Source organism: Pseudomonas lalkuanensis, from assembly GCF_008807375.1.
In the GTDB taxonomy this organism is placed as follows: domain Bacteria; phylum Pseudomonadota; class Gammaproteobacteria; order Pseudomonadales; family Pseudomonadaceae; genus Metapseudomonas; species Metapseudomonas lalkuanensis.
This window is the reverse complement of sequence record NZ_CP043311.1, coordinates 1,162,208-1,273,934: the sequence shown is the minus strand read 5'-3', so window position 1 is coordinate 1,273,934 and position 111,727 is coordinate 1,162,208. Positions and strand designations below refer to the sequence as shown.

The following is a 111,727-nucleotide window of genomic DNA, read 5'->3' as shown; positions in this document are numbered from 1 at the left end:
AATTCAATTCATCGGCGTAGCATCCCGCTCATTCCAACCTTGAGGAGGTTCAGATGAGCTACCGCCAGATTCTCGAACAACGCCCCGGCCAGCCCGCATCCGACGGTGCCGGCGTCAATCTGACCCGCGTCTTCGCCGAGCAGGGCGTGCCGCGCTTCGACCCCTTCCTGATGCTCGACGAGTTCGGCTCGGCCAACCCCGACGACTACGTCGCCGGCTTTCCGCCGCACCCGCATCGCGGCTTCGAAACCATCACCTACATGATCGAAGGGCGCATGCGCCACGAGGATCACCTGGGCAACAGCGGCCTGCTGCAGAACGGCGGCGTGCAATGGATGACCGCGGCGCGCGGGATCATCCACAGCGAAATGCCGGAGCAGGAAGAAGGCGTGATGCGCGGGTTCCAGATCTGGCTGAACCTGCCGGGCAAGGACAAGATGGGCGACCCTGGCTACCGCGACTTCGACCCGGCGGAAATTCCTCGGGTGCGCACTGCCGGAGGCGTCGAGGCGCTGGTGATCGCCGGCCGCTTCGACGATGGCCAGGTCGCCCGCGATGGCGCCGTGCAGCGCCCGCACAGCGAGCCGCACATTTTCGACCTCGACCTGCCGGCTGGTGGCCGGGTAGCGCCGCAACTGGCCGATGGCCTGCGGGTGATGCTCTACGTCTACGAAGGCAGCGTGCACCTGAACGGCCACGCCATCGGCAAGGGACGGCTGGTACGCCTGTCAGAACAGGGCGCCGTGGAGCTGGCCAGCGATGACGGCGCCAAGGTCCTGCTGCTGGCTGGTCGCCCGCTGGGTGAACCCATCGTCCAGTACGGCCCCTTCGTGATGAATACCCGCGAAGAGATCGAGCAGGCGCTGCGGGACTACCGGGATGGACGCTTCGGCGCGTGACACCCCGGCCGGACTGAAGACTGGTCGTTACGCGGGGTGGGCCACGCCGGGCTGCGCTGGTGGACGTAAAGAGCGAGGTCCATCCTATGGCTAAAGGGCAGGAACGATGTGGGGATGGGCCGGCGCCATCTCCAGGCCGAGGAAGCGCTGCAACTCGGCGCGCTTGGCCATGGCGTCCTGGTAACCCAGCTCGATCAGTTCGTTGCAGTATCCCGGCTCGAACAGCAGATAGCTGAGCACCCCCGCCCCGCTCGCCCGGGTCGCCCCCGGACCGCGCAGGAAGGTGCGGATGGCGCGGGGCATCTCGCGGCGGTGGCGGGCGGCGATCTCATCCAGCGGCCGGCTCGGCGAAATCACCAGCACCTCCACCTGCTCCGAACTCAGATGGCGTGGCCGCGATTCGGGCGGGATGGCCCGGCTCATCCGATTGATCCGCTCCAGCAGTTCGATGTCGCTTTCCAGGTTGTCGATGAAGGTGCTGTTCAGCAGGTGCCCGCTGATCTGCGCCAGGGTCGGCGGACGACCGCCCTGGGGCAGCGCCATTTCCTGGCTGGGGTTCATGCCCAGCGGGTTGCCACTCACGCCCACCACCAGCACCCGGTTGGCGCCCAGGTGCAATGCCGGACTGATGGGTGCCGTCTGGCGTACCGCTCCGTCGCCGAAATATTCACGCCCCATGCGTACCGCGGGGAACAGCAGGGGAATCGCCGCGCTGGCCATCAGGTGCTCGACACTCAGGCGGGTCGGCACGCCGACTCGGCGGTGGCGGTACCAGGGGTCGATGGTGGCGCGGCCCTGGTAGAAGGTCACCGCCTGGCCGGTCTCGTAGCCGAAGGCGGTCACCGCCACGGCGCGCAGCTGGCGGGTGCGGACGGCGGCGGAGATACCGGTGAAGTCCAGCTCGCGGGTCAGCAGCTCACGCAGGGGAGCGTTGTCCAGCAACGCCACCGGGATATCCCGGCCCAGTCCCAGCAGGCTGTGGCCGAAGAATCGCGAACTCTGGCGGATCACGCCGGGCCAGTCGCTGCGGTAAACCTCTCCGCAATGAAAGCCTTGCCAGACGCTGTTGAGACGACGGACTGCCTGGCTGAAATGCAGTGCGCCGCAGGCCAGGCCAACGGCATTCACCGCGCCGGCGGAGGTGCCGACGATCACCGGAAAAGGGTTGCAGGCGGCGTCCGGCAGCAGATCCGCGATGGCGCCCAGCACCCCGACCTGATAGGCCGCCCGCGAACCGCCACCAGAAAGGATCAGCCCTGTCACGGGCTTCTGGGGGGCGGCGCTGGCATCCATGGACTGCTCTCCGGACGGGATTTCCCGATTATAGGTTTCAGTAGAGCTTCGGCGCGCCTTCGGGCCGGGTCTTGAAGCGACGGTGGGCCCAGAGGTACTGCTCGGGGCATTCGCGCACCGCCTCTTCCACCCATCGGTTGACGCGCAGGCAGTCGGATTCCTCGGTGTCACCGGGGAAGTCGGACAGTGGCGGATGGATCACCAGCCGGTAGCCGGAACCGTCCTCCAGGCGACGCTGGGTGAAGGGCAGGACGATGGCGCGGCCCAGGCGGGCGAACTTGGTGGTCGCCGTGACGGTGGCGGCCTCGATGCCGAACAGCGGTACGAAGATGCTCTGCTTGCGGCCGTAGTCCTGGTCCGGCGCGTACCAGATGGCGCGACCGGCGCGCAGCACCTTGAGCATGGCGCGCACATCCTCACGCTCGATGGCGGTGGCATCCAGGTTGTGCCGCTCGCGGCCGCGACGCTGGATGAAATCGAATACTGCGTTCTTGTGCTCGCGGTACATGCCGTCGATGGTGTGCACCTGTCCGAGCAACGCGGCGCCAATTTCCAGCGTGGTGAAATGAAGGGCCATGAGGATCACCCCCTGGCCTTCGGCCTGGGCTCGCTGCAGGTGCTCCAGGCCTTCTATATGGGAGAGTTGTGCCAGGCGCGCCTTGGGCCACCACCAGCTCATGGCCATTTCGAAGAAGGCGATACCGGTGGAGGCGAAATTCTCCCGCAGCAGGCGCTCGCGCTCGCGGCTGGAGAGTTCCGGAAAGCAAAGTTCCAGATTGCGCCGGGCGATCTTGCGCCGCGAACCGGCCACCCGCAGCATCAGCGCCCCCAGCGCACGCCCCAGGCCCAGTTGCACCCGATACGGCAGCAGGGTGATCAGCCAGAGCAGCCCCAGCCCCAGCCACAGCGCCCAATAGCGCGGGTGAAGGAACTGTGGGCGAAATTGAGGTCTATCCATCTCTGAATCCGCTTGAGCGAGAAAATCGCGCATTCTACTCCAAATGCGCCTCCCCCTTCCGGCTTGCTAGCGCCGGGCGATCTCGCTATAAGTCCTCGCCATTCACGACTGCAGGCAGACCATGAGCCAAGCCGACCTTCTCGACCAAGAACCCGTGTTCCAGCTCAAGGGCAGCATGCTCGCCATCACCGTGATGGAACTGGCCCACAACGACCTCGAACGCCTCGATCGGCAACTGGACGAAAAAGTCGCCCAGGCCCCCAACTTCTTCCAGAACACCCCGCTGGTGATGGCGCTGGACAAGCTGCCTGAAGGCGAGCCGCCGCTGGACCTCCCAGCCTTGCTGGAAATCTGCCGCCGCCACGGCCTGCGCACCCTGGCCATCCGCGCGCAACGCGAAGAGCACATTGCCGCCGCCGATGCCCTGGACATTCCGGTGCTCCCGCCATCCGGCGCCCGCGAACGCCCCATCGACCCGGTAGAACCCGAGGCGAAGAAGAAGCTCGAAAAACCCGCCGAGCCCCCCAAGCCCGAAGTGCAACCGACCAAGGTCATCACCACCCCCGTGCGCGGTGGCCAGCAGGTTTATGCGCCCGGCGGCGACCTGGTGGTCCTCGCCGCGGTCAGCCCCGGTGCGGAACTTCTCGCCGACGGCAATATCCATGTGTACGGCCCGATGCGCGGCCGCGCGCTGGCCGGTATCAAGGGCGATACCAAGGCGCGGATTTTCTGTCGCCAACTGGCCGCCGAACTGGTCTCCGTAGCCGGTCAGTACAAGGTTGCCGACGACTTGCGCCGCGATCCGCTGTGGGGTCAGCAAGTGCAGGTCAGCCTGTCGGGAGACGTGTTGAACATCACCCGCCTTTAACGGATACTGCCGCGAAATTTCAGGGAACTGAAAGGGAAGAAGGACGGTTCGGGCGAACCGATAACTTCCCGGTTTTACTTATTCATTTGGGGTGAATCACCTTGGCCAAGATCCTCGTTGTCACGTCCGGCAAGGGTGGAGTGGGTAAAACCACCACCAGCGCCGCAATCGGTACCGGTCTCGCACTGCGCGGTCACAAGACTGTCATCGTCGACTTCGACGTCGGCCTGCGTAACCTAGACCTGATCATGGGTTGTGAACGCCGCGTGGTGTACGACTTCGTCAACGTCATCAATGGCGAAGCGACCCTCACCCAGGCCCTGATCAAGGACAAGCGCCTTGAGAACCTCTACGTGCTGGCCGCCAGCCAGACCCGTGACAAGGACGCGCTGACCCTCGAAGGCGTGGGCAAGGTCATCGAGGAGCTGTCCCAGAACTTCGAATACGTGGTCTGCGACTCTCCGGCCGGTATCGAGAAAGGCGCCCACCTGGCCATGTACTACGCCGATGAGGCGATTGTCGTGACCAACCCGGAAGTCTCCTCCGTTCGCGACTCCGACCGCATGCTCGGCCTGCTGGCCAGCAAGTCCCGTCGCGCCGAGAAGGGTGAAGACCCGATCAAGGAGCGCCTGCTCCTGACCCGTTACAACCCCGAGCGCGTCACCAAGGGCGAAATGCTCGGCGTCGAAGACGTCGAGGAAATCCTCGCCATCAACCTGCTGGGCGTGATTCCGGAGTCCCAGGCGGTCCTCAAGGCCTCCAACCAGGGTATCCCGGTCATCCTCGACGACCAGAGCGACGCCGGCCAGGCGTACAGCGATGCCGTTGACCGCCTGCTTGGCAAGGAACTGCCCCATCGCTTCCTCGATGTGCAGAAGAAGGGACTCTTACAACGCCTGTTTGGAGGCCGTGAATGAACATTTTCGACTTCTTTCGCGAGCGGAAGAAGCAGAGTAGCGCTTCGATCGCTAAAGAACGCCTTCAGATCATCGTTGCCCACGAACGTGGCCAGCGCAGCCAGCCGGACTACCTGCCGGCCCTGCAGAAAGATCTGGTGGACGTGATCCGCAAATATGTCGACATCGACGAAGAGCAGGTTCAGGTCCTGCTGGAGAATCAGGGCAGTTGCTCCATTCTCGAGCTGAACATCACCCTGCCCGATCGTTGATCGAGCAATAGACCCGGGTCCGACTGGACCCACGACGGCGGCTTCGGCCGCCGTCTTCATTTCCGGAACTCCCATGCCGCTTTCCCAGATCGAATTCATCCACCGGGACGATGCCCTGCTGGTGGTCAACAAGCCCACGCTGCTGCTTTCGGTGCCCGGCCGCGCCGACGACAACAAGGATTGCCTGATCACCCGCCTGCAGGAAAACGGCTACCCCGAGGCACGCATCGTGCATCGCCTGGACTGGGAGACCTCCGGCCTGATCGTGCTGGCCCGCGACGCCGACAGCCACCGCGAGATGTCCCGCCAGTTCCACGATCGCGAGACCGAGAAAGCCTACACGGCACTCTGCTGGGGCGAGCCGGAGATGGACAGCGGCCGCATCGAACTGCCGCTGCGCTACGACCCGCCGACCAAGCCGCGGCATGTGGTGGACTTCGAGCACGGCCGCCATGCGCTGACCTTCTGGCGCGTGATCGAACGCTGCGGCCACTACAGCCGGGTCGAGCTGACCCCCATCACCGGACGCTCGCACCAACTGCGCGTACACATGCTGTCCATCGGACACCCGCTGCTCGGCGACCGCCTCTACGCCAATCCTGAAGCACTGGCCGCCCATGATCGTCTCTGCCTGCACGCCAGCCTGCTCAGCCTGACCCATCCCCAGACGGGTGAACGCCTGAGATTCGAGTGCCCGGCGCCGTTCTGACCTAGGCTCAAGAAAAAGACCTCGATTCGAGGGAGAGATGAGCCTCACCGAGTTCTACAACGCCACCGAGGGTCAGCCCGCCCGCTTCACCCTGCTCACCGCCCTGGAAAGCTGGAACGGGCCGCCCGGCCACGCCCTCGATCTTGGCTGTGGCGCCGGTCGCGACACCCTCGAACTGCTCAGGCGCGGCTGGAAGGTGCTGGCGGTGGATGCAGAACCCGAGGCACTGGCCCGCCTCGATGCCCAGCTGGACGACGAAAAGCGCCAGAGACTTCAAAGCCGCTGCTGTCGCTTCGAGAGCATGCCGTTGCCGACGGCCAACCTGGTCAACTCCAGCTTCGCCCTGCCCCTCTGCCCGCCCGTGGCCTTTCCCGCCCTGTGGCAGGCTATCTGCGGCGCCCTGCCGGTTGGCGGACTGTTCGCCGGTCACCTGTTCGGCGAACGGGACGACTGGGCCGACAACGGCATCACCATCCTGCGCCGCCGCCAATTGGAAGAACTGCTGTCGGGCTGGGACGTACTGATGCTGGAGGAGAAGGAAGAAGACGGCATCACCGCCAAGGGCCGCAACAAGCACTGGCACCTGTTCTCGGTGGTTGCGCGGCGCCATTAGGTCTTGCGGAATTGTGGGAGCGAATTCATTCGCGATTGAAATCGCTCCCACGACAGGAGCTACGCCCCTCACTATCGGCCTGTTAGGAAAATTCACCGCTGGTCGCCCTCCTATTCCTCGGGGGCTATGGGATAAACTCCCGGCACTGCTGTCCGGAGTCCCCCAATGCGCGAAGAGTTGAACCAGGGCCTGATCGATTTCCTCAAGGCCTCGCCCACCCCCTTCCACGCCACCCGCAGCCTGGCCAAACGCCTGGAGGCCGCCGGTTATGTGCGCCTCGACGAACGCGAAGCCTGGCGTATCGAAAATGGTGGCCGTTATTACGTCACCCGCAACGACTCCTCCATCATCGCCATCAAGCTGGGCAAACGCCCGGTGCTGGAAGGCGGCCTGCGCCTGGTTGGCGCCCACACCGACAGCCCCTGCCTGCGGGTCAAGCCGAACCCCGAGCTGCATAAGCAGGGCTTCTGGCAACTGGGCGTCGAAGTTTATGGCGGCGCCCTGCTGGCTCCCTGGTTCGACCGCGACCTCTCGCTCGCCGGCCGTGTCACCTACCGCGCCGCCGGCATGGTGGAAAGCCAGCTGGTGGACTTCCAGGCCCCCATCGCCGTGATCCCCAACCTGGCCATCCACCTCAACCGTGAAGCCAACCAGGGCTGGGCCATCAACGCCCAGACCGAGCTGCCGCCGATACTGGCGCAACTGGCAGCCGGCGAAGCCCGCGAATTCCGCGATCTGCTGGCCGAGCAGCTGACCCTGGAGCATGGCGTGGTCGCCGATGCGGTGCTGGATTACGAGCTGTCCTTCTACGACACCCAGAACGCTGCGGTCATCGGCCTGGACGGTGACTTCATCGCCGGTGCGCGCCTGGACAACCTGCTGTCCTGCTACGCCGGCCTGCAGGCCCTGCTGGCTGCCGAGGCCGACGAGAGCTGCGTGCTGGTCTGCACCGACCACGAAGAAGTGGGCTCCTGCTCCGCCTGCGGCGCCGACGGTCCTATGCTGGAGCAGGTGCTGCGCCGCGTACTGCCGGAGGGCGACGCCTTCGCCCGGGTGATCCAGCGCTCCCTGCTGGTTTCCGCCGACAACGCCCACGGCGTGCACCCGAACTACGCCGACAAGCACGACGGCAACCACGGCCCGAAGCTCAACGCCGGCCCGGTGATCAAGGTCAACAGCAACCAGCGTTACGCCACCAACAGCGAAACCGCTGGTTTCTTCCGCCACCTGTGCCTGGAGAACGAAGTGCCGGTACAGAGCTTCGTGACCCGCAGCGACATGGGTTGCGGCTCCACCATCGGTCCGATCACCGCCAGCCAGCTTGGCGTGCGTACCGTGGATATCGGCCTGCCCACCTTCGCCATGCACTCCATCCGCGAGCTGGCGGGCAGCCATGACCTGGCCCATCTGGTGAAGGTACTGGCCGCCTTCTACTCCAGCCACGACCTGCCCTGATCAGGAAGGAACCCCGCATGCTCAGCCATATTCGCAACAGCCTGGAGGAAGCCAGGCGTGCCCTGGACAACTTCATTGCCAACGAGCAGACGCTGAAGAACATCGAGCGTGCGGCCGGGCTGCTGGTCGAGAGCTTCGAGAACAAGGGCAAGGCGTTTTCCTGCGGTAACGGCGGCTCCATGTGCGATGCGATGCACTTCGCCGAGGAGCTGACCGGCCGCTACCGCAAGAACCGCCCCGGCATCGCCGCCGTGTCCATCAGCGATGCCAGTCACATCAGCTGCGTCGCCAACGACTTCGGCTACGACTACATCTTCTCCCGCTACGTGGAATCCCACGGCCGCGCAGGCGACGTGCTGATCGCCATCAGCACCAGCGGCAAGAGCCCCAACGTCATCAAGGCCGCCGAAGCCGCCCGTGCGCTGGGCGTGAAGGTGGTGGCCCTGACCGGCAAGCCCGGCTCCGCCCTCGAAGCCCTGGCCGACGTGTGCATCTGCGCACCCGGCGGCGACTTCGCCGACCGCGTGCAGGAACTGCACATCAAGGTGCTGCATATCCTGATCGAACTGGTCGAGCGCAAGCTCAGCCCCGGGAACTACGCCTGATCCGCGGCGGCGCAGCCGCCCCGTAGGCGGGTCCGAGTGCAGCGAAGCCCAATGTGGCCGGTCACACACGCTGCTGCGTTGGGTTTCGTTGCGCTATCCAACCTACAGATGCCGCCGATTCCTGTGCGGGCGAATTCATTCGCCAAAGGCAGCGCAGCCGCCCAATCACTCCGGCACTTCGACGCTCACCTGAATCGCATCGTGCCGCCAGAACTCCAGGTCGCAGTCGATCAGCCGCCCATGCTGGTCGCGGTTGATGCGGGTGATCTTCAGCGCCGGGCTGCCGGCTGACACTTTCAGCGGCGCCGCCGCCTCCGGGTGCAGGGCGGTGGGCACCATGTCGAAGCGAACCCGGCCGTAGCGGATGCCGTACTGGCTGTCATACAGCTCGGTAAGCGACCGGGTCAGGTCGAAATCGATGATGCCGGGGAAGTAGGCCGGATTCAGGTAGTGCTCCACATAGAGCACCAGGCGCCCGTCGATGCGGCGGGCGCGGCGGATCTGATAGACGCTCGACAGCGCCGGCAGCTCCAGCAATTCGCAGATTTCCACGCTGGCCGGAATCAGCCGCGCACCCAGCACTTCGGTGGCGGGTACGCGCCCCTGCCCGGCCACCATGGCGTGGAAGTGGCTGCGCACCAGCGGGTTGTAGAGCAGTCGCGACGGCGAAACGAACCACCCGCGGCGCTCCTCGCGGTAGATCAGCCCCTGGGCTTCCAGTTGCCCAAGCGCCTCGCGCAGGGTGATGCGGGTGGTATCGAACAATTCACTCAACTTGCGCTCGGCGGGCAGCTTGCTGCCCTGGGGCAACAGGCCGTGCTCGATCTGTTCCTGCAATGCATTGCAGATGGCGGTCAGGGTACGGGGCGCCTCATCGCGCATCGAAAAACTCCAATCTGGAATAGACCAGCACCATCGAGGTGCATCGTGGCCGGGCTTGCCGGCCATCCTAGGCAGCCTAGATGACTGAGGGATGACAGCAAGGCACGCCTGCATGCGCCATGCCATCGCCAATCGCGACATCCCCAGGAATCAGCCATCTGGCCATGGTCTACGCTTTTCAGGCGTTTTCCGCCGCCGGATGCTGCTGCGCCCTGCAATCAAACCGTCATCCAAGGCTTTTAGATTTGGCCTGGGTCTTGCTGATCTAGACCAACCTCCAAACCTGCTAAGGAGCTTCACATGAAACGCCTGTTGCTGGCTTCACTGATGGGAACGGCCATCGCCCTGGGAACCCAGGCGATGGCGAGCGACGCAGATCTGAAGAGTCTCGAACAAGCCGCGCGCAAGGAAGGCGCGGTGAACAGCGTGGGCATGCCCGACAGCTGGGCCAACTGGAAGGACACCTGGGTTGACCTGAACAAGCAGTACGGCCTGAAGCACGTCGACACCGACATGAGTTCGGCCCAGGAAATCGCCAAGTTCGCCGCCGAGAAGGACAACGCCACCGCCGACATCGGCGACGTCGGCGCGGCCTTCGGCCCCATCGCTGTCCAGCAGGGCGTGACCCAGCCCTACAAGCCCAGCACCTGGGCGCAGATCCCCGAGTGGGCCAAGGATGCCGACGGCCACTGGATGCTGGCCTATACCGGCTCCATCGCCTTCATCGTCAACAAGCAGTTGGTCAAGGAAGCGCCCAAGTCCTGGGCCGACCTGAAGCAGGGCAAGTACAAGGTCGCGATCGGAGACGTCAGCGCCGCGGCCCAGGCCGTCAACGGCGTGCTGGCCGCCGCCATCGCCAACGGCGGTGACGAGAAGAATATCCAGCCGGGCCTGGACTTCTTCGCCGAGATCGCCAAGCAGGGCCGCCTGTCGCTGTCCAACCCGACTATCCAGACCCTGGAAAAAGGTGAGGTGGAAGTGGGCATCGTCTGGGACTTCAACGGCCTGTCCTACCGCGACCAGATCGATCCCAGCCGCTTCGAAGTGCTGATCCCCTCGGACGGTTCGGTGATCTCCGGCTACACCACCATCATCAACAAGTACGCGAAGAACCCGAACGCCGCGAAACTGGCCCGCGAGTACATCCTCAGCGACGCTGGCCAGATCAACCTGGCCAAGGGCAACGCCCGCCCGATCCGCGCCGAGCACCTGACCCTGCCGGCCGAGGTCAAGGCCAAGCTGCTGCCCAACGAGCAGTACGCCAAGGTCCGGCCGATCAAGGACGCCAAGGCCTGGGAAGAAACCTCGAAAGCATTGCCGCAGCTGTGGCAGGAACACGTGATCATCGAGATGGAGTAAGGGGCTGGCCCAATCGCTTCCGGGCGCTTGGGCTGCTTTGAGGCGAACCATGAAGAACAAAGTCATCCTCGTCCTGCTGGATGGCCTGAACTACGAGGTGGCCCGGCATGCGCTGGGCCACCTTCAGGCCTGGTGCGGTGCCGGCAAGGCGGTGCTCTACAAGCTCCAGTGCGAGCTGCCGGCACTGTCCCGCCCTCTCTACGAATGCATCCTTACCGGTGTTCCACCGATCCAGAGCGGCATCGTCCACAACGATGTGTCGCGCCTGTCGAAGGAACGCAGCATCTTCCACTACGCCAGCGCCGCCGGTCTGACCACTGCCGCCGCCGCGTACCACTGGGTCAGCGAGCTGTACAACACCTCGCCCTTCGACGCCGCCCGCGACCGCCACACCGAAGCGCCGCAACTGCCGATCCAGCACGGCCACTTCTATTACGCCGACCACTATCCGGACTCGCACCTGTTCGCCGACGCGGAAAGCCTGCGCCAGCGCCAGAACCCGGATTTCCTCCTGGTGCACCCGATGAATGTCGACGACGCCGGCCACAAGCACGGCCTGGATTCGCCGCAGTACCGCAACAGCGCGCGAGTCGCCGACATCCTCCTGGCCGAGTACCTGCAACGCTGGCTGGACGCCGGCTACCAGGTGCTGGTGACCGCCGACCACGGCATGAACAACGACCGCTCCCACAACGGCCTGCTTCCCGAGGAACGCGAGGTACCGCTGTTCGTGCTGGGCGATGCCTTCAGCCTGGATACTGCGGCACAGCCGAAACAGACCGAGTTGTGTGGCACCGTCTGCGAGCTGCTGGGCGCCCCCCACGACAAGTCCGTCTGCCGGGAGCTGCTCAAGTGAATTCCTCCATCCGGGGCAAATGGCTGGCGCTGCTCTGCCTGCTGCCCTTCGCCCTGTTCTTCATCCTGTTCCAGATCGCGCCGCTGGCCTGGGTCGCGATCCACAGCCTGAACACACCCGACGGCTGGGGCCTGGGCAACTTCGCCAAGGTGTTCAGCTCGAAGTTCTATCTGCAGGCCATCAAGCACAGCCTGCAGATCGCCTTCTGGTCGAGCCTGTTCGGCATCGTCATCGCAGTGATCGGCAGCTACTCGCTGCGCAAGGTGGACTCGAAGCTGCGCGACTTCGTCATGGCCTTCTCCAACATGACCAGCAACTTCGCCGGCGTACCACTGGCCTTCGCCTTCATCATCCTGCTCGGCTTCAATGGCGCGCTGACCATCCTGCTCAAGCAATCCGGCGTGATCGAGGACTTCAACCTCTATTCCAAGGCCGGCCTGATCGTGCTCTATACCTACTTCCAGATCCCCCTCGGTGTGCTGCTGCTCTATCCGGCCTTCGACGCCCTGCGCGAGGACTGGCGCGAATCCGCAGCGTTGCTGGGCGCCAGCCCCTGGCAGTTCTGGCGACACATCGGCCTGCCAGTGCTGACCCCCGCCCTGCTGGGCACCTTCGTCATCCTCCTGGCCAACGCCCTCGGCGCCTATGCCACCGTCTATGCCCTCACCACCGGCAACTTCAACGTACTGACCATCCGCGTCGCCGCCATGGTCGCCGGCGACATCGCGCTCAACCCCAACCTGGCCAGCGCCCTGGCGATGGTGCTGGTGGGACTGATGGCACTGATCACGGTGGTGCACCAGTGGCTGCTGAAGAGGAGCTACCATGTCTCCCGCTGAATCCCGCAGTGGCGGCCTCTACCATCGCGTGGTGGTCTGGCTGCTGTTCCTGATCCTGCTGCTGCCGCTTGCTGGCACCCTGCTTTATTCGCTCTCCACCAGTTGGTCGGCGACCATCCTTCCGGACGGTCTGACCTTCAAGTGGTACCTCGCGCTGTGGAGCGACGCGCGGTTTCTCACCGCCTTCGGCCAATCGCTGCTGGTGTGCTTCGGTGCATTGGCGCTGTCGGTGGTGCTGATCCTGCCGCTGCTGTTCGTCGTGCACTACCACTTCCCGAAGCTCGACGCCCTGATGAACATCCTCATCCTGCTGCCCTTCGCGGTGCCGCCGGTGGTGTCCTCGGTGGGGCTGCTGCAGATCTATGGTTCGGGTCCGCTGGCCATGGTGGGAACGCCCTGGATCCTGATCGGCTGCTTCTTCACCATCGCCCTGCCCTTCATGTACCGCGCCATCACCAACAACCTGCAGGCGATCAACCTGCGTGACCTGATGGATGCCGCCCAACTGCTCGGCGCCAGCACCTGGAAGGCCGCCTTCCTGGTGGTGCTGCCCAACCTGCGCAAGGGCCTGATGGTGTCGCTGTTCCTGTCGTTCTCGTTCCTGTTCGGCGAATTCGTCTTCGCCAACCTGCTGGTAGGCACTCGCTACGAGACCCTGCAGGTGTACCTGAACAACATGCGCAACAGCAGTGGCCACTTCAACAGCGCCCTGGTGATCTCCTACTTCTTTTTCGTGCTGCTGTTCACCTGGGCAGCCAACCGTCTGAACAAGGACAAGGCATGAGCTTTCTTTCCATCCGCGGCCTGCACAAGAACTATGGCCAGACCGCGATCTTCAGCGACATCCACTGCGAGATCGGCAAGGGCGAGTTCGTCACCCTGCTCGGCCCCTCCGGCTGTGGCAAATCCACCCTGCTGCGCTGCATCGCCGGCCTGACCGAGGTGAACGGCGGACAGATCCTGCTGGAAGGCCAGGATCTGGTGCCCCTGTCGCCGCAGAAGCGCGGCATCGGCATGGTGTTCCAGAGCTACGCGCTGTTCCCCAACATGACCGTGCAGCAGAACGTCGCCTTCGGCCTGCGCATGCAGAAGGTCGGTGCCGCCGACAGCAAGCGTCGGGTGGACGAGGCCCTGGCCATGGTGGAGCTTTCTGACTTCGCCACACGCTACCCGCACCAGCTTTCCGGCGGACAGTGCCAGCGTGTGGCCCTGGCCCGCTCGCTGGTTACCCGCCCACGCCTGTTGCTGCTGGACGAACCGCTGTCGGCGCTGGATGCGCGCATCCGCAAGCACCTGCGTGAACAGATCCGTTCCATCCAGCAGGAGTTGGGCCTGACCACCATTTTCGTCACCCACGACCAGGAAGAAGCCCTGACCCTGTCAGACCGCATCTTCCTGATGAACGCCGGCCGCATCGTCCAGAGCGGCGACGCGGAAACCCTCTACACCGCCCCGGTGGATGCCTTCGCCGCCGGCTTCATCGGCAACTACAACCTGCTCGACGCCGACACCGCCAGCCGTCTGCTGCAGCGCCCGGTAAGTGGCCGCATCGCCATACGCCCGGAGGCCATTTCCCTCAGCCGCGAAGGCGGTATCGAGGCCGAAGTGCGCAGCCACAGCCTGCTGGGCAACGTGGTGCGCTATCGCGTCGAAGCGCGCGGCGTGGAGCTGGTGGTGGACGTGCTCAACCGCTCCGTCGAAGATCTGCACCACAAGGGCCAACGCATCGGCCTGTGCATAGACGATCACGCAATCCGGGAGGTGGCCTGATGGCCCTGGCAATCTTCGACCTTGACGACACCCTGATAGATGGCGACTGCGCCAGCCTGTGGAGCGCCCACATGGCGGAACTGGGGTGGGTCGACGGCGAATCCTTCGTCCGCAAGGACCACGAACTCATGGCGCTCTACGCCGAAGGCAAGCTGGCGATGGAGGACTACATGGCCTTCAGCCTGTCGCCGCTGGTGGGGCGCACGGCCGAGGAAGTGGACTTCGTGGCAGGGCCCTTCGTCGAAGACGTGGTCGAGCCGCTGATCCACTCCGACGCCATGCGCTGCCTGGCCCGGCACCGCGCCGCCGGCGACCGCATCCTGATCATCTCCGCCTCGGCGCACTTCCTGGTCAGCGCCATCGCTGAACGCCTGGGCGTGGAAGAAGTGCTGGCCATCGACCTGGAAGAACAGCACGGCAGCTACAGCGGCCGCACCCGTGGCGTGCTCACCTACCGCGAAGGCAAGGTGACGCGCCTCAATGCCTGGCTGGAAGAACAGGACGAAAGCCTGGAGGGCGCCTACTTCTATTCCGACTCGCGCAACGACCTGCCACTGCTCTCGCTGGTGGCCAACCCGCACACGGTCAACCCCGACCCGACCCTGCGCGCCCATGCCGAACAAGCGGGCTGGCCGGTGCTGGACTGGCGCTGAAGAAAAAACTCTCCCCAACCCCACTTTGCGCCCCGGCCGGATCGCTGCGCGATTCGGCGCTGGCACCTCCCCCTAGGGCGAATTCATTCGCGATCGTAGGGTGGGCTTCAGCCCACCAGCGGCCTTACAGCAGTGTCAGGGTGTAGCTGAGAATCGGGCAGTTCTCGTCCTGGTCGCGGTCGGCGTCGCGCGCTCCGGTCCTGGGGATACGCGCCTTGCCGGTGAGGAACTGTGACCCTGGAAGTCCCCGCCCCAACCGCTGTATTGTTTTGTATATAGCGTTAGGCGAACATTGGCCGCCGGCATGATTGGCGGCGATCAGGAAGAGCGGAACGGCGTGCATCAGGACCAAACCCGACTACGAAGTCAAATCCTGATCAGAATGCCAGCTCTATCGCTATATAAATCCATACATAGCGAAAACCGAATAAGAATCACCCCTTACCAGGAGTCATCCCATGAGTCATCGCCTCGCCCGCACTGCCGCCGCGCTCGGCGCCATATTCGCCCTGAGCAGCGCCTCGGCTGCGGAAGTCCAGGTGGCGGTAGCCGCCAACTTCGCCGCGCCGATCCGGGCCATCGCCAAGGACTTCGAAAAAGACACCGGCCACAAGCTGATAGCCGCCTACGGCGCCACCGGCCAGTTCTATACGCAGATCAAGAACGGTGCGCCCTTCGAGGTCTTCCTGTCGGCCGACGACACCACCCCGGCGAAGTTGGAGAAGGAGGGCGATGCCGCGCCCGGTTCGCGCTTCACCTACGCCATCGGCACCCTGGTGCTGTGGTCGGCGCAGGACGGCTATGTGGATGCCCAGGGCGACGTGCTGAAGAACGGCCAGTACAAGCACCTGTCCATCGCCAACCCGAATGCCGCGCCCTACGGCCTGGCGGCCACCCAGGTGCTGGACAAGCTGGGCCTGACCGCGACCGTGAAGCCCAGGCTGGTTGAAGGCCAGAACATCACCCAGGCGCTGCAGTTCGTGTCCAGCGGCAACGCCGAGCTGGGCTTCGTCGCCCTGTCCCAGGTGTACAAGGATGGCAAGATCACCAGCGGCTCCGCCTGGATCGTGCCGGCCGACATGCACGAGCCGATCAGGCAGGACGCGCTGATCCTGAAGAAGGGTGAATCCAACCCGGCCGCCAAGGCGCTGGTGGATTACCTGAAAGGCCCGAAAGCCGCGGAAGTGATCAAGTCCTACGGCTATCGCCTGTAAGGCGCGGCAATTCGTAGGGTGGATGGCGCTCTTTCCATCCACCATCGGCGTCGATCCGGGTTCCGGCGGTGGAAGCAGAAAGCGACTTCCACCCTACTGCGGCTCAGTCGTCGTCGCCTTCTTCCATAGCGGCCTTGAGCGCTTCATAGGCCGGTGCGGCGTAGATGCCGACGTCCACGGCCAGCTGCATGACCTTCTCCAGGTCGTTCTTGTAGACCAGCACGCACTGCAGCTCGTCATCCAGCGGCTCGCTGAAGTCCACCAGCACGTAGCCGCCCTTTTCCGGATAGAGGCTGCCCATCTGCACCTGGATGCGGTTCAGGGCCTTGAGCGGCTCGACTTTCACCAGTTGCTTGGGCTTGAGCACGAAATTCACGCTCGGACCGAAGGAATCCACCACCTGCTGGAACAGCTGGTCGTAGCTGTCGGCCTGGAACAGCACGGTCTCGGGCAGGCTGCCCACCACTACCCATTCGCCGAGGGGGATGGGGAAGCTGTCGTCGTAGTTGATATCAGGGTTGGCGGCGAGGAAGGCGTCCGCATCGGCGTACGCCTGGGCTGCCTCGGAGGCGACGCCTTCGATCTCATCCTCGGCCATGCAGCCGGAGCTGATTGCCGTAATCAATTCGATAAGTTGTTGTTTCACGAGATGAGCCCTGCCGCTTGAGGAACGAAAGCGCGAAGGATACAGGGAAGCCGCGCGGACATAAAAAAGCGGAGGTCTCTTGCGAGACCTCCGCCACTTCAGCACACCACGCTGAGTAAATCAGGTCGTACGGATCAGGTGATCGAAGGCACCCAGCGACGCCTTGGCGCCCTCGCCCACGGCGATCACGATCTGCTTGTACGGAACCGTAGTCACGTCACCGGCGGCGAACACGCCGGGGATGTTGGTCTGGCCCTTGGCGTCGACGATGATCTCGCCGCGCGGCGACAGTTCCACCACGCCCTTGAGCCATTCGCTGTTGGGCAGCAGGCCGATCTGCACGAAGATGCCTTCCAGCTCCACGACATGCAGCTCGTCGGTGGTGCGGTCCTTGTAGACCAGGCCGGTGACCTTCTGGCCATCGCCTTTCACCTCGGTGGTCAGCGCGCTCTTGATGACCCGGACGTTGGGCAGGCTGGCCAGCTTCTTCTGCAGCACGGCGTCGGCACGCAGCTTGTCGTCGAACTCGATCAGGGTGACGTGGCCGACGATGCCGGCCAGGTCGATGGCCGCTTCCACGCCGGAGTTGCCGCCACCGATCACCGCCACGCGCTTGCCCTTGAACAGCGGGCCGTCGCAGTGCGGGCAGAAGCACACGCCCTTGGCTTTGTATTCCCGCTCGCCGGGCACGTTCATTTCGCGCCAGCGGGCACCGGTGGAAAGGATCACGGTCTTGGCCTTGAGGCTGGCACCGCTCTCGAATTTCACTTCATGCAGCTCGCCTTCAGCCTTGGCCGGAACCAGCGCGCTGGCGCGCTGCAGGTTCATGATGTCGACTTCGTACTGCCTGACGTGCTCTTCCAGGGCTCGGGCCAGTTTCGGGCCTTCGGTCTCCTGCACGGAGATGAAGTTCTCGATGGCCATGGTGTCCAGCACCTGGCCACCGAAACGCTCGGCGGCAACACCGGTGCGGATGCCTTTACGCGCGGCGTAGATGGCAGCGGAAGCGCCGGCCGGGCCACCGCCGATCACCAGCACGTCGAAGACCGCCTTGGCGTTGAGTTTCTCGGCATCGCGAGCAGCGGCGCCGGTGTCGATCCTGGCGAGAATGTCTTCCACGCCCATGCGGCCCTGGCCGAACACTTCACCGTTGAGGTAGATGCTCGGCACCGACATGACCTGGCGCTGCTCGACCTCATCCTGGAACAGCGCGCCGTCGATGGCGACGTGGCGGATGTTCGGGTTGAGCACGGCCATCAGGTTCAGCGCCTGCACCACGTCGGGGCAGTTCTGGCAGGACAGCGAGAAATAGGTTTCGAAGGTGAATTCGCCCTCGATCGACTTGATCTGCTCGATCACATCGGCAGCGAGCTTGGAGGGGTGGCCACCCACCTGCAGCAGGGCCAGCACCAGCGAGGTGAACTCGTGGCCCATGGGGATGCCGGCAAAGCGCAGGGAAATGTCCGCGCCGGGGCGGTTCAGGGAGAACGACGGACGACGGGCGTCGCTGCCATCGGTCTTCAGGGTGATCTTGTCGGTCAGACCGACGATGTCTTGCAGCAGCCCGAGCAGTTCGCGGGATTTGTCGCTGTCATCGAGGGACGCGACGATCTCGAACGGCTGGGTGACCTTCTCGAGGTAGGCCTTCAACTGGGTTTTAAGATTGGCGTCCAACATGTGCGAATTCCTTTATTGCGGGCATGAGTCACCCCTCGACGGCCGTTGCCGACCGCCCGAAGCGGGATGAGGGGTGTGGTGCGAGCGGATTGCCGGAAGGTATTCCGCTCGCCTTTACAGCGCGTAAACGGAGTGGGAAGCGTCGTGAGCATCAGCGCTGTGCAGAAGCCTCCCGACCGTTTTTAGATCTTGCCTACCAGGTCGAGGGACGGGGCGAGAGTGGCTTCGCCTTCCTTCCACTTGGCCGGGCAGACTTCGCCCGGGTGAGCGGCAACGTACTGGGCAGCCTTGACCTTGCGCAGCAGCTCCTGGGCATCACGGCCGATACCGCCGGCGTTGACTTCAACGATCTGGATCTTGCCTTCCGGGTCGATCACGAAGGTGCCACGGTCGGCCAGGCCAGCTTCTTCGATCAGAACTTCGAAGTTCTTGGACAGGACCCAGGTCGGGTCGCCAACCAGCGGGTACTGGATCTTGCCGATGGTGTCGGAAGTGTCGTGCCAGGCCTTGTGGGTGAAGTGGGTGTCGGTGGACACGCCGTAGATTTCCACGCCCAGCTTCTGGAACTCGGCGTAGTTGTCAGCCAGGTCGCCCAGTTCGGTCGGGCAAACGAAGGTGAAGTCAGCCGGGTAGAAGAAGAACACGGACCACTTGCCCTTCAGGGTCGCTTCGGAGATCTCGACGAACTTGCCCTGGTGGTAGGCGGTGGCTTTGAAGGGTTTGACTTCGGTGTTGATCAGAGACATCGCAACGTCCTCGTTGGGTTAGAAATTTACCCGACGAAGACTATTGGGTTATTCCAAAAAGATCATATTGATTGACCCCATCAGAACGATTGATTACCTCAATGCAACATGCCGACGCCCCGTGCCATGCGGCCTGGAGCGTCGGAGCACCGGGCGTCACACCAGGCTTTCGTCCAGCAGCAGGACCAGTTTTCCTTCCACCTGGTTGCTGGCCAGGGCCTCGAAAGCCGCCTCGGCATCCTTGGCAGGGAAGGCACGTTCCAGGCGCGGATGCAGGCGGCCCTCCTCGAACAGCGGCCAGACGTGCTGACGCAGTTCACTGATGAGATCGGCCTTGAACTGTTCGTCACGGCTGCGCAGGGTCGAGCCGATCAGCTGCACCCGCTTGCCCAGCAGCAGGGCCATGTCGAGTTCAGCCTTGCGGCCGCCCATCAGGCCGATGTTCACCCAGCGGCCGTCGACAGCGGCCAGCGCCAGATTGAGGCTGGCGTAGTTGCCGCCGACCGGATCGAGGATCACATCGAAGGGGCCGAAGTCGCGCAGGCTTTCCAGGCTCTCCCCCCGCAGCGCACCGCCCTGGGCACCCAGGGATTCGCAGTAGGCCAGGCGCTCGGCAGAACCCACGCTGACCCAGCAAGGATTGCCGAAAGCCTTGCACAACTGGATGGCCGCCGAGCCGACACCACTGGCACCGGCGTGCAAGAGCACCTTCTCGCCGGGCTTCAGGGCCGCCAGCTGGAACAGGTTGAGCCAGGCGGTGGCATAGACTTCCGGCAGCGCCGCGGCTTCGGCCAGGGAGAGGCCTTCGGGCACCGGCAACACGTGGCGCGCATCCACGACCACCTCTTCGGCCATGCCGCCACCGGCCAGCAGGCAGCAGACGCGATCACCCACCTGCCAGGCGCCACTGCCGGTGCCGACTTCGCTGATCACCCCGGAAGCTTCCAGGCCGAGGATGTCGCTGGCCCCCGGCGGCGGCGGGTAGAGCCCCGCGCGCTGCAACAGGTCGGCACGGTTCAGGCCAGCGGCGGCCACGCGGATCCGCACTTGCCCCACGTCACAGGCCGGGCTGGCCCGCTCCCCCCACTCCACGCGTCCGTCGACGCCTTGCAATGCCTTCACGGTGCCTCCATAGTGAGCTTGGATCTGGCCCGGCGACTCGCCGGGCCTTCGCTTTGCGCCAATGGAACCCGGCGCCCTCAATTACGGCCTAATATGCGTTATCACCTGTCCCGACGTCGAATCAGCATGAAGCGCTCCCTGATCAGTTCTGCACTTGCCTTGGCCCTCAGCGTCAGCGTTCTGCCGCTGCATGCCGCCCCAACCGCCCCGGACAGCTGGGACGCCCTTCAGCCCGACCGTGAACAGGTCATCGCCAGCCTCAATGTGGTGGAACTGCTCAAGCGCCATCACTACAACAAGCCGCCGCTCAACGATGAGCGCTCGGTGAAGATCTACGAGGGCTACCTCAAGCTCCTCGACCCGGCGCGGATGTACTTCACCGCCGGCGATATCGCCGAATTCGACAAATGGCGCACGCGTTTCGACGACCTGCTGAAAAGCGGCGACCTGGAACCCGGCTTCATCATCTACAAGCGCCACCTGGACCGTCTCAAGGAGCGTCTGGACTTCGCCCTGGCAATGCTGGACCACGGCGTCGACAAGATCGACTTCACCGTCGACGAAAGCCTGGAGACCGACCGCGAGAAGGCGCCCTGGGCCAAGGACCGAGCCGCCCTCGACGACCTCTGGCGCAAGCGCGTGAAGGACGAAGTCCTGCGCCTGAAGCTGGCCAAGAAGGAACCCAAGGCCATCCAGGAGCTGCTGGTCAAGCGCTACAAGAACCAGCTTGCACGCCTCGACCAGACCCGTGGCGAGGACGTGTTCCAGGCCTACATCAACGCTTTCGCGCAGACCTACGATCCGCACACCCAGTACCTCTCCCCGGACAACGCGGAGAACTTCGACATCAACATGAGCCTGTCCCTCGAGGGCATCGGCGCCGTGCTGCAGAGCGACAACGAGTACGTGAAAGTGGTGCGCCTGGTGCCGGCCGGGCCGGCCGAGAAGAGCAAGCAGGTGGCTCCGGCGGACAAGATCGTCGGTGTCGCCCAGGGCAACGGCGAGATGGTCGACGTGATCGGCTGGCGCCTGGATGAAGTGGTCAAGCTGATCCGCGGACCGAAAGGCTCGGTGGTGCGCCTGGAAGTGATTCCGGCGAGCAATGCGCCGAACGACCAGACCAGCAAGGTGGTCGCCATCACCCGTGAAGCGGTGAAGCTGGAAGAACAGGCGGCGAAGAAATCCGTCCTCAACCTCGAGCATGAAGGCAGCAAGTTCAAGCTCGGCGTGATCGAGGTGCCGGCCTTCTACCTGGACTTCAAGGCGTTCCGCGCCGGCGACCCCGAGTACAAGAGCACCACCCGCGACGTGAAGAAACTCCTCGGCGAGCTGCAGAAGGAGAAGGTCGACGGCGTGGTCATCGACCTGCGCAACAACGGCGGCGGCTCCCTGCAGGAAGCCACCGAGCTGACCGGCCTGTTCATCGACCAGGGCCCGACCGTGCTGGTACGCAACAGCGACGGCCGTGTCGACGTGCTGGCCGACGAGAACACCGGCGCCTTCTATACCGGCCCGATGGCCGTGCTGGTCAACCGCCTGTCCGCCTCGGCTTCGGAGATTTTCGCCGGCGCCATGCAGGACTATCACCGAGCACTGATCATCGGCGGCCAGACCTTCGGCAAAGGCACCGTGCAGACCATCCAGCCGCTGAACCACGGCGAACTGAAGCTCACCCTGGCCAAGTTCTACCGGGTCTCCGGCCAGAGCACACAGCACCAGGGCGTACTGCCGGACATCGAGTACCCCTCGGTGGTGGATACCAAGCAGATCGGCGAGAGCGCCCTGCCCGAGGCCATGCCCTGGGACAGCATCCGCCCGGCCATCAAGCCCGAACTGGATCCGTTCAAACCGTTCCTGGCCGAGCTGAAGGCTCGCCACGATGCACGCACCGCGGACGACCCGGACTTCGTCTACAGCCGCGAGCGCCTGGCGCTGGCGCAGAAACTGATGAAGGACACCGTGGTCAGCCTCAATGAGGCCAAGCGGCGCACCGAACAGGCCGATATCGAAACCAAGCAGCTGGCGATGGAAAACACCCGCCGCAAGGCCAAGGGCGAAGAACTGCTGAAGGAGCTCAAGCCGGAAGACGAGGATGCCGTGCCGGTGGAAGAGGAAAAGACCAAACCGGAAGACGACGCCTACCTGACCGAAACCGGGCAGATCCTGCTGGACTACCTGGGTTTGAACGCCGCAGTGGCCAAACATTGAAATGATGTCATAACGCCGTCACATAACTGTCGTGAAATTCGGGGGCCGCAAATGCGGCCCCTTTCTTTTTCACGAGTAACAGCATGACCGTCACCGAGCAGTTGAGCGCGCTGGGCCTGATCCTCGCTCACGGGGACTTGCACAGCCTGTTCCAGCCAATCCTGTCGCTGTCGGAGCGGCGCATCCTCGGCTACGAGGCACTGACCCGCGGCCCGTCCAACAGCCCATTGCATCCACCGGTAACCCTGTTCGCCGTGGCCCGTCATGCCGGGCGCCTGAGCGAACTGGAAATGGCCTGCCGCAAGAGCGCGTGCCGGCGTTTCAAGGAGCTCAAGCTCGACGGCCTGCTGTTCCTCAACGTATCCCCCGAATCCCTGCTCGACCCGGCACACCAGCCAGGGCGCACCCTGAAGATGCTGCAGGCATTCGGCATCCCGCCCAGCCAGGTGGTAATCGAGCTGACCGAACAGACCCCGACCGAAGACTTCAACCTGCTCGACACCGCCCTGCACCATTACCGCGCCATGGGTTTTTCCATCGCCCTGGATGACCTGGGGGCTGGATACTCCAGCCTGCGCCTGTGGTCCGAGCTGCGCCCGGACTATGTGAAGATCGACCGCCACTTCATCGACGGCATCCACCAGGATGCGGTGAAGCGGGAGTTCGTCGAATCGATCCTGAAGATGGCCAAGGCCTCGCGCGCCCAGGTCATCGCCGAAGGCATCGAGCTGCCCGAAGAATTGGCGGTGCTGGCGGAAATGGGCGTCGACCTGGTCCAGGGCTACCTGCTCGGCCGCCCACAGGAACACCCTTCGCGCGATGCCCGCGCACTGCTGCCGCCGATGGAATCCATCGGCAGCATGAACGAGGAAAGCAGCGACCTGTCCGCCCTGCTCAACGAGCAACCGGCGGTGAATGAGGACACGCCGATCCACGAAGTGCTGGAAGCCTTCCGCGCCCAGGCCAACCTCAACTCCCTGGCGGTGCTGGATGCCCGGCAACGTCCGGTGGGCATCGTCCACCGCCACCTGCTCTCGGAAGCCTTGCTGCGCCCCTTCGCGACCGACCTTTTCACCCGCAAGTCGGTCAACAGGCTGATGAGCACCGACTTCCTCGCCGTGGAAATGGGGCAATCGCTGCAGCAGGTCAGCCGCCTGATCACCAGCCGTGCCCGGCAGCGCATCGAAGAGGATTTCATCATCATCCTCGACGGTCGTTACCGTGGCCTGGGGCGGGTGATCGACGTACTCAAGCTGATTACCGAACTGAAGATCCAGCAGGCCCGCCACGCCAACCCACTGACCCTGCTGCCCGGCAACGTGCCCATCCAGCAATGCCTGGCGCGCCTGTTGCAGCAGCGCCGCCAGGCAGTGGTCTGCTACGTGGACATCGACAGCTTCAAGCCCTTCAACGACCTCTACGGCTACGCCAAGGGCGACGAGGTGCTGCTCTGCCTGGCCCAGTGCCTGAGCGAACGGGTGGACCCCGCGCGGGACTTCGTCGGCCATATCGGTGGCGACGACTTCATGCTGGTGCTGGGGTCGGAGGACTGGCGTGCCCGGCTCAATTACCTGCTGGAAGACTTCCAGGGCCAGTGCCGGCGCTTCTATCGCAACGATCACCTGCAGGCCGGCTGCTTCGTCGCCCATAACCGCCACGGCCAGCGAGAGGAGTTCCCGCTGCTGTCGCTGTCCATCGGTGTAGTGACGCTGCGGCCGGAACACTGCGCCAGGCTGGACGCCTCGCAACTCGCAGGGCTCGCCTCGGAAGCCAAGCGCCACGCGAAGGCCGTGCCCGGCTACAGCCTGCACATCATCGAAGCGGATTGAAGGACTGCCGGCTCGCGGCCGACTCAGAGACCCAGTTCGCCCGCTTGCCGGGCGGCACGCTCGGCGGCAGCGGGATCAGGCTCCAGGCCCGGCCCACCGTCGCGATAGAGATCGGCCAGCTTGCGCGCGGCCAGCGGATGACCCGCGTTGGCCGCCAGGCTCCACCAACGCGCGGCCTCGGCGGCATCCGGCGCCTGCCGGGCATCACCGGCAAGGCTCAGTACACCCAGTTGGTAAGCCGATTTTCCATCCCCACCCTGCGCGGCCAGGCGCAGCAGGCGGATGCCCTCCTCCCGCGCCCCGAAGCCGTGACCCCGATGCAGCAACAGATGGCCGTAGAAACTCTGCGCAGGCACGTCGCCCAGAGCCGCCATGCGCGCGTACTGGCCCTGCATCCACTGCCAGGCACGGGGCCGGGCCACCAGTTTGGGAAAGCGCATCAGCCAACGCGCTACCTGATAGCCGATCCGGGCCCGCAGTTTCCAGAGCATCATTGCTCCGAGGGATAGCTGAACTCGAACACGCGTACCACTTCGGCGGCATGCCAGGACGCCGCAGCGGTTCCATCCGGCGGACCGGAGAAACGGCCCAGGCGTTCGACGCACTCGAAGAAGCCGGTGCGCGGCAGGCGACTGGCGCCCTGGCTGATCACCAGGGAACTGCGCAGCGGACGCTCGGCGCGGGCATCCAGCGCGGCCAGGTGCTCAAGGGCCGCAGTCAGGGTCTGCATGGCCGGGGACGGCAGTTGCAGACGTTCGATCAACGCCCGATAGGTCAGCAGATGGCGCTGACGGCGGGCATCCTCCAGTTCGGTCAACAGGGCTTGCCAGTGCTGGCGGCTGATTCGCAGACTCAAGATCTGGACTCCCAGCCGGAGACCCCGAGAACGCGCGCCAAGCCGCGCTTGATGGCTTCATCAGGTTCGCGTTCGCCGCTTTCGATCAGGCTCAGATAGTGAGGACTGATGCCCACGGCGCGGGCCAGTTGCTCCAGGCTCTGGCCCTGGGCCTCGCGTAGCGACTTCAGTTGTCCGAACGCTGTCCTGGCTGGTTCAGCGGCCGTTTCCGTGGTGGCCTGGCCGGCGGCGCGCAGCAGCGCCTGGTACTCGGCCCAGGGCAGAACCGCATATTCCGCCTGGCCGTCACGCATGATCACTTGCACACTCATTGAAGCTCCCCGTGGAACGCAGTGCCGACTGCTTCAGCACCTCCATGCAGGCGGCCATCTTATCAGGCCAAGGGCCCGCAGAGGGTGAACTATACTGCGTCCACCAGGGGGGGAAGGCTCGTGACGCCGCAATTTCGTGTAGTTCTCTGGATACTTGCCAGCCTCTGGCCCGGCCTGCTGCTGGCCCAGGAGCTGCGCTGGGGCTTCGGCCCCGCCGACGGCATGCCTTACGCACAGGTAAGCGACCATGCCCTGCTCGGCGGATTCGTCTTCCGCCTGGGCGAGCGCATCACCAAGGAGCTGTCCGTCTCGGTGAACTTCATCGAAACCCCGAACAAGCGCATCGAGGAATCCCTGAAGAACGGCCGCATCCACCTGATCTGCAATTCCAATCCGGAGTGGATGGTCGATGCCTCGGCCTATCACTGGTCACCACCCCTGTTCGAGGAAGAGGACGCCCTCCTCCAGCACCGCGACACCCCGAGCATCCAGGGCCTGGCCGACCTCAAGGGCAAGGTGCTGGGCACGAGCCTGGGCTTCGCCTACAGCCTGCCGCTGATGGAAGCCTTCGCCAACCACGATGTGGAACGCAAGGACGTGCGCGACCTGGATACCCGCCTGAACCTGCTTAGCCACAAGCGGCTCGATGCCATCATCGACATGCGTCGCAGCCTGGCCTACGAACTGGCGACGCGCCCCGACGCTCCGCTGGTCTTCAGCCCCTGGGTGGTGGAGCGTTACTACATCCATTGCGCCTATGGCAGCCAGTTGCCGATACCGGCGGATCGATTGGACGCCGCGCTGCAGAAGCTGCGCGACAGCGGTGAGCTGGAAGCGCTGCTACGGGGCGAGCAGCGGCGCGCCGGTCTTCAGGATCGCTGAGAGTCCGGCGCGGGCAAACGCTCCAGCGCCGCCTGAACGTCCGGGGCCTGTCCCGCGCGCCATGCACGGAAGGCGTCCAGCTCGCCGCTCCAGGTCTTCAGGACCCAGGCCAGCACCGCCAGGTCGTCGACAAAGCCCATTCCCACCAGCCAGTCCGGCAGCGCATCGAGCGGCGTGACGAAATAGAGCAAGGCACCTACCACGGCGAGAAACGCCTTGGGGTTGATCTGTCGGTACTCACCCCTCAGCCAGGCGTTGGCGAGGGACAGTAACAGTCGCAGGTCGTCCTTCACCGCACCGAGCCGGCCGCTCTGGCTCGTACTCTTGCGAGACACCGCCAGCAGTAGTGAAGGCAGACGCCCGCCGGCGAGGAAACGCTGTGCCAACGTCAGGTAACGCTCGAAATTCCAGGGCGCTTTCATGGGGGATCCTCGGCAGAAGCCTGGCCTAGAGAGCTCGGCGCGGTTATCCACGAAATCTGTGGATAACCTTGTTAGCAGTTTTCCACAGAACGGGGAAAAGGCCCATGTCATGGGGCTCCGCGACAGATCGGGCAAATTTTGCCCAGCCCCAAAAGACCAGCAAAATCAAGCATTTGACTGGACGGTCCGCAATGCGACTTCAGGTCGCATTCGCTAGGGGCGCGGTTACCCGGTCATGTGCATAACCGTAACACTTTCCCGACGCCCCACTCCCGATGTGACCAAAAGGTCGCTTCGTGGTTCGAGTCGGACCGCCCCGAAAACGAAAACGCCCCGTCGAAACGGGGCGTTGCGGGAGCCGGCTGCCGCTTACTGCTTGTCGGCGGCGTTCGGGTCCTTGATGCCGAGCAGTTCCAGGTCGAACACCAGCACCGAGTTGGCCGGAATGGCCGGGCTCGGGCTCTGCTCGCCGTAGGCCAGCTCGCTGGGAATGTAGAGCTTGACCTTCTCGCCCACGTGCATCAGCTGCAGACCTTCGACCCAACCCGGAATCACGCCATTGACCGGCAGGTCGATGGGGCTGCCACGCTGGATGGAGCTGTCGAACACGGTGCCGTCGGTCAGCTTGCCTTCGTAGTGAACGGTCACTACGTCGGTGGCCTTGGGCTGCGCGCCTTCAGCCTTCGTCACGATTTCGTACTGCAGGCCGGAGGCGGTGGTCACCACGCCTTCGCGCTTGCCGTTGTCTTCGAGGAATTTCTTGCCGGCCTTGGCGTTCTCGGCATTCAGCGCGGTCATGCGCTCTTCGGCACGCTTTTGCAGGAAGGCGAAGGCTTCCACCAGCTCTTCATCCTTCAGGCGCTGTTCCTTCTTGCCGATGGCGTCTTCGATACCCTGGGCGACAGCCTTGGGATCGAGGTCATCCATGCCTTCCTGGGCGAGGCTCTTGCCCATGTTCAGGCCAATACCGTAGGAGGCCTTCTGGGCCGGAGTCTTGAGTTCAACGCTGGTCTGCGAATCGCAGCCCGCGAGAACCAGGCCCACGAGGGCCACAGCGGCCGCCAACCGATGTTGTTTCATGCTGAATCCTTGTCTGTCGCCATGATGGCAATACGATGGAGCGGCGAGCTTAGCAGGCCGCCGCGCGGAGTGGCTATGGGCAATAAGAACGGCGCCCCGCCAATTAGTTCAGCGACTTGCGCGGCATCACGTAAGTAATGATGTCGGACTTGTAGGCACTTTCTGGAAGGCAAAGAAAAAGCCCTCAGGCATCGCTACCTGAGGGCTTTATAGTGGCGCAGCGGACGGGACTCGAACCCGCGACCCCCGGCGTGACAGGCCGGTATTCTAACCGACTGAACTACCGCTGCGCGTAACCTTGAAAATGGTGGGTGATGACGGGATCGAACCGCCGACCCTCTGCTTGTAAGGCAGATGCTCTCCCGGCTGAGCTAATCACCCAAATACGATCCAAACGGGATCGCATCTAAATTAAAAGCCCCCAGGCATTACTACCTGAGGGCTTTGAATATGGCGCAGCGGACGGGACTCGAACCCGCGACCCCCGGCGTGACAGGCCGGTATTCTAACCGACTGAACTACCGCTGCGCATAACTGCGAGATTGGTGGGTGATGACGGGATCGAACCGCCGACCCTCTGCTTGTAAGGCAGATGCTCTCCCGGCTGAGCTAATCACCCTTCACTCTCGAAGTGGGGCGCATTCTAGAGAGGTATCCGACCCCTGGCAAGCCCCTTTTGAAAAAAAATCCTCAGGCCTTCCAAAGGCTTAGCTCAGGGTTGAGCCCGACGCCTCCCGGTGAGAATAATGCGCGCTTTGTGTCCGGAGGTTTTCCCCCTATGTGGTTTCGCAACCTGCTTGTCTATCGCCTCACCCAGGATCTGGATATCGATGCCGAGGCGCTGGAAGCCGCGCTGGCAACCAAGCCGGCCCGGCCCTGTGCCAGCCAGGAGCTGACCACCTACGGTTTCGTGGCGCCCTTCGGCAAGGGGGCGGATGCGCCGCTGGTGCACGTGAGCGAGGGCTTCTTCCTGATCTCCGCGCGCAAGGAAGAGCGCATTCTCCCGGGCAGCGTGGTGCGCGATGCGCTGAAGGAGAAGGTCGACCAGATCGAGACCGAGCAGATGCGCAAGGTCTACAAGAAGGAACGCGACCAGTTGAAGGACGAGATTGTCCAGACCTTCCTGCCGCGTGCCTTCATCCGCAAGTCCGCCACCTTCGCGGCCATCGCCCCGGCCCAGGGCCTGATCCTGGTGGACGCGTCCAGCCCCAAGCGCGCCGAGGACCTGCTCTCCACCCTGCGTGAAGCCATCGGCTCGCTGCCGGTGCGCCCGGCCTCGGTGAAGATCGCCCCTACCGCCACCCTCACCCAGTGGGTCCAGACCCAGGAAGCCGCCAGCGATTTCTACGTGCTGGATGAGTGCGAGCTGCGCGATACCGACGAAGACGGCGGCGTGGTCCGCTGCAAGCGCCAGGACCTGACCAGCGACGAGATCCAGCTGCACCTGACCTCCGGCAAGCTGGTCACCCAGCTGTCCCTGGCCTGGCAGGACAAGCTGTCCTTCATCCTCGACGACAAGCTGGTGATCAAGCGCCTGCGCTTCGAGGACCTGCTGCAGGAGAAGGCCGAGCAGGATGGCGGCGACGATGCCCTGAGCCAGCTCGACGCCAGCTTCACCCTGATGATGCTGACCCTGGTGGAGTTCATCCCCCAGCTCTTCGAAGCCCTCGGCGGCGAAGAGATTCCCCAGGGCATCTGACCCTGCCGCGCCGGCCCCGACCGGCGCTCTCCTGCCTGGGCAGGCCCGTCGATCCCGGCGGACTTGCCCAGCCAGTCAGGATGTGCAAAATACTGCACAGCGTAAGGACGACCTTACCACTCTGCGAGTGATCAACGGGGACGGCCCCACCCCAATCTGTCGTCCATCTGGAGCTCACCATGTCCTGGATCATTCTCTTCTTCGCCGGCCTGTTCGAGGTGGGCTGGGCCGTAGGCCTGAAGTACACCGACGGTTTCAGCAAGCCACTGCCCACCGCCCTCACCGTCCTCGCCATGCTCATCAGCCTTGGCCTGCTGGGCCTGGCCATGAAGGAGCTGCCGCTCGGCACCGCCTACGCCATCTGGACCGGTGTCGGCGCGGTCGGTACGGTGATCGCCGGGGTCATCCTGTTCGGCGAGTCGATGGCGCTGGTGCGCCTGCTCAGTGTCACGCTGATTGTCGGTGGCCTGATCGGCCTCAAGCTCAGCCACTGACCGGCCCCCAATGAAAAAGCCCGCCAATCGGCGGGCTTTTTCATTCAGCGGGCATCCCCCCGCAATTCGGCCACCTGCAATTGCAATGTCTGCCGATCAGCCAGTTCCGGCGACAGGGGCGACCCGGCCACCAGGCGGATGTGCGACCAGAATCGCTTGAAGAAACCCTTGCCCGGATCGCGGCTGAAGAAGCTGCCCCAGAGCCCCTGCAACGCCATGGGAATCACCGGCACCGGGTTTTCTTCGAGGATACGTTCGATGCCGCTCTTGAACTCGTTCAGCTCGCCATCGCCGGTCAGCTTGCCCTCGGGGAAGATGCACACCACTTCGCCGTTGCGCAGGTACTCGGCGATCCTCTTGAAGGCCGCGTCGTACACCAGCAGGTCCTCGTGGCGCGCCGCGATGGGTACGGTCCCGGCCGTGCGGAAGATGAAGTTAAGCACCGGCAGCTGGTAGATCTTGTAGTACATGACGAAGCGCACCGGCCGCCGCACCGCACCACCAATCAGCAGTGCATCGACGAAGGACACGTGGTTGCACACCAGCACCGCCGGGCCTTCCTCGGGAATCGCTTCCAGGCCCTTGTGCTCCACGCGATACATGGAATGGCCCAGCAGCCAGACCAGGAAGCGCATGGTGAACTCGGGAACGATCTTGAAGATATAGCTGTTCACCGCGATGTTCATCAGCGACACCACCAGGAACAACTCGGGAATCGACAGCCCGGCAACGCTGAGGAACAGGATCGAGGCGACGGCCGACACCACCATGAACAACGCATTGAGGATATTGTTCGCGGCGATCACCCGGGCCCGTTCGTTCTCCGCGGTACGCGACTGGATCAGCGCGTAGAGCGGCACGATGTAGAAACCGCCGAACAGACCGATACCGAGGATGTCGGCAAGGATCAGCCAGGCCTGGCCGTGGCCCAGCAGCGCCAGCCAGTCATGCGGCACGGCACCCTGCGGGAACTCGCCGGAATGCCACCAGAGCAGCAGGCCGAACAGGGTCAGGCCAATGGAGCCGAACGGCACCAGGCCGATCTCCACCTTGCCGCCCGAGAGGCGTTCGCAGAGCATCGAGCCCATGGCGATCCCCACCGAGAACACGGTGAGGATCAGCGTCACCACACTCTCGTCGCCATGCAGCAGCTCCTTGGAGTAGGCCGGGATCTGCGTCAGGTACACCGCGCCGAGGAACCAGAACCAGGAGTTGCCCACCAGCGAGCGCGACACCGACGGCCGCTGGCCCAGCCCCAGGCGCATGATCTGCCAGGACTGTCGGAAGATGTTCCAGTCCAGCGTAAGCCCCGGTAGCGCCGCTGCCGCGCGGGGAATGCCGCGGCTGGCCAGGTAGCCCAGGCTGGCGGTGAGGACGATGGCGCAGGCCACCACCGGCTCGTAGCGTTCGACGGACATCATGACGCCGGCGCTGATGGTACCGGCGAGGATGGCCAGGAAGGTGCCCATTTCCACCAGGGCGTTGCCCCCCACCAGTTCGTCCTCGCGCAGCACCTGCGGCAGGATCGAGTATTTCACCGGACCGAACAGCGCCGAGTGGGTCCCCATGGCGAACAGCGCCAGGAACAGCAACGGCAGGCTGTCGAAGAAGAAACCCAGTGCGCCCACCGCCATGATCGCCACTTCGGCCAGCTTGATGGCGCGGATCAACGCGTCCTTGGCGAACTTCTCGCCGAACTGTCCACCCAGGGCGGAAAACAGGAAGAACGGCAGGATGAACAGCAGCGCGCAGAGGTTGGTGAAGATGCTCTTGTCGCCGAAGATGGCCAGCTTGTAGAGGATGGCGAGGATCAGCGACTGCTTGAAGATGTTGTCGTTGAAGGCGCCGAGCAGCTGGGTCACGAAGAACGGCAGGAACCGCCGTGTGCCCAGCAGGGCGAATTGCGAGTGTTGGCTCATCTTCCTTGGTACCTGGTGGTTGGCAGTGGAGTAGCCCCGTGCGACTGAATCCGCACGTCGCTGATTGGACAGCAGGACAATGGCCGAAAGCCACATCCACCAGGAAGATCTTCGAGGAAAAATCCCGTAGGAGCGAATTCATTCGCGAAGCAGCCCGGAGGGCTGAGTTTGCCAACGACGGCACGCCCCTCCGCTTTCGCGATTGAAATCGCTCCCACAGGCCTAGATCGGCAGCTGCCCCAGCGCCCAGCGCAGCAGGAAGAACAGCACCAGGCCACCGAGGATGGTCGCCAGCAGGTGGCGCGTCAGCGCGGCAATCAGGATGGCGCCGAGCCCCGCCAGCAGGTAGGCGTTGTCCACCGTCAGCTGCATGCTCTGGCCATCGGGCATCAGCATTCCCGGAACCACGATGGCGGTGAGCACAGCGGTCGGCACGTAGTGCAGGCCCTGGCGCACCACCGGTGGGAAACTCAGGTTGGGCCAGGCGAACAGGCTGTAGCGGATGGCGAAGGTAATGACCGCCATACCGAGAATCAGGCTCCAGGTTTGCACGAGATGTCCTCCCGGATCAGATCGAGGCGATAACGACGCTCCAGCACTACGCCCACGGCGATGCCGCAGAGGGCGGCGGCCATCAGGCCCAGCTTGTACGGCAGGCCCTGGCAAGCCAGAGCCACGGCACCGGCCACCAGGGCGGCGGCCACCTGCGGCTTGTTGCGCAGCATGGGCACGACGATGCCGATGAAGGTGGCGAGCATGGCGAAGTCCAGGCCCCAGGCCGCCAGGTTGGGCACCGCCTGGCCGAACAGTACGCCCACCAGGGTGCAGAGCTGCCAGTTCAGGTACATGGCCAGGGCGGCGCCGAAGAAGTACCAGTGCTTGTGCGGCGAGTCGTCCTTCTCGGCATAGCGATGCTGCACCACGGCGAAGGCTTCGTCGGTCAGCCAGAAGGCCAGCGGCATGCGCCAGCGGGTCGGCAGATGTCGCACAAAGGGCTGCAGGGTTGCGCTGTAGAGGGCATGACGCAGGTTGACCACGAAGGTGGTCAGCAGCACCACAGCCGCCCCGGCGCCGCCGCTCAGCAGGGTGATGGCGATGAACTGGGACGAACCGGCGAACACCAGCAGCGACATGCCGAGGGTCTGCCAGGCGGACAGTCCGGCCCCGGCCGCGAGGGTGCCGAAGATGATGCCGAACGGGATGGCGCCGACGATCATCGGGACGATGTCTCGGGCGCCGTGGATGAACTCAGTGATACGGGACATGGGGCCTCCTTGTCCCGGAAGGCTAGCGGACGGCCCTCAATGGGTCTTGAACGATCTTGCGCAGGCGTTGCGATATTCGCCCGGTCCCACGCCATAGGCCTGCTTGAACTGACGGGTCAGGTGGCTCTGGTCGGCGAAGCCCAGCTGGGCTGCCACGCCGGCTGGCGTGCAGCCGGCCCTGAGCAGGGCCCGGGCCTGGTCCAGACGCTGTTGCTTGAGCCAGGCGTGCGGCGGCATGCCGGTAGACCGGCGGAACGTGCGGGCGAAGTGGAAGGGCGAGAGCCTCACCGCGCTGGCCAGCTCCTCAAGGGACGGCGGCTCGGCCAGGCGTTCGCGCAGCAGTTCCTTGGCGTGCAGCACGGCCAGGGGCTCGCGACCAGGAGCGCCGGGTTCAGGCAATCTGGAATGGCGACGGAACAGCGCCAGCAAGGCCTCGCGCCAGGCTGTCTGTTGCTCCAGGGCACTGGCATTCGCTTCCAGCAACCGATGGAGATGAGTGAACATCCGGACCAGGTCGGGATCGTGGTGAACGCTACCGATGAAGGCCGGCATCCCGGCCAGCGGCAGTTCGAGTTCTTCAAGGGCACTGCGCACCAGGGCGACATCCGGATAGAACACCCGGTAGCGCCAGCCGTCGTCGTGCCCCTTGGAGCCGGTGTGCACCTCATCCGGGTTGATCAACGCCAGGCTGCCGGCACCGGCCAGGTGATCGACGCCGCGATAGCGGTAGCGCTCGGCGCCCGCCTCCACCACGGCGATCACATAGCCGTCATGCACATGGGGCGCGAAGCGATGTTCTATATAGCGTGCAGACAACAGCTCCAGGCCATCCAGATGGCCCGCCTGCCAGAAATGCGCGTCTTCCCTCTGCTCGCTCACGGCTATGCGCTGAACAGCGCCTCCAGGCGTTGCCTGACCTCCGGCCAGTCGTGGTCGGTGATGCTGTAGAGCACGCTGTCGTCGAGGCGGCCGTCGGCCAGGCGGCGATGGTTGCGCAGCACACCCTCGCGCTGCGCGCCCAGTTTCTCGATGGCTCGCTGGGAGCGCAGGTTGCTGGCGGCGGTCTTCAGTTGCACCCGCACCAGCTGCCACTCTTCGAAGGCGTGGCGCAGCATCAGGTACTTGATCGAGGCGTTCAGGCCGCTGCCATGCTCGCCGGCGGCCAGCCAGGTCCAGCCGATTTCGGCGGCCGGCAGGCTGGGCATGAAATCGGCGAAGCGCGTGGTACCCACCAGGTTGTCGCCCAGGCGGATGGCGAAGACCACTGCCCGACCTTCCCGCTGGGCGGCCAGGGCCTGGCGATACCAGTCGGGCCGCAACGGACCATTCATGTAGACCAGGACTTCGCGGTTGGCTTCGGCCAGGGTCACCAGCGCCGGGATATCGGCCTCCATCAGCGGCTCGAGGCGCAATGCGCCGCGCTGCAGGGTGACCGGTTGTGGATTGAACATCTGCGCCCTCCTCAGGCGAAAGGACCCTGCCGGATGAGTACGTCGCGCCAAGCGGAAGTGCCGTGCAGGTACCCGCGCGGGAAAAACGGAAAGGCGCGGGTGAACCAGCACGCTAGCAGCCCCCGTGCGGGGGCTCAAGAGCGCCTGCGACCTTGGTCGCAGCGGCCTGACGAATTGCCGGCTTTGGTGCGAAACTGCTGAAAGCCGAATTCTCGCGGGCCTGCCCCGCCCCCGTACCAACCGGAGTCGCAATGTCGCTGTCCAGCGGGCTGATCGCCACGGTCGCCTTTCTCTATATGGCAGTCCTCTTCGCCATAGCCTTCTACGGCGACCGCCGCAGCGCGCCGCTTTCCCCGCGCATGCGCGCCTGGGTCTACAGCCTGTCGCTGGCGGTCTACTGCACCAGCTGGACCTTCTTCGGCGCCGTCGGCCAGGCCGCCGGGCAGGTCTGGAACTTCCTGCCCATCTACCTCGGCCCCATCCTCCTGCTGCTGCTGGCGCCCTGGGTGGTGCAGAAGATGGTGCTCATCAGCAAGCAGGAGAACATCACCTCCATCGCCGACTTCATCGCCGCGCGCTATGGCAAGTCCCAGGCCCTGGCGGTGGTGGTGGCGCTGATCTGCCTGGTCAGCGTGCTGCCCTACATCGCCCTGCAGCTCAAGGGCATCGTCCTCGGGGTGAACCTGCTGATCGGCTCCGGCGCCGAATCCGCCGGCACCCGCGCCCAGGACACGGCGCTGATCGTATCCCTGGTGCTGGCCCTGTTCACCATCCTCTTCGGTACCCGCAACCTCGACGCCACCGAGCACCACCGCGGCATGGTGCTGGCAATCGCCTTCGAATCCCTGGTCAAGCTGCTGGCCTTCCTCGCGGTGGGCGCCTACGTCACCTTCGGCCTGTTCGACGGTTTCGACGACCTGTTCGAACGCGCCCGCAGCGCAACGCAACTGGAACACTACTGGTCGCAGCCTGTGGATTGGTCCTCGTTGCTGGTGCAGACGGGCCTCGCCATGCTCGCCATCATCTGCCTGCCCCGGCAGTTCCACGTGACGGTGGTGGAGAACATCGAACCCCGTGACCTGCGCCAGGCGCGCTGGGTGTTCCCGATCTATCTCGCCCTGGCTGCCCTGTTCGTCGTGCCCATCGCCCTGGCCGGGCAGATGCTGCTGCCCGGTGGCGTGATGCCGGACTCCTTCGTCATCAGCCTGCCGCTGGCCGAAGCCCATCCGGCCCTGGCGCTGCTGGCCTTCATCGGCGGCGCCTCGGCGGCCACCGGCATGGTGATCGTCGAAGCCGTGGCGCTGTCGACCATGGTGTCCAACGACATGCTGCTGCCCTGGCTGCTGCGCCGGCAGAACGCCGAACGCCCCTTCGAGGTGTTCCGTCACTGGATGCTCTCGGTACGCCGGGTGAGCATCGTGGTGATCATCCTGCTGGGTTACGTCAGCTACCGCCTGCTGGGCTCCACCGCGAGCCTGGCGACCATCGGCCAGATCGCCTTCGCCTCCATCGCCCAGCTCGGCCCGGCGATGATCGGCGCGCTGTTCTGGAAGCAGGCCAACCGCCGTGGCGTGTTCGCCGGCCTGGCTGCCGGCGCCGCGCTCTGGGCCTACACCCTGGTGCTGCCGGTAATGGCGCGCGGCCTGGGCTGGCCGCTGGAGAACTTCCCTGGCCTGGCCTGGATGATGGAAAACCCCCTGAACCTGCCCATCGAGCCACTGACCCAGGGCGTGGTCCTGTCCCTGGCCGGCAACTGGATTCTCTTCGCCTGGGTATCAGTGTTCTCCCGCACCCGCGTTTCCGAACACTGGCAGGCCAGCCGCTTCATTGGCCAGCAGGTGTCCGCGCGCGCCAGTTCCCGCACCCTGCTGGCGGTACAGGTGGACGACCTGCTGATGCTCGCCTCGCGCTTCGTCGGCGAGGAGCGGGCGCGGCAGAGCTTCATCCGTTTCGCCTATCGCCTGGGCATCAGCTTCAACCCGACGCAGAACGCCAACCAGGACTGGATAACCCACACCGAACGCCTGCTCGCCGGCGTGCTCGGCGCCTCCTCGGCGCGGGCCGTGGTGAAGGCGGCCATCGAGGGCCGCGAGATGCAGGTGGAGGACGTGGTGCGCATCGCCGACGAAGCCTCCGAGGTGCTGCAGTTCAACCGTGCCCTGCTGCAGGGCGCCATCGAGAACATCACCCAGGGCATCAGCGTGGTGGACCAGTCGCTGCGCCTGGTGGCCTGGAACCGCCGCTACCTGGAACTGTTCGATTACCCCGATGGCCTGATCAGCGTCGGCCGCCCCATCGCCGACATCATCCGCTACAACGCCGAGCGCGGCCTGTGCGGCCCGGGCGAAGTGGAATCCCATGTCGCCCGCCGCCTGTTCTGGATGCGCCAGGGCACGCCGCACACTTCCGAGCGCCTGTTCCCCAATGGCCGGGTCATCGAGTTGATCGGCAACCCCATGCCCGGCGGCGGCTTCGTCATGAGCTTCACCGACATCACCGCGTACCGCCAGGCCGAGCGGGGGCTCAAGGACGCCAACGAAGGGCTGGAACAGCGGGTCGCCGAGCGTACCCGGGAATTGTCCAAGCTCAACCAGGCGCTCACCGAGGCCAAGGGCACCGCGGAAGCGGCCAACCAGTCCAAGACCCGCTTCCTCGCCGCCGTCAGCCACGACCTGATGCAGCCCCTGAACGCGGCGCGGCTGTTCTCCGCCGCCCTCGGCCACCAGCAGGACGCGCTGCCCCGTGAGGCCCGCGAACTGGTGAACCACCTGGACAGCTCGCTGCGCTCTGCCGAGGACCTGATCACCGACCTGCTGGACATCTCGCGCCTGGAAAGCGGCCGTGTGACCCCCGACCGCACCGCGTTCCCGCTCGCCTCGCTGTTCGACACCCTTGGCGCCGAGTTCAAGGTGCTGGCCCAGGAACAGGACATGGACTTCCGTCTGCGCGGCAGCAAGCTGCGGGTGGAAAGCGACATGAAACTGCTGCGCCGAGTGCTGCAGAACTTCCTCACCAACGCCTTCCGCTACGCCAGGGGACGCGTGCTGCTGGGCGTCCGCCGTGACGGCGACAACCTGCGCCTGGAAGTCTGGGACCGTGGCCCGGGCATACCCGAAGACAAGCGCAAAGTGATATTCGAGGAGTTCAAGCGCCTGGATAGCCACCAGACCCGCGCCGAGAAGGGCCTTGGCCTGGGCCTGGCGATTGCCGACGGTCTCTGCCGCGTGCTCGGCCACAAGTTGGAAGTACGCTCCTGGCCGGGCAAGGGCAGCGTATTCAGCGTCACCGTGCCCATTGCCCGCACGCAACAGCCCTCCCCCGTCAAGCAGAAGCAGGCTGAAGCCAACGGCCAGGCCCTTACCGGAACCCAGGTGCTGTGCATCGACAACGAGGACAGCATCCTCACCGGCATGCACAGCCTGCTGTCACGCTGGGGCTGCCAGGTCTGGACGGCGCGCAACCGCCTGGAATGCGAGCACCTGCTGGCCGAGGATGTGCGGCCGCAACTGGCGCTGGTGGACTACCACCTGGATGAAGGGGAAACCGGCACCGAACTCATGGCCTGGCTACGCACCCGCCTGGGCGAACCGCTGCCTGGCGTAGTGATCAGCGCCGACGGCCGCGCCGAACTGGTGGCCGAAGTCCACGCCGCCGGCCTGGACTACCTGGCCAAGCCGGTGAAGCCGGCCGCACTGCGGGCGCTGATCAGCCGGCATGTGAGCCTGCGTTAATCGCAATCCCCGCTGGTGGACGTCGCTCGTTACGTCCACCAGCGGGGCCCGCTGAACGCATGAATGGTGGATCGATAAAGCGTGATCCACCCGAACAGCCCCCATGCTGCTCAGACCTCTTCGTCTTCCCGCACCAGCACGCAATGCAGGCCTTCGTCATCTTCGTTGCAGTCGTAGAGATAGAACATCTGCACGTCGCCGGAAGCGGTGACCACCGCAACGAAGTCGCCCGCATCGGCGAGGAAGAAGTCTCGGGTTTCCGGGTCGGCCTGGCACTCGATCAGCGCGGTGACGAAGGCGGAAGGTTCGATGTCGCCGAAGTAGTCGTCGCGCTCCTGCGCGCTCCACTCGGCCGGCGCCTCGAAGTGGCCGGTAAAGAGGATGCGCGCATCGCCCAGGTCATCCTCTTCGGCGTCCAGGTCATTCTCGTCGGGGCGATAGAGGCTGCAGTCCAGGGCGTCGGCATGGCCGAGTACGGCCTGGCGGGCGGCCAGGCGCTTCTGCGGATCCAGACCGGCGGCCAGGCAGATCTGCTCCCAGCTGTCTTGCGGGCGTGGGGACACGGGTGAATTCCTTCTAGGGTGGGGATTGGTAAAGGAGTCTAGTGTCAGCCACGGCGAAGCGGCGGGCAATTCTCCAGTGCTCCGGGCTGTGCTTAGATGAATGCTTCAGCCCCAGGCCGAGCCCCATGATCCCCGCCGACATCCAGGCCCAGTTGCAGGACATCTTCCATGCCCACGGCATGACCGATCCCGGCTTGCAGGACCACCTGATGCAGGTGCTCAAGCTGCGCGACTACGATCGCGACCAGCTGATCATCCGCGCCGGCGAGCGGCCAGCGCACTTCTTCGCGATCATCGTCGGCGTGGCGCGCTACTACTACCTGTCCCCCGAAGGCCGGCAGTGGAACAAGACATTCTTCCGCGAGGGCCAGCTGATCGGCTCCCTCAGCGCCCACCTCAAGCAGCAGCCCTGTACCTACAACATCGCGGCGGTGGAAAAGTGCCGGCTGGCCAGTTTTCCCCTGGCAATCCTCGACCAGCAGGGGGAGCGCTTTCCCCAGCTGTTGCAGATGCAGGACCTGATGGTTCGCCAGATCATGCTGCGCAATGAAGACCGCGAAGCGCTGCTGCTCACCAGCAACAGCGAACAACGCTACCAGTGGCTTCTGGAGCACGAACCGTGGCTGCTGGATCGCGTGCCCCAGTACCAGCTCGCCAGTTACCTGGGCATGGACCCGGTGTCCTTCTCGCGGGTCAAGCGCAAGCGGGTGCGATGACCAGCTCCCGAACCCGCAGGCCCAGCGTCTCGGCGCACGCCACACAGAACTCCCTCTGCCCTTCCGGCACCCCCGTCAGACTTATCCACAACCCGCCATCCGAGTCCTGGGTCACCTCGCAGGCCAGCGTCGGGCACTCGCCGCCAACCCGCTCGCGATAGACGCTGGCCGCCGCCAGCTCCCGCAACCGCTGCTTGAAGATCTTGCCCACCACCGTCACCGGCAGCGCCTCCACCAGGAACACCCGCTTCGGACAGGCCGGACGCTCGGCGATGCGCTCGAACGCGAACTGCTGCAACTCGTCGGCGCTGGCCACCGCGCCCTGGCGCAATTGCACGAAGGCTACCGGCAATTCACCGGCGTACTCGTCGGGCATGCCCACGGCAGCCACCATGGACACCGCCGGGTGACTTTCCAGGCAGTTCTCGATCAGCGCCGGGTCGATGTTGTGGCCGCTGCGGATGATCAGGTCCTTGACGCGGCCGGTGATGAACAGGTTGCCCTCCTCGTCCAGCCGGCCCAGGTCGCCGCTGCGCAGCCAGCCATCCTCCAGCGGCGGCCGTTCCTGGCCGAGATAGCCGGCGAACACCGTGGGGCCACGCACACAGATTTCCCCGCCGTCGATCTTCACCTCGACGGGCACCGCCACATGCCCGGCACTTCCGGGAATCGCCGGATGCTCAAGGTTCGGCAAGGCGATCACCCCGGTGCATTCGGTCATGCCATAGGCCTGGTAGAGCTCCAGGCCGGTCACCGCCTTCACCTTCTCGCACAGGGCCGCCGGCACTGGAGCACCGCCGGACAGCATGAAGCGCAGACTGCCGATGTCATGCCCGGCAACAGGCACCTCCAGCATCGCCGCCACCGACGTGGGAATGCCGCCGCTCAGGGTGATGCCGTAGTGCTCCACCAGACGCCAGTGCTGGCGGATCACCTGCGGATTGCGGAAGCCGCCAAGGGTCGGCAGCAACATGCGCAGCCCGCTGGCCAGCCCTCCCAGGCTGTTCACCAGGGCGCCGGCCACATGGAAGATCGGCAGGCCGTTCATTGCCACGTCCTCGGGTCCCGCAGCCATACGCGCCCGATAGGCGCAGGCGGCAGCCACCTGATTGGCGTGGGTCTGCCGGGCCAGCTTGGGCAAGCCGGTGGTGCCGCCGGTATGGAAGTAGGCGGCGATGTCCCCCGACTGCGGCAGCAGTTCCGGCGGCAGCACTTCGCCGCTGTAGTCCTGCTGCAAGCGGTCGTAGAACAGCTCGCCACCCTGCACCAGCACCGACAGGCACCTGGGCCGCTTCGACAGGCGCTGCGCTGCATTCACCGCCTTCTGCCACAGGTCGGACCCCGGCACCGGCCCCAGGGCGATCACCAGGTCGGTGTCGGCCTTCTCCATCAGGCTGGCCAGGGCTTCTTCGTTCAGCAGCGGGTTGATCGGGTTGGCGATGCCGACGCTCGCCGCCGCCCAGAGCAGGCATTGGCTCTGCGGAATGTTCGGCAGCATCAGGGTGATGACCGGCTTGTGTGCACCCGCCAGGTCCAGCATCAGGCGCGCGCTGCGGTTGAGCTGGGCGAAGAACGCGGCATAGCTCAGCTCCTGATCGCCGATGTCCGCCCCCAGCTCATGGATATAGGTCAGCGCCGGGCGATCCGCAAAGTCGGTCGCGCTGGCCTGCAAGAGTTCATAGACGGTGGTGGGAATCGGGCGGGACATGGCGGCCTCCTGGACCTGCGCGTTGTTGTGTGCCGATTCTTGGGGGCCGTCACGACGGCGGCATTAACAAATGTTAAGAAGGCCGGCTAGGCCTCAATGGGCGGCCAGCGCCTCCTTTGCGACATCGTTCCGCCGTCCCTGCGGCGGCCAAGGACCCGCTCCAGTAGCGCGGCGTCAGAAGCGTTCGAGCTGCATTTCGCGCAAGCGGCTCAGGGTGCGGCGGAAAGGAAACTCCAGATAGCCCTCGGTGTAGAGACACTCCATGGCGACGGCCGCTTCCACGTAGAGCGGCACCCGGCGGTCGTAGCACTCGTCCACCAGGGCGATGAAGCGGCGCACGCCATCGTCATGCACCGACAGCTGCGGCAGCTCGCGGTCACCGGCGGCCACACGCTCGGCGCCATCCTCGGTGCCACGGGCAATGCGTCCTTCGCGGCGGGCAGCGCTGAGGTTGGGTACATCGCCCAGCAGGATCGCTGGAAAGCGGTCGCACAGGACGATGAAATCCAACGCTGCCAGCGGCTGTTCACAGAGGTCGGCGTAGCGGAACCAGGCGGCTGCTGTGCATTGGCGTACCACCGGCACCGGGCGATGGCCAAGCTCCACGGGCTCGTCCGAGACGCCCAGCCCCGACGCCAGGCGCTCGAATACCCCGGCCAGGGCGCTGGGCTGTCGGGGTTCGGCCACCCAGTAACGCTGGTGGGCCGCACCGGGATGCAGGCGATGGTCCTGGCCACCGTCCACCGCCACCACCTGCATGTGCTGTTCGATGGCCTCGATGGCGGGCAGGAAGCGCTCGCGGTTGAAGCCTTTGGCATAGAGCTGCCGGGGCGGCTGATTGGAAGTGGCGACCATGGCCACGCCCTCCTCGAACATCGCCCGCAGCAGGCGGCCCAGCAGCATGGCGTCGCCAATGTCGTTGACGAACAGCTCGTCGAAGCAGAGCACCCGCACCTCTTCCGCCAGTTCACGGGCCAGCGCCCGCAGCGGGTCCGGCGTGCCGGTGAGCTGGAACAGCCGCTGGTGCACCCAGCGCATGAAGTGATGGAAATGCTGGCGCCGGGCCGGGACCTCGAGGCTCTGGTGGAAGCGGTCCATCAACCAGGTCTTGCCGCGCCCCACCGGGCCCCAGAGGTAGACACCGGTCACCTCGCCGGCGCGGTGCAGCGCCTCATGACAGGCCTGCAGGCAATCCACGGCATGGCGCTGGGCCGGGTCCGGCCGGAACCCACCCTGCTCCAGGGCGTGGCGGTAGGCGGCAAGGGGGGATTCGAAGGTCATGGCGCCGCATTGTGCGGATTGGGTCACGGGAAGCAAGGGTCCGCATGTCTGTGGGAGCGAAGTCATTCGCGATGCGGACCCACGGGCCGCTGTGCGGCGGCCCTTCACGAATGAATTCGCTCCTACAGCTCCAGCGCCAGCAGGTCGGCCAGGGGCTGGCGACGGCGGATCAGACGGACGTCATCGCCGTCCACCAGCACTTCCGGCAGCAGCGGACGGCTGTTGTAGTTGGAGGACATGGACGCGCCATAGGCACCAGTGTCGTGGATCAGCAGCAGGTCGCCGACCTGGGCCGCCGGCAAGGCACGCGGTGCCACCAGGCCGCCGTCGTGCTGGGTGAACACGTCACCGGACTCGCACAGCGGACCGGCCACCACGGTCTGGCGCTGCGGGGCGGTGGACGGGTTGCCAGCGGCGTCCAGCAGGCTCATGCCGTGGAAGCTGCCGTACATGGACGGACGCATCAGATCGTTGAAGCCGGCATCCACCAGGATGAAATGGTTGTTACCCACATCCTTCACCGCGCGGACTTCGCTGAGCAGGCAGCCGGACTCAGCCACCAGGAAACGGCCTGGTTCCAGTTCGAGGCGCACCGGGTGCCCGACGATGCCTTCGACCTCACGTCGGGCCTGGTTCCACAGCTCGGCGTAACGCGGGATGTCGACTACCGGATCGCCATCGCGATAGGGAATCGACAGGCCGCCACCGGCGGAAATCGCTTCCAGGTCGCTGCCCAGCTCGCGCACTGCGCCGACCATGGCGCCACAGACTTCTTCCAGGTGGCTGTAGTCGACGCCCGAACCGATGTGCATGTGCAGGCCGACCAGCACCAGTCCGTAATCACGGATCACCGCCATTGCGGCGTCCAGCTGGCTGTGCCAGATGCCGTGCTTGCTGTTCTCGCCGCCGGTGTTGGTCTTCTGGCTATGGCCATGGCCGAAGCCGGGGTTGATACGCAGCCAGACGCGGTGGCCGGGGCTCGCCTGGCCGAGCTGGGTGAGCATGTCGATGGAACCGACGTTCACCTCGATGCCCAGTTCCACGGCGCGCTGGAGAGTGGGGCGATCGAGCAGGTCGCAGGTCAGCACCACGCCTGCCGGTTCGCCCTTGGGCGAGTAGCCGGCCAGCAGTGCGCGTTCGATCTCGCCGAGGGACACCGCGTCCACCTGCACACCCTCTTCGCGCATCAGCCGCAGGATGCTCAGGTTGGAGCAAGCCTTCTGGGCGAAGCGGATCACATCGAAGCCCTTGAGCTGGGCGATGCGCTCGCGGATCACCGCGGCGTCGTAGCACCACAGCGGGGTGCCGTGTTCACGGGCGAGCATGGCGAGGGTAGCGGCGGGAATGTTCGGGCGCATGGCGGCCTCCGGATTCAGGATGGCGTCATGATGGCGAGACGGGATGATTCAATAAAATACCAATTTATGAATATGCCATTCATTATTGATATGTGCTGACATCCGTTTCCGAGCGTCCCATGGACCTTTCCATTCGCCATATCGAAATCTTCCGCGCCGTGATGACCGCCGGCAGCGTCACCGGCGCCGCGCGCCTGCTGTTCACCTCGCAGCCCACCGTGAGCCGCGAGCTGGCACGGTTCGAGCACCTGCTCGGATTCCGCCTGTTCGATCGCGAGGGTGGCCGCCTGGCCCCCACCGCCCAGGGGCTGGCGCTGTTCGACGAAGTGCAGCGTTCCTACGCAGGCCTGGAACGTATCGTCGGCGCGGCCCAGGCCATCCGCCGTTTCGACCAGGGCCAGTTGGCCATCACCGGCCTTCCGGTCTTTGCCCAGACACTGCTACCGGGGTTCTGCCAGGCCTTCCTCGAACGCCATCCGGGTGTGCGCCTGTCCATCAGCGCCCAGGAATCGCCCCTGCTGGAGGAATCCCTGAGCGGCCAGCGGCATGACCTGGGCCTGTCGGAAACCGACCTGCTGCCCCGGGGCACCCGGGGTTCGACCCTATTCGCCGCCGATATGGTCTGCGTGCTGCCGGATGGCCACGAACTCTTGACCCGATCCGAGCTGGAGCTGGCGGACTTCCATGGCCGCCCGTTCATCAGCCTGGCTGGCCTGGACATCTACCGGCAGAGCCTGGACGCCCACTTCCAGGCCGCCGGGGTGGAACGCCGGATGGTGGTGGAAACCAGCACCGCCGCCTCGGTCTGCGCCATGGTCCGTCAGGGGCTGGGACTGGCCATCGTCAACCCGCTGAGTGCGCTGGACGAGGCCGGGCGCGGGGTGCAGATACGCCGGCTACAGACGTCCGTGCCATTCCGTGTGCAACTGATCCGCCCGGAATACCGACCTTCGTCGGCATTGGTGGATGAGGCTGAAGGGGTATTGAAGGACGTCGCGGAAGGGTTGCTGGAAAGGCTGGAATCCCGGCTGCGCGGACTCATACCGTAGGGTGCGCCGCGCACCGGGAAGCCGGCAACTGCCCTCCCCCCAGCCCTCCAGAGGGAGCAGCCCGAAACAGGCCGTCAGGCCTGCCCCATTTCCTCACTGCACGCTGTTCTGCACCGTCGCCTGGCGAATCTGGCTGTCCTTGTACTGGCGGTAGTTCTTCGCCGCCGCGGGCACCGGGCCGCTCTTGCCGGTTTCCAGCCAGCGGCGCATGCGCGTGGCGTCGGCCACGTGGGTGTACTTGCCGAAGGCATCCAGCAGCACCATGGCAACCGGGCGGCCGTTCATGTGGGTCAGCATCACCAGGCAGTGGCCGGCCTCGTCGGTGAAGCCGGTCTTGGTCACCTGGATGCTCCAGCCCGGCTTGCGCACCAGGCTGTTGGTATTGCGGAAGCCCAGGCTGTAGCGCGGCTTGACGAAAGTGATGGTCTTTTCCGGCGTGGTGCTGAGCTGGCTCAGCATCGGGTACTTGCGGGCTTCCTTGAGCAGCAGCACCAGGTCGTGGGCGCTGGACACGTTGTGCAGCGACAGGCCCGTGGGTTCGACATAGCGGGTGCTGGTCATGCCCAGTGCGCGGGCCTTGGCGTTCATCGCCTTGATGAAGGCCGAATAACCGCCGGGATAGGACTCGGCCAGGGCGGTGGCGGCGCGGTTCTCCGACGACATCAGGGTCATCAGCATCATGTCGTGGCGATTCACCTGGCTACCCACTCGAACCCGCGAGTACACACCTTTCATGTCCGGGTTGTCGCGGATGGTCACGGTGATGATCTCGTCCATGGGCTGCTTGGCGTCCAGCACCACCATGGCGGTCATCAGCTTGGTCACCGAGGCGATCGGGGCAACCAGGTCGGGATTGCGGGAATAAAGGACCTTGTCGGTCTTCAGGTCCAGCAGCATCACGCTGCCGGAAGCCAGGTGCAGTTGAGCCGGATCGCGAACCGTTAGCGGCGCTTCCTGGGCTTGGGCCGGAGCACCCGCAAAGACGAACAGGCAGGAACCGAGAACGAACAGCTTGGCGATCGAACTGCGAATTTTCACGATGCGTCCAGTAAAGAAAGTAAGAAAGAAGGAATGAAAAGAAGAGTAAGACCCATACCTCAGAAGTATAGGAATGAAGGCGCCTTAATACTCAGCACCTTCCGTCGACGAGGCGCGATTCTGCGCCTTTGGTCGTAGGACTGCCAGAGGGGAGTGATGGGCGTTTTCCGCCGCGGGAATCAGCGAAGCGACGCGCCGCGCTCGGCCAGCAACTGGCGCAGCAGGGATCGGTGGCAGCGTGCCTCGTTCTCGCAGTAACAGCCCACCGCGAAGTGGCTGCCGTGGGACAGGGCGGCCAGCAGGTCCAGCACCCTCGCGCCCTCCCCGCCTTCCATTTCGGCGCGGTAGCGCTTGGCGAAGCGCGCCCAGTCGGCGTCGCTTTCGGCGGCCTTGCCCTCGGCCATCAGCTCCGCGCTGGGCGCCAGCAGGGGCAGCCAGGTGTCGTAGTAGTCGCGGCTGGCGAAATCGGCCTTGGGTACGCCGCGCGGGGGCCGACGCACGGTGCCGATGCGCAGTCCTTCATCGGCGGCTCGCGGCGTGCCCAGTCGGACGATGCTGATGCTCATTTCCCCTCCTCCTCAGCGGCTGCTGCCCGGCAGCACACGGAAATCCTCGCTTTCCTCCAGGGCCTGGAGCGCTTCCAGCAGGGCCGGCGGCGGCACCACCAGCTTGCGCTGCTCCAGGTCGAACCAGCCGACGGTGGAGGTGACCCGCGCCGCCAGGGTGGTGCCCCGGTAGAACTCGTTGCGCAGCATCATCCGGCTGCCGTCTTCGGACAGGCCGGCCAGGCGCATGCTGATGTCCATCGCGTCCAGCAAGTGGAATTCGCGGAAGTACTCGATCTCGTCCTTCATCACCACCGGCCCCAGGCGCAGGCGACGGAACTCGGACATGGGGAAGCCACGCTCGGCGAAGTACATCATGCGCACGTCGGCAGACTTGTCGAGGTAGGCGGTGTTGCGCATATGGGAGTTGAAGTCCATGTCGCCCCAACCGGCAATGAGGGTCTTCTGATACATGACGAGTCTCCGCAGCAAGGGGTGTGGGGCTCACTTTATGGCCCATTACCCCTTTGCCATACTGGCGCGATTGACAACTTTGGTAGCGATCTCGCCATGAAGCTCACCGTCCTCGCCCTTGAGGGTGTGTTCGACACGGGCCTTGCCACCGTGCTCGACGCCCTCACCACCGCCAACGAGCTCTCCGCCCTGCATGGACTGCCCTGCCCGCGGTTTGAGGTGGCCCTGGCGGGGGTTCGGCCTCAGGTGAAAAGCTCCCTGGGTTTCGGCGTTCCGGTGCGACCGCTGGCCGATTGCCCGACGCCGGAGTGGGTGATCGTCCCGGCCATGGGCTACAAGATGCCCGACCCATTGCAGCAAGCCCTGGCCCGCCCTGACGTAGCCGATGCGGTTGTCGCCCTGCGCCACTGGGCGGTAGGTGGCGCGCGAATCGCCGCAGCCTGCATCGGCACTTTCGTGCTGGCGGAAACCGGCTTGCTGGACGGGCACGAAGCCACCACCACCTGGTGGCTGACACCGCTGTTCCGGCAACGTTATCCACAGGTGCGGCTCGACGCCGGCCGGATGATCGTCAGCTCCGGGCAATTGGTGACCGCTGGCGCCGCCCTCAGCCACCTGGACCTGACCCTCTGGCTGATCCGCCAGACCAGCCCGGAGCTGGCCGCCCTGGTGGCGCGCTACCTGATCGTCGACTCACGCCCGTCGCAATCGGCCTACGCCCTCTCCGACCACCTGGCCCATGCCGACCCGCTGGTGCAACGCTTCGACCGCTGGGCGCGCGAACGCCTGGCCGAAGGTTTCAATCTCGACGCGGCGGCCAGCGAACTGGCCACCAGCAAGCGCACCCTCGCCCGGCGCATCCACGAGGTGCTGGGCAAGACGCCCCTGGCCTACGTACAGGACCTGCGGATCGAACGTGCCGTGCATCTGTTGAAAACCAGCGAACACAGCGTCGATCAGGTGGCCGGGCTGGTGGGCTACGCCGACGGCGTGACCCTGCGCACCTTGCTGCGCAAGCGCCTCGGCAAGGGTATCCGCGAGCTGCGCGCCGGCTGAGCGGCGGGCGCTATTCGTTCACTCGGGCAGTCCGAACCAGCAGGAAATGACCTTGAACTGCTCCGGGATGGGCGCCGTGACCGTTTCGAAGACGCGCCGGTATCCGGTGGACAGAATCTGCCAGGCCCCGTCGCGCTTGACGTATTCGTCCTGGTAGAACGCCGTGCCGTGCACCATCCAGCCGTTCTCCGTGTCGATCACATGATCCTCAAGGTACCAGCTACCCCGGGCCCGATCGGGCGCGACCAACTCGATCTCCGGGTGGTGCCCCTGATGCTTGGACAGCAGGGTCGGACGGTCCATCAGCCCACGTAGCCCCTCTACAAAGCGGGCGCGACCGGAAAAGGCGTACTTGCCGCTGTCCAGCGCGGTGGTCACGTCCTCGGCCACACAGGTTTCGAACAAGGCCCAGTCATGGCAGTCGATCGCCCTGAAATAGCGGTACTTCAGCTGCTTGATCTGCTCGATTTCCAGAAGTGTTTCAACGGCGTCGGCCATCTCTGCTGCTCCATATAAGCGGGAACGCCTAACCTAGCCGGCGCTACCTGGCCACTCATCGTCCGAGGGGACTAGCGCCCTGCGCGATGACCAATAGTCCGATCGGCCGATGCCCCTCTGCCCCGGCGATGCGAGTTTCCCCGCACCTGCAACCTAGCAGGACAAACAAGGAGGCTCCTGGCATGTCCGAGGCATCGCACAAGCAAGCGCTCTATGAACTCGTCTGTCGTTACGCACAGGCGGTGGATAAACGGGACTGGACGGCACTGGCCCGCCTGTTCGCACCCGACGCAGTACTCAAAGGGCCCGGCTTCAGCTTCGACGGCGTTGACGCCATCGTCGCGGGAATGAATGGTCTGGGTCGCTACAGCGTCACCCAGCACCATGTCCACAACCACCTGGCGGAGGTGGAAGACCTCGAGGCGAGTGCCGAAACCTACTGCATCGCCAACCACATCTACGAAGCCGAGGGCGTCACCCGCAAGCTGGATTGGGGCATCCGCTACCGTGATCGCTTCGCCTGCATTGACGGTCTCTGGCGCATCACCTGTCGCGAGCTGCTGCTGGACTGGTCCCAGGACCAGCCCTTGCCAGGAGCCAATCAGTGATCGGGGTCCTGAGCGGCAAGACTGCGCTGATCACCGGCGGCACCGGCGCCCTGGCCAGGGTTTGTGCCCTCGCGCTGATCAGGGACGGTGCCAACGTGGTGCTGCTGGGCCGACGCGCCGAGGCGCTGGAGGCAGCCCGCAACGACCTGCTCGGGCAGGTGCCCGGCGCCCAGGTCGAGTTCTGCGTCGGCGACGCCTGTGAGGAAGCCGACTTGCTGCGGGCGCTGGACCAGGCCTACGACCTTCACCAGCGCCTGGACATCCTGATCCCCACAGTGGGCGGTGGTGGCTTTCGCCCCCTGCTGCACCATGACGCCAAGAGCTTCGCCGCCGAACTCGACGCAAACCTGATGAGCGCCTTCCTCGCCATCCGACATGGCGCCCCGCTGATGGCGCGCAACGGCGGCGGCTCCATCGTGTGCATCTCGTCCACGGCCGCGCAGATGACCTTCCGCTGGCTGTCGTCCTACTGCACCGCCAAGGCTGCCCTGGAAAGTCTGGTGCGCTGCGCTGCCGAGGAGCTGGCCAGCGCCGGCATCCGCGTCAATTCCGTGCGCCCCGGACTATTCCGCAGCGAGGCCACTGGCGCCCTGTTCGCCAGCCCTGAACTCTGCCGGCCGTTCCTCGACGAGGTACCGCTCGGCCGCCTCGGCACACCCGCGGACATCGCCGGAGCCGTGCGTTACCTGGCCGGCCCGGAATCGGTCTGGACCACCGGCCAGAGCCTGGCCATCGACGGCGGCAACGAACTACGCCGCAATCCCCACCTGGACGACCTGGTGGCGGCCATGTACGGCGCAGACGCCATACAGGACGCCCTGGCCGGTCGGGCCCCTTTGAGGAGAGCTGAATGAAACGTGTCCTAGACAAGGTCGTACTGATTACCGGCGCCGCCAGCGGCGTCGGCAAGGCCGATGCCCTTCTGCTGGCCGCCGAAGGCGCCCGCGTGGTGCTGGCGGACATAGACTGTGAGGCCGGCGCGGCCCTGGCTGCCGAGATTGGTGCCGCAGCCCTGTTCGTCGAACTCGATGTCGCCGAGGAACAACACTGGCAGCGGGCAATCGAGCAGACCCTGGCGACCTTCGACCGCCTCGATGTGCTGGTCAATAACGCCGCCATCTGCCCCCTGGGTACGATCGAAGAGGCCAGCCTGCAGCAATGGCGCAACGTGATGCGGGTGAACGCCGATGGCTACTTCCTCGGCTGCAAGTACGGCATCGAGGCCATGAAGCGCAACGCCACCGGCGGCTCGATCATCATGATGTCCTCGGTCGCCGCCCTCGGCGGTCTGCCGCCCATGTGCGCCTACACCGGCTCCAAAGGCGCCGTCACCGCCCTGACCCGCAACGTGGCGATGCACTGCAAGAACAGCGGCTACCGCATCCGCTGCAACTCCATTCACCCCGACGGCATCTGGACACCCATGACCCAGTCCCTGGTGCCCAACCTCGATCCGGTGGCCCTGGGCATCGGCGACAACCCCATGGCACGCATGTGCATGCCGGAAGACGTGGCCAACCTGGTGCTGTTCCTCGCCTCGGACGAATCGCGCTTCGTCAACGGCGCCGAACTGCGCATCGACAACGCACAGACGATCTCCGGCATCGCCGGTTAATCCAATGATTCGGGAGCAAACAAACATGAGCATGCTGCAAGGCAAGGTCGCCCTGGTGACCGGAGGCGGCCAGGGCGTTGGCCAGGGTATCGCCTACTCGCTGGCCGCCGAGGGCGCCAAGGTCGCCGTGGCCGGTCGCACCCGCGCGACCCTGGAAGAGACTTGTGCCGAAATTCGCCGCCGTGGCGGCACCGCCCTGGCGCTCGAATGCGACGTGATGTGCCCGGCGGATATCGATCGCTGCGTGGCCCAAGTGGTGGAGGCCTTCGGTGGCCTCAACATCCTGGTCAACAACGCCCACATCGTGCCGCTGGGCAGCATCCTCGAGGTGACGGACGAAGCCTTCATGAAGGGCATCGACTCAGGTCCCATGGCCACCCTGCGCCTGATGCGCGCCTGCTACCCGCACCTCAAGGGTGATGGCGCCGTGGTCAACCTGGCCTCCTCCGCCGCCGTGCGCTGGGACGCATCAGGCTACGGCCACTACGCCGCAACCAAGGAAGCCATCCGCTCGCTCAGCCGTGGGGCTGCCTGCGAATGGGGCGTGGACGGCATCCGCGTCAACGTCATCGCCCCTCACGCCCTATCCCCCGGCCTACGCGGCTGGATCGAGGCCAACCCGGTGGAGGCGGAAGCCTTCTTCAGCAGCATTCCGCTGCGCCGGGTGGGTGATTGTGAACACGACATCGGCCGCACCGTGGCCTTCCTGGTCAGCGACAACGCCCGCTATCTGACCGGCGCCACCATCCCGCTGGATGGCGGCCAGGCCTATTGGGGTTAAAGGAGAACGACATGCAACGTCTGGCAAACAAAGTCGCCATCATCACCGGTGGCGCGCGCGGCATGGGCGCGCAAACCTCGCGTCTGTTCGTCAAGGAAGGCGCCACCGTCGTCATCGCCGACCTGCTGGAGGACGAAGGCCGCGCACTGGCGGCGGAACTGGGTGAGGCGGCCAGCTTCCGCCGCCTGGATGTCAGCAAGGAAGAATGCTGGCAGCAGCTGGTCCGCGAAACCGTGGAGCGCCACGGCCGCATCGACGTGCTGGTGAACAACGCCGCCGTGCTGGTATTCGGCGCCATCGAAGAGTTGACCCAAACACAGTTCGAGCGCGCCCTGTCGATCAACCTCACCGGCACCTTCCTCGGCATCCGAAGCGTGGCGCCGATCATGCGCGAACAGCGCACCGGCTCCATCGTCAACATCTCGTCCGTGGACGGCCTGCGCGGGGTCAACGCGCTGGCGGCCTACGTGTCGAGCAAGTGGGGTGTGCGCGGCCTGACCAAGGTTGCGGCGCTGGAACTGGGGCCCCATGGCGTGCGCGTCAACTCGGTGCATCCGGGTGGCGTCGATACCGTCATGTCCAACCCCACCGGTGCCTCGCGGGAAGAGCTGGCTCCGCAGTACCGCACCGTGCCGCAGCAACGCATTGGCGCACCGGAGGAGATCGCCCGCGCCACGCTCTTCCTCGCCAGCGACGAAGCCAGCTACTGCAATGGCAGCGAACTGTCGGTGGATGGCGGCGTGGCGGCCGGTTCCTATTACCCCGGCCTACCGGGCTCGCCGATCTGATTGGGGAAATGGATGCAGAAAGGCCCGCGAAAGCGGGCCTTTTTCGTTCCCTGTGAATTGGCAGGTTTGTGCGATTGCCGGGGTCGGCACCCGCCGGTGCTTCCCTCACCCCCGGGTCCTCTCCCCTTCTTGGGAGAGGACCGCTTCGGACCATCACCCGCGATACTGCGCCACCACCTCGTTCACCGCCCGCTGGATGTCGTTGCGCACATACCCTAGCAGAGCGGCTTCAGCGGTATCCGGCTCGTAGACAACGGTATTGCCGCGCCCGGTGTAGAGCGCCATGTCTGGCAGCAGCGGATGCTCCTGGTCCAGCGACGGCACCTCAGCGTCGTTGCCGACGGCGCGCAGGAAGGTCTCGAAGTATTCGGCGTAGCTGAGATTCTCGTCCCCCACCAGATAGGCCTTGCCCGACTCACCGTGGAGCAGCGCCCCGAGGATCGCCTGGGACAGCGAGCGGGTGGAGATGAAGTTGCTGCCACCGGCCGGACCGAAAAACGGCAGCGGCGCGAACTTGCCCTCGGCGTAACGGGTATAGGCCTCGAACATGTCGACCTTCAGCCCCGGTACCGCACCAACCACGAAGGGCGCATTGACGCTGCACACGCGGAAGTCCGGCGTGGACAACGCACGTACGCCTTGATCCGACAGATGGCGCGACCGCACGTAGGGAATGCTCTCGATCAGTTCCGGTGCCACCTGGGGATAGAAGCTGCCCACCAGCACCGCCTGACGGACACCCGCGCTGCGGGCCAGCTCGAAGAAACGCGGAATGGCCTCGACGTTGGCCCGCTGCCAGTGGGCGTCGATGTCGCCACCCTGGGGCGCGTGGCGGATATCACTGCCGGCGGCAAACACCAGGGCGTCGAAGCCGGCCAGGTCATCACGGCTGAAGCTACCCGCGACGTAGTCGCCCTGCAGCTGCTTCAGGTCAGCGAGTGCGCTGCCCTCTGCAGCTGGTTTGCGCCCGGCAATGGTCACGTCATGGCCACGGTCCTTGAGGTAAAGCGCGGCATGGCCGCCGATCAGGCCGGTCCCGCCAATCACCAGAATCTTCATCACTTCCTCACTCCTGCATGGGACCCTTCCAGTCCCGTGGTTGAAGCGCCCGGAGCATCCCGGGCGATGGTCGGTTCAGATCACCCGCGCGGGGTGCTGCACACGCGGTGCGCCGAGCATGTCGCGGTAGGACGGCGGCTGCCGCCCGGCGTCTTCAGTGATGCCGTAGCCGGCGGCGAGCTCGGCGGTGATCAGCGTCTGTCCGGAACGTGCGGCCAGCTCCGGGTCGTTCAGCAGCGCGTTGATCACACGGCCGTTGAACTCCGGGGTCTCCGCCATGGCGAGGAATTCCTCGTACTGGTCGGCACGCTCGGCACCAGCGATCGCGGTGCGTTCGGTGCGCTGCGGACCCAGCCACAGCGAGACCGCAGCGACTCCGGTGTCTTCCAGGTCGATGGCCATATCAGCGGCGAACTTGTCGACGCCGGCCTTCTGCGCACCGTAGGCCGGGCCGTGCATGTAGCAGCCGGCTCCGAAGGAGGAGACGAAAGCGATCAGGCCGTGGCCGTTCTTCACCAGCAGCGGCGCGGCGAAGTAGCTGGCGACATAGGACGAGCGCAGGCCGATATCGAGGATGTCCACCATATCCAGGGGCTTCTGCCAGAAGGGGCCCGGATCGATCAGGTTCTCGTGGATGTAGGTGGCGTTGTTCACCAGCAGATCCAGGCGGCCCTGCTCGCGCTCGACGCGGGCAAAAAGTTCGCGCACCTGCTCGTCGTCACGATGGTCGCAGGCCACGACAATGCCACGGCCGCCAGCGCGGGTTACCGCTTCGGCGGTTTCCGCCAGGCTGCCGGGCAGGGTCTGGCCACGCAGCTGGCTGCTGCTCTGGGTGGCAGAACGGCCGCTAAGGTAAACGGTCATGCCAGCTGCGCCCAGGGCGATGGCGATGCCCTTGCCGACACCACGACTGGCGCCAGTGACCACGGCGACTCTGGAGTTCTTCGCGTTCATTCGGAATTCCTTGTTGCAATCAGCGAAAGCTGGGGTTCTAGAAGTTGAAACCGTTGCCCGTGATTACCGGAACATTCGTCCAGGTGCCTTTCGGGTCGCGGTACCAGCCCGCAGCAGCAAGGGCGCCGCCGTCCACGTGCAAGGTGGTGCCGGTCACCCAGCCGGAAAGCGGACTGGCCAGGAAAAGTGCCGCGCCGGCCATGTCTTCCGGCTGGCCGAACCGGCCCAGGGGAATCCAGTTCGGCAGCTGCGCACAGTGTTCCGGCGCGATCATCAGGGACATCGGCAGTTGCGGGGTTTCGGTGGACTCGGGGGCGATCTGGTTGACGCGGATGCCCACTGGGCCGAGTTCCAGGGCCAGACTCTTGGTGAAACCACCGATGGCAGCCTTGAAGGCGGCGTAGACACTGCAATTGGGAATGCCGCGGAAGGCCTCGATAGACGACAGGCTGATGATGCTGCCGCCCGCACCCTGACGGCGCAGAAGCGGCAGCATGGTGCGGGTCACGCGGAACACGTGCCCCAGGTTGACGGCGTAAAGCCGATCGATGTCGTCGTCGCTGTAGGCGTCGAACGGTTTGGCGATCATCAGCGAGTCCCCGACGTTGTTGATCAGCACGTCGAGACCACCGAAACGAGCCTCGATCTGTTCCGCCAATACGGCGACCTGCTCCTTGCAGGTCACGTCCGCTTCCACCACCAGCGCCTCACCGCCGCAACTGGCCAACCAGTCACGCACCTGGGCGGCGCGCTCGGCGTCCCGTTCCGCCACTGCCAGCCGGGCGCCAGCGCGGGCGAAGGCTTCGACCATGGCGCGGCCTATGCCCACGCCGCCGCCGGTGACCAGCACAGTCTTGCCGGTGAAATCGATCATCGCGTCTTCCTCTTTTTTGTTTCTGTTGGGGGGAATACGTGCACCGGGGGCCGCACGGCGGCCCCGTCCGTCAGTCGACCGGCTGCGCCACGTTGCGGCTACCTTCCGTCGCAGCAGCGGCGTGCTGGGCATGCAGGTCTTCCGCTGCACGGAAGCCGAACACCATGGCCGGGCCGATGGTGGAGCCAGCCCCCGGGTAGGTACGGCCCATCATGGAAGCGGCGCTGTTGCCGATGGCGTAGAGACCGGTGATGGGCGCGCCGTCCTCGCGCAGCACGCGGGCATGCACGTCGGTGAGCAGACCGCCCTTGGTGCCGATGTCGCCGGCATCCACCTTCACCGCATAGAACGGCGCCTTCACCAGCGGTGCCAGACAGGGGTTGGGGGTTACGCTGGGGTCGCCGTAGTAGCGGTCGAATAGCGAATCGCCCTTGTGGAAATCCAGGTCGCTGCCGGCTTCGGCCATCGGGTTGAAGCGCTCCACGGTACGCATCAGTCCGGCCTCATCGACGCCAATGGCGCGCGCCAGCTCCACCAGGCTGTCGGCCTTGTGGAAGTAGCTCTTGAGGTGCGCCGGCACACGGCTGTCGGGCATGGCATAGCCCGGCAGCAGCGCACCGCAAGGGTATTTGTGGCGATAGTCGGCATCGAAAATCAGCCAGCAGGGCACGCTGGTGGCGCCCTCGCGGTTGCTGCCGTACATCGCGTAAACGATGTCGGTGTAGGGCGCGCCTTCGTTGACGAAGCGCTCGCCCGCCGAGTTCACCATGATGCACCCCGGCAGGTTGCGCTCGACGAACAGCGCGCGCTGTTTTTCCTCGCCCTCCACATGAGTGGTGGGTGCCCACCAGCTGTGGTCCATCAGCGCAGTACGTGCGCCCAGGGCCTGTCCGGCGCGGATGGCATCACCGGTGTTGAACGGCGGCGTGGCGCTCCAGTCGCTGCGCGACGGTTCCGGGTGGTACTGGGCGCGCATGGCCTGATTGCGCTCGAAGCCACCCGCACCGAGGATCACACCGCAACGGGTCTCCACGCGCAGGGAACGGCCCTGGTGGACCAACTCGGCGCCCACAATGCGGCCGCCCTCTTCCACCAGTTTTTCCAGCCGGCATTCAAGCTGCAGCGCTACGTCGCGATCCTTCAACGAAGCCCGCAGCGCCGCCACCAGGGCGTTACCCAGGGTGAGGAAGCGATCGCGCCGCGAGCGCAGGCGCCAGCCCAGGTCGCGCCAGTAGCGCCACATCACCTTCATGGTCAGGCCGACCCAGCCCGGCCCGCGGCAGAGCAGCACGCGGGCTTCCTTCATGGTCATGGTCATACGCCCCAGCATCAGGGTGCCCGGCGAGGGTTCGCGCAGGCGCATGAAGTCTTCGCCCAGTTCACGGGCATCGAAGGGCCCCGGGTCCATGGAGCGATAGCCGGGCTTGCCGCCAGGCACCTCCGGGTAGTAGTCGGCGTACGCGGCCTGGGCCTCGAAGCGTACCCGCGAGTTCATTTCCAGGTACTGGATCGCACGGTGGCCGTGCTCGACATAGGCCTCGATGCGGCCATCGTCAACCTCACCGTTGGTCACGGCGCGGATGTAGGCGATGGCTTCTTCGGCCGTGTCTTGGCCGCCCAGCGCGGCAATGCGGTGGTTGCAGGGGATCCAGATTCCGCCGCCGGAGATGGCCGAGGTGCCGCCGAAACGGTCGCTCTTCTCCACCACCAGCACCTTCAATCCCAGGTCGTGTGCCCTGAGCGCGGCGGTCATGGCACCGGCTCCGGATCCGACCACCAGTACGTCGCAGCTTTGGTCCCATTCCGGGCTGTTCGCGCTCATCGGGCATGCTCCCTTTTTGTTGTTCGTGGTGCGCAATTGCCCGGATTCTCAGTGCGCCCCCAACCGCCAACATCGTCCGATGGGACTAAGAAAACTCCACAGGAGCCGGGAAACGACATCCCGGCATTAGGTTCCGACAACCCCCTCCGAATTCGTACAAACCTCGTAGTCTTTTCGGACGATGTTGCGCCCCCTCGGTGACCACATAGTCAGCCCGCCACACTCAACTCAATCTTGGGCCTGGCGGACCGAGCTGTGCCCAGACACGCCGAGAGCGACATCATGATAAGAACAAGAAAGGGTCATCCCCTTGCGCCGCTTCACTCCGCGATCCGCATTGCCTGCATGGGGCTCGCCCTTGGCCAGGCAGGGCAGAGCCACGCGCTGGCTTTCCAGCCCAACGATGACCTGAAGATTTCCTGGGACACCACCCTCACCTACGCCCTCGCCTGGCGTACCGAGTCCCGTGACCATGCACTGTCCAATGGCTTCCCGAACCCGGTTATCGCCAACATCGACGATGGCAACAACGCCTTCGACAAGGGCAGCCTGATCACCAACCGCTCCAGCTTCCTCACCGAGGCCAACTTCAACTGGAAGGAGGACTTCGGCCTGTTCGTGCGTGCCAGCGGGTTCTACGACGACGTCTACAACCGCAGCAACGACAATGGCACCGGCACTTCCAACTGCGTCGCCGGCGGCCAGTGTTCGCAAGCCAACCACTTCCCTCACGGCACCATCGACCAGCACGGTCATGATCTGCGCCTGCTGGACCACTACGTCTACGGCGCCTGGGACCTGGGCGGCCACAACCTCAACCTGCGCGTTGGCGACCAGGTGGTGAGCTGGGGCGAGAGCCTGTTCATCGGCAACGGCATTTCCGGTGCCATGGCCCCGGTGGATGCCACCAAGGCCAACACTCCGGGTGTGGAACTCAAGGAACTCTTCCTGCCGGTGGGCCAGGTGTTCGGCCAGATCGACCTGACCGACGCGCTGAGCCTCCAGGCGTACTACCAGTACGAGTGGAAGAAAACAGAGATCGATGGCGTCGGTAGCTTCTTCTCCGTTTCCGACCAGATCGATGAAGGCGGCTTCACCGATGCCTTCGGCATCACCCGCCGCCTGCACGACGACAACCCCAGTGACAGCGGCCAGTATGGCGTGGCGCTGAACTACGTCGCGGAATCGCTGAACAACACCGAGTTCGGTCTCTACTACGTGCGCTTCCATGACAAGGCGCCGCAGATCGACTTCCTCACCGACTGGAACACCGCCAACTACCGGGTGAACTACTTCGAGGACATCGACCTCTACGGCGCGAGCTTCTCCACCGTGGTCGGCGACACCAACATCAGCGGCGAGGTGAGCTATCGCGACGGTCAACCGGTGCTGGTGGATACCGGCCTGGTACCGCATCCGGTACGCGCCGAAACCATGCAGGCGCAGGTGTCGTTCATCCACTCCATCGGCACCACGCCCTTCGCCGACAACGCCACCCTGACTGGCGAGGTGGGCTACAACGAGGTGCTCGACAACGACAAGGCACCCAGCTTCACCGCCTTCGTTCCGGATGGTCTCGGCGGTGCCTTCCCGCTGGTCACGCCGGACACCGACAAGCTGTATTTCGACAAGAGCTCCTGGGGCTACACCCTCAACCTGTCCCTGGAGTACCTGAACATCTTCAACGGCTGGGACCTGACCGTGCCCCTGATCTTCAGCCAGAACCTGGGAGGCGACTCTTCCATTCCGGGCACCTTCGGCATGGGTGAAGGTGACCATCGCCTGGGCGTTGGCACCACCTGGCGCTACCTCAACAACTTCACAGTGGAAGCTCGCTACAACGCCTTCCTCGGCGATGCCGGCGACACCCCCTTCGCGGACCGCGACAACTTCGGAATCAACGTCAAGTACAGCTTCTGATCCACTGCCGCAGGAGACTCATGATGCAACTCAACAACAAGACCCCGCTCCTGGCCGGCGTTCTCGCCGCCGCTCTCGCCAGCACTCAAGTCCTGGCCAAGGTCACCCCGGAAGAGGCCAAACGCCTGGGCGACGACCTCACCCCCATGGGGGCAGAAAAGGCCGGCAACTCCGATGGGAGCATTCCTGCCTGGAGCGGCAAGTGGCTGGGGGCTCCGCCCCAGGTCAACTACGCAGGTACAGGCACCGGCTATGGCGACCCCTATGCCGGTGAGAAGCCGCTGTTCGTGATCACCGCCGATAACATGGCGCAGTACGCCGACAAGCTCACCGAAGGTCAGAAGGCACTGTTCCAGCGCTACAAGAGCACATTCAAGATCCCGGTTTATCCGAGCCATCGCGACTTCCGCTACTCCGACCGGGTCCTGCAGCGCACCCTCGCCAACGCCACCAGTGCCGAGTTGGTCAGCGACGGCAACGGCGTGATCAACGCCATCGGCGCCTCGCCCTTCCCGATCCCGAAGAACGGCTACGAGCTGATGTGGAACCTCAACCTGCCGGCCCGTGCCTGGAAGGAAGACGCCATCTACACCATGGCGCTGACCCTCTCCAATGGCACCCGCTCGCTGGAGTCCATGGACTACAAGATCCTCTCGGTATGGGACTCGCCCAAGGAATCCGTGGAAACCTTCGGTGGCCAGCAGGCCTTCGCCCTGGTCCAGACCCTGGAGCCGACCCGCAAAAAAGGCGAGATCATCCTCGCCCATACCTTTACCGACCCGATCGCCTCGCCGTCGCAGTCCTGGCAGTACCTGCCGGGTAATCGCCGGGTGCGGCGCGCGCCGACCGTTGCCTATGACACCCCGTTCGGCGCCGGTGGCTTCCGCGTAATGGACGAGGACCGCCTGTTCAACGGCGCCCCGGACCGCTACGAGTGGAAACTGGTAGGCAAGAAGGAAATCTACATCCCGTACAACAACTACAAGCTGGACGACCCGAGCCTGAAGCTCGACAACCTGCTTTCCACCAACGGCCACGTCAACCCCGAGTACATGCGTTATGAGCCGCACCGTGTCTGGGTCCTGGAGGCCACGCTCAAGCCCGGCAAGCGTCACATCTACGGTAAGCGCGTGCTCTACATCGACGAGGACTCCTGGATCGCCGTACTGGCCGACAACTACGACGGCAAGGGCCAGCTCTGGCGCAGCAACATGCAGACCACGGTCTACGCCTACGACCTGCAAGGCTTCCAGGCCCGGGTCGCGATCTTCCACGACCTGATCGCTGGCTCCTACCTGACCGACCGCCTGCTCAACGGCAAGCCGCCGGCGAAGCTGAACAACAGCGATTACGAAGCTGACTACTTCTCCGTCGCCAACCTGCGAAAGCTGGGCAAATAAGCGCCCTCATCGAGCGAGGCCCCCGGGCCTCGCTTTTTTGTGTCCCGCTGCAACCCGCCTTAGTTCAGCCAGCAGTCGACCCAAGGTTCCCTTCTTCCGATAGAGGAAACGAGATGACGCACACACTGTTGAAATCCGCCATCAGCCTGGCCGCCCTGTCCATTTCGCTCCAGGCCAGTGCCTTGAACATTCTCCTGACCAACGACGACGGCTGCCGCGCTCCAGGCATCGACGCCGTGTACCAGGCACTGGTCGCCGCCGGCCATCAGGTGACCCTGGTAGGGCCGCAGAACGACAGCAGCGGCATCGGCGCCGCCAGCGTCGTGGTGCCCGGCCAGGCTGTGGCCATTACCCAGTTGGCCCAGGACAAGTACTGCGTCGGCGCTCCCGCCGGCTACACCCCGCCGGCCGGCAAGACTTCCGCCATCGGCACTCCGGTGGACGCGGTGAACGTCGGCCTCGACCTGCTGCTCAAGGACAACCGCCCGGACCTGGTGGTCTCCGGCACCAACTTCGGCGACAACGTCGGCCCGCTGACGCAGATGTCCGGCACCGTGAACGCAGCAGTCCGCGCCATGTTCAAGGGCGTGCCGGCGGTGGCCGTGTCCACCGCCATCGACCTGCAGCTGATCGCGCAGAACCCGCAGGCCGGCTACCAGAAAACCCTCAACGCCATGGACGACACCGCACGTTTCGCCGTCCGCGTGATCAACCGCGCCGCCGCCATCGGCGCCGAAGCCAAGCGCATCTGCGACAAGAGCCACGGCAAGGCCAAGCCCTACTGCGAAACCAACGTGATCGGCCTGCCGGGCAACACCGGGCTGAACATCAACTACCCGGCACTGGAGTCGGGTGAAGTGACAGGCGTGGCCTTCGCGCCCATCAGCGACTGGGGCAACGTGGTCTTCCAGCCACAGCAGGGTGCTGACGGCGTGGTACGGGTGAACCTCGTTCCCCCGCCCGCCCCCACCGCAGAACAGAAGCAGGGCGACGCCTACCAGCTGTCCCTCGGCAAGGCGGTGATCACCCCCATCGACGGCAACTACACCGCCTCGCCGCTGGTCCAGGCGCAGGCGAAGCTGATGCTGGGTGGCGTGCAACCCTAAGCTTTCAGGGTTTAAAAAAGAGCCCCGCGAATGCGGGGCTTTTTTTGTGCGACCGTAGGTTGTGGCCGAGCTACGCGAAGCCCAACGGTGCCGACCTGATACCACGCCATGTTGGGCTTCGCTGCGCTCTGCCCAACCTACGAAGAGCCACGCCTGGCGTGTAGGGTGGATGTCGCCTTTTACATCCACCAGCGGAGTTCGGGTGAACCCCACGCCTTGTGCGTCAGACGCCGTATCCCCCATCCACTGCCAGTATCTGGCCGGTGGTGTAACCGGCACGATTGGAGGCGAGGAAAGCCACTGCTTCGGCCACCTCCTCCGCCATGCCCCAGCGTTTGATGCAGAGCTTGGCCTGCACCGCATCCTTCCACTGCTCGTCGAAGGTGCCGTCGGCCCAGAGGCGGTGGAAGATGCCGGCGTCGATCACGCCGATGGCCACGCTGTTGGCGCGGATTCGGTGGCGGCCCTCCTCCTTGGCGATGCCCTGGATCAGCGATTCGATGGCGGCCTTGGGTGCCACGGAAAGCACATCGCCCTCCGGCCAGCGGAACAGCCCGGCGGAGCTGATATGCACGATCGAACCACCGCCCTGCTCGCGCATATGCGGCAGCAGGCACAGCACCAGGTTGAGGAATCCATTGAGGTCGGCGTCGATCACCCGCTTCCACTGCGCCAGGTCGAGATCACCGATGCGCGGCTGGCTGATGTCCGAACCGGAGGCGATCACCAGGGTATGGATGCGCCGGCCAGCGCTGAGCGCCTTCAGCGTCGCGGCAACGCCCGCTTCGTCGCCCAGGGTCAATTGCACCGCCTCGGCGCGTCGACCGCGTTCCATCACCGCGCCGACCACGGATTGCGCCCGCTCGGCATTGCGGTGGTAGGTGAGCACGACATCACTCCCTGCCTCGGCCAGGCGCTCGCAGATCGCCTGGCCCATGCCACCACTGCCGCCCACTACCAGGGCGACGCCTTCGGGGAATGCTTCACGAGTCATGGGAGTTCCTTGTTGTTATGGATAACGCCTGTAGGAGCGAATTCATTCGCGAAAGGCCGCGAAGCGGCCCCAAATCCCTGAGGCAGAGCTGTGCTCTGCTTCGCGAATAAATTCGCTCCCACAAGAGCATTCGAGCTAGGCAAACACCACCGGCTGGTTCAGCACGCAGCGAATCCCGCCAGGCAGCCCCATGCTGGCTACGCACTGGTTGCAGTGGGTGCAGTCGCTGCGCCAGGTCGCGCCTTCGTGCTGAAGGCGTTGCGGCAGGTGCGGGTCATTGAGCAAGGCGCGCCCCAGGGCGAGGAAGTCGAAGCCTTCGTTCACCGCTCGCACCATGCCCTCGGCGCTGGCCACGCCGCCCAGATACACCAGGGGCATGGACACCGCCCGGCGCATCTGCCGGGCCAGTTCGAGGAAGTAGAGCTCCTCGAACGGCAGGTCCGGGAAGCTCGCGCCGCCGAACCATTTCATCGCCGTGCGCTGCAGCGGGTTCTTCTCCAGCGGCACCATCTGCGGCAACGGGCTGTCACCACGGAAGAGGAACATCGGCGTGCGGCTGACCAGCCCGCCGCTCATGACGATGGCGTCCAGCCCTGCCTGCTCCAGCAATCGCGCGGCCAGGCAGGCGTCCTCTATGTCCAGGCCGCCCTTGAACCCATCGCTCAGATTGAGCTTGGCCAGGATAGGGAAATCCGGTCCCACGGCACCGCGCACTGCCGCCAGCACCTGCAGCGGCAGGCGCATGCGGTTTTCCAGGGAGCCGCCATAGGGGTCGCGACGCTTGTTCAGCGCCGGGGAGATGAACTGGCTGAGCAGGTAGCCGTGCCCCATGTGGATTTCGATGGCATCGAACCCAGCGTCACGTACCAGGCTCGCCGCAGCGACATATTCCGCAACCGTGCGGCCGATGTCGGCGATGCCCATGGCGCCGCCGAAGGGAATGCCGGAGAACAGCCCGTACTGGTTGATGCAGGCGCTGGGGCCGCGTGGCCGTGGAATGTTGTGCGGGCGATTGCGGCTGAAGTAGCCACAGTGGGCGAGCTGGGCGGAGATGGCACCACCCTCGGCATGCACCGCTGCGGTCAGGCGCTGCAACTGCGGGAGGATGCCGGCATGCATCCACATCTGGTCCGGGAAGGTCAGGCCATCCGGAGAGACACCGCAATAGGCCACCGTGGTCAGGCCGACACCACCTCGGGCCATGGCGGCGTGATGGTTGATCAGGTCATCGCCCGGTATCCCGCCGGGGCACATGCCTTCGAAGGTGGCGGTCTTGATCAGGCGGTTGCGCAGTTGAAGGCCGGCCAGGCGAGCCGGCTGCAGCAGGGTATCCAGTTGCGGGTTCATGCCGGCTCCCGTGCATCGAAGGGGACGAATTCAGCGACTTCCAACTCGAAGCCGGACACCGCCTTGTAGCTGACCGGGAAACTCAACAGGCGCATCTTGCGCACACCGACATCGCGCAGGATCTGCGCGCCGACGCCCAACGTGCGCTGCGGGAAGCTGGGCGGACGCGGCTTCTGCGAGCCTTGCTGGAGCTGCTCGATCACCGTCGCCGGGGTTTCCTGGTGCGCCAGCAGCACTACCACGCCTGCGCCCTCCTCCACCACCTTCGCCAGGGAGCGGTCGAGGTTCCACTGGTTCGGGTGGCTGTCGAGCAGATCGCGCAGGGTCTCCGCGGCCTGTACCCGCACCAGTGTGGGCCGGTCGCGGCGGACTTCACCGCGTACCAGGGCCAGATGCAGTTGCCCCTGATAGTCGTCCAGGTAGGTGATGACGCGGAACTCACCGTGGCGGGTGTGAATGGGGTATTCGCCGGAGCGGCGGATGGTGCCTTCATGCAGGATGCGGTAGTGGATCAGGTCGGCCACGCTGCCCACAGGCAGGCCGTGGCGCAGGGCGAAGTCGCGCAGCGCCTGGCCACGAGCCGGTTCGCCCTGCTCGTCGAGAATACTGACCAGCACGGCTGCCGGCATCAGGCCGGCGAGCCGAGCGAGATCGCAAGCCGCCTCCACATGGCCGGCCCTCTGCATCACGCCGCCAGGCTGGGCACGCAGGGGGAAGATGTGGCCGGGCTGGACGAGGTCGGCGGCGCTGCTGGCCGGATCCACGGCGACCGCGATAGTGCGGGCGCGGTCGGCAGCGGAAATACCGGTGGACACCCCGCTGCGCGCTTCGATGGACAGGGTGAAGCCCATTCCGTGGCGGGCCCGCGAGTTGGGCACCATGAGTTCCAGGCCCAGAGCCTTGCAGCGCTCCTCGGTCAGGGCGAGGCAGATCAGCCCGCGCGCCTCGCGGGCCATGAAGTTGATGGCGGCGGCGTCGGCCTGGCCGGCGGCGATCACCAGCGAGCCTTCGCCTTCCCCATCATCGTCGGTCACCACCAGCATGGCGCCGCTGGCCATGGCTTCGATCAGTCGCTGCGGGCTGTCCATTTTCATTTCCTCAGTTCAATGCCTGGCGCAGGTCGGCAGCCGCCGCTTCCAGCGCGGACTGGGCCTTGCCAACGAACGCGGCCATGCTGATGAAGCCGTGGATCATGCCCTCGCAGCGCTCCAGGCGGACCTGGACGCCAGCCTGCTGCAGACGCTTGGCGAAGGCTTCACCTTCGTCGCGCAGCGGATCGTATTCAGCGCTGATCAGGGTGGTGGCCGGAAGGCCGGTCAGGTCTTCGGCACGCAGGGGCGAGGCCAGGGCGTCGTCGACCAGCTCGGCGCGGGGCAGGTACTGGCTCCAGAACCAGCGCATCTGTTCACGCGTCAGGAAGTAACCGTCGGCAAAGGCTTCGTGGGACGCGCTGCCGCAGCGGGCATCGGTGGCCGGATAGAACAGGCACTGGTAGGCGATACGCGGGACCTTGCGGATCTGCGCCAGGCGGCTCACGGCAATGGCCAGGTTGCCACCGGCGCTGTCCCCCGCCACGGCCAGGCGACTGGCATCGAAGCCAAGCTCGCGTGCGCGCTCCACCAGGTCGCAGGTGGCCCGGTAGCAGTCGTGGGGCGCTGCCGGGAAGCGGCTCTCCGGCGCCAGGCGGTAGGCCACCGAAACCACCACGGCATTGCACTGGCGCGCCAGGCTGCGGCAGAGGTTGTCGTGGGTGTCGATGTTGCCGATGACGAAACCGCCGCCGTGGAAGAACACCAGCAACGGCAGGTCGTCGCGGTCTTCGGGGCGGTAGAGGCGCGCATCCAGTTCACCCTCGGCACCGGCCAGCTTGAGGTTGCGCACCTCGAACAGGCGCTCGCCGGGAATCGGCGGCATCAGGTTGTCGCAGAACTGCCGGTACTGCACGGGGTCGAGCTGGCTGTAGTCCGGCTTCGGCATGCCGCTGAATTGCTGGAGCACGGCGGCGATCTGGGGGTCGAGTGACATGCTGGCGCTCCTTATGCGTCGGCCATCTGGAAGACCGGATTGGTCTCATCGAGGATGCTGGTGAGGCGCCGTTCCAGCGCCGGCTTGAAGTTCTTGTGGGGCAGCAGCCAGAAACGTCCCACCTCGATGCCGGCGAAGACTTCACGGGCCAGTTCGCGCGGCTCCATGCCCTGGCGGATGCTGCTGTCGAGCAGTACGTCGAGCGGGCCGGTGGCGGCACCGGCGGCCTGGTTGGAGTTCATGATGTCGCTGGCCACCGGGCCCGGGCAGAGCACGGCCACGCTCACCTGGGCCTGGAGCACGGCCAGTTCGTAGTGGAGGGTTTCGGACAGGGCCACCACCGCCTGCTTGCTGACGGTGTAGGGGCCGAGCATGGGGCTGCACACCAGGCCGGCGAGGGAGGCGGTGTTGACCACCTGGGCCGGGCGTTGCTGGCCGAGCAACAGCGGGATGAAGCTGCGGATGCCGTTGATCACGCCACCAAGGTTGATATCCAGCAGGCGCTGCCAGCGGTCGGCGCCGATCTCCCAACTGAAACCGGTCTGCAGGACGCCGGCGTTGTTGAACAGCAGGTCGACGCCGCCGAAGCGCTCCACCGCCAGATCTCGCAGGGCATCCACCTGGGCCGCATCGCTCACGTCGGCCACCTGGCTCACGACCGTCACGCCCAGCCCTTGCAGTTGTTCGGTGAGGGCCGACAGGCGCTGCCCATCGACGTCGGTCAGTACCAGGCGCAATCCCCTCGCCCCCCCTTCTTCCGCCAGGCCGCGGCCTATGCCGCCTGCCGCACCGGTGATCACCGCCACCTGGCCCTGTTCGATTCGCATGGCTGACGCTCCTGCCTCTTGTTGTAGTGGCCGCCAGTAGAGCGGCTCCGGCTCGCCACTCCATCGTCCGAGCGGACGAGGCTGCAGGTCAGCCAGCGACTTGCAGCACCTGTTTACGTCGCGCGTGCCCGTGCTGGAGCCGATCGTGGGCGCTGGCCACGTCGCTCAGGGGCAGCAGGTCCAGCGCGGGTGGCCGTACCCGGCCGGCGGCCAGCAGGCTGGCGATGCGGCCGAGCAATTCACCGCTGGGCATGCGGCTGTAGGCCACCGCCGTGCGCAGGCCGCGTCGGGCCGCCTCGGCGTGATCGGGACCGGCATCGCCCGGGGCCAGGGTGAGGATGGCGACCAGAGCGCCGCCCGGCCGCAACAGGTCGAGCCCGTTCGGCAGGCTGCCCCCACCGATGCAGTCGAGCACCAGGTCTACGCCCTCCGGAGCCCAGCGGCGCAGGGCCCCGTGGATATCGCCGGCACGGTAATCGATGGCGAGTTCGGCGCCCGAGGCCTTGGCCTGGCCGGCGTTATCGGCGCTACAGGTGGTGGCGATGCGCGCACCGGCACAGCGGGCGAACTGAATGGCGAATCCACCCACCGCACTGCCGCCGCCATGCACCAGCACGGTCTGGCCGGGACGCAGGGCGCCCTCTTCGAGCAGGCCGGTCCAGGCCGCCAGTGCTGGCGTCGGCACAGCGGCGGCAGCGGCGAAGTCGAGGTTCTCCGGCATCGCCACCAGGGAGGCACGGGAGACGCAGGCGTACTCGGCGTAGGAGCCCCACTTGCCGGCGCCGACATCGCTCTGGGCGAACACCCGGCTGCCCAGCGGCAGGTCGTCCACGCCCTCGCCCAACGCGACTACGGTTCCAGCCAGGTCGAAGCCGAGGACGAAGGGAAAGCGATAGTCGAGGAAGGCACCCAGGTAGCCCTCGCGGCATTTCCAGTCCGCCGGGTTCACCCCGGCACACACCACTTGCACCAGCACTTCGCCGGGGCCGGGTTGTGGACGTTCCAGTTCCTTGAGTTGCAGGACTTCGGCTCCGCCGAGGCGTTCGATCACCACTGCACGCATGCGTGTCTCCAGGTCAGCTTTCTGAGAATTCGGCGGCCCGAGCCAGCAGGCTCTGCTGGAAGGGACAGAAGGCATGGGCGATGGCGTCCACCGCCCAGTCCGGGCAATCGGGGTCGAACCAGCGGTCCACCCAGGCCCAGTGATAGGGATGGCTGAGGTATTCGCCCAGCAGGTCCTCGACCCGGGCGAACTCCTGCTGCCAGACGTGAGTCCAGGGCGACGGGGACGTCACCCGCGACAATTGCCAGTTGCGGATGCCCGGCATGTAGCCGGGCATCCGCAGAAGGTCCTGCTCCAGTGCTGCGCGCTGCTCCATTGCCTGCGGGCGTACCCGCAGCAGCAGCGTGCGCCAGGCACCGCCGGTCAGGGCCGGTTCTCTGAGCCCGCCACCGATGCGCTGGTACGGGATGCGCTGGAATCCGGCGATGCCCGGCAGGTGGCTGAGGATGTCGTCCAGGGCGACAGGGGGCGACTCCGCAAACAGCAGGTCGAGGGTGCAATCGGCGGCGCCCCAACTGCCCGGCAGGTTCTGGCCGAACCCCAGGTACAGCAGGTCGGGCAGTGCCTGCAGGCGCTCACGCAGCAGAGAGTCCAGGACGGAAGGATCGCTATCGGCGGACAGCGTCAGTTGCAGGGTTTCACTCCACATGGGGCGCCTCCAGTGGCAGCCCGGCCGGGCCGAGCACGTGACGGCGACGGCCTTCGCCGTGCGATTCCACCTGGTCCCAGAAGGCGCGGACTTCCTCGCCCGCACCACTGCGCATGGCGTAGTAGGCCCAGACGTCGGCCACCTGCCAGAGCAGCCAGAGGGTGTTCACCTGTCCGGGAATCTCCACGGGTGGCGACACCCAGCGCCGCTCCAGGGTCAGGCCACGGGCGGCGCAAGCCGGCAGGTAAAGCTGGTCCAGGGCCTCCAGCACCGGCGCAAGGCGCGCGGGGGCGAGCGGAATCTCATCGAGTATGTGGATCACCCTTGGGCGCTCCCTTTTGTTGTTCTTCCGCGCAGTAGAACCGTGGCGCCAGCCGGGGCCATCGTCCGATCAGACGATGCCGGGAAATGCTGGCACCGCAGAATCCGGTCGGTGCACGCGCTGCAACGGTCTGCCTGAATCGGATGCAGCCCTCCAGAACCCCGATGGGAGAAGAACAAGATGAGTACCCTGCACCGCATCGAAGCCAAGCAGCTGGAGCCCCGTTACGCGCGTGGCTGGCACTGCCTGGGCCTGGCCAGCCAGTACCGTGACGGCAAGGCCCACCGACTGGATGTATTCGGCACCCGCCTGGTGGCCTTCGCCGGAGAGGACGGGCAGATCCGCATCCTCGATGGCTACTGCCCGCACATGGGGGCCGACCTGAGCCAGGGTTGCGTCGAGGGCGACGCGATCCGCTGCCCCTTCCACGAATGGCGCTGGCGCGCCGACGGCATCTGCGACGACATCCCCTACGCCAAGCGCATTCCGCCGCGGGCGAAGATCAAGTCCTGGCCGGTTTCCGAGCAGAACAATCTGCTGTTCGTCTGGAACGACCCGGAAGGCAACCCGCCGATCGAGGAGCAGGCCATTCCACGCATCGATGCCTGCTTCAGCGACGAGTGGGCGGAGTGGGAAGTGGCCGAGCTGAAGATCGACACCAACTGCCGCGAGCTGATCGACAACGTCGCCGACATGGCGCACTTCGATTCGGTACACGGCACCGACCTCAACCACTTCAGCAACACCTTCGAGGCCCATATGGCCGTGCAGGTGATGCGTGGCAAGAGCGCACGGTTGTCCGGCGACGACGAGCTGACCACCGTGGCCACCTACTACGGTCCGGCCTACCAGATCACCGAAATGACCGGTGCCATGGGCGGCATGCCGATCCATTCGATCCTGCTCAACTGCCACGTGCCCATCGACCTCGACAGCTTCACCCTGCGTTACGGCGTGCTGGTGAAGAAGGTCCCGGGCCTGACCGACGAGCAGAACCGCGAGATGGCCAGGGCCTACGTGAAGCAGGCCCAGGACGCCTTCTACGAGGACGTGGCCATCTGGCACAGCAAGACCCGCGTCGACAACCCGTTGCTGTGTGACGGCGACGGTCCGGTCTACCAGCTGCGCAAGTGGTACGACCAGTTCTACACCGACATCGCCGACGTGCCTTCCGGCATCGCCGAACCCCGCTCCTTCGTTGTACTGGACGTCACTGAACCGGCCTGACACCGGCAACGGGACCGGTCGTCTCCCGATCAGCGGAAGACGACCGGACTTGATGAAACATCCCGTTAGTCTGTAAGTAGCTCCCTACAAAAATAAAAAGCGGTTCAGACATGGCACACAATCTCACGCTCGAAGAATTCAGCGGGATGCTCGGCAACCTCTACCAGGGGCCGCTGGAAGACATCCCGTGGGCAACCTTTCTCAACCAGCTGAACATGTACCTGCAGAGCAAGTACGTCACCTTCATCCTGCGGCCGCCGAGCGAGCACGCCGAAGGCCTGATGGTCAACACCACCGGCAGCTCTTCTGAGGTCACGGCGTCCTACAACAAGTACTTCTTCGCCCTCGACCCCTTCGTCGACCTGCCCAACCGACAGGTGGTCACCAACGCGGAGTTCCTCTCGCGCACGGAATGGGAAGAATCGGAGTTCTTCAAGAGCTTCCTGGAGCCGGTGGGGGTGTTCCACATCCTCGGCGCGGACATCCGCACCAGCGACGGCGCCCAGTGCCGCATCCGCGTCAGCCGCGGCCGCGAGGACCCGGAGTTCACCGAGAACGACAAGGCGCTGGTGGCGCAGTTCATCCCGCACCTGGAACGCTCCATCAAGATCCATATGCAGCTGAACCGCATCGAGACCGAGCGCAACCTCTACGCCGGCGCGGTGGACCAGTTGGCGGTGGGCACCATCATCCTCGACGAGGACGGCAAGGTGCTGCAGACCAACCGTGTGGCCGAGCGACTGCTGCAGGACAAGGACGGCCTGAAGCTGGTCAACGAAGGCCTGCAGGTGGGTAACCCGCGGGATACCCAGGAATTCCGCCGCCTGGTGAAGCAGGCCCTGCAATCCCAGAAGAACAACCTGCCCTCGGTCGTGGAAGCCCTGCGGGTGCAACGGCCGTCGGGCAAGGCGGATCTCGGCATCATCGTGCGCTCGGTGCCGCTGTCGGCCTGGAACGAGGGCAAGCAATGCCCATCGGTGGTGATTTTCATCAGCGACCCGGAACAGGAATCCAGCGCGCCCCAGGAAATCGTCAAGGCATTGTTCGACCTGACCCCGGCCGAGGCCCAGCTGGCCATGCTGCTGGCCAACGGCCTGACCCTGGACGAAGCGTCCGACGCCCTGGGCATCAGCCGCAACACCGCACGGGCCCACCTGCGTTCCACCTTCTCCAAGACCGGGGTGACCCGGCAGACCATGCTGGTGCGGCTGATCCTGCGCAGCGTGGCGACGCTGGGGTGATCGGTCTGTCCCACGCCCTTCCGTAGGAGCGAGCTTGCTCGCGAACACCCATTGCGCGCGTCCGTTCGCCAGCAAGCTGGCTCCTGCAGCGTCACCCGCAGGCTCTGGCTCCACGACGTAGTCCATCCAGACGATGCCCCGCATCCCGATGCGCGCGACCCTCTTGCGGAACCGCCACGGGAGCCCGCCATGCGCAGCCTGCCCACCATCCTCAAGACCGAACTGCGCGCCAGGAGCGACTGGTTCCAGATCGAAGCCCTGCACCTGGAATTCGCCAACGGTCAGCAGCGGGTCTACGAGCGCCTGCGCGGCTCCGGCTATGAATCGGTGCTGGTAGTGGCCCTGGCCGATCCACAGCACGTTCTGCTGGTGCGCGAGTACGCCGTCGGCGTGGAGCAGCGGGTGCTGGGCCTGCCCAAGGGTGGGGTCGAACCCGGGGAAACCACGCTGCAGGCGGCCAATCGCGAACTGATGGAAGAAGTCGGCCTGCGCGCCGGTCGCCTCCGTGAACTGGGCACGCTGACCCTGGCGCCCGGACACCTGTGCCATAGCTGCCGCGTGGTGCTGGCCGAGGACCTGCAGCCCTGCATCGCCACGGGCGATGAGCCGGAACCCCTGGAGGTCATGCAGGTCCCCCTGTCACAGCTGCCGGCCCTGGTGGCGTCGGGAGAGCTGCAGGAAGCCCGCGCCATTGCCGCGCTGTTCATGGCACTCAGCAGGTCGTCCCGAATCTAGTCCATTCGGACGAGGCGGCTTGTCGCAGCAGTTCCTAGTCTTGCTTCACAACAAGATGTCCCTCCATTGCAGAGGAATGACCATGACAATAAGAGAAAAGCTGTGCCTCGCCGTTGCCGTCTGCGCCTTCGGTGCTGCCTACACCGCAGCGCTGATGCGTCCCCTGCCGCAGCCCCTGGCCGCGACCCAGTACTGTCCGCCCGCATACCCCACCTGCATCATGCCGGTGGCCACCATAGGCTCGATGTTGCGCTGATCGCTGTGCTGCGGCACGTCTGACCGGATCAGAGCTGGCTGCCTCGCCCAACGACCCGCGACCAGATGCCGCACAGCTGTCATGGATTCCACCGCCAGGTGCCCACGCCATGCGTGTTGCGGCCTGGCGGCCCATCACGGCTCATCTGATATGGTTTTTGGTGTCTGATCTGAATCTGTTTTGCCGATCAGTGCCTTCCTATAGTCCGTCTCGCCGTAACAGCCTGATGGGCACTGATCATGAGCGAGAGAATTCCGGCGCAGGTCATCGAGGTGACTCCCAGCCTGCCCCCAATAGCCAGCAAACCCCTTTCCGCCTCCAGCGGACCTATCCACACCCGCCGCTTCACCGGCCTCTTCCGCGACCTGCGCCGCCTCGGTGCGGGCCTTCTGTGCCTGCTCTTCTTCGGCACCCTCTGGCTCGACTGGGACGGTCGCCAGTCGGTGCTCTGGAGCCTGGAAGAAAGCAAGTTCTACATCTTCGGCGCCACCTTCTGGCCCCAGGATTTCATCCTGCTGTCGGGTTTGCTGATCATCTGCGCCTTCGGCCTGTTCTTCATCACGGTGTTCGCCGGCCGCGTCTGGTGCGGCTACACCTGCCCGCAGAGCGTCTGGACCTGGATGTTCATGTGGTGCGAGCAAGTCACCGAGGGTGACCGCAACCAGCGCATCAAGCTGGCGGCCGCCCCCTGGAGCGTTGACAAGCTGCTGCGCCGCTCCGCCAAGCACTTCCTCTGGCTGGCCATCAGCCTGGCCACCGCCATCACCTTCGTCGGCTACTTCACCCCGGTACGTGACCTGGTGGCGAACCTGGCCACCTGGGAAATCGGCGGCACCGCGCTGTTCTGGGTGATCTTCTTCGCCGGGGCCACCTATATAAATGCAGGCTGGATGCGCGAGCAGGTGTGTATCCACATGTGCCCGTACGCCCGCTTCCAGAGCGTGATGTTCGACAAGGACACCCTGATCGTTTCCTACGACGCCCCCCGCGGCGAATCCCGTGGCCCGCGCAAGAAGGGCAGCGACCCGAAGGCCCAGGGCCTGGGCGACTGCATCGACTGCCAGATGTGCGTGCAGGTCTGCCCCACCGGCATCGACATCCGCGATGGCCTGCAGATCGCCTGCATCGGCTGCGCCGCCTGCATCGATGCCTGTGACTCGATCATGGACCGCATGGGCTATGCCCGTGGCCTGGTGGGCTACAGCTCGGAACGCGCACTGGAAGGCGGCAAGACCCGTCTGCTGCGCCCACGACTGATCGGCTACGCCATCGCTCTGGTGCTGATGATCCTCGCACTGGCCTGGCTGGGTGCCACCCGTCCGCAGCTGTCGGTCGACGTGATCAAGGACCGTGGCATGTTCCGCGAGAACGCCGCCGGCGAGATCGAGAACATCTACAACCTCAAACTGATCAACAAGACCCAGCGCGACCAGCGTTACGCGGTGGAACTGGAGCAAGCCCCCGGCTTCCGCCTCCAGGGCGAGCACGAGGTCAGCGTCGGTGCCGGCGAGATCCTCTCCCTGCCGGTATCGGTGGCGCTCACCGACGACGGCGGCCCCGCCGGTTCCCGTCCGCTGCGCTTCGTGGTGCGCAGCCTGGATGAACCGGAAACCGAGGTCAGCGCCGGCAGCACCTTCGTCAGCCCGAGACGCTGAAGCATGGGCCGGGATCATGGCGGCGTTCGCGCCGAGCGCTTAGAGTTGGGCACCGCCTTGCCGCTGCCCAACCAGGAAAAGATGAAGCGCTACGAGAAATTCGCCGACGAGATCGCCGAACTGATCCGCACCGGAGTGCTGGCCCCGGGTCAGAAAGTACCCTCGGTGCGGCACGCCAGCCGCACCTACGGTGTCAGCGCTTCCACCGTGTTCCAGGCTTACTACCTGCTGGAAAGCCGCGGGCTGATCATCGCCCGCGCCCGCTCCGGCTACTTCGTCTGCGAACACGTGCGCCGGCCCTTGCCCGAGCCCCAGCCGGGACCACGGGAAGCGGCCACCACCGAGGTGGATGTCAGCGAACTGGTGTTCTCGGTGCTGAGCTCCATCAAGGACCCGGACACCGTGCCCTTCGGCTCGGCCTTCCCCAGCCCGGAACTCTTCCCCCTGCAACGCCTGGCACGCTCCATGGCCCACGCGGTTCGGGAAATGGACCCTCGCTCCACAGTGGCCGACATGACGCCGGGCAACCATGCCCTGCGCCGGCAGATCGCCCTGCGCTACATGGTCGGCGGCCTGCCGCTGCCCATCGAGGAACTGGTGATCTGCAACGGCGCGCTGGAGGCCCTCAACCTCTGCCTGCAGGTGGTTGCCCGTCCTGGTGACCTGGTGGCCATCGAAGCGCCTGCCTTCTACGCCAGCCTGCAGGTACTGGAACGCCTGAAGCTGAAGGCGGTGGAAATTCCGGTGCACCCACGCGATGGCATCGACCTGCAGGTGCTGGAAGACAGCCTGGAGCGACTGCCGATCAAGGCCTGCTGGTTCATGAGCAACTTCCAGAATCCTCTGGGAGCGAGCCTCTCGGAAGACAAGAAACGCCAACTGGCCGCGCTGCTGGCAAAACACCAGGTGCCGATGATCGAGGACGATGTCTACGCCGAACTGTACTTCGGCCAGCACGCACCCAAACCGGTCAAGGCCTTCGACAGCGAAGGCCTGGTAATGCATTGCAGTTCCTTCTCCAAGAGCCTGGCACCCGGCTACCGGGTGGGCTGGGTCGCCGGCGGGCGCTTCGCCGGGCAGATCGAGCGGCTGAAGCTGATGACCAGCATCTCGGCTTCAGTACCGGCCCAGGCCGCCATCGCCGACTACCTGCAGCACGGCGGCTACGACCGCCACCTGCGCAAACTGCGCTATGCCCTGGAGAGCCAGCGCAACGCCATGCTCGCTGCCGTGGCGCGCCATTTCCCCGAAGAAACCCGCGTCAGCCGCCCCGAAGGGGGCTACTTCCTCTGGCTGGAATTCCCCGAGCAGGTGGACTCGTTGCGCCTGTTCCAGCTCGCCCTGGCGCAGGGCATCAGCATCGCTCCGGGGCCGATCTTTTCCGCCACACGACGTTTCGGTCATTGCGCCCGTCTCAACTTTGGTCATCCCTGGAGCAACTCCAGCGAACAGGCGATGGAAACTCTTGGCAGGATTATCCGGTCTCTTCTGGGTAACTCCTGACATTCGTAGAGTAGATATCGTTCGGGCTCTCGGGATTTCTCTGTAATGGAGCTTTCCCGATTCCTTGTTATACTTCGCAACGTTCTTTCGGGGTTTTCAGGGAAATAGACTTCCAATCCCGGAATTTTCGCAGGGACTTTCTGCAGTGCGTAAGAAAGCCCCGTTTAGTTGCGATAACTGAACTTTGTCCCACAAGAAGGCCGAACCAACGGCCTCGAACGGGCGACCGACGCCACGGGGGCCAACGCCTCTAGTTCGCCCGTTCCAGCTGAAGACCATTGATCAAAAAGACGGAATAACCACGTGACGAAAGACGAACTGCGCGCCGAACTCGAGCGCCAGGCGCAACGTTACAAGGACGTATACGGCGGCGAAATCACTACCTATGCCGCGCAAAGGGACCCAGAACGCAAGCCCTGGCGCAAAAAACCCAGCCTGCTCGACAAGAGCTTCGAAAGAGAGTTGGAAAAGATCGAGAAAGAGCTGCGAGAGGAACCCTGACAGATTGTCGCACCCCGCTCGCCGGGAGATTCGTTCGTATTGATTTGCGACAACTTCAGTAGGGAATGTCGGAAACCGCTCGGCGTCGGGGACTGGGCGACGACCGGTTTTCTGGCATAATCGCGGCCCCTTCATGACCTCAGTCACAAAACTTTCATGTTCGATCTCTTCAGCGGGCTAGATGCCTGGCTGGTGCTGAGCCTCTGTCTCGCCCTGGCATTCGTCCTGACCTTCGAGTTCATCAACGGCTTCCATGACACCGCCAACGCGGTAGCCACTGTCATCTACACCAAGGCCATGTCGCCCTACCGGGCGGTGATCCTTTCGGGGATCTTCAACTTCCTTGGCGTGCTGCTGGGCGGCGTCGGCGTGGCTTATGCCATCGTCCACCTGCTGCCGGTGGAGCTGCTGATCAACGTCAATACCGGCCATGGCCTGGCCATGGTGTTCAGCCTCCTGACCGCGGCCATCGCCTGGAACCTGGGCACCTGGTACTTCGGCATCCCGGCCTCCAGCTCCCATACCCTGATCGGCTCCATCCTCGGCGTCGGCCTGGCCAACGCCCTGCTCACCGACGTGCCGCTGGCCGAAGGCGTGAACTGGGGCAAGGCCATCGACATCGGCCTGTCGCTGATCTTCTCCCCGGCCGCCGGCTTCATGGTCGCAGCCCTGCTGCTGATCGGCCTGAAGTGGATGTATCCGCTGTCGAAGATGCACAAGACCCCGGAAACCCGTAAGGAACTGGATGAGAAGAAGCATCCGCCCTTCTGGAACCGCCTGGTGCTGGTGATCTCCGCCATGGCGGTGAGCTTCGTGCACGGTTCCAACGACGGCCAGAAAGGCATCGGCCTGATCATGCTGGTGCTGATCGGCATCGTTCCGGCCAAGTTCGTGCTGGACCTCAACAGCACCACCTACCAGATCGAGCGTACCCGCGACGCCGCTATCCACCTGAGCCAGTTCTACCAGCGCCACACCGATACCCTTGGCGAGATGCTGGCCCTGGGCAAGAGCAACGGCAGCGACATGCCGGAACTCTATCGCTGCGATCCGAAGCAGACCGAGCCGACCATCGCCGCCCTGCTGAAGACCCTCGACGGCGTCTCCAACTACAAGGACCTGAGCGAAGAGCGCCGCGTCGAAGCCCGTCGCTACCTGCTCTGCCTGGACGACACCGCGAAGAAGGTGGGCAAGCTCTCCGAACTGCCGGCCCGCGAGAAGGCCGACCTGGAGAAACTGCGCAAGGACCTGACCGCCACCACCGAATACGCCCCGTTCTGGGTGATCCTGGCCGTCGCCCTGGCGCTCGGCATTGGCACCATGGTCGGCTGGAAGCGTGTGGTACGCACCGTCGGTGAAAAGATCGGCAAGCACGGCATGACCTACGCGCAGGGCATGAGCGCTCAGATCACCGCCGCCTGCGCCATCGGCCTGGCCAACGTCTACAGCCTGCCGGTGTCCACCACCCACGTGCTGTCCTCCGGCGTCGCCGGCACCATGGTCGCCAACAAGAGCGGCCTGCAGGGCGGCACCGTGCGCAACATCCTGATGGCCTGGGTACTCACCCTCCCGACCACCATCCTGTTGTCCGCCGCCCTCTTCTGGCTGGCCATCACCTTCATCGTCTGATTCGGACGAGCATGAAAAAGGGCGCCTTCGGGCGCCCTTCTTCGTTCCTGATTTTCTGTAGGGGCGGATTCATTCGCCAAGGACGGCGAAGCTGCCACGGTTAAACCGCAGGGCAGACCTTCGGCCTGCAAGTCGATTGAAATCAACCCTGCAGAGTTAGCCGCGCCTCAACGGCGCTTGCTGCCTCCCAGCAAAGACCCCATCAACCCACGCACGAGCTGTCGGCCAAGCTGGTTGGCGGCCTGGCGTACGGCCGTCTTCATCGCCTGGCTGGCAAAGGTGCCCAGCAGCTCACCGGCCAGGTCGCCCATCCCGGGCTGGCTGGCCTCGGCCTTGCCGCTCTTCTGCTCGGGTTCTTCGACGGGCGCCCGGGCCGCTCGGGCCGTGAGCATTTCATAGGCGGACTCACGGTCGATGGGCTTGTCGTAACGCCCTGCCTGGGGCGAGCTGCGCACCAGTGCGACGCGCTCGCTGTCGTTCAGCGGGCCGATGCGCGACTGCGGTGGAGCGATGGCCACGCGCTGGACCATGGCCGGGGTGCCCTTCTCTTCCAGGGTGCCCACCAGGGCTTCGCCGATTCCCAGTTCGGTGAGGACAGTCAGGGTGTCGAACGCCGGGTTGGGACGGAAACCATCGGCCACCGCGCGCAGGGACTTCTGCTCCTTTGCGGTGAAGGCGCGCAGGCCGTGCTGGATGCGCAGGCCGAGCTGGGCCAGCACGTCATCGGGCAGGTCGCTGGGGGACTGGGTGACGAAGTAGACGCCAACCCCTTTGGAACGGATCAACCGCACCACCTGCTCCAGTCGCTCCTGCAATGCCTTCGGGGTACCGCTGAAGAGCAGGTGCGCCTCGTCGAAGAACAGCGCCAGCACCGGCTTGTCGGCATCGCCGCGTTCGGGCAGTTGCTCGAAGAGCTCCGCCAGCAGCCAGAGCAGGAAAGTGGCGTAGACCTTGGGCGCTTCATGGACCAGGCGGCTGGCATCCAGCAGATGGATGCGGCCACGGCCGTCGCGGTCGGGCTGGAGGATGTCTTCCAGTTGCAGCGCCGGTTCACCGAACAGCGACTCGGCGCCCTGCTGCTCCAGGGTGGCCAGGCGCCGCAGCAGGGCCTGGGCGGAGGCGCCGGCGAACAGGGCGCGGTCTTCTCCCAGCAGCTCCGGATGATCCTTGAGGTGGTTGAGCAGCGCCTTGAGGTCCTTCAGGTCGAGCAGCAGCAGGCCTTCGCGGTCGGCTACCTGGAAGGCGGCGTAGAGCGCGGCCTGCTGGCTGTCGGTCAGCTCCAGCAGGTTGCCCAGCAGCAGCGGCCCCATTTCGCTGAGCGTGGTACGCAGCGGATGGCCGGTCTGTCCGGCAACGTCCCAGAGGGTGACCGGGTAGGCCTGGGGCCGGTGGCCCAGCCAGGGCATGGAAGCGATGCGTTCGGCCACCTTGCCCTGCGGGTTTCCCGCCGCGCCAAGGCCGCAAAGATCACCCTTGATATCCGCCGCGAACACCGCCACGCCGGCATCGCTGAAGGCCTCCGCCAGGTGCTGCAGGGTCACCGTCTTGCCGGTGCCGGTAGCACCGGCGATCAGGCCATGGCGATTGGCCAGTTTCATCGCCTGGGCGACGGCGTTGCCCTGCGGATCAGCGCCAAGCGCCAAGGACCGGGGTTCAGGCATTTTGCACTCCTCGAGTTAAAGCTTTCATCGAATCCCGCCGATATATAAACCGACGTTTCTACTCAGTTTTTCCAGCACTCGCGTGCCATGAAGACTGGTGCCTGACCCAACCGGACGCAAGCAAACATGATCAAAAACCTGCGGTTCAGCCACAAGATTCTGCTCGCCGCCTCCCTGGTGGTAATTGCAGCTTTCTCGCTGTTCACCCTGTACAACGATTACTTGCAAAGGAATGCGCTCCGTGACGACCTGGAAAACTATCTGCAAGAGATGGGCGATGTAACCGCCAGCAATATCCAGAACTGGCTCTCGGGCCGGATTCTGCTGGTTGAAAGCGTTGCCGAATCCCTTGCCGCCAACCCATCTGCCGACGCCGTACCCACCCTGCTGCAACAGCGTGCCCTGAGCTCCACCTTCGCCTTCACCTACTTCGGTACCCAGGACGGGCAGTTCACCATGCGCCCGGACAGTGCCATGCCCGAAGGCTACGACCCGCGCACCCGCCCGTGGTACCAGGGCGCCAAGAGCGCCGGCGGCACCACCCTCACCGAGCCCTATGTGGACGCGGCGACCGGCCAGCTGATCATGACCATCGCCACGCCGGTGCAGTCCCACGGCGTCGCCGGCGGTGACCTGAGCCTGCAGACGCTGGTGCAGATCATCAACGCCCTGGACTTCGACGGCATGGGCTACGCCTTCCTGGTCAGCGCCGACGGCAAGATCCTGGTGCACCCGAACAAGGACATGGTGATGAAGAGCCTGCGGGACATCTACCCGCAGAACACTCCTGCCATCAGCACCGGCTTCAGCGAAGTCGACGTGGACGGCACCACGCGCATCCTCACCTTCGCTCCGGTGAAGGGCCTGCCGTCGGTGAACTGGTACATCGGCGTATCGGTGGACAAGGGCAAGGCCTACAGCATGCTCAGTGAGTTCCGCGCCTCGGCCATCATTGCCACTGTGATTGCCGTGGTGATCATCATGATCCTGCTGGGCATGCTGATCCGCGTCCTGATGCAGCCGCTGCACACCATGGGGCGCGCCATGCAGGACATCGCCCAGGGAGAAGGCGACCTGACTCGCCGCCTGGCGATCCATACCCAGGATGAATTCGGCGAACTGGCCAGCGCCTTCAACCGTTTCGTCGAGCGTATCCACGGCTCCATCCGCGAGGTGTCCTCAGCCACCAATCAGGTGAATCAGGTGGCCAAGCTGGTGCTGAACGCCTCCAACTCGTCCATGAGCAACTCCGACGAGCAGGCCAACCGCACCAACAGCGTCGCCGCCGCGATCAACGAACTGGGCGCTGCCGCCCAGGAAATCGCCCGCAACGCCGCCGATGCCTCGCACCAGGCCTCCTCCGCCCGCACCCTCGCCGAAGACGGTCGCCAGGTGGTGGAACGCACCATCGTCGCGATGAACGAGCTGTCCGGGAAGATCCGCGCTTCCTGCGGCAACATCGAGACGCTGAACAGCAAGACGGTGAACATCGGCCAGATCCTCGAGGTGATCAAGGGCATCTCCGAGCAGACCAACCTGCTGGCGCTCAACGCCGCCATCGAGGCCGCCCGCGCCGGGGAAGCCGGCCGCGGCTTCGCCGTGGTGGCCGACGAGGTGCGCAACCTGGCCCACCGCACCCAGGAATCGGCGCAGGAAATCCAGCAGATGATCGAGGAACTGCAGGTCGGCGCCCGCGAAGCGGTCACCACCATGACCGAGAGCCAGCGCTACAGCGAGCAGAGCGTGGAAATCGCCAACCAGGCCGGCGAGCGACTGGGCAGCGTGACCCAGCGCATCGGCGAGATCGACGGCATGAACCAGTCGGTGGCCACCGCCACCGAGGAACAGACCGCCGTGGTCGACTCGCTGAACATGGACATCACCGAGATCAACACCCTCAACCAGGAAGGCGTGGAAAACCTCCAGGCCACCCTGCGTGCCTGCGCCGACCTGGACCAGCAGGCCGCACGGCTGCAGCAGCTGGTGGGGAGTTTCCGGATCTGACGGCAGGTGCTTGCTCGTGTGGGATGGGCTGATCCTTGCAGGGGCAAATTCATTCGCCAAGCAGGCGACATGCCTGCCCATACACAACCCAGCACAATGAAAGAAGGCGCCCTAGGGCGCCTTTTTCTTTTCTTCCTCTTCCTGCACCTTGCGCCACAACTCGACGGCCCCGGGAAACTCGGTGCCGTTCTCTTCGCTCAACTCGTCCGGGTCATAGCGCCGGACACAGCCTTCGCCAAGCGTAGGCGGCGGGGTGGAAGTGGCGCGGTCACGCGGGTCGGCCATGACAGGGTCCTCAGACTTCCGGGGGTTGTTCTGGCTCGTGCTGGGCGAAGGCCTTCACCGCACGCAAGACATCGCGGCGACTGATCTGGCCGACCAGCACGCCCTCTTCCACCACCGGGAAGCGCCGGCGCTTGTCACGCAGGAAGCGCTGGCAGACTTCGATGATGTCGGTCTCGGGGGAAACACTCTCGACCTGGGTGGACATGTAACTACTGACGTTGCCGCCGACGGCGTCGAAATACGCGCCGGAGAGAATGCCACGCAGGCAGTCGCCGTCGGAGATCATGCCGATCAGGTGGCCCTGGGAATCCACCACGGGAGCGCCGGATATCCGGTGTTCCAGCAGTCGGTCGATGGCCAGGAAAAGGTCGGTGTCGGACCTGAATGTCAACAGGTGGCGCGTCATGTAGTCGCGCACCTTGATGGACTTGAGCATGGGGCGGGTTCCTCTGCCGGTGGACCGACGCGGGCGCCCGCCGATGGCATCAGTCGAACACGACGGTCTTGTTGTCGTGCACCAGCACCCGGTCTTCAAGGTGATAGCGTAGCCCACGGGACAGGACCATCTTTTCCACGTCCTTGCCGAGGCGAACCATGTCCTCGACGCTGTCGCGGTGGGTCACGCGCACCACGTCCTGCTCGATGATCGGGCCGGCATCCAGTTCCTCGGTGACGTAGTGGCAGGTGGCGCCGATCAGCTTCACGCCGCGCAGAGAGGCCTGGTGGTAGGGCTTGGCACCGACGAAGGACGGCAGGAAGCTGTGGTGGATGTTGATCACCTGGTGGGCGTAACGCTGACACAGCTCGGGCGGGAGGATCTGCATGTAGCGGGCGAGCACCACGGTATCGGCGTTGTGCTCTTCCACCAGGCGTGAAACCTCATCGAAGGCCGGCTGCTTGTTCTTCGGGTCCACCGGTACATGGAAGTACGGAATGCCGTGCCACTCCACCATGCTGCGCAGGTCGTCGTGGTTGGCGATCACGCAGGGAATCTCGCAATCCAGTTCGCCGCTGTGCCAGCGGTGCAGCAGGTCGGCCAGGCAGTGGGAGTCGCGGCTGGCCATCAGCACCACGCGCTTCTTCACTTCGGAGTCGGTAATGCGCCACTCCATCGAAAACTCGCGAGCGATGGGCGCAAAGGCCTGGCGGAAACCGTCCAGATCGAAGGGCAGGGAGTCGGCACGGATTTCATGGCGCATGAAGAACCAGCCGCTCTGATTATCCGAGTGGTGACTGGCTTCGGTAATCCAGCCGTTGTAGGTAGCCAGGAAGTTACTGACCTTGGCTACGATGCCGACGCCGTCCGGACAGGCAATCACCAGACGAAATGTGCGCATTTGGGAACACTCCAGAGACTTCGCAAAGGCGGCCATTCTAGCCAGTACGCGCAAAAACTTCAGTAACCTCGTGGCCTCCAGGGGATTGCCGCTGATCGCGGAACAACACAAGACAGGCAAACTAAGGGGTGAAGCCGAAGCTCGATATAGCGAGTGTCCCTGGCGCAATTACGCATTAGAAGGTCCATGGGACTAGTATGAAAGAAGAAGTCGCCAACAATGCGTACAAAACTTTTCCTGCTTATTTACTTGCAGATAATCGCTGTCTATTATTGCTGACACTTCGCAATCGCAAGTCAACGTACGATTCCAACAAGGGACGCCGACATGTCGCTGATCAACGAATACCGGGCAACGGAAGAAGCCATCAAGGAGCTCCAAGAGCGCCTGAAGAATCTGTCCCAGGACGACAAGCTGAAGAAAGAACTGGAGTTCGAAGGCAAACTGCGCACTCTGATGGGTGAATATCAGAAATCCCTGCGCGACATCATTGCCCTGCTCGATCCGGATGCACGCTCCGCCAAGGCTCCGCGCGCCGCCAAGGCCGCTGCAGGCGGCAGCAAGCGCGCCCGCAAGGTCAAGCAGTACAAGAACCCGAACACCGGGGAAGTCATCGAGACCAAGGGCGGCAACCACAAGACTCTGAAAGAGTGGAAAGCCAAGTGGGGCGCCGACGTCGTTGAAGGTTGGGCCACCATCCTGGGCTAAACCTTCGGTAATAAAGAACGCCAGCATCTGCTGGCGTTTTTTTTGGCGCGGGAAAAGCCCCGAAAAGTTTCCGGGGCGTTAATCACAACTGATAGCGCTGGCCCAGTTCCGTGGCATATCGACGCCATTCCAGCAAGATCGCCTGTTGTGCAGGCTGTGCTTTGGCCTGGAATTCATCCAGCGCCAGAAAAAAACTCTCCAGCGTATTAGGCGCCCCGAATTCCGGGCTTCTCAGCCGATTTCTACAAAACTCTTCCCAACGCGACCAGTCGGTCTCGGACAAAGTTTCAGGGAAGTTTCTTGCACGGTAACGGAACAGCAATTCTGGCAGACGCGGGTCGTCGAACGGCCAATTCTCCCGGGACAGCCGTTGCGGATCGGCGCGGCGCACTTGTTCGCAGAGTCGACGATCGCGATCACCGAGAAATCCGTCATACAACTGCTGCTCCGGATCATCCGGCGAAGCGAATTCTTCTTCTGCATAAATAACCGGCAACTTCTCTTGCCACACGGCGGCCTGAGCAGTGAGTAGCGCGGCGCGGCGCTGGCAGAGCTCCAGGTCGACACCCAGGCGCTGGCGATCGGCTTCACGCAGCACGCCGAGGGGCGCCACCACCGGACAGCGATTGACGTGAAGCAGCTTCAGCGGCACCGGCAGTTCGCCTTCGGCCAGTTCGTCGCGACGGGTGTAGAGACGCCGGCGTAGGGTTTCCCCATCCTGCTCCAGCAGGGGGGTGGGGTCCGACTGCAGGTCCAGCACGATCAGCGCATTGCGGTTGCGCGGATGCCAGGCCAGCGGCAACACCACCGCCAGGTAATGACGTTCGCCGGAGAAGCGTCCGGAAATGTGCACCAGCGGCTGCAGCAGGCGAACCTGTTCCTGCACCTTGTGCTTGCTGCGCAACTGATAGAGGTAATCGAAGAGTTTCGGCTGACGCTCACGCAGCAGGCGCGCCAGGGCGATGGTCGCGCGAACGTCGGAGAGTGCGTCGTGAGCCTGGCCATGGTCGATGCCGTTGGCCGCCGTGAGCAGTTCCAGGCGCAGGCTGACGCGCCCGTCCTGCTGCGGCCACTCGATGCCTTCCGGGCGCAGGGCATAGGCGGTACGCACCAGGTCGATCAGGTCCCAGCGGCTGTTGCCGCCTTGCCACTCGCGGGCGTAGGGATCGTAGAAATTGCGATAGAGGCTGTAACGGGTGACCTCGTCATCGAAGCGCAGGGTGTTGTATCCGGCGCCGCAGGTGCCCGGCAGTGACAGCTCGGCATGCACCCGGTGCATGAACTCCGCCTCGCCCAGCCCCTTCTCCGCCAGGGTGCCGGGCAGGATGCCGGTCACCAGGCAGGCTGCCGGATGGGGCAGGATGTCATCGCTGGGCTTGCAGTAGAGATTGATCGGTTCGCCGATCTCGTTGAGCGCCTCGTCGGTGCGAATGCCCGCCACCTGCAACGGCCGGTCGCAGCGCGGGTTGATGCCGGTGGTTTCGTAGTCGTGCCAGAAGATGCTGGAAGTCACGGCGTCCCCCTTGTTCGTGAGCGGGCCAGTCTAACACCGGGCCGGATGCGGCAACGGCGCCGAACGAGACCGGAAACTTCGCCATCCGCCTTCTTGCTGGTCGGTTTGCCGCGAGCCTAGAATCGCCGCCACTGGATGATCGACCCCGACAAGGACTGCCCCATGCCCGCGCCCACCTCCCCCCGCGCCGACGCCCGCGCGCCATTCGCCTTGTCGAATTCCCCGATCCCTTCACAGCATGCGGGCTGAGTCCTCCCTGCCCGGTTGCCTGGATACCAGCCGCTCGCTAGCATCTGGCTTTCCCCTTGGCGCCCAGCCGATGCCCGCACCCCGATCCGGTTCCCATCCCGCCGATTCCCAGGCCCAGCCGCTGGACACCCGCTACCAGGTCGAAACACCGGAAGGCATCGACCTGGTCCTGCGTCCGGCCGGCCTGCTGCCACGCGCCCTGGCCTATGCCATCGACCTGGCGATTCGCGGTGCGATCATGCTGGTGCTGTTCATCGCCCTGGCCCTGCTCGGGCAGCTCGGCATGGGCCTGGGGCTGATCCTCATGTTCCTGCTCAACTGGTGGTACATGGTGCTGTTCGAAGTCCTCAACCAGGGCCGCTCGCCGGGCAAGCAGATGATGGGCCTGCGCGTGGTGCATGACGACGGCACCCCCGTCGGCTGGTCCTCCTCCCTGGTGCGCAACCTGCTGCGCTTCGTCGACCTGCTGCCCTTCGCCTACACCTTGGGCGCCCTCAGTTGCCTGCTGCACCCGACCTTCAAGCGCCTGGGGGATATCGCCGCCGGCAGCCTGGTGGTCTACAGCGACGAGAAGAGCCAGCGCCCGACATTGCCGGACGCGGAGCCGGAGCGCGCGCCCTTCCCCCTGACCCTTGCCGACCAGCGCGCCCTGCTCAGTTTCGCCGAGCGCCAGGCCAGCCTGTCCCCGGCCCGCCGCGCCGAACTCGCCGGCATCCTTGCCGAACCCTTGTCCGTGCCGGCGGAACAGGCGCAGGCGCGCATCAATGGCATCGCGCGCGGCCTGCTGGGGTCGGAGTCGCCATGAAACAGAATCTCTTCGAACGCCAGCACCGGGCCGGCTGGAAAGCCTTCGCCGAGCAACTCGAACGCCTCGAACGCGGCAAGGCCGACGCCCGCACCTGCGAGGCCTTCTCCGCCGACTACCGGCAGGTCTGCCAGCAACTGGCCCTGGCCCAGGAGCGCGGCTACAGCAGCCATCTGGTGGAGCACCTGCAGCAATTGGCCATGCGCGGCCACCAGCAGTTCTATCGCCACCGCAGCCACCTTGGCGCGCGTCTGCTGGGCTTCCTGCTTGGCGGCTTCCCGCGCCTGGTGCGCAGCCAGTGGCGCAGCATCGCCGCCGCCAGCCTGCTGTTCTACGGCAGCCTGGTGCTGATGGGGTTGCTGGTGCACAACTGGCCGGACCTGGTCTACAGCGTGATGGACCCGGAACAGGTGTCGTCGATGGAATCCATGTACGACCCGGACGCCCGGCGCATTGGCCCCATGAGCGAGCGTGACTCGGGGGATGACTGGATGATGTTCGGCCACTACATCATGAACAACATCGGCATCGCCTTTCAGACCTACGCCGGCGGCCTGCTCTTCGGGGTCGGCAGCCTGTTCTTCCTGCTGTTCAACGGCCTGCATATCGGCGCCGTCGCCGGCCACCTGACGCAGATCGGCTTCGGCGAAACCTTCTGGTCCTTCGTCGTCGGCCACGGCGCCTTCGAACTCACCGCCATCGCCTTCGCTGGCGCCGCCGGCCTGCAACTCGGCTGGGCCCTGCTCGCTCCCGGCCGCCTGCCCCGTGGCGAGGCCCTGCGCCTGGCCGCCGGACGCAGCGTGCAGTTGGTGGCCGGGGTGATCCTGCTGCTGGTGATCGCCGCATTCGTCGAAGCCTACTGGTCGTCCATGACGCTGGTGACGCCGCAAGTGAAATACCTGGTGGGCGCGGGCCTGTGGCTGCTGGTCGCGCTCTATTTCGGCCTGGTGGGCAGGAGGACGCATGCGCCTGACTGACGCCAGCGTCGCCATCCGTCCACGCAGCGCCTGGGAGGCCATGGACCTCGGCGTGCTGCTGGCGCGCCGTCACGCCGGCCTGCTGATGGCCAGTTGGGCCATCGTCACCGTCCCGGTGTTCGCCCTGCTCACCCTGGCCTGCTGGAACTACCCGGGACTCGCGGTGTTCCTTTTCTGGCTGTTCAAGCCCGCCTACGAACGGCTGCCGCTGTACATCCTCTCCCGCGCCCTGTTCGGCGACACGCCAACCCTCAAGGAAGCCCTGCGCGCCTACCCGCGCCTGCTCAAGCCACAACTGCTCGCCAGCCTCACTTGGCGCCGCCTGAGCACCACCCGCAGCTTCGACCTGCCAGTGCTGCAGCTGGAAGGACTCTCCGGGCAAGCGCGCAGCCAGCGCCTGGTGGTGCTGGGCCAGCGCGATGCGGGCGGCGCCACCTGGTTGACGGTCATCGGCGTGCACCTGGAATCGGCTCTCTGGTTCGGCCTGCTCACCCTGCTCTACCTGATGCTGCCCCAACAGGTGGCGATCGACTGGGACTGGCAGAAGCTCCTGGAAATGGCTTCGGGTGAATGGCTCTGGCTGGAACACCTGTCCAACAGCCTCTACGTCCTGGTGCTGATGATCTGGGGACCGGTCTACGTCGCCTGCGGCTTCACCCTCTACCTGAACCGCCGCACGTCCCTGGAAGGCTGGGACATCGAACTGCAGTTCCGCCGCCTGCGCCAACGCCTGACCGGCACCGCCTACGCCCTGCTGCTGTGCCTTGGCCTGCTGCTCAGCCAATTGCCGCAATCGGCCATGGCCGGGGATGCACCCACCTCCTGCCCGGCGCCCCAGGCCTACCTCGACGGCCCCGACGCGGCGCGCCTCACCCACCAGGCCCTCACCAGCCAGGCCGCGAAGGACAGCATCACTGCGCTGCTTGATGCAGCGCCTTTCCAGAACCGCGAAACCGTCACGCGCTGGCGCCTGGGCGATGAAAGCGCCGACAAGGAAGTGAAACCCGAAGACGTCGAAGGCTGGGCCGAATTCATCCGCAACCTGTTCAAGCTGGCCGAGTACGCCAAGAGCCTGGACAGTGTCGCCCTGCTGATCAAGGTGCTGCTCTGGGGCGTACTGATCAGCCTGATCGTCCTGCTGGTCTGGCACTACCGCGACTGGCTAAGCGCCTTTGCCGGACGCCTGGGCCTGCCCCAGCGCCGCCCGCGTGAAGCACCCGCCGTGCTGTTCGGCCTCGAACTCGCACCGGAAAGCCTGCCCGACGACGTCGCCGGGGAAGCCGAACGCCTCTGGGCCAGCCAGCCCCGCGAGGCCCTCGGTCTGCTCTATCGCGCCCTGCTCAGCCGCCTGCTGCACGACTTCCGCCTGCCCCTCAGGCAATCCCACACCGAAGGCGAAGTGCTGCAACTGGTGCTCCGCCTGGACAACAGCGAACTGGAAGGCTTCAGCCGGAGCCTCACCGGCCACTGGCAGAACCTCGCCTATGGCCACCGCCTGCCCGCCGCCGAACTGCGTCAGGGTCTCTGCGATGGCTGGCGACGCCTGTTCGCCAGCGGAGCCGCGCAATGAGCCTGCGTCCGCGTTTTCTCATTGGCGCCGGCCTGTTGCTGCTGCTGGGACTGATCGCGATCCATGTCGCCGGGCGCCTGCAGCCTTATCAGGACACCATCGAACACGGCCCCTCGCCCGAGGTGCTGGGCAACCCCTATCTGGCCGCCGAACACTTCCTGCGTAAGCAGGGCCTGCAGGTGAATCGTGCTGACGGCCTGGAAGTGCTCGACAACCTCCCCAGCGCCGGCAACACCCTGTTGCTGCTCGGCGGCCGTTCGCGCATGACCCCGCGCCAGGCCGATCGCCTGCTGGAATGGGCGAGCAAGGGCGGCCACCTGCTGTTCATCGTCGAGCGGCTCTATGACGAGAAGGAAGGCAAGAGCGGCGATCTGCTGGCCGACCGCCTTGGCGTCCAGCAATACGAAACCCGCGACCTCGAAGAAGACGAAGGTAGCGAGCCGGAGGAACCCGAAAAGCCGGAAGGCCTGCGTGCCGAAGAACGGCCGGAGGACGCCCCGTCTTCCCAGGACGAAGAGACCGATGCCGAGAACGATCCCTTCCCCGAGCTGACCAAGCTCTACCTGGAAAACGAACAGGCGCCGGCCTACGCCAGCTTCGACACGGACTTCCATCTCTACGACAGCCAGAACCGCGCCCACGCCTGGGCCAACAGCGCCAAGGCCACCCACATGCTGCAGCTGAACCACGGCGACGGACTGGTCACCGTGGTCACCGATGGCTGGATCTGGCAGAACCGCGACATCGACCAGTACGACAACGCCTGGCTGCTCTGGTACCTCACCCAGGACAGCGCCGTCACCCTGCTCTACCGCGCCGAACGCGATGGCCTGGCCACCCTGCTCGGGCAGAACTTCCCCGAGGCCCTGGTAGCCCTGGCCCTGCTCATCGCCCTGGTCCTCTGGCACGTCGGCCAGCGCCAGGGCCCCTTGCAGGCCCCGGCCAGCCGCGCTCGCCGGCAACTGGAAGAACACCTGCGCGGCAGCGCCGACTTCCTGCTCCGCCGCAGCGGCCAGGTCAGCCTGTTGCAAGGCCTGCAGCGGGATATCCAGCGCCGCGCGCGACATCGCCATCCCGGATTCGAACGGCTACCCGTAGCCGAGCAATGGCAGGTATTGGGTCGCCTGACCCGCCTGCCGCCCAGCGCCATCAGCCAGGCCATGCGGCCATTGCCCAAGCAACGCCTCAGCGCCGCCGATTTCACCCGCCAGGTCGCCCACCTGCAAACCCTCAGGAATGCCCTATGACGAGCGAACAGATTTCCGATCCGTCGCAAGCCGAAGTCGCCAGCCCCGCTGCGGCCTCCACCGCCACCCAGCGCCAGCGTGCCAGCCAGCTTGCCCAGGCCCTGCGCCTGGAACTGCAGAAGGCCGTGGTCGGTCAGGTCGCGGTGATCGACGACGTGCTCACCGCTCTGCTGGCCGGCGGCCACGTACTGGTGGAAGGCGTGCCGGGCCTTGGCAAGACCCTGCTGGTACGGGCCCTTGCGCGCTGCTTCGGCGGTGAGTTCTCACGCATCCAGTTCACCCCCGACCTGATGCCCAGCGACGTCACCGGCCACGCCGTGTACGACATGCAGAGCGAGCAGTTCAAGCTGCGCAAGGGGCCGGTGTTCACCAACCTGCTGCTGGCGGATGAGATCAACCGTGCCCCGGCCAAGACCCAGGCCGCCCTGCTGGAGGTGATGCAGGAGCGCCAGGTCACCCTGGAAGGCCGCGCCCTGCCGGTGCCCCAGCCGTTCCTGGTGCTGGCGACCCAGAACCCGATCGAGCAGGAAGGCACCTACCCCCTGCCGGAAGCCGAGCTCGACCGTTTCATGCTCAAGCTGCGGATGGACTACCCGACCGCCGACGAAGAACTCAGCCTGGTGCGCCAGGTCACCCGTTCGGCCCGCGCCGACATGCTCGACGTAGCGCCGCTGCGCACCCTGGTCCAGGCCCGCGACCTGATCGCCCTGCAGAAGATCGCAAGCGAACTACCGGTGGACGACCAGGTGCTCGACTACGCCGTGCGCCTGGCCCGCGCCACCCGCAGCTGGCCGGGCCTGGCCATGGGCGCCGGGCCACGCGCCTCCATCGCCCTGGTCCGTGGCGGTCGCGCCCGCGCGCTGCTGCGCGGTGGCGACTTCGTGCTGCCGGACGACGTCAAGGGCTGCGCCCTGGCGGTGCTGCGCCACCGCGTCCGCCTGTCGCCGGAACTGGATATCGAAGGGCTGTCGGTGGACCAGGTGCTCCAGCAGATCCTCGACCAGGTGCCGGCGCCGCGCCTATGAAGCCGTCCCGCGCCCTGCTCGCGCTGGTAGCTGGCCTCTTCGGCCTGGCCCTGCTGCTCGGTGCCCTGCCGGCGCTGGGCATCGACCTGCCGGCGCAGTTGCAGCCGCTCTGGTGGGGCCTGCTCTGCGCCCTGGCCCTGCTCGGCCTGCTCGACGCCATCTGGCTGCGCCGGCTGCCTTCGCCGCGCCTGGAACGTGCGCTGCCGGGTAATCTGGCGTTGGGCCGCTGGAGCGACGTCCGCCTCACCCTGCACCACGGCTACGGGCGCTCCCTCGACGTCGGCGTGTTCGATCAGGTGCCCGCCGCGATGGACTTCGACCCCCTGCCCCAGCAGGTGGCCCTGCATCCCGGCGAACACACCGAGTTCGGCTATCGGGTGCGACCGCTCATGCGTGGCCATTTCCACTTCCCCGCCTGCGAACTGCAGCTGCCCAGCCCGCTCGGCCTATGGCGGCACAAACGGGTGCTGGACCTGCCGGGAGAAGCGCGCGTCTATCCGGACTTCGCCCGCCTTTACGGCGCCCAGTTGAAGGCAGTGGACGACTGGCTCAGCCAGCTCGGCGTGCGCCAGCGCCCGCGCCGCGGCCTCGGCCTGGAATTCCATCAGCTGCGGGAATTCCGCGATGGCGACACGCTGCGCCAGATCGACTGGAAAGCCACCGCCCGCAAGCGCACCCCCATCGCCCGCGAATACCAGGACGAGCGCGACCAGCAGATCGTCTTCCTCCTCGACTGCGGCCGCCGCATGCGCAGCCAGGACGGCGACCTTTCGCACTTCGACCACGCCCTCAATGCCAGCCTGCTGCTCAGCTACGTGGCCCTGCGCCAGGGCGATGCGGTAGGCCTGTCCACCTTCGCCGCCGAGCGCGACCGCTTCGTACCGCCCGTGAAGGGCCCGGCCCAGTTGAACGTGCTGCTCAATGGCGTCTACGACCTGGACAGCACCTTGCGCCCAGCCGACTTCAGTGCCGCCGCCGAAGCCCTGCTTGCCCGCCAGCGGCGCCGCGCCCTGGTGGTGCTGGTCAGCAACCTGCGCGACGAAGACGATGCCGAGCTGTTCAGCGCGGTGAAGCGACTCGGCCGCCAGCATCGCCTGCTGGTGGTCAGCCTGCGCGAGGAAATCCTCGACAGCCTGCGCCACACCCCGGTGCAGGGCTTCGATGACGCCCTCGCCTACTGCGGCACGGTGAACTATCTGAACGCCCGCAACAGCCTCCACGAACGCCTCGCCGCCCACGGCGTACCCGTGCTGGACGCCCGCCCCAGCGAGCTGGGCCCGCAGCTGGTGAGCCGCTACCTGGCGTGGAAGAAGGCTGGGGCGCTGTAGAACCCCTCTCCCCATCCCGCTCCTGACTGTCCGAGCAGGCGCGCTTTCTGTGGGAGAGATTTCATTCGCGATTCGTCTCCACCGCCCTGCGACACTCTCCTTCCCTCATCCCAACCCTCTCCCAGAGGGAGAGGGGGCAGACCGCACGGGGTCCAGTCACAGCGCACTTCCTGTGGGAGCGATTTCAATCGCGATGGAGACCGCAGGTCTCCCCTGCCCCAAAAAGAAAAAGGCGAAGCCTTGGCTTCGCCTTTTCTCATTCAACTGCCCCTCAGTGGTGCTTGCGCGGCACCGACTTGAGCAGTTCGGCGGGGGGCATTTCGCAGTTGATCTTGCGGCCCAGCAGTTCCTCGATCGGCGGCAGGGCGAAGGCGTCGTCCTCGCCGGCGAAGCTGATGGAGGTCCCGGTGGCGCCGGCGCGGCCGGTACGGCCGATGCGGTGCACGTAGTCGTCCGGGTCTTCCGGCAGGGTGAAGTTGATCACGTGGCTGATGCCATCGATGTGGATGCCGCGACCGGCGACGTCGGTGGCCACCAGTACGCGGATCTTGCCTTCACGGAAGCCTTCCAGGACCTTGATGCGCTTGTGCTGGGGCACGTCGCCGGACATCTGGGCGGCGCTGATGCCGTCCCGGGTCAGGCGTTCCTCGATGCGGCGCACTTCGTCCTTGCGGTTGGCGAAGACCATCACCCGCTCCCAGTTGTTCTGCGCCACCAGGTTGTAGAGCAGCTTGTACTTGTCGCTGCTGGCCACGGCGTAGACGTGCTGTTCGACGGTCTCGCTGGCGACGTTTTCCGGCTCGATCTCGACGATGGCCGGCTCGACGGTCCACTGCTTGGCCAGGTTCATCACGTCTTCGGTGAAGGTGGCGGAGAACAGCAGGGTCTGGCGTTCGCCCTTGAACGGCGTCTGGCGGATGATCTGGCGGACCTGCGGGATGAAGCCCATGTCGAGCATGCGGTCGGCTTCGTCCAGGACCATCACCTCGACCATGTCCAGGTGCACTTCACCGCGCTGGTTGAAGTCCAGCAGGCGGCCGGGGGTGGCGACCAGGATGTCGCAGAAGCGGGACTCCAGCTGCCTGAGCTGCTTGTCGAAGTCCATGCCGCCGACGAAGCTCATCACGCTGAGGCCGCTGTACTTGGTCAGCGCCTGGGCGTCCTTGGCGATCTGCACCACCAGCTCGCGGGTCGGCGCGATGATGAGCGCGCGCGGCTCGCCCATGTAGCGCTCTTTCGGTGGGGGGGTCTGCAGCAGCTGGGTGATGGTGGAGATGAGGAAGGCGGCGGTCTTGCCGGTACCGGTCTGCGCGCGGCCGATGGCGTCCCGGCCCTTGAGGGTATGGCCGAGGACCTGGGCCTGGATCGGAGTGCAATAGGGGAAACCCAGATCGTGGATGGCGTGCATCAGCCGCGGATCGAGGTTGAAGTCGTGGAAGCGGGTCTTGCCCTCCTGGGGCTCCACCGCGAAGTCTTCCAGCTTCCAGTTGTCCACCGGGGCGGCCGCCTTGGCCGGGCGCTCACGGCGCGGCTTGTCGGACTTGGGCTTGTCGCTGCGGGGCTTTTTCTCGCCACGGGGCGGGCGTTCGCTGGAACCTTCGGCCTTTTCGCCTGCTTCACGAGGCGCTTTCTTCGGTTTGGCCGGACGCTCTTGCTTCTCGGTCTGGGCGGGGGCTGACGCGGTGGGGGCGGGGCTAGCCTGCGGCTCTTCACCCTTGCTGAAAATCTTCTTGAGTGCTTTGAGCACGGTGGTCTCGTCGATTGGTTAAGGAATGAACGGCCGCCAGTGTAAAGCAAGATGCCCGCAGGGCGAAGAGCTGCGGGCACTCAAGGGCTTGACTTGGACTAAGGAAGGGACTCCAGCAGCAGCCGGCGGACGTTCCCGCCCATGATGGCGGCGATGTCCGGCTCGCTGAATCCGGCCTCCTTCAGGCCCTGGGTCAGCTGCGCCAGGCCGCTGGTGTCGAAGGGCGTATGCACCGCGCCGTCGAAGTCCGAGCCCAGCGCCACATGCTGCACGCCGACCTTGTCGGCGACATAGCGGATGGCTTTGGCTATGGCCTTGACCGAGGTTGCGCAGACGGCGGTATCCCAATAGCCGATGCCGATCACCCCGCCGGTGGCGGCGATGCGCTGGATATGCGCGTCGGTAAGGTTGCGGGTACCCGGACAGGTGCCCTCGACGCCGGTGTGGGAAACCAGCACCGGACGCTCGGCCATGTTCAGCACGTCATCGATCAGGGCGCGGGAGGCGTGGGCCAGGTCCACCAGCATCTTCTTCTCTTCCAGGTGGGCGATCACCCGGCGGCCGAAGGGGGTCAGCCCGCCCTTCTCCAGGCCATGGGCGGAGCCCCCCACCTCGTTATCGAAGAAGTGGGTCAGGCCCATGATGCGGAAGCCCGCGTCGTACATGCGATCGACGTTCTCCAGTTTGCCTTCCAGCGGATGCAGGCCTTCGGTGGCGAGGATGGCGGCGACCTGGTTCGGGTCCTTTTCCCTGGCGGCGAGGTAGCGGGCGAAGTCGTCACGGCTGCGCACCAGGGTCAGCCTGCCCTGGCTGCCGGCAGCGGCTTCTTCGAGTTTCCTGCCCTGATAGAGGGCGCGTTCCAGCAAGCTGTGCCAGGTCGCGCGGGGCCAGCGCTGGGCCATGACCAGCAGGGTGATGTCGTCGGTGTCGGAACCATTGCGCTCGTAGTTGAGGCCGCGCGGGGTCTTGGTCACGGTGGAGAACACCTGCAGGCCGACATGGCCTTCGAGCAGGCGCGGCAGGTCGCTGTGGCCGAAGTCATGGCGCTCCAGCAGGTTGCGGTTCCACAGCAGGGCATCGTCATGCAGGTCGGCGACGAACAGCGTCTTGTGCAGGCTCTCGGCCTCGTCAGAGGCGTGATAGGGCGGCGGCGATTCCACCGTGTTCATCTCGCGGTCGAGGAACCCCGGCAGGTAAAAGAAGATCCCCAGGCCAACGGCCACCAGCAGTAGCAAAGCGATCAGGAGTTTGCGCATGTCCAGCTTCCCGGCTGTCTTGATTGTGAACGGACTCTAGCAAACAGACGTTTGAAGCCGAGGGAAATCAAGGAACATTCGCGTTGCCGAATGCCGGGCCATCACCTGTCGAGGCGCGGAGCTCGCTGTGGGCAGTTACCCATTCAGGCGATTGCGCCCATCGTGCTTGGCCTGATAGAGCGCGTTGTCGGCCCGGGCGATCAGGCCCTGCAGGCTGTCCGGCTGCTGCATCTCGGCCATGCCGATGGAAACGGTCACACCGGGCAGCACACCCAACGGGGAATAGAAGGAGGAGATCTGCTCCAGGCTGACGCGCAGCCGCTCTCCGATACTCCGTGCCTCATCGCCGTTGATTTCCGGCAGCAGGATGACGAACTCCTCGCCGCCGTAGCGAGCCATGCTGTCCTTGGGCCGCAGCTGGTTGCGCAGGGTATGGGAAACCAGGCAGAGCGCGTAGTCGCCAGCCAGATGGCCGTGGCGATCGTTGTAGGCCTTGAAGTGGTCCACATCCAGCATGAGCATCGACAACGGTTGCTCATTGAAGGCGCAGCGGGTGCTTTCGCGCTGGTAGATCTGCTCCAGCCAACGGCGATTGAAGAGCCCGGTGAGGGTGTCGATCTTGGCGTTCTGTTCAGTGTCGAGAATGATCCGGTTGCCCTGGCGCACCCGCTCGCAAAGCACTTCCAGCAGGTTCTGCATCAACTGCGGCGACTGCTGGAACAGGTTGACCAAAGATTGCCGGTGCAGGCGCAGCGCAGTAGTGGGCTCGCTGGCCACCACGTAGGCCGAAGGATGGTCGTTGTCGATGAAGCTGATCTCGCCGGCGCACTCGCCCGCTTCGATGGTGCTCACCGGATTGTTATCCAGCGAACCGAGATAGACCTTCAGCCGCCCGCTCACCACCAGATAGAGGTGCTGGTTGCGGTTGAACGGCGACAGCACCACCTCCCCTGCCTCCAGATCGCAGGCACGGAATTCCTTGAGCAACTGCGCCAGACAGTTCGCGGTGACGTTCTGGAACAGACGCAGTCGGCTCAGCAGAGCCAAGTCTTCTTGCCAGTGGACATGCTTCATGGCTGCAACGGCCTCGGATGGCAGTCGAAGCGGACGACACCGCTAACGATCCTTGTCTCAGCTGTAAACCCGGTGTGACAGTATTCCCACACTTTTTGCCTGACAATGCCCACCTAAAGTTGGGCCGACAGACGGCAGGATAACGGTAAGGAACGCGACGATTACTGATATTCGCCACAATTTCGCAACAGTTTTACAGGCGCGCAAAAATGCCCGGAGCCGCTGCGGACGGCCAGGCGCGATAAGTGCGGATGTTGCACAGAGCAGAAGGCCGCCCCGTGAGGCGGCCTTCGACATCCAGTATAGATGGCCTCAGGCCAGCAGACGGAATCTCACCGCATAACCGGCCATGCGCGCTTCCAGCTTCGCCCGAAGCGACTCATCCAGCCCCGGCACGCGGATCTCCGCGACCTGGCCGTGGCGGTCGTCGTTGACCACTTCCACCGTCACGCCCGGCGCAATGGCACCCAGCACCTGCTCCAGCGCACGGCGGGTGGCGTCGAAACGCAGCGTCGGCTTGAAGGTCTTGCCCACGGCGGTGACCGGAATGGCGTCGATGATCCAGACATCCTTGGGCACCGCCGCGCGCTCAGGCACATGCCGGGCGGCGTGCGCCAGCAGTTCGGCCTCGCTGACGCTGGCGCCGGGCTTGAGCTGCACATAAGCCACCGGCAGTTCGCCGACCTTGTCGTCCGGCTTGCCGACGGCGGCGGCCATGGCCACGGCGGGATGGCGGTGCAGGGCGTCTTCGATCATCTGCGGGTCGATGTTGTGGCCGCCCCGGATGATCAGGTCCTTGCTGCGGCCGGTGAGCCAGATGTAGCCGTCGGCGTCCATCCGCCCCAGATCGCCGGTGTTGAACCAGTCGCCGTCGACCCAGATGTCCTTGTTCTTGCTGGCCTGCAGGTAGCCTTTGAACACGGTCACGCCGCGCACGCAGAGGTTGCCGATCTCGTTCGGCGCGGCATCGCGCAGGTAATGCCCCTGCTCGTCCAGTACCGCGATCTTCACCTGGCAATAGGGCATGCGCATGCCGATGGAGCCGGGCCGGCGCTCGCCGTGGGCGGGGTTGCCGCAGGTGCCGCAGGTCGCCTCGGTCAGGCCATAGCCTTCGATCAGCTTGAGGCCGGTCTTGGCCTCGAACTGGCGGATCAGTTCCACCGGCATGGGCGCGGCGCCGCACAGGGCATAACGCAGGCTGGACAGGTCGTGCCCCTCGCTCGGCACCTGCAACAGGCTCGCGTAGATGGTCGGCACGCCACTGAAGAAACTCACCCGATAACGCTCGATGACTTTCCAGAAGTTCTGGATCAGTTGCGTATTGCGATAGCCCTGGGGCGTGGCGATGAGGAATTCGGCGCCCGCGAAGATCGGGGCGAGGCCGGTGACCATCACCCCATTCACGTGGAACAGCGGCAGGCCGCAGAGGGTGTTGTCGCCCTCCCCCAGGTTGATGGCGTAGGCGAGGATCATCGCCATGGCCACTTCATTGCGATGGCTGTGGGGCGCCAGCTTGGGCGTGCCGGTGGTGCCGCCGGTATGGAAGTAGGAGGCGACGTCATCCGGCGCGATCACCCGGCCACTCTGCAAGTGGTCGGCGGGGAACCGGTCGAGCAGTTCGTCGAAGTCCAGCACGCCTTCCGGCAGCGGGCCACGCTGCGCCTTGATGGCGCTGCGCTGGGGCTCGGGCAACAGGTTGGCGAGGTCGACGGTAACGATGGCCGAAAGCGTCGGCAGCCGTTCGCGCAGCCCGGCCACTTTGTCCCAGAGATCGGTGCCGGGGAACGCTGCCAGGGTCACCAGCACCCTGGAGTCGGCCGCATGGACCAGCTCGGCGATGTGCTCGGGCTCCAGCAACGGGTTGATGGCATTCACCACGCCGGCGGCTTCCCCACCCCAGATGGTGAAATGGGTATGGGGCAGGTTCGGCAACAGGAAAGACACCGCCTGGCCCGGCCGCACCCCCAAGTGGTGGAAGGCGTTGGCGGCCTGGGTGACCCGCGCCAGCAGCTGTGCATAGGTCAGCTCGAACGGCGCCTCTTCGGCATCGCCCTGGAGCAGGAAGGTCAGGGCGCGCTTGTGCGGATGGCGCTCGGCGCTCTGGCGGATCAGCTCATAGGTGCTGTCCGGCATGCCGCGTTCTTCCAGCGAAAGGCGTTCGAGTTCTTCGATGTCGCGCAGGTTGGCGATGGGCGGAGCGGAGGTCTGGGCCATGGTCGTTTCTTGTTCTGTCGGGTTGTGGGGTCAGTTGTGCAGGCGCTCCACCAGCCAGGTGCCGATGTCACGGATCTGCTGCGGCAATACCTCATGGGCCATCGGATAGTCGCGCCACTCCACAGGGACCCCGGCAGCCGCCAGGCGGTCGTGGGCGGAGCGGCCCATCGCAGGCAGCACCACATCGTCGAAGGTGCCATGCAAGCAAAGGACCGGCAGTTGTCGTTTTGTATCCGACAGTTTCATTTCGTCAGCGAAGGTGGGCGCGTAGGTGGACAGCGCCAGCACGCCACCCAGCTCGCCCTCCCAGCGCAGGAAGGCGGTGTGCAGCACCACGGCGCCACCCTGGGAGAAGCCGGCGAGAATGATGCGGCGGGGCTCGATGCCGCCATCGATCTGCGCCTGCACCAGCGCCATGACCTGCTCGGCCGATTCCTCCAGCTGCGCCTCGTTGATCGCGCGCTCAGGGCGCATGGCGAGAATGTCGTACCAGGACGGCATGGCCCAGCCGCCATTGATGGTCACCGCGCGGGTCGGCGCCTGGGGCAGCACGAAGCGCGTGGTACCCAGCACTTCCTGCAGCGCCTCGGCCACCGGCAGGAAGTCGTAACGGTCCGCGCCCAGGCCGTGGAGCCAGATGACGCAGGCGTCGGCGCGATGTGTGGGCTCCAGGATCAGTGTGTCGCTCATGTGTGGCTCCGTTGTGGTGCATCTGCACAGTTATGGGGCAATGACATCAGAAGGGGTGGTTTGATAACTGAAAAAGATGTCGCAAGGCTAAAACTTTACCTATTGACCTATCCGAATAGGCCTACTGGCGTCTTGCTGGTACGGCCTTTGCTAACCAGCAACTCACTGAAACACAGCCGTGGCACGGTAACACTTGCCCGGTGTGCAACGGGTTGGGCAGCGGCTCCGGCCGAGGCCTTGCAGGCGGTCACCTGGCATCATTTCTGATGCGAGGGCGGGCGCAAATCCGTCTCCAGCCCATTTGACCAATGGGCAGGGAAAGGTCTGGTGGCGAGCGGAGCAGCGCCAACTAGACTCCTTCCTTAGGTCCGACACCCCGGTTGACCCTTTCCAGTGCATAAAGGGTTGAACCTGCCTCACGAGGGTACGGCGGTGGGATCGAGACTCCAACACCAATAAAAGCAACTGGAGGTTTTAATGAAGATGGTGAAATCCACCCTGGCCGTGCTGACCGCGGCAACCGTTCTCGGTGTCAGCGGTTTCGCGCAGGCGGGCGCCACCCTGGACGCGGTGAAGAAGAAAGGCTTCGTGCAATGCGGCATCAGTGACGGCCTCCCGGGCTTCTCCTATGCCGACGGCAAGGGCAACTACAAGGGCATCGACGTTGACGTCTGCCGCGCAGTTGCCGCCGCCGTGTTCGGCGACGCCAGCAAGGTCAAATTCAGCCCCCTGACCGCCAAGGAACGTTTCACCGCGCTGCAGTCCGGCGAAGTCGACGTCCTTTCGCGCAACAGCACCTGGACCAGCTCCCGTGATGCTGCCATGGGCCTGAACTTCACCGGCGTGACCTACTACGACGGCCAGGGCTTCCTGGTGAACAAGAAGCTCGGCGTATCCAGCGCCAAGGAACTCGATGGCGCCACCGTGTGCATCCAGGCCGGCACCACCACCGAGCTGAACCTGTCCGACTACTTCCGCGCCAACAACCTGAAGTACACCCCCATCACCTACGACACCTCCGACGAGAGCGCCAAGTCGCTGGAGTCCGGTCGTTGCGACGTGCTGACCTCCGACCAGTCCCAGCTCTATGCACAGCGCATCAAGCTGGCCGCTCCGGACGAGTACGTGGTGCTGCCGGAAGTGATTTCCAAGGAGCCCCTCGGCCCAGCCGTGCGCCAGGGTGACGAGGAGTGGTTCGACATCGTGCGCTGGTCCCTGTTCGCCATGCTCAACGCAGAAGAACTGGGTCTGACCTCGAAGAACGTCGAAGAACAGGCCAAGACCACCAAGAACCCCGACATTGCTCGTCTGCTGGGCACTGAAGGCGAGTTCGGCAAGGACCTGAAGCTGCCGAAGGACTGGGCGGTGCAAATCGTCAAGCAAGTCGGCAACTACGGTGAAATCTTCGATCGCAACATCGGTGCCGGTAGCGAGCTGAAGATCGAGCGCGGTCTCAACGCCCTGTGGAACAAGGGCGGTCTGCAATACGCACCGCCGGTGCGCTGACCGTCGCCCGGCGGCCGCATGAAGTGGCCGCCGGGTTCGAGTTCCGTTTCAACGCGAACCCTGGCCGCCGTCCCCCATCCGGCCGGCCAGCGGTTCCCAGAGGGCTGTCATGCAAAAACCTGCCAACGCCCCGCGTGCCCCGAAAGGTTCGGTCTGGACCGATCCCAAGGCACGTGCGTGGCTATTCCAGATAATCGCCGTCATCGCGGTCGTGGCACTGGGCTGGTACCTGTTCCAGAACACCCAGCACAACCTGCAACAGCGCGGCATCCTGTCCGGCTTCGATTTCCTTGAACAGAGCGCCGGCTTCGGGATTTCCCAACACCTGATCGATTACAACGAAAGCAACAGCTACGGCCGCGTTTTCGTCATCGGTCTGCTCAACACGCTGCTGGTCTCGGGCATCGGCATCTTCTTCGCCACCATCCTCGGTTTCCTCCTGGGCGTGGCACGGCTGTCGCCGAACTGGCTGATCCGCAAGCTGGCGACTGTCTACATCGAGACCTTCCGCAACATCCCGCCGCTGCTGCAGATCTTCTTCTGGTACTTCGCGGTGATGCTGCCCATGCCGGGGCCGCGCCAGAGCCTGGCCATCGGCGAGCACTTCTTCCTCAACAACCGCGGCCTGTACATGCCGGCGCCGACCATTGCCGACGGCTTCACGCCCTTCCTGGTCAGTCTGGTACTGGTGCTGCTGGCGATCATCGCCGTCGCCCGCTGGGCCAAGGTCAAGCGTGAGGCCACCGGCCAGCGCTTCCCGGTACTGATCACCTCGATCGCGCTGCTGGTGGTGATTCCCGGCCTGGTCGCGCTGGTCTTCGGCCGGCCTTTCGAGTGGAGCATTCCGGAGCTGCAAGGCTTCAACTTCCGCGGCGGCTGGGTGGTGATTCCGGAACTGATCGCCCTGACCCTGGCGCTGACCGTGTACACCGCGGCGTTCATCGCCGAGAACGTGCGTTCCGGCATCCAGGCGGTCAGCCATGGCCAGACCGAAGCCGCACGCTCGCTCGGCCTGCCCGCCGCCAAGACCCTGCGCCTGGTGATCATCCCGCAGGCCCTGCGTGTGATCATCCCGCCGCTCACCAGCCAGTACCTGAACCTGACCAAGAACTCGTCCCTGGCGGCCGGCATCGGCTACCCGGACATGGTCTCGCTGTTCGCCGGTACGGTGCTGAACCAGACCGGCCAGGCGATCGAGGTGGTCACCATCACCATGAGCGTCTACCTGGCCATCAGCATCAGCATTTCCCTGCTGATGAACTGGTACAACAAGCGCATTGCGCTAGTCGAGCGGTAAGGGGCGAACCATGACGACACACGTATTCAAGCCCGACCAGCCGCCACCCCGGTTGAGCGTCGGTGTACTGGGCTGGCTGCGCGCCAACCTCTTCTCGAACTGGTTCAACACCCTGCTGACCCTGTTCGCCATCTACCTGGTGTGGCTGGTCCTGCCGCCGCTGATCAAGTGGGCCTTCCTGCAGGCCGACTGGAACGGCAGCACCCGCGCCGACTGCACCAGCGAAGGCGCCTGCTGGGTCTTCATCAAGATGCGCTTCTCGCAGTTCATGTACGGTTTCTACCCCGAAGCCCTGCGCTGGCGAGTGGACCTGGCAGTATGGATCGCCATCATCGGCGCTGCGCCGCTGTTCATCCCGCGCTTTTCGCACAAGGCGGTGTACGGCCTGAGCTTCCTGGTGATCTACCCGATCCTGGCCTACTGGCTGCTGCACGGCGGCTTCCTTGGCATGAGCACCGTGTCCAGCAGCCAATGGGGCGGCCTGATGCTGACCCTGGTGATTGCCTCGGTGGGTATCGTCGGCGCGCTGCCGCTGGGCATCCTGCTGGCCCTGGGACGGCGTTCGAACATGCCGGCGATCAAGGTCATCTGCGTGACCTTCATCGAGTTCTGGCGTGGTGTTCCGCTGATCACCGTGCTGTTCATGTCATCGGTGATGCTGCCGCTGTTCCTGCCTGAAGGCCTGTCCTTCGACAAGCTGCTGCGGGCGCTGATCGGCGTGATCATGTTCCAGTCGGCCTATATCGCCGAAGTGGTGCGTGGCGGCCTGCAGGCCATCCCCAAGGGCCAGTACGAAGCCGCTGCGGCGATGGGCCTGGGGTACTGGCGAATGATGGGCCTGGTGATCCTGCCGCAAGCCCTGAAGCTGGTGATCCCCGGCATCGTCAACACTTTCATCGCGCTGTTCAAGGACACCAGCCTGGTGATCATCATCGGCCTGTTCGACCTGCTCAACAGCATCAAGCAAGCCACCACCGACCCGGCCTGGCTGGGCATGGCTACCGAAGGCTACGTCTTCGCCGCCCTGGTGTTCTGGATCTTCTGTTTCGGCATGTCCCGCTACTCCATGAGCCTGGAGCGCAAGCTGGACACCAGCCACAAGCGTTAGGAGTCATCCCATGACTGAAGCAAGCAAGAAAGTAGCCGGCGAGCCGATCATCCGCCTGCAGGGCGTGAACAAGTGGTATGGCCAGTTCCACGTGCTGAAGGACATCAACCTCGACGTGCAGCAGGGCGAGCGCATCGTCCTCTGCGGTCCGTCCGGTTCCGGCAAGTCCACCACCATCCGCTGCATCAATCGCCTGGAAGAGCACCAGCAAGGCCGCATCATTGTCGACGGCACCGAGCTGACCAGCGACCTCAAGCACATCGAGGCGATCCGCAGCGAAGTGGGCATGGTGTTCCAGCACTTCAACCTGTTCCCGCACCTCACCGTGCTGCAGAACTGCACCCTGGCGCCGATGTGGGTACGCAAGATGCCCAAGCGCCAGGCCGAGGAAATCGCCATGCACTACCTGGAGCGCGTGCGCATTCCGGAGCAGGCGAACAAGTTCCCGGGCCAGCTCTCCGGCGGCCAGCAGCAGCGCGTGGCCATCGCCCGCGCCCTGTGCATGAAGCCGAAGATCATGCTCTTCGACGAACCCACCTCGGCGCTTGACCCGGAAATGGTGAAGGAAGTGCTCGACACCATGATCGGCCTGGCCCACGACGGCATGACCATGCTCTGCGTGACCCACGAGATGGGCTTCGCCCGCACCGTGGCCAACCGGGTGATCTTCATGGACAAGGGCGAGATCGTGGAACAGAACGAGCCCAACGCCTTCTTCGACAACCCGCAGAACGAGCGGACCAAGCTGTTCCTCGGGCAGATCCTGCACTGACAGCCGTTCGCCGCAACGAGAAAGGGAGCCTTCGGGCTCCCTTTTTCATTCGTGGCTTCCATCGACCTGCACTGGCAATCGATGGGTATCGCTGCGCTCCATCCATCCTACGTGATGAACAAGAACGCGCCTTCGAACGCCCTTTCGCAGGCTGGCGCAGAGGGAAGCGAACCCCAGCATTTCCCCCCGCGCCACCAGTACGAAAGCATCAGCCGCACACCAGAACGAAGAAGCCGCGCATTCGCGCGGCTTCTTCCCAGCGGCAGATCGATCACTCGCCGTAGATATCGAAGTCGAAGTACTTGGCCTGGATCGCCTGGTACTTGCCGTTCTCGCGCAGGGTCTTGATGGCGTTGTTGAACTTCTCGCGCAGCTCGTTATCGCCCTTGCGCACGGCGATACCGGCACCCTCGCCGAAGTACTTCGGATCGTTCAGCACCGGACCGACGAACTCGTAGCCCTTGCCGTTCTCGGTCTTGAGGAAGCCTTCGTTGAGCGGGAAGACGTCGGCCAGCACGCCATCCAGTCGGCCGGACAAGACGTCCAGGTAGATCTCGTTCTGGGTGCTGTAACGCACCACCTTCACACCCTTGGGCTCCAGTACCTCGGCAGCGAAGCGGTCAGTGGTGGTTGAGCGCTGGGTGCCGATGGTCTTGCCCACCAGGCTCTTGAACTCGGGGTCGACCACACTGCCCTTCTTCATCACCAGACGCGCCGGGCTGTAGTAGTACTTGCCGGTGAAGTCGACGGACTTCTTGCGCTCATCGGTGATGGTCATGGACGACAGCACGGCGTCCACCTTCTTCACCTTCAGGGAAGGAATCAGGCCATCGAATTCCTGCTCGATCCACTGGCACTTCACTTTCATCTCTTCGCACATGGCATTGCCGATGTCGTAGTCGAAGCCAGAGATCTGGCCGTCCGGCGTCTTGAAGGCGAAGGGCGGATAGGCGGCCTCGATGCCAATGCGCAGGGGCTTGTCAGCGGCGAAAACGCTGGAGGCAAGCAGGCTCAGGGCAAGGCTGCCCAGCAGAACGAGTTTCTTCATGGTGCGACTCCCGCAGTACGGATGGATGCCCGCCACAGGATAGGACGAGCAGGTTCGGAATGGGTTTGCGAGGCAGAAGAAGACACGGCCATGGACGGCCGGGATGGGAATGAGGTGGGTAGCTGGCTGAGGATCATCATGGATGCCGCTAACTTGTACTTATGAGTCCATACTGGACTCAAATGTACAGATCGTCAATTACCCATGAAAAAGCCCGGCAATGGCCAGGCTTGTTCGGAATCTTTTGGGGGGCAAATGAATTCACCCCCACAGGAAAAGCAATCCGCACTCGGATTATTCCCAACGCTCGGCGGCGGCCTTGTCGCTGCACCGCCCTTCCACCCAGCGTGGGCCTTCGGCAGTGTCTTCCTTCTTCCAGAAGGGCGCGCGGGTCTTGAGGAAGTCCATGATGAAGTTGCACGCGTCGAACGCTGCCTGGCGATGGGCACTGGCGGTGCCGACGAAGACGATGGGCTCGCCCGGTTCCAGGCGGCCAACGCGGTGGAGTATCTCCACGTTGAGCAGCGGCCAGCGTTCCCGTGCCTCTGCCCCGATCTTCTCCAGGGCCTTCTCGGTCATGCCCGGGTAATGTTCGAGGAACATCCCCGCCACTTCCTGGCCGTCATTGAAGTCGCGCACGTAGCCAACGAACCCGACCACGGCGCCAATGCCGACGTTGGCCGCGTGCAGCGCGTTGAGTTCAACACCGGGATCGAAAGCGCCTTCCTGCACGCGAATGGCCATCTCAGCCTCCTGTGACCGTGGGGAAGAAGGCGACTTCGTCGCCATCGGCGAGGGCCTCGTCCAGGCTGCACAGCTCCTGGTTGCGGGCGCACATCAGGTTCTGTTCGGCGAGCACTTCCCACACGCCGCCACGGGCCAGCAGGTGCTGGCGCAGGTCATCCAGTTTCGCGAACGCCGAGTCCCAGCTGAGCTGCTCGCCTTCAATGCCGAGCGCTTCACGGTAACGGGCGAAATACTGCACGCGAATCATCATTACTCCCCGGCCTGGTAGTGGCCGCTCTTGCCGCCCAGCTTTTCCAGCAGGCGTACGTTTTCGATGGTCATGCCGCGATCCACCGCCTTGCACATGTCGTAGAGGGTCAGGGCGGCGACGCTGGCGGCGGTCAGCGCCTCCATCTCCACGCCGGTCTGCCCGGCCAGCTTGCAGCGGGCGACGATGCGCACGCAGTCATCCCCTTCCGCCTCCAGCTCTACCTTGACGCTGGTGAGCATCAGCGGGTGACACAGGGGAATGAGATCGGAGGTCTTCTTCGCCGCCTGGATGCCGGCGATGCGCGCCACGGCGAACACATCGCCCTTGGGGTGGCCGCCGGCCTGGATCATGGCGAGGGTTTCCGGGCGCATGCGCACACGGGCTTCAGCCGTCGCTTCACGGGAGGTCACCGCCTTGTCGGTGACGTCGACCATGTTGGCGCGGCCTTGGGAATCGAGATGGGTAAGCACTGCACGTCTCCTTGGACAGGAGACAGATTGTATACAGAAACCCGCACCGGGCGGCAGCTGCCGCCCGGCGGGATACTGAGGTCACATATGGGCTTCGGCGAACTCGGCCAGCACGGAACGCGGCACGCCCTGAAGGGTGATGTGCACGCCGTGGGGGAAGTCCTTGAAGCGTTCGGTCAGGTAGGTCAGGCCGGAACTCGGCGCGGAAAGGTAGGGAGTGTCGATCTGCGCCAGGTTGCCCAGGCAGATCACCTTGGAGCCAGTACCGGCGCGGGTGATGATGGTTTTCATCTGGTGCGGCGTCAGGTTCTGGCATTCGTCGATGATGATCAGGCTCTGCTGGAAGCTGCGGCCGCGGATGTAGTTCAGGGATTTGAACTGCAGCGGCACCTTGCTGAGGATGTAGTCGACGCTTCCATGGGTGTTCTCGTCATCCATGTGCAGGGCTTCCAGGTTGTCGGTGATCGCCCCCAGCCAGGGTTCCATCTTCTCCGCCTCGGTACCGGGCAGGAAACCGATCTCCTGGTCCAGCCCCTGCACGCTGCGGGTGGCGATGATACGGCGGTAGCGCTTGCTGACCATGGTCTGCTCGATGGCCGCGGCCAGCGCCAGGATGGTCTTGCCCGAACCCGCCGCGCCACTGAGGTTGACCAGGTGGATATCCGGATCCAGCAGCGCGTAGAGCGCCAGCGCCTGGTAAACGTCCCGCGGACGCAGGCCCCAGGCTTCCTGGTGCAGCAGCGGTTCCTGATGCAGGTCGAGGATCAGCAGCTCATCGGCCTTGATGCCCTTGATCCAGCCGACGAAACCCTGCTCGTCGACGATGAACTCGTTGACGTGCACGGCAGGAAGGTTGTCGGTGAGCTGTACCCGGTGCCAGGTGCGACCATGGTCCTGGCGCGTCTCCACCGTGCTCACGCGGTCCCAGAATGAACCCGGCATATCGTGGTAGCCACGGGACAGCAGGGAGACGTCGTCCACCAATTGGTCGGTGTGGTAGTCCTCCGAGTCGATCCCGCAGGCTCGCGCCTTCAGGCGCATGTTGATGTCCTTGGTCACCAGCACCACGGCCATCCCCGGCTTGCGGCTCTTCAGTTCCACCAGCTGGTTGATGATCTTGTTGTCGTTGAGGTCTTCGGGCAGCCAGGTGATCGGAGCTGCGCGCTTGCTCATGAGAATCGAGAGAAAGCCGCAAGGGCCGCTCTTCTCTCGCTGGATGGGTACACCGTGCTCCACTTCCTCGGGGGTGGCACCACTGAGGATCTTGTCGATGTTACGGATGGCCTGCCTGCATTCAGCGGCAACGCCCTGTTTGCCGGTCTTGAGCTTGTCCAGTTCCTCCAGCACGGTCATCGGAATGGCCACGTGGTGTTCCTGGAAGTTGAACAAGGCGTTGGGATCGTGGATCAGGACGTTGGTGTCGAGCGCGTACAAGGTTGGAGCGGTAGGGCGGGAGCGTCCGTGGTCATCCATACTCGGTCACCTTCTTATAGGGCCAGGCGACGGAATGCCAGACAGGCGCTCCGCCGCGGGGGACCGCCGACCTCCCCGCTCCGGGTCATGCCGGGTAGAGGATGGAGCCAACAAGGTGAGGGCCTATGGCCGCCACCTGTCTGCAGGGTTCGGCGGTCTGTATTTTTTTTACTCCATTCGGGATGACAGAAAAAAGAACTTTTTTGCCTGTACGAGTCTTTTTTCACAGTGCGACAAAAACCCCTTGGCGCGTAGGGGGTTGCCCGTTAAAGTCGAAAGTCCCCTCCCCCGAAATTCCCCGATTTTTCCACCCTGGGCGGTCATCCCGTTCCTGAATCCAGCCTGCCTATCGGCGGGATAGGTGGAGCCAACCAACACAAATCCCTAGAATCGCCCCGTTCCCGAAGGAGACGATTCGATGCTGTTGGTGATTTCCCCTGCCAAGACCCTGGACTACGAGACCCCGCCGGCCACTTCGCGCTTCACCCAGCCGGAGTTCCTCGACCATGCCCAGGAACTGATCCAGCAACTGCGTGACCTCAGCCCCGCGCAGATCGCCGAGCTGATGCACCTGTCCGACAAGCTCGCCGGCCTGAACGCCGCGCGCTACGGCAGCTGGCACCCGGATTTCACCCCCGACAACGCCAAGCAGGCCCTGCTGGCCTTCAAGGGTGACGTCTACACCGGCCTCAACGCCGAAGACTTCAGCGAAGCCGACTTCGACTTCGCCCAGCAGCACCTGCGCATGCTCTCCGGCCTCTATGGCCTGCTGCGCCCGCTGGACCTCATGCAGCCCTACCGCCTGGAAATGGGCACCAAGCTGGCCAACGCCCGTGGCAAGGACCTCTACGCCTTCTGGGGTGATCGCATCAGCGGCTGGCTGAACGACGCCCTGGCGGCCCAGGGCGACGACATCCTGCTCAACCTGGCCTCCAACGAATACTTCAGCTCGGTGAAGCGCAAGGCGCTGAACGCCCGCATCATCGACACCGAGTTCAAGGACCTGAAGAACGGCCAGTACAAGATCATCAGCTTCTACGCCAAGAAGGCCCGCGGCCTGATGGCCCGCTACGTGATCAAGGAGCGCCTGCAGGACCCGCAAGGCCTCAAGGACTTCAACTACCAGGGCTACCGCTACTCGGTGGAGCACTCCAAACCGGACAGTCTGGTATTCCTGCGCGACGAACCGCAGGAGTGAAATGAGAAAACCCCGCCGAACGGCGGGGTTTTCGTTTTTTGGGGGGCGCATGCGTGGTCTGCCACCCATACCAACCCACGACACCTGGAACACACGACAATTCCCGGTGCCCACCTGTCGATTCACCGCCCCATCAGCAATCGACAAATGACTCTCCTCCCGCCAGCAGCGATCACCGGCCCAACCTGGCACATATGTTCCGCATATCCGGCCTTCAAATCCGGAATCCAATATCACTTCAAGATCATTTGGCCTTCAAAACTGAGTTTCAGATACTGGCCAACTTAACTTCGAGTAGTGGCCAACTTGCAAAATGCAATCATGAAAAAAATGCAATTTGCACTATCAGGAACTTTTTTAGAACCGCAAAACTCTGAGCATTCCGTCAGGACGGAATCATGCGCAGTCACGATTCCGCAATAAAGCAAACCGGGGACGAACGGTAGGAACTATCCGAAAACGCAGATACTCATACCCCCGACACCTAAATTCCTCACACGATATTTCTGTGTGAATTAAAACTGCCTGGATAACTATCGGCGTAAAGCCGAGGGATAGTTTTTATCTGGTGAAAACCAAAGAAGTTTATTAAGGAGAAGCGCAACAAACTCGACCTACTGGACAAAACCAACGAGCCAGAGCCTTCGCGGTGATCAGCTCAGGACTCTACCCGGGTAAGCAATACCACATACCCAGTTCAGGCGCCCTAAATTTGGCGTCCGGTATTAATCATGCCTGTGCACTGCAAAGTTGCATTTGCGACATAACGGTGCAAACGGAAGTGACACTTACGTCACATATTAAACAGCGTGCTGAAAGGACGAGGTGAATACGATGCGAATCAGCATCTTTGGTTTGGGCTATGTTGGTGCAGTGTGCGCCGGCTGCCTCTCTGCTCGTGGTCATGAAGTTATCGGTGTCGATGTCTCTCAGACCAAAATAGACCTGATCAACAGTGGCAAATCGCCAATTGTCGAGCCGGGCCTTGAAGAACTTCTGCAACAGGGCGTGAAGACGGGCCGCCTGCGCGGTACGACCGATGTCGCCGGTGCCGTTCGCGATACCCAGGTGTCCTTCATCTGCGTCGGCACCCCGAGCAAGAAGAACGGCGACCTGTCGCTGGATTACATCGAAGGCGTCTGCCGCGAAATCGGCTTCGCCCTGCGCGACAAGGCCGAACGCCACACCGTGGTCGTACGCAGCACCGTGCTGCCGGGCACCGTGAAGAACGTGGTGATCCCGATCATCGAAGACTGCTCGGGCAAGAAGGCCGGCGTGGACTTCGGCGTCGCCGTGAACCCCGAGTTCCTGCGCGAGAGCACCGCGATCAAGGACTACGACTACCCGCCCATGACCGTTATCGGCGAACTGGACAAGGCCGCCGGCGACGTTCTGGAAACCCTGTACCGCGAACTCGACGCCCCGATCATCCGCAAGGACATCGAAGTGGCCGAGATGATCAAGTACACCTGCAACGTCTGGCACGCGGCCAAGGTCACCTTCGCCAACGAGATCGGCAACATCGCCAAGGCCGTCGGCGTCGATGGTCGTGAAGTGATGGACGTGGTCTGCCAGGACCACAAGCTCAATCTGTCCAAGTACTACATGCGCCCGGGCTTCGCCTTCGGCGGCTCCTGCCTGCCCAAGGACGTGCGCGCGCTGAACTACCGCGCCACCTCCCTGGACGTGGACTCCCCGCTGATCGGCTCACTGATGCGCAGCAACGCCGGCCAGGTGCAGAAGGCCTTCGACATCATCGCCGGCCATGACAAGCGCCGCGTCGCCCTGCTCGGGCTGTCGTTCAAGGCCGGTACCGACGACCTGCGCGAAAGCCCGCTGGTGGAGCTGGCCGAGATGCTGATCGGCAAGGGTTACGACCTCAGCATCTACGACCGCAACGTCGAGTACGCCCGTGTCTACGGCGCCAACAAGGACTACATCGAGTCGAAGATCCCCCACGTGTCCTCGCTGCTCAACAGCAACTTCGACGCCGTGGTGGACAAGGCCGACATCATCGTCCTGGGCAACCGCGACGAGCTGTTCGCCCCGCTGGCGCAACAGGCTCCCGCCGGCAAGCAGGTAATCGACCTGGTGGGCTTCATGCCCAAGGGCACCCAAGGCAATGCCGAGGGTATCTGCTGGTAAGCGCCCTGCCTCCTCCCGTTGCGGGAGGAGGCAGGCCCAGAACGACCAGTACAGGACGATCATCCCAATGGAAAAAATCAAAGGTGGCCTGCTCGAAGCCTCGGGCTGGCTGTTCTACCTCATCGCGCTGATGCTGCTGGCACTGGCACTGCCCAAGTCCGTCTTCGATCCCGATTCCAAGCATTTCCTGCTGCTGATCGGGGCCGTGGGCATCTGGCGCTACTCCATGGGCGCCCTGCACTTCGCGCGCGGCACGCTGTTCCTCTACTTCGTCTACCCCTGGTACAAGCGGCGCCTGGCCAAGCTCGGCAACGCGGCGGACCCGTCCCATGTGTTCCTCATGGTGACGAGCTTCCG

The 111,727-nt window shown here is 64.7% G+C and carries 107 protein-coding genes and 4 tRNA genes (1 of these 111 only partly in view); 55 read left to right on the top strand and 56 right to left on the bottom strand.

The window, feature by feature from the left end; all coding sequences use genetic code 11:
* The first annotated feature begins 53 nt into the window (after positions 1-53).
* A complete protein-coding gene (locus FXN65_RS06090; protein ID WP_151132190.1) occupies positions 54-899 on the top strand; it encodes a pirin family protein in 846 nt (281 codons plus the stop codon).
* Positions 900-989: 90 nt separating this feature from the next.
* Here FXN65_RS06090 and FXN65_RS06085 read toward each other — a convergent pair whose 3' ends face one another.
* Entirely contained in the window at positions 990-2,192 is a 1,203-nt protein-coding gene (locus FXN65_RS06085) for a patatin-like phospholipase family protein (protein WP_151132189.1), read from the bottom strand.
* A 37-nt stretch (positions 2,193-2,229) separates the two neighbouring features.
* Positions 2,230-3,150 (bottom strand): lipid A biosynthesis lauroyl acyltransferase, encoded by a 921-nt coding sequence (locus tag FXN65_RS06080; protein ID WP_151132188.1) that lies wholly within the window; start codon positions 3,148-3,150, stop codon positions 2,230-2,232.
* A gap of 121 nt (positions 3,151-3,271) precedes the next feature.
* Here FXN65_RS06080 and minC point away from each other — a divergent pair, with 121 nt between their 5' ends.
* The 7 genes from minC to lpcA all read left to right on the top strand — a co-directional run bounded on the left by minC (position 3,272) and on the right by lpcA (position 8,568).
* Entirely contained in the window at positions 3,272-4,018 is a 747-nt protein-coding gene (gene minC, locus FXN65_RS06075) for a septum site-determining protein MinC (protein WP_151132187.1), read from the top strand.
* Positions 4,019-4,119: 101 nt separating this feature from the next.
* Complete coding sequence (gene minD / locus FXN65_RS06070; protein WP_151132186.1) at positions 4,120-4,935, top strand: septum site-determining protein MinD; 816 nt, start codon at positions 4,120-4,122, stop codon at positions 4,933-4,935.
* Positions 4,932-5,186: a cell division topological specificity factor MinE gene (minE, locus tag FXN65_RS06065; RefSeq protein ID WP_151132185.1), complete on the top strand. Its 255-nt coding sequence runs from the start codon at positions 4,932-4,934 to the stop codon at positions 5,184-5,186. The genes minD and minE overlap by 4 nt, the downstream gene beginning before the upstream one ends.
* Before the next feature lie 73 nt (positions 5,187-5,259).
* Entirely contained in the window at positions 5,260-5,895 is a 636-nt protein-coding gene (locus FXN65_RS06060) for an RluA family pseudouridine synthase (protein ID WP_151132184.1), read from the top strand.
* A 37-nt stretch (positions 5,896-5,932) separates the two neighbouring features.
* A complete protein-coding gene (locus FXN65_RS06055) occupies positions 5,933-6,508 on the top strand; it encodes a class I SAM-dependent methyltransferase (RefSeq protein ID WP_151132183.1) in 576 nt (191 codons plus the stop codon).
* A gap of 165 nt (positions 6,509-6,673) precedes the next feature.
* A complete protein-coding gene (locus FXN65_RS06050; RefSeq protein WP_151132182.1) occupies positions 6,674-7,963 on the top strand; it encodes a M18 family aminopeptidase in 1,290 nt (429 codons plus the stop codon).
* 17 nt (positions 7,964-7,980) lie between these two features.
* Entirely contained in the window at positions 7,981-8,568 is a 588-nt protein-coding gene (gene lpcA, locus FXN65_RS06045) for a D-sedoheptulose 7-phosphate isomerase (protein ID WP_151132181.1), read from the top strand.
* A gap of 165 nt (positions 8,569-8,733) precedes the next feature.
* Here the strand turns inward: lpcA and FXN65_RS06040 are convergent, their stop codons facing one another.
* The gene (locus FXN65_RS06040; protein ID WP_151132180.1) at positions 8,734-9,450 is read right to left on the bottom strand and encodes a UTRA domain-containing protein; all 717 of its coding nucleotides are present in this window, start codon (positions 9,448-9,450) and stop codon (positions 8,734-8,736) included.
* Between the two features lie 300 nt (positions 9,451-9,750).
* Here FXN65_RS06040 and FXN65_RS06035 point away from each other — a divergent pair, with 300 nt between their 5' ends.
* The 7 genes from FXN65_RS06035 to modA all read left to right on the top strand — a co-directional run bounded on the left by FXN65_RS06035 (position 9,751) and on the right by modA (position 16,141).
* On the top strand, positions 9,751-10,809 hold the full coding sequence (locus FXN65_RS06035) for an ABC transporter substrate-binding protein (RefSeq protein WP_151132179.1): 1,059 nt from the start codon (positions 9,751-9,753) through the stop codon (positions 10,807-10,809).
* Positions 10,810-10,858: 49 nt separating this feature from the next.
* On the top strand, positions 10,859-11,665 hold the full coding sequence (locus FXN65_RS06030; RefSeq protein WP_151132178.1) for an alkaline phosphatase family protein: 807 nt from the start codon (positions 10,859-10,861) through the stop codon (positions 11,663-11,665).
* Positions 11,662-12,504: an ABC transporter permease gene (locus tag FXN65_RS06025; protein WP_151132177.1), complete on the top strand. Its 843-nt coding sequence runs from the start codon at positions 11,662-11,664 to the stop codon at positions 12,502-12,504. Before FXN65_RS06030 ends, FXN65_RS06025 begins: the two co-directional genes overlap by 4 nt.
* Positions 12,491-13,288, top strand: a complete 798-nt coding sequence (locus FXN65_RS06020) for an ABC transporter permease (protein ID WP_151132176.1) — start codon at positions 12,491-12,493, stop codon at positions 13,286-13,288. Before FXN65_RS06025 ends, FXN65_RS06020 begins: the two co-directional genes overlap by 14 nt.
* Positions 13,285-14,274, top strand: a complete 990-nt coding sequence (locus tag FXN65_RS06015; RefSeq protein ID WP_151132175.1) for an ABC transporter ATP-binding protein — start codon at positions 13,285-13,287, stop codon at positions 14,272-14,274. Before FXN65_RS06020 ends, FXN65_RS06015 begins: the two co-directional genes overlap by 4 nt.
* On the top strand, positions 14,274-14,927 hold the full coding sequence (locus FXN65_RS06010) for an HAD family hydrolase (protein ID WP_151132174.1): 654 nt from the start codon (positions 14,274-14,276) through the stop codon (positions 14,925-14,927). The genes FXN65_RS06015 and FXN65_RS06010 overlap by 1 nt, the downstream gene beginning before the upstream one ends.
* Before the next feature lie 458 nt (positions 14,928-15,385).
* Entirely contained in the window at positions 15,386-16,141 is a 756-nt protein-coding gene (gene modA, locus FXN65_RS06005; RefSeq protein WP_151132173.1) for a molybdate ABC transporter substrate-binding protein, read from the top strand.
* Between the two features lie 103 nt (positions 16,142-16,244).
* Here the strand turns inward: modA and FXN65_RS06000 are convergent, their stop codons facing one another.
* The 4 genes from FXN65_RS06000 to FXN65_RS05985 all read right to left on the bottom strand — a co-directional run bounded on the left by FXN65_RS06000 (position 16,245) and on the right by FXN65_RS05985 (position 20,332).
* Positions 16,245-16,787, bottom strand: coding sequence for a hypothetical protein (locus FXN65_RS06000; RefSeq protein ID WP_151132172.1), 543 nt, complete (start codon positions 16,785-16,787; stop codon positions 16,245-16,247).
* Positions 16,788-16,907: 120 nt separating this feature from the next.
* The gene (gene ahpF, locus FXN65_RS05995) at positions 16,908-18,464 is read right to left on the bottom strand and encodes an alkyl hydroperoxide reductase subunit F (RefSeq protein WP_151132171.1); all 1,557 of its coding nucleotides are present in this window, start codon (positions 18,462-18,464) and stop codon (positions 16,908-16,910) included.
* A gap of 182 nt (positions 18,465-18,646) precedes the next feature.
* Positions 18,647-19,210 (bottom strand): alkyl hydroperoxide reductase subunit C, encoded by a 564-nt coding sequence (ahpC, locus tag FXN65_RS05990; RefSeq protein ID WP_151132170.1) that lies wholly within the window; start codon positions 19,208-19,210, stop codon positions 18,647-18,649.
* A gap of 156 nt (positions 19,211-19,366) precedes the next feature.
* Positions 19,367-20,332 (bottom strand): NAD(P)H-quinone oxidoreductase, encoded by a 966-nt coding sequence (locus FXN65_RS05985; RefSeq protein ID WP_151132169.1) that lies wholly within the window; start codon positions 20,330-20,332, stop codon positions 19,367-19,369.
* A 126-nt stretch (positions 20,333-20,458) separates the two neighbouring features.
* On the opposite strand from FXN65_RS05985, the gene FXN65_RS05980 reads away from it, so the two are divergent.
* Entirely contained in the window at positions 20,459-22,540 is a 2,082-nt protein-coding gene (locus FXN65_RS05980; RefSeq protein ID WP_151132168.1) for a carboxy terminal-processing peptidase, read from the top strand.
* Positions 22,541-22,623: 83 nt separating this feature from the next.
* Positions 22,624-24,369: a bifunctional diguanylate cyclase/phosphodiesterase gene (locus FXN65_RS05975; protein WP_151132167.1), complete on the top strand. Its 1,746-nt coding sequence runs from the start codon at positions 22,624-22,626 to the stop codon at positions 24,367-24,369.
* Between the two features lie 23 nt (positions 24,370-24,392).
* On the opposite strand, the gene FXN65_RS05970 is transcribed toward FXN65_RS05975, so the two are convergent.
* From FXN65_RS05970 to FXN65_RS05960, 3 genes are read right to left on the bottom strand one after another with little or no spacing between them, the layout of a single operon-like run.
* Complete coding sequence (locus FXN65_RS05970) at positions 24,393-24,860, bottom strand: tetratricopeptide repeat protein (RefSeq protein WP_151132166.1); 468 nt, start codon at positions 24,858-24,860, stop codon at positions 24,393-24,395.
* On the bottom strand, positions 24,860-25,225 hold the full coding sequence (locus FXN65_RS05965) for a hypothetical protein (protein WP_151132165.1): 366 nt from the start codon (positions 25,223-25,225) through the stop codon (positions 24,860-24,862). The genes FXN65_RS05970 and FXN65_RS05965 overlap by 1 nt, the downstream gene beginning before the upstream one ends.
* Positions 25,222-25,536, bottom strand: a complete 315-nt coding sequence (locus FXN65_RS05960; protein WP_151132164.1) for a helix-turn-helix domain-containing protein — start codon at positions 25,534-25,536, stop codon at positions 25,222-25,224. The genes FXN65_RS05965 and FXN65_RS05960 overlap by 4 nt, the downstream gene beginning before the upstream one ends.
* Before the next feature lie 222 nt (positions 25,537-25,758).
* On the opposite strand from FXN65_RS05960, the gene FXN65_RS05955 reads away from it, so the two are divergent.
* Entirely contained in the window at positions 25,759-26,418 is a 660-nt protein-coding gene (locus FXN65_RS05955) for a substrate-binding periplasmic protein (RefSeq protein ID WP_151138675.1), read from the top strand.
* Here the strand turns inward: FXN65_RS05955 and FXN65_RS05950 are convergent.
* The 6 genes from FXN65_RS05950 to FXN65_RS05925 all read right to left on the bottom strand — a co-directional run bounded on the left by FXN65_RS05950 (position 26,406) and on the right by FXN65_RS05925 (position 28,539).
* Positions 26,406-26,840 (bottom strand): YkvA family protein, encoded by a 435-nt coding sequence (locus FXN65_RS05950; protein ID WP_151132163.1) that lies wholly within the window; start codon positions 26,838-26,840, stop codon positions 26,406-26,408. The genes FXN65_RS05955 and FXN65_RS05950 overlap by 13 nt on opposite strands.
* A 369-nt stretch (positions 26,841-27,209) precedes the next feature.
* Positions 27,210-27,920 (bottom strand): FKBP-type peptidyl-prolyl cis-trans isomerase, encoded by a 711-nt coding sequence (locus tag FXN65_RS05945; protein WP_151132162.1) that lies wholly within the window; start codon positions 27,918-27,920, stop codon positions 27,210-27,212.
* A gap of 213 nt (positions 27,921-28,133) precedes the next feature.
* Positions 28,134-28,210 (bottom strand) — tRNA-Asp (locus FXN65_RS05940).
* 15 nt (positions 28,211-28,225) lie between these two features.
* A tRNA-Val gene (locus tag FXN65_RS05935) sits at positions 28,226-28,301 on the bottom strand.
* Positions 28,302-28,371: 70 nt separating this feature from the next.
* Positions 28,372-28,448, bottom strand: a tRNA-Asp gene (locus tag FXN65_RS05930).
* A gap of 15 nt (positions 28,449-28,463) precedes the next feature.
* Positions 28,464-28,539: transfer RNA gene (locus FXN65_RS05925), tRNA-Val, on the bottom strand.
* A gap of 159 nt (positions 28,540-28,698) precedes the next feature.
* On the opposite strand from FXN65_RS05925, the gene rdgC reads away from it, so the two are divergent.
* Entirely contained in the window at positions 28,699-29,619 is a 921-nt protein-coding gene (gene rdgC, locus FXN65_RS05920) for a recombination-associated protein RdgC (RefSeq protein ID WP_151132161.1), read from the top strand.
* Positions 29,620-29,798: 179 nt separating this feature from the next.
* Entirely contained in the window at positions 29,799-30,113 is a 315-nt protein-coding gene (sugE, locus tag FXN65_RS05915; protein ID WP_151132160.1) for a quaternary ammonium compound efflux SMR transporter SugE, read from the top strand.
* 44 nt (positions 30,114-30,157) lie between these two features.
* Here the strand turns inward: sugE and FXN65_RS05910 are convergent, their stop codons facing one another.
* From FXN65_RS05910 to FXN65_RS05890, 5 genes are all read right to left on the bottom strand, one after another.
* Positions 30,158-32,032: an MFS transporter gene (locus FXN65_RS05910; protein WP_151132159.1), complete on the bottom strand. Its 1,875-nt coding sequence runs from the start codon at positions 32,030-32,032 to the stop codon at positions 30,158-30,160.
* A 222-nt stretch (positions 32,033-32,254) separates the two neighbouring features.
* Positions 32,255-32,584: an AzlD domain-containing protein gene (locus FXN65_RS05905; RefSeq protein ID WP_151132158.1), complete on the bottom strand. Its 330-nt coding sequence runs from the start codon at positions 32,582-32,584 to the stop codon at positions 32,255-32,257.
* Complete coding sequence (locus tag FXN65_RS05900) at positions 32,566-33,297, bottom strand: AzlC family ABC transporter permease (RefSeq protein WP_151132157.1); 732 nt, start codon at positions 33,295-33,297, stop codon at positions 32,566-32,568. The genes FXN65_RS05905 and FXN65_RS05900 overlap by 19 nt, the downstream gene beginning before the upstream one ends.
* 36 nt (positions 33,298-33,333) lie before the next feature.
* On the bottom strand, positions 33,334-34,176 hold the full coding sequence (locus tag FXN65_RS05895; RefSeq protein ID WP_151132156.1) for an AraC family transcriptional regulator: 843 nt from the start codon (positions 34,174-34,176) through the stop codon (positions 33,334-33,336).
* Positions 34,177-34,178: 2 nt separating this feature from the next.
* Positions 34,179-34,748, bottom strand: a complete 570-nt coding sequence (locus FXN65_RS05890) for a GNAT family N-acetyltransferase (protein ID WP_151132155.1) — start codon at positions 34,746-34,748, stop codon at positions 34,179-34,181.
* 251 nt (positions 34,749-34,999) lie between these two features.
* On the opposite strand from FXN65_RS05890, the gene FXN65_RS05885 reads away from it, so the two are divergent.
* Positions 35,000-38,479, top strand: a complete 3,480-nt coding sequence (locus tag FXN65_RS05885; RefSeq protein WP_151132154.1) for a hybrid sensor histidine kinase/response regulator — start codon at positions 35,000-35,002, stop codon at positions 38,477-38,479.
* A gap of 110 nt (positions 38,480-38,589) precedes the next feature.
* Here the strand turns inward: FXN65_RS05885 and FXN65_RS05880 are convergent, their stop codons facing one another.
* Positions 38,590-39,042: a hypothetical protein gene (locus tag FXN65_RS05880; protein ID WP_394351275.1), complete on the bottom strand. Its 453-nt coding sequence runs from the start codon at positions 39,040-39,042 to the stop codon at positions 38,590-38,592.
* A gap of 125 nt (positions 39,043-39,167) precedes the next feature.
* Here FXN65_RS05880 and FXN65_RS05875 point away from each other — a divergent pair, with 125 nt between their 5' ends.
* Positions 39,168-39,758, top strand: coding sequence for a Crp/Fnr family transcriptional regulator (locus FXN65_RS05875; RefSeq protein ID WP_151132153.1), 591 nt, complete (start codon positions 39,168-39,170; stop codon positions 39,756-39,758).
* On the opposite strand, the gene FXN65_RS05870 is transcribed toward FXN65_RS05875, so the two are convergent.
* From FXN65_RS05870 to lysA, 3 genes are all read right to left on the bottom strand, one after another.
* Positions 39,736-41,466, bottom strand: a complete 1,731-nt coding sequence (locus FXN65_RS05870) for an AMP-binding protein (protein WP_151132152.1) — start codon at positions 41,464-41,466, stop codon at positions 39,736-39,738. The genes FXN65_RS05875 and FXN65_RS05870 overlap by 23 nt on opposite strands.
* A gap of 174 nt (positions 41,467-41,640) precedes the next feature.
* Complete coding sequence (gene zapE, locus FXN65_RS05865; RefSeq protein WP_151132151.1) at positions 41,641-42,747, bottom strand: cell division protein ZapE; 1,107 nt, start codon at positions 42,745-42,747, stop codon at positions 41,641-41,643.
* A 122-nt stretch (positions 42,748-42,869) separates the two neighbouring features.
* Positions 42,870-44,105, bottom strand: coding sequence for a diaminopimelate decarboxylase (gene lysA / locus FXN65_RS05860; RefSeq protein ID WP_151132150.1), 1,236 nt, complete (start codon positions 44,103-44,105; stop codon positions 42,870-42,872).
* Between the two features lie 119 nt (positions 44,106-44,224).
* Here lysA and FXN65_RS05855 point away from each other — a divergent pair, with 119 nt between their 5' ends.
* Complete coding sequence (locus tag FXN65_RS05855; protein ID WP_151132149.1) at positions 44,225-45,154, top strand: LysR family transcriptional regulator; 930 nt, start codon at positions 44,225-44,227, stop codon at positions 45,152-45,154.
* A 93-nt stretch (positions 45,155-45,247) separates the two neighbouring features.
* On the opposite strand, the gene pbpG is transcribed toward FXN65_RS05855, so the two are convergent.
* From pbpG to FXN65_RS05840, 3 genes are all read right to left on the bottom strand, one after another.
* Positions 45,248-46,192, bottom strand: coding sequence for a D-alanyl-D-alanine endopeptidase (pbpG, locus tag FXN65_RS05850; RefSeq protein WP_151132148.1), 945 nt, complete (start codon positions 46,190-46,192; stop codon positions 45,248-45,250).
* A gap of 179 nt (positions 46,193-46,371) precedes the next feature.
* Positions 46,372-46,758 carry a DUF488 domain-containing protein gene (locus FXN65_RS05845; protein ID WP_151132147.1) on the bottom strand — a complete coding sequence of 129 codons (387 nt, stop codon included), beginning with the start codon at positions 46,756-46,758 and terminating at the stop codon, positions 46,372-46,374.
* Positions 46,759-46,770: 12 nt separating this feature from the next.
* Complete coding sequence (locus FXN65_RS05840; RefSeq protein WP_151132146.1) at positions 46,771-47,211, bottom strand: thioesterase family protein; 441 nt, start codon at positions 47,209-47,211, stop codon at positions 46,771-46,773.
* A gap of 96 nt (positions 47,212-47,307) precedes the next feature.
* Between FXN65_RS05840 and FXN65_RS05835 the strand changes: the two genes are divergently transcribed.
* Positions 47,308-48,267, top strand: coding sequence for a GlxA family transcriptional regulator (locus tag FXN65_RS05835; protein WP_151132145.1), 960 nt, complete (start codon positions 47,308-47,310; stop codon positions 48,265-48,267).
* 18 nt (positions 48,268-48,285) lie between these two features.
* Here the strand turns inward: FXN65_RS05835 and FXN65_RS05830 are convergent, their stop codons facing one another.
* Positions 48,286-48,765, bottom strand: coding sequence for a nuclear transport factor 2 family protein (locus FXN65_RS05830; protein ID WP_151132144.1), 480 nt, complete (start codon positions 48,763-48,765; stop codon positions 48,286-48,288).
* A gap of 182 nt (positions 48,766-48,947) precedes the next feature.
* On the opposite strand from FXN65_RS05830, the gene FXN65_RS05825 reads away from it, so the two are divergent.
* From FXN65_RS05825 to FXN65_RS05805, 5 genes are read left to right on the top strand one after another with little or no spacing between them, the layout of a single operon-like run.
* Positions 48,948-49,373 carry a nuclear transport factor 2 family protein gene (locus FXN65_RS05825; protein WP_151132143.1) on the top strand — a complete coding sequence of 142 codons (426 nt, stop codon included), beginning with the start codon at positions 48,948-48,950 and terminating at the stop codon, positions 49,371-49,373.
* Positions 49,370-50,227 carry an SDR family NAD(P)-dependent oxidoreductase gene (locus tag FXN65_RS05820; protein WP_151132142.1) on the top strand — a complete coding sequence of 286 codons (858 nt, stop codon included), beginning with the start codon at positions 49,370-49,372 and terminating at the stop codon, positions 50,225-50,227. Before FXN65_RS05825 ends, FXN65_RS05820 begins: the two co-directional genes overlap by 4 nt.
* Positions 50,224-50,988, top strand: a complete 765-nt coding sequence (locus tag FXN65_RS05815) for an SDR family oxidoreductase (protein ID WP_151132141.1) — start codon at positions 50,224-50,226, stop codon at positions 50,986-50,988. Before FXN65_RS05820 ends, FXN65_RS05815 begins: the two co-directional genes overlap by 4 nt.
* A gap of 25 nt (positions 50,989-51,013) precedes the next feature.
* Positions 51,014-51,769, top strand: a complete 756-nt coding sequence (locus FXN65_RS05810; RefSeq protein ID WP_151132140.1) for an SDR family NAD(P)-dependent oxidoreductase — start codon at positions 51,014-51,016, stop codon at positions 51,767-51,769.
* A gap of 11 nt (positions 51,770-51,780) precedes the next feature.
* Positions 51,781-52,557, top strand: a complete 777-nt coding sequence (locus tag FXN65_RS05805; protein ID WP_151132139.1) for an SDR family NAD(P)-dependent oxidoreductase — start codon at positions 51,781-51,783, stop codon at positions 52,555-52,557.
* Between the two features lie 153 nt (positions 52,558-52,710).
* Here the strand turns inward: FXN65_RS05805 and FXN65_RS05800 are convergent, their stop codons facing one another.
* The 4 genes from FXN65_RS05800 to FXN65_RS05785 all read right to left on the bottom strand — a co-directional run bounded on the left by FXN65_RS05800 (position 52,711) and on the right by FXN65_RS05785 (position 57,266).
* Positions 52,711-53,616: an NAD-dependent epimerase/dehydratase family protein gene (locus FXN65_RS05800; RefSeq protein ID WP_151138671.1), complete on the bottom strand. Its 906-nt coding sequence runs from the start codon at positions 53,614-53,616 to the stop codon at positions 52,711-52,713.
* A 75-nt stretch (positions 53,617-53,691) separates the two neighbouring features.
* Positions 53,692-54,570, bottom strand: a complete 879-nt coding sequence (locus tag FXN65_RS05795; protein WP_151132138.1) for an SDR family NAD(P)-dependent oxidoreductase — start codon at positions 54,568-54,570, stop codon at positions 53,692-53,694.
* 37 nt (positions 54,571-54,607) lie between these two features.
* Positions 54,608-55,444 (bottom strand): SDR family NAD(P)-dependent oxidoreductase, encoded by an 837-nt coding sequence (locus FXN65_RS05790; RefSeq protein WP_151132137.1) that lies wholly within the window; start codon positions 55,442-55,444, stop codon positions 54,608-54,610.
* Between the two features lie 70 nt (positions 55,445-55,514).
* On the bottom strand, positions 55,515-57,266 hold the full coding sequence (locus FXN65_RS05785; protein ID WP_151132136.1) for an FAD-binding protein: 1,752 nt from the start codon (positions 57,264-57,266) through the stop codon (positions 55,515-55,517).
* Positions 57,267-57,548: 282 nt separating this feature from the next.
* On the opposite strand from FXN65_RS05785, the gene FXN65_RS05780 reads away from it, so the two are divergent.
* From FXN65_RS05780 to surE, 3 genes are all read left to right on the top strand, one after another.
* Positions 57,549-59,186, top strand: coding sequence for a DUF1302 domain-containing protein (locus tag FXN65_RS05780; RefSeq protein WP_151132135.1), 1,638 nt, complete (start codon positions 57,549-57,551; stop codon positions 59,184-59,186).
* A gap of 23 nt (positions 59,187-59,209) precedes the next feature.
* A complete protein-coding gene (locus FXN65_RS05775; RefSeq protein WP_151132134.1) occupies positions 59,210-60,586 on the top strand; it encodes a DUF1329 domain-containing protein in 1,377 nt (458 codons plus the stop codon).
* Between the two features lie 113 nt (positions 60,587-60,699).
* Positions 60,700-61,692, top strand: coding sequence for a 5'/3'-nucleotidase SurE (gene surE, locus FXN65_RS05770; protein ID WP_151132133.1), 993 nt, complete (start codon positions 60,700-60,702; stop codon positions 61,690-61,692).
* A gap of 223 nt (positions 61,693-61,915) precedes the next feature.
* Here the strand turns inward: surE and FXN65_RS05765 are convergent, their stop codons facing one another.
* The 8 genes from FXN65_RS05765 to FXN65_RS05730 form a co-directional block, all read right to left on the bottom strand.
* On the bottom strand, positions 61,916-62,686 hold the full coding sequence (locus tag FXN65_RS05765) for an SDR family NAD(P)-dependent oxidoreductase (RefSeq protein ID WP_151132132.1): 771 nt from the start codon (positions 62,684-62,686) through the stop codon (positions 61,916-61,918).
* A 135-nt stretch (positions 62,687-62,821) separates the two neighbouring features.
* Positions 62,822-64,033, bottom strand: a complete 1,212-nt coding sequence (locus FXN65_RS05760; protein WP_151132131.1) for an NADH:flavin oxidoreductase — start codon at positions 64,031-64,033, stop codon at positions 62,822-62,824.
* Entirely contained in the window at positions 64,030-65,121 is a 1,092-nt protein-coding gene (gene ribB, locus FXN65_RS05755; RefSeq protein WP_151132130.1) for a 3,4-dihydroxy-2-butanone-4-phosphate synthase, read from the bottom strand. Before ribB ends, FXN65_RS05760 begins: the two co-directional genes overlap by 4 nt.
* A gap of 10 nt (positions 65,122-65,131) precedes the next feature.
* Positions 65,132-66,058 (bottom strand): alpha/beta hydrolase, encoded by a 927-nt coding sequence (locus FXN65_RS05750; RefSeq protein WP_151132129.1) that lies wholly within the window; start codon positions 66,056-66,058, stop codon positions 65,132-65,134.
* An 11-nt stretch (positions 66,059-66,069) separates the two neighbouring features.
* Complete coding sequence (locus tag FXN65_RS05745; RefSeq protein WP_151132128.1) at positions 66,070-66,885, bottom strand: SDR family NAD(P)-dependent oxidoreductase; 816 nt, start codon at positions 66,883-66,885, stop codon at positions 66,070-66,072.
* A gap of 88 nt (positions 66,886-66,973) precedes the next feature.
* Entirely contained in the window at positions 66,974-67,948 is a 975-nt protein-coding gene (locus FXN65_RS05740) for an NADP-dependent oxidoreductase (RefSeq protein ID WP_151132127.1), read from the bottom strand.
* 13 nt (positions 67,949-67,961) lie between these two features.
* A complete protein-coding gene (locus tag FXN65_RS05735; protein WP_151132126.1) occupies positions 67,962-68,597 on the bottom strand; it encodes a Dabb family protein in 636 nt (211 codons plus the stop codon).
* Positions 68,587-68,919 carry a hypothetical protein gene (locus FXN65_RS05730; protein ID WP_151132125.1) on the bottom strand — a complete coding sequence of 111 codons (333 nt, stop codon included), beginning with the start codon at positions 68,917-68,919 and terminating at the stop codon, positions 68,587-68,589. Before FXN65_RS05730 ends, FXN65_RS05735 begins: the two co-directional genes overlap by 11 nt.
* 180 nt (positions 68,920-69,099) lie before the next feature.
* Here FXN65_RS05730 and FXN65_RS05725 point away from each other — a divergent pair, with 180 nt between their 5' ends.
* The 8 genes from FXN65_RS05725 (at position 69,100) to FXN65_RS05695 (ending at position 77,666) form a co-directional block, all read left to right on the top strand.
* Positions 69,100-70,146, top strand: a complete 1,047-nt coding sequence (locus FXN65_RS05725) for a Rieske 2Fe-2S domain-containing protein (RefSeq protein WP_151132124.1) — start codon at positions 69,100-69,102, stop codon at positions 70,144-70,146.
* Positions 70,147-70,256: 110 nt separating this feature from the next.
* On the top strand, positions 70,257-71,387 hold the full coding sequence (locus FXN65_RS05720) for a LuxR C-terminal-related transcriptional regulator (protein ID WP_151132123.1): 1,131 nt from the start codon (positions 70,257-70,259) through the stop codon (positions 71,385-71,387).
* 189 nt (positions 71,388-71,576) lie between these two features.
* A complete protein-coding gene (gene nudE, locus FXN65_RS05715; RefSeq protein ID WP_151132122.1) occupies positions 71,577-72,122 on the top strand; it encodes an ADP compounds hydrolase NudE in 546 nt (181 codons plus the stop codon).
* Between the two features lie 82 nt (positions 72,123-72,204).
* On the top strand, positions 72,205-72,378 hold the full coding sequence (locus FXN65_RS27835) for a hypothetical protein (protein WP_178119272.1): 174 nt from the start codon (positions 72,205-72,207) through the stop codon (positions 72,376-72,378).
* A gap of 239 nt (positions 72,379-72,617) precedes the next feature.
* Complete coding sequence (ccoG, locus tag FXN65_RS05710) at positions 72,618-74,033, top strand: cytochrome c oxidase accessory protein CcoG (RefSeq protein WP_151132121.1); 1,416 nt, start codon at positions 72,618-72,620, stop codon at positions 74,031-74,033.
* Between the two features lie 81 nt (positions 74,034-74,114).
* Positions 74,115-75,536 carry a GntR family transcriptional regulator MpaR gene (mapR, locus tag FXN65_RS05705; RefSeq protein WP_151138669.1) on the top strand — a complete coding sequence of 474 codons (1,422 nt, stop codon included), beginning with the start codon at positions 74,115-74,117 and terminating at the stop codon, positions 75,534-75,536.
* Positions 75,537-75,839: 303 nt separating this feature from the next.
* Positions 75,840-76,037: a hypothetical protein gene (locus FXN65_RS05700; protein WP_151132120.1), complete on the top strand. Its 198-nt coding sequence runs from the start codon at positions 75,840-75,842 to the stop codon at positions 76,035-76,037.
* Positions 76,038-76,193: 156 nt separating this feature from the next.
* Positions 76,194-77,666 carry an inorganic phosphate transporter gene (locus tag FXN65_RS05695; protein ID WP_151132119.1) on the top strand — a complete coding sequence of 491 codons (1,473 nt, stop codon included), beginning with the start codon at positions 76,194-76,196 and terminating at the stop codon, positions 77,664-77,666.
* A gap of 167 nt (positions 77,667-77,833) precedes the next feature.
* Here the strand turns inward: FXN65_RS05695 and FXN65_RS05690 are convergent, their stop codons facing one another.
* Positions 77,834-79,327, bottom strand: a complete 1,494-nt coding sequence (locus FXN65_RS05690) for a helicase HerA-like domain-containing protein (RefSeq protein ID WP_151132118.1) — start codon at positions 79,325-79,327, stop codon at positions 77,834-77,836.
* Between the two features lie 126 nt (positions 79,328-79,453).
* Between FXN65_RS05690 and FXN65_RS05685 the strand changes: the two genes are divergently transcribed.
* A complete protein-coding gene (locus FXN65_RS05685; protein ID WP_151132117.1) occupies positions 79,454-81,331 on the top strand; it encodes a methyl-accepting chemotaxis protein in 1,878 nt (625 codons plus the stop codon).
* A 111-nt stretch (positions 81,332-81,442) separates the two neighbouring features.
* Here the strand turns inward: FXN65_RS05685 and FXN65_RS27830 are convergent, their stop codons facing one another.
* From FXN65_RS27830 to purU, 3 genes are read right to left on the bottom strand one after another with little or no spacing between them, the layout of a single operon-like run.
* On the bottom strand, positions 81,443-81,616 hold the full coding sequence (locus tag FXN65_RS27830; RefSeq protein WP_178119271.1) for a hypothetical protein: 174 nt from the start codon (positions 81,614-81,616) through the stop codon (positions 81,443-81,445).
* A 10-nt stretch (positions 81,617-81,626) separates the two neighbouring features.
* Positions 81,627-82,052: a CBS domain-containing protein gene (locus FXN65_RS05680; protein WP_151132116.1), complete on the bottom strand. Its 426-nt coding sequence runs from the start codon at positions 82,050-82,052 to the stop codon at positions 81,627-81,629.
* 49 nt (positions 82,053-82,101) lie between these two features.
* Positions 82,102-82,953: a formyltetrahydrofolate deformylase gene (gene purU / locus FXN65_RS05675; protein WP_151132115.1), complete on the bottom strand. Its 852-nt coding sequence runs from the start codon at positions 82,951-82,953 to the stop codon at positions 82,102-82,104.
* Positions 82,954-83,280: 327 nt separating this feature from the next.
* Here purU and mvaT point away from each other — a divergent pair, with 327 nt between their 5' ends.
* Positions 83,281-83,661, top strand: a complete 381-nt coding sequence (gene mvaT / locus FXN65_RS05670; RefSeq protein WP_151132114.1) for a histone-like nucleoid-structuring protein MvaT — start codon at positions 83,281-83,283, stop codon at positions 83,659-83,661.
* 82 nt (positions 83,662-83,743) lie between these two features.
* Here the strand turns inward: mvaT and sbcB are convergent, their stop codons facing one another.
* Positions 83,744-85,174 (bottom strand): exodeoxyribonuclease I, encoded by a 1,431-nt coding sequence (gene sbcB, locus FXN65_RS05665; protein WP_151132113.1) that lies wholly within the window; start codon positions 85,172-85,174, stop codon positions 83,744-83,746.
* 319 nt (positions 85,175-85,493) lie between these two features.
* Here sbcB and FXN65_RS05660 point away from each other — a divergent pair, with 319 nt between their 5' ends.
* The 6 genes from FXN65_RS05660 to FXN65_RS05635 are packed head-to-tail and all read left to right on the top strand — an operon-like array spanning position 85,494 to position 92,375.
* The gene (locus FXN65_RS05660; RefSeq protein WP_151132112.1) at positions 85,494-86,228 is read left to right on the top strand and encodes an RDD family protein; all 735 of its coding nucleotides are present in this window, start codon (positions 85,494-85,496) and stop codon (positions 86,226-86,228) included.
* Positions 86,225-87,205 carry a stage II sporulation protein M gene (locus FXN65_RS05655; protein WP_151132111.1) on the top strand — a complete coding sequence of 327 codons (981 nt, stop codon included), beginning with the start codon at positions 86,225-86,227 and terminating at the stop codon, positions 87,203-87,205. Before FXN65_RS05660 ends, FXN65_RS05655 begins: the two co-directional genes overlap by 4 nt.
* A complete protein-coding gene (locus FXN65_RS05650; RefSeq protein WP_151132110.1) occupies positions 87,192-88,775 on the top strand; it encodes a DUF4129 domain-containing protein in 1,584 nt (527 codons plus the stop codon). The genes FXN65_RS05655 and FXN65_RS05650 overlap by 14 nt, the downstream gene beginning before the upstream one ends.
* Positions 88,772-90,022: a DUF4350 domain-containing protein gene (locus FXN65_RS05645; RefSeq protein ID WP_151132109.1), complete on the top strand. Its 1,251-nt coding sequence runs from the start codon at positions 88,772-88,774 to the stop codon at positions 90,020-90,022. The genes FXN65_RS05650 and FXN65_RS05645 overlap by 4 nt, the downstream gene beginning before the upstream one ends.
* Entirely contained in the window at positions 90,019-91,047 is a 1,029-nt protein-coding gene (locus tag FXN65_RS05640) for an AAA family ATPase (protein ID WP_151132108.1), read from the top strand. The genes FXN65_RS05645 and FXN65_RS05640 overlap by 4 nt, the downstream gene beginning before the upstream one ends.
* Positions 91,044-92,375, top strand: coding sequence for a DUF58 domain-containing protein (locus FXN65_RS05635; RefSeq protein WP_151132107.1), 1,332 nt, complete (start codon positions 91,044-91,046; stop codon positions 92,373-92,375). The genes FXN65_RS05640 and FXN65_RS05635 overlap by 4 nt, the downstream gene beginning before the upstream one ends.
* Positions 92,376-92,646: 271 nt before the next feature.
* Here FXN65_RS05635 and rhlB read toward each other — a convergent pair whose 3' ends face one another.
* The 5 genes from rhlB to FXN65_RS05610 form a co-directional block, all read right to left on the bottom strand.
* On the bottom strand, positions 92,647-94,122 hold the full coding sequence (rhlB, locus tag FXN65_RS05630; RefSeq protein ID WP_151132106.1) for an ATP-dependent RNA helicase RhlB: 1,476 nt from the start codon (positions 94,120-94,122) through the stop codon (positions 92,647-92,649).
* 98 nt (positions 94,123-94,220) lie between these two features.
* A complete protein-coding gene (locus FXN65_RS05625) occupies positions 94,221-95,378 on the bottom strand; it encodes a dipeptidase (RefSeq protein WP_151132105.1) in 1,158 nt (385 codons plus the stop codon).
* 135 nt (positions 95,379-95,513) lie between these two features.
* Positions 95,514-96,452, bottom strand: a complete 939-nt coding sequence (locus FXN65_RS05620; protein ID WP_151132104.1) for a GGDEF domain-containing protein — start codon at positions 96,450-96,452, stop codon at positions 95,514-95,516.
* Positions 96,453-96,764: 312 nt separating this feature from the next.
* On the bottom strand, positions 96,765-98,666 hold the full coding sequence (locus FXN65_RS05615; protein ID WP_151132103.1) for an acyl-CoA synthetase: 1,902 nt from the start codon (positions 98,664-98,666) through the stop codon (positions 96,765-96,767).
* A 30-nt stretch (positions 98,667-98,696) separates the two neighbouring features.
* Complete coding sequence (locus FXN65_RS05610; RefSeq protein WP_151132102.1) at positions 98,697-99,356, bottom strand: alpha/beta hydrolase; 660 nt, start codon at positions 99,354-99,356, stop codon at positions 98,697-98,699.
* 477 nt (positions 99,357-99,833) lie between these two features.
* Here FXN65_RS05610 and FXN65_RS05605 point away from each other — a divergent pair, with 477 nt between their 5' ends.
* The 4 genes from FXN65_RS05605 to FXN65_RS05590 all read left to right on the top strand — a co-directional run bounded on the left by FXN65_RS05605 (position 99,834) and on the right by FXN65_RS05590 (position 104,039).
* On the top strand, positions 99,834-100,862 hold the full coding sequence (locus tag FXN65_RS05605) for an amino acid ABC transporter substrate-binding protein (RefSeq protein WP_151132101.1): 1,029 nt from the start codon (positions 99,834-99,836) through the stop codon (positions 100,860-100,862).
* 109 nt (positions 100,863-100,971) lie between these two features.
* Positions 100,972-102,159 (top strand): amino acid ABC transporter permease, encoded by a 1,188-nt coding sequence (locus FXN65_RS05600; RefSeq protein WP_151132100.1) that lies wholly within the window; start codon positions 100,972-100,974, stop codon positions 102,157-102,159.
* A gap of 10 nt (positions 102,160-102,169) precedes the next feature.
* A complete protein-coding gene (locus FXN65_RS05595; RefSeq protein WP_151132099.1) occupies positions 102,170-103,267 on the top strand; it encodes an amino acid ABC transporter permease in 1,098 nt (365 codons plus the stop codon).
* 10 nt (positions 103,268-103,277) lie between these two features.
* On the top strand, positions 103,278-104,039 hold the full coding sequence (locus tag FXN65_RS05590; protein ID WP_103102884.1) for an amino acid ABC transporter ATP-binding protein: 762 nt from the start codon (positions 103,278-103,280) through the stop codon (positions 104,037-104,039).
* A 271-nt stretch (positions 104,040-104,310) separates the two neighbouring features.
* Here FXN65_RS05590 and FXN65_RS05585 read toward each other — a convergent pair whose 3' ends face one another.
* The 5 genes from FXN65_RS05585 to FXN65_RS05565 form a co-directional block, all read right to left on the bottom strand.
* Complete coding sequence (locus FXN65_RS05585) at positions 104,311-105,087, bottom strand: ABC transporter substrate-binding protein (RefSeq protein ID WP_151132098.1); 777 nt, start codon at positions 105,085-105,087, stop codon at positions 104,311-104,313.
* A gap of 294 nt (positions 105,088-105,381) precedes the next feature.
* Positions 105,382-105,831 (bottom strand): molybdopterin synthase catalytic subunit MoaE, encoded by a 450-nt coding sequence (gene moaE, locus FXN65_RS05580; RefSeq protein ID WP_151132097.1) that lies wholly within the window; start codon positions 105,829-105,831, stop codon positions 105,382-105,384.
* Position 105,832: 1 nt separating this feature from the next.
* A complete protein-coding gene (locus FXN65_RS05575; protein WP_151132096.1) occupies positions 105,833-106,081 on the bottom strand; it encodes a MoaD/ThiS family protein in 249 nt (82 codons plus the stop codon).
* A gap of 2 nt (positions 106,082-106,083) precedes the next feature.
* Positions 106,084-106,554, bottom strand: coding sequence for a cyclic pyranopterin monophosphate synthase MoaC (moaC, locus tag FXN65_RS05570; protein ID WP_151132095.1), 471 nt, complete (start codon positions 106,552-106,554; stop codon positions 106,084-106,086).
* Between the two features lie 81 nt (positions 106,555-106,635).
* On the bottom strand, positions 106,636-108,027 hold the full coding sequence (locus FXN65_RS05565; protein WP_151132094.1) for a PhoH family protein: 1,392 nt from the start codon (positions 108,025-108,027) through the stop codon (positions 106,636-106,638).
* Positions 108,028-108,445: 418 nt separating this feature from the next.
* Here FXN65_RS05565 and yaaA point away from each other — a divergent pair, with 418 nt between their 5' ends.
* From yaaA to alg8, 3 genes are all read left to right on the top strand, one after another.
* Complete coding sequence (gene yaaA / locus FXN65_RS05560; protein ID WP_151132093.1) at positions 108,446-109,225, top strand: peroxide stress protein YaaA; 780 nt, start codon at positions 108,446-108,448, stop codon at positions 109,223-109,225.
* Between the two features lie 834 nt (positions 109,226-110,059).
* The gene (gene algD / locus FXN65_RS05555; RefSeq protein WP_151132092.1) at positions 110,060-111,370 is read left to right on the top strand and encodes a GDP-mannose 6-dehydrogenase; all 1,311 of its coding nucleotides are present in this window, start codon (positions 110,060-110,062) and stop codon (positions 111,368-111,370) included.
* A 67-nt stretch (positions 111,371-111,437) separates the two neighbouring features.
* Positions 111,438-111,727, top strand: the 5' portion of a protein-coding gene (gene alg8 / locus FXN65_RS05550; RefSeq protein WP_151132091.1) for a mannuronan synthase. 1,192 nt of this gene lie beyond the right edge of the window; 290 of the gene's 1,482 nt are visible here — the first part of the coding sequence; it begins with the start codon at positions 111,438-111,440; its stop codon lies beyond the right edge, outside the window.

What these genes read in the sequence shown, in the direction of transcription:
- FXN65_RS06090 (WP_151132190.1), top strand. Translation starts at nt 54, where the DNA reads ATGAGCTACCGCCAGATTCTCGAACAACGCCCCGGCCAGCCCGCATCC.
- FXN65_RS06085 (WP_151132189.1), bottom strand. Translation starts at nt 2,192, where the DNA reads ATGGATGCCAGCGCCGCCCCCCAGAAGCCCGTGACAGGGCTGATCCTT.
- FXN65_RS06080 (WP_151132188.1), bottom strand. Translation starts at nt 3,150, where the DNA reads ATGGATAGACCTCAATTTCGCCCACAGTTCCTTCACCCGCGCTATTGG.
- minC (WP_151132187.1), top strand. Translation starts at nt 3,272, where the DNA reads ATGAGCCAAGCCGACCTTCTCGACCAAGAACCCGTGTTCCAGCTCAAG.
- minE (WP_151132185.1), top strand. Translation starts at nt 4,932, where the DNA reads ATGAACATTTTCGACTTCTTTCGCGAGCGGAAGAAGCAGAGTAGCGCT.
- FXN65_RS06060 (WP_151132184.1), top strand. Translation starts at nt 5,260, where the DNA reads ATGCCGCTTTCCCAGATCGAATTCATCCACCGGGACGATGCCCTGCTG.
- FXN65_RS06055 (WP_151132183.1), top strand. Translation starts at nt 5,933, where the DNA reads ATGAGCCTCACCGAGTTCTACAACGCCACCGAGGGTCAGCCCGCCCGC.
- FXN65_RS06050 (WP_151132182.1), top strand. Translation starts at nt 6,674, where the DNA reads ATGCGCGAAGAGTTGAACCAGGGCCTGATCGATTTCCTCAAGGCCTCG.
- lpcA (WP_151132181.1), top strand. Translation starts at nt 7,981, where the DNA reads ATGCTCAGCCATATTCGCAACAGCCTGGAGGAAGCCAGGCGTGCCCTG.
- FXN65_RS06040 (WP_151132180.1), bottom strand. Translation starts at nt 9,450, where the DNA reads ATGCGCGATGAGGCGCCCCGTACCCTGACCGCCATCTGCAATGCATTG.
- FXN65_RS06035 (WP_151132179.1), top strand. Translation starts at nt 9,751, where the DNA reads ATGAAACGCCTGTTGCTGGCTTCACTGATGGGAACGGCCATCGCCCTG.
- FXN65_RS06030 (WP_151132178.1), top strand. Translation starts at nt 10,859, where the DNA reads ATGAAGAACAAAGTCATCCTCGTCCTGCTGGATGGCCTGAACTACGAG.
- FXN65_RS06020 (WP_151132176.1), top strand. Translation starts at nt 12,491, where the DNA reads ATGTCTCCCGCTGAATCCCGCAGTGGCGGCCTCTACCATCGCGTGGTG.
- FXN65_RS06015 (WP_151132175.1), top strand. Translation starts at nt 13,285, where the DNA reads ATGAGCTTTCTTTCCATCCGCGGCCTGCACAAGAACTATGGCCAGACC.
- FXN65_RS06010 (WP_151132174.1), top strand. Translation starts at nt 14,274, where the DNA reads ATGGCCCTGGCAATCTTCGACCTTGACGACACCCTGATAGATGGCGAC.
- modA (WP_151132173.1), top strand. Translation starts at nt 15,386, where the DNA reads ATGAGTCATCGCCTCGCCCGCACTGCCGCCGCGCTCGGCGCCATATTC.
- ahpF (WP_151132171.1), bottom strand. Translation starts at nt 18,464, where the DNA reads ATGTTGGACGCCAATCTTAAAACCCAGTTGAAGGCCTACCTCGAGAAG.
- ahpC (WP_151132170.1), bottom strand. Translation starts at nt 19,210, where the DNA reads ATGTCTCTGATCAACACCGAAGTCAAACCCTTCAAAGCCACCGCCTAC.
- FXN65_RS05980 (WP_151132168.1), top strand. Translation starts at nt 20,459, where the DNA reads ATGAAGCGCTCCCTGATCAGTTCTGCACTTGCCTTGGCCCTCAGCGTC.
- FXN65_RS05975 (WP_151132167.1), top strand. Translation starts at nt 22,624, where the DNA reads ATGACCGTCACCGAGCAGTTGAGCGCGCTGGGCCTGATCCTCGCTCAC.
- FXN65_RS05970 (WP_151132166.1), bottom strand. Translation starts at nt 24,860, where the DNA reads ATGCTCTGGAAACTGCGGGCCCGGATCGGCTATCAGGTAGCGCGTTGG.
- FXN65_RS05960 (WP_151132164.1), bottom strand. Translation starts at nt 25,536, where the DNA reads ATGAGTGTGCAAGTGATCATGCGTGACGGCCAGGCGGAATATGCGGTT.
- FXN65_RS05955 (WP_151138675.1), top strand. Translation starts at nt 25,759, where the DNA reads ATGCCTTACGCACAGGTAAGCGACCATGCCCTGCTCGGCGGATTCGTC.
- FXN65_RS05950 (WP_151132163.1), bottom strand. Translation starts at nt 26,840, where the DNA reads ATGAAAGCGCCCTGGAATTTCGAGCGTTACCTGACGTTGGCACAGCGT.
- FXN65_RS05945 (WP_151132162.1), bottom strand. Translation starts at nt 27,920, where the DNA reads ATGAAACAACATCGGTTGGCGGCCGCTGTGGCCCTCGTGGGCCTGGTT.
- rdgC (WP_151132161.1), top strand. Translation starts at nt 28,699, where the DNA reads ATGTGGTTTCGCAACCTGCTTGTCTATCGCCTCACCCAGGATCTGGAT.
- sugE (WP_151132160.1), top strand. Translation starts at nt 29,799, where the DNA reads ATGTCCTGGATCATTCTCTTCTTCGCCGGCCTGTTCGAGGTGGGCTGG.
- FXN65_RS05910 (WP_151132159.1), bottom strand. Translation starts at nt 32,032, where the DNA reads ATGAGCCAACACTCGCAATTCGCCCTGCTGGGCACACGGCGGTTCCTG.
- FXN65_RS05900 (WP_151132157.1), bottom strand. Translation starts at nt 33,297, where the DNA reads ATGTCCCGTATCACTGAGTTCATCCACGGCGCCCGAGACATCGTCCCG.
- FXN65_RS05890 (WP_151132155.1), bottom strand. Translation starts at nt 34,748, where the DNA reads ATGTTCAATCCACAACCGGTCACCCTGCAGCGCGGCGCATTGCGCCTC.
- FXN65_RS05885 (WP_151132154.1), top strand. Translation starts at nt 35,000, where the DNA reads ATGTCGCTGTCCAGCGGGCTGATCGCCACGGTCGCCTTTCTCTATATG.
- FXN65_RS05875 (WP_151132153.1), top strand. Translation starts at nt 39,168, where the DNA reads ATGATCCCCGCCGACATCCAGGCCCAGTTGCAGGACATCTTCCATGCC.
- FXN65_RS05870 (WP_151132152.1), bottom strand. Translation starts at nt 41,466, where the DNA reads ATGTCCCGCCCGATTCCCACCACCGTCTATGAACTCTTGCAGGCCAGC.
- zapE (WP_151132151.1), bottom strand. Translation starts at nt 42,747, where the DNA reads ATGACCTTCGAATCCCCCCTTGCCGCCTACCGCCACGCCCTGGAGCAG.
- lysA (WP_151132150.1), bottom strand. Translation starts at nt 44,105, where the DNA reads ATGCGCCCGAACATTCCCGCCGCTACCCTCGCCATGCTCGCCCGTGAA.
- FXN65_RS05855 (WP_151132149.1), top strand. Translation starts at nt 44,225, where the DNA reads ATGGACCTTTCCATTCGCCATATCGAAATCTTCCGCGCCGTGATGACC.
- FXN65_RS05845 (WP_151132147.1), bottom strand. Translation starts at nt 46,758, where the DNA reads ATGAGCATCAGCATCGTCCGACTGGGCACGCCGCGAGCCGCCGATGAA.
- FXN65_RS05840 (WP_151132146.1), bottom strand. Translation starts at nt 47,211, where the DNA reads ATGTATCAGAAGACCCTCATTGCCGGTTGGGGCGACATGGACTTCAAC.
- FXN65_RS05835 (WP_151132145.1), top strand. Translation starts at nt 47,308, where the DNA reads ATGAAGCTCACCGTCCTCGCCCTTGAGGGTGTGTTCGACACGGGCCTT.
- FXN65_RS05830 (WP_151132144.1), bottom strand. Translation starts at nt 48,765, where the DNA reads ATGGCCGACGCCGTTGAAACACTTCTGGAAATCGAGCAGATCAAGCAG.
- FXN65_RS05825 (WP_151132143.1), top strand. Translation starts at nt 48,948, where the DNA reads ATGTCCGAGGCATCGCACAAGCAAGCGCTCTATGAACTCGTCTGTCGT.
- FXN65_RS05815 (WP_151132141.1), top strand. Translation starts at nt 50,224, where the DNA reads ATGAAACGTGTCCTAGACAAGGTCGTACTGATTACCGGCGCCGCCAGC.
- FXN65_RS05810 (WP_151132140.1), top strand. Translation starts at nt 51,014, where the DNA reads ATGAGCATGCTGCAAGGCAAGGTCGCCCTGGTGACCGGAGGCGGCCAG.
- FXN65_RS05805 (WP_151132139.1), top strand. Translation starts at nt 51,781, where the DNA reads ATGCAACGTCTGGCAAACAAAGTCGCCATCATCACCGGTGGCGCGCGC.
- FXN65_RS05800 (WP_151138671.1), bottom strand. Translation starts at nt 53,616, where the DNA reads ATGAAGATTCTGGTGATTGGCGGGACCGGCCTGATCGGCGGCCATGCC.
- FXN65_RS05795 (WP_151132138.1), bottom strand. Translation starts at nt 54,570, where the DNA reads ATGAACGCGAAGAACTCCAGAGTCGCCGTGGTCACTGGCGCCAGTCGT.
- FXN65_RS05790 (WP_151132137.1), bottom strand. Translation starts at nt 55,444, where the DNA reads ATGATCGATTTCACCGGCAAGACTGTGCTGGTCACCGGCGGCGGCGTG.
- FXN65_RS05785 (WP_151132136.1), bottom strand. Translation starts at nt 57,266, where the DNA reads ATGAGCGCGAACAGCCCGGAATGGGACCAAAGCTGCGACGTACTGGTG.
- FXN65_RS05780 (WP_151132135.1), top strand. Translation starts at nt 57,549, where the DNA reads ATGATAAGAACAAGAAAGGGTCATCCCCTTGCGCCGCTTCACTCCGCG.
- FXN65_RS05775 (WP_151132134.1), top strand. Translation starts at nt 59,210, where the DNA reads ATGCAACTCAACAACAAGACCCCGCTCCTGGCCGGCGTTCTCGCCGCC.
- surE (WP_151132133.1), top strand. Translation starts at nt 60,700, where the DNA reads ATGACGCACACACTGTTGAAATCCGCCATCAGCCTGGCCGCCCTGTCC.
- FXN65_RS05765 (WP_151132132.1), bottom strand. Translation starts at nt 62,686, where the DNA reads ATGACTCGTGAAGCATTCCCCGAAGGCGTCGCCCTGGTAGTGGGCGGC.
- FXN65_RS05760 (WP_151132131.1), bottom strand. Translation starts at nt 64,033, where the DNA reads ATGAACCCGCAACTGGATACCCTGCTGCAGCCGGCTCGCCTGGCCGGC.
- ribB (WP_151132130.1), bottom strand. Translation starts at nt 65,121, where the DNA reads ATGGACAGCCCGCAGCGACTGATCGAAGCCATGGCCAGCGGCGCCATG.
- FXN65_RS05750 (WP_151132129.1), bottom strand. Translation starts at nt 66,058, where the DNA reads ATGTCACTCGACCCCCAGATCGCCGCCGTGCTCCAGCAATTCAGCGGC.
- FXN65_RS05745 (WP_151132128.1), bottom strand. Translation starts at nt 66,885, where the DNA reads ATGCGAATCGAACAGGGCCAGGTGGCGGTGATCACCGGTGCGGCAGGC.
- FXN65_RS05740 (WP_151132127.1), bottom strand. Translation starts at nt 67,948, where the DNA reads ATGCGTGCAGTGGTGATCGAACGCCTCGGCGGAGCCGAAGTCCTGCAA.
- FXN65_RS05735 (WP_151132126.1), bottom strand. Translation starts at nt 68,597, where the DNA reads ATGTGGAGTGAAACCCTGCAACTGACGCTGTCCGCCGATAGCGATCCT.
- FXN65_RS05725 (WP_151132124.1), top strand. Translation starts at nt 69,100, where the DNA reads ATGAGTACCCTGCACCGCATCGAAGCCAAGCAGCTGGAGCCCCGTTAC.
- FXN65_RS05720 (WP_151132123.1), top strand. Translation starts at nt 70,257, where the DNA reads ATGGCACACAATCTCACGCTCGAAGAATTCAGCGGGATGCTCGGCAAC.
- nudE (WP_151132122.1), top strand. Translation starts at nt 71,577, where the DNA reads ATGCGCAGCCTGCCCACCATCCTCAAGACCGAACTGCGCGCCAGGAGC.
- FXN65_RS27835 (WP_178119272.1), top strand. Translation starts at nt 72,205, where the DNA reads ATGACAATAAGAGAAAAGCTGTGCCTCGCCGTTGCCGTCTGCGCCTTC.
- ccoG (WP_151132121.1), top strand. Translation starts at nt 72,618, where the DNA reads ATGAGCGAGAGAATTCCGGCGCAGGTCATCGAGGTGACTCCCAGCCTG.
- mapR (WP_151138669.1), top strand. Translation starts at nt 74,115, where the DNA reads ATGAAGCGCTACGAGAAATTCGCCGACGAGATCGCCGAACTGATCCGC.
- FXN65_RS05695 (WP_151132119.1), top strand. Translation starts at nt 76,194, where the DNA reads ATGTTCGATCTCTTCAGCGGGCTAGATGCCTGGCTGGTGCTGAGCCTC.
- FXN65_RS05690 (WP_151132118.1), bottom strand. Translation starts at nt 79,327, where the DNA reads ATGCCTGAACCCCGGTCCTTGGCGCTTGGCGCTGATCCGCAGGGCAAC.
- FXN65_RS05685 (WP_151132117.1), top strand. Translation starts at nt 79,454, where the DNA reads ATGATCAAAAACCTGCGGTTCAGCCACAAGATTCTGCTCGCCGCCTCC.
- FXN65_RS27830 (WP_178119271.1), bottom strand. Translation starts at nt 81,616, where the DNA reads ATGGCCGACCCGCGTGACCGCGCCACTTCCACCCCGCCGCCTACGCTT.
- FXN65_RS05680 (WP_151132116.1), bottom strand. Translation starts at nt 82,052, where the DNA reads ATGCTCAAGTCCATCAAGGTGCGCGACTACATGACGCGCCACCTGTTG.
- purU (WP_151132115.1), bottom strand. Translation starts at nt 82,953, where the DNA reads ATGCGCACATTTCGTCTGGTGATTGCCTGTCCGGACGGCGTCGGCATC.
- mvaT (WP_151132114.1), top strand. Translation starts at nt 83,281, where the DNA reads ATGTCGCTGATCAACGAATACCGGGCAACGGAAGAAGCCATCAAGGAG.
- FXN65_RS05660 (WP_151132112.1), top strand. Translation starts at nt 85,494, where the DNA reads ATGCCCGCACCCCGATCCGGTTCCCATCCCGCCGATTCCCAGGCCCAG.
- FXN65_RS05655 (WP_151132111.1), top strand. Translation starts at nt 86,225, where the DNA reads ATGAAACAGAATCTCTTCGAACGCCAGCACCGGGCCGGCTGGAAAGCC.
- FXN65_RS05650 (WP_151132110.1), top strand. Translation starts at nt 87,192, where the DNA reads ATGCGCCTGACTGACGCCAGCGTCGCCATCCGTCCACGCAGCGCCTGG.
- FXN65_RS05645 (WP_151132109.1), top strand. Translation starts at nt 88,772, where the DNA reads ATGAGCCTGCGTCCGCGTTTTCTCATTGGCGCCGGCCTGTTGCTGCTG.
- FXN65_RS05640 (WP_151132108.1), top strand. Translation starts at nt 90,019, where the DNA reads ATGACGAGCGAACAGATTTCCGATCCGTCGCAAGCCGAAGTCGCCAGC.
- FXN65_RS05635 (WP_151132107.1), top strand. Translation starts at nt 91,044, where the DNA reads ATGAAGCCGTCCCGCGCCCTGCTCGCGCTGGTAGCTGGCCTCTTCGGC.
- FXN65_RS05625 (WP_151132105.1), bottom strand. Translation starts at nt 95,378, where the DNA reads ATGCGCAAACTCCTGATCGCTTTGCTACTGCTGGTGGCCGTTGGCCTG.
- FXN65_RS05620 (WP_151132104.1), bottom strand. Translation starts at nt 96,452, where the DNA reads ATGAAGCATGTCCACTGGCAAGAAGACTTGGCTCTGCTGAGCCGACTG.
- FXN65_RS05615 (WP_151132103.1), bottom strand. Translation starts at nt 98,666, where the DNA reads ATGGCCCAGACCTCCGCTCCGCCCATCGCCAACCTGCGCGACATCGAA.
- FXN65_RS05610 (WP_151132102.1), bottom strand. Translation starts at nt 99,356, where the DNA reads ATGAGCGACACACTGATCCTGGAGCCCACACATCGCGCCGACGCCTGC.
- FXN65_RS05605 (WP_151132101.1), top strand. Translation starts at nt 99,834, where the DNA reads ATGAAGATGGTGAAATCCACCCTGGCCGTGCTGACCGCGGCAACCGTT.
- FXN65_RS05600 (WP_151132100.1), top strand. Translation starts at nt 100,972, where the DNA reads ATGCAAAAACCTGCCAACGCCCCGCGTGCCCCGAAAGGTTCGGTCTGG.
- FXN65_RS05595 (WP_151132099.1), top strand. Translation starts at nt 102,170, where the DNA reads ATGACGACACACGTATTCAAGCCCGACCAGCCGCCACCCCGGTTGAGC.
- FXN65_RS05590 (WP_103102884.1), top strand. Translation starts at nt 103,278, where the DNA reads ATGACTGAAGCAAGCAAGAAAGTAGCCGGCGAGCCGATCATCCGCCTG.
- FXN65_RS05585 (WP_151132098.1), bottom strand. Translation starts at nt 105,087, where the DNA reads ATGAAGAAACTCGTTCTGCTGGGCAGCCTTGCCCTGAGCCTGCTTGCC.
- moaE (WP_151132097.1), bottom strand. Translation starts at nt 105,831, where the DNA reads ATGGCCATTCGCGTGCAGGAAGGCGCTTTCGATCCCGGTGTTGAACTC.
- FXN65_RS05575 (WP_151132096.1), bottom strand. Translation starts at nt 106,081, where the DNA reads ATGATTCGCGTGCAGTATTTCGCCCGTTACCGTGAAGCGCTCGGCATT.
- FXN65_RS05565 (WP_151132094.1), bottom strand. Translation starts at nt 108,027, where the DNA reads ATGGATGACCACGGACGCTCCCGCCCTACCGCTCCAACCTTGTACGCG.
- yaaA (WP_151132093.1), top strand. Translation starts at nt 108,446, where the DNA reads ATGCTGTTGGTGATTTCCCCTGCCAAGACCCTGGACTACGAGACCCCG.
- algD (WP_151132092.1), top strand. Translation starts at nt 110,060, where the DNA reads ATGCGAATCAGCATCTTTGGTTTGGGCTATGTTGGTGCAGTGTGCGCC.